Origin of the sequence: Pseudomonas sp. DCA-1 (assembly GCF_046523955.1) — a bacterium.
Taxonomy (GTDB): Bacteria; Pseudomonadota; Gammaproteobacteria; order Pseudomonadales; family Pseudomonadaceae; genus Aquipseudomonas; species Aquipseudomonas putida_Y.
In genome coordinates this window covers 444,499-556,494 of record NZ_CP169881.1, presented here as the reverse complement: position 1 = coordinate 556,494, position 111,996 = coordinate 444,499, and the positions used below count along the sequence as shown (strand labels likewise).

Sequence of the window (111,996 nt, the reverse complement as noted above, 5' to 3'; positions counted from 1 at the left end):
AGTCGATTGCCAAAGGCGGGGCGATTTCCAGCGTGGTGCCAATGGTCAGCCATGTCGACCATACCGAGCACGACGTGGATATCCTGGTCACCGAGCAGGGCCTGGCGGACCTGCGTGGCCTGGCGCCGCGCGAACGGGCGCGGGCGATCATCGACAACTGCGTGCATCCAGACTACCGCGCTGCGCTGAACGACTATTTCGACCGCGCCTGCCAGCGTGGCGGGCATACCCCGCACATCCTGCGTGAGGCCCTGAGCTGGCACGAAAACCTGGAAGAAACCGGGCGCATGCTGGCAAGCTGATCCAGATGTGGTACGGAACGGCGGCCCTGCCTCCGCTGTTCCGGCCTCTTCGCGGCTTGCCCGCTCCCACAGGTGATGTGCAACCCTCAAGGGCAGCACTTTCCCTGTGGGAGCGGGCAAGCTCTCGTATGGACCATAACAGTCAAACCCTTCTATCAATACACCTTTTCCGCTATCAACAACACAATCTGTACTACTGTACTGGTGTTTTCAGACCTTCTCGACTGACAAATCCCATTTCTCGAATAAGAATGCACCAAATAAGTGCGGACCAGTACAGTTACGCCTATTTCGAGTGCAACAGTAGGGTTACACAGTTAACTGAGCCATCGTCTTTCAACCGAACTGTATCTACTGTTATGGACGACAGAGGAGGATCATTGGCATCAGTTAAATCACTACCTAATCCCGCCATAAGCGGAAGGATGAAGCATCATGGAACGTACCCTCAGTTCCGGTCTGGTTTTTGAAAGCAACGCCCAACAATCCAACGCCTCGATGCCACTGCGTGCATTGTCGACCCTGCTGCTGTGGCAGCGTCGCATGACCAGCCGTCGTCAACTGGCTCGCCTGGACTCCCGCCTGCTTGCAGACGCCGGTATCAGCGAGTCGCAGCGTTACGAAGAGCTGAGCAAGCCTTTCTGGCGCTAAGCTCCCGGCTTGCCGGCTTTGGCCGGCACCGTGAATTCCTCAAACCCGTTGCAGGTGACTGCAGCGGGTTTTTTAATGCCCGAAAGACGCACCGTTGTAGAGTACTTATGATTCGACCAGTACAGTTTTACAAAACTTAATATTGGCCTTAACAGTTCTCCGGTTCATCATCCGTCATCATCTCCATGCAGCACCGCGTGGTACGCTTGGCCTAGCCGTCTGCTAGAACCAATTATTGAAAACGTAACGTAACGAGCCCTGCAAACGTCCGATACAGCAGAACCAACCTGACCTACCCAGGAGTCCACGACCATGTCCCGCAAACACTTGCTTGGCGCCGCGCTGTTGCTTGGCCTGGCCGGCACTGCCAACGCCACCAGCTTCGTTGTCACCACCGATACGGTAGTACGTGCCGTTGCCGCCTCCACCGACGCCACTTCCGACCTGAGCTCTTCGTTCCGCGACGACAAGATCGTCCAGGCCGCCCGCGATGACGCAGCCAGCTTCGTCGGCACTCAGGGCACTATCCGCGGCGCCCGACTTGAAAGCGCTTTTGTTCACATCCGCTCGAGCATGCCCGACCTGCAAGCTAGCGATACACAGTTGGCCCAGGCCATCCTGGCGCTCTGATACACGCCATGCAAAACAGGTGCGTTGGCTTCGGCCCTCGCACCTGAGGTAGGCTTCGCCGTTCATTTTTCCAGCCTTCAAGAAAGCTCATGCGTTATCTGTTGCCGTTGCTGTTCGCCGCCACAGGCATGGCCAGCGCCCATGCCATGGATACCACCACACAAAGCCTGGTCATCACCGGCTATGTCACCAGCCAGGTCACAACCGCACCGTTCGATCGCAAACTGGTCACACAGGCCCGCGACGATGCCGCCGCATTCGTTGCCAGCGACGGGCGTATCCGTGGGGCACGCCTGGAAGCCGCCTTGGAATCATTACGCCACAATTGCGCACGGCACGCCGTCGGCGATCTGGAACTGGCGCAGGCAATTCTCGTCCAATAACCACACCTGACTCCCTGTATTTTTCGGAGATGCTCCATGCGCAAACCGCTGATTGCCGCTTCCCTCGGCATGCTGCTGCTGGCCGACCTGGCCCAGGCACAGACCCTGGTGGCCACCAGCAACATCATCGTGCGTGCCTTTGGCCGTTCGATCGACTTCACCTCGGACACCACCACATCGATCCGCGACTCCAAAGTGGTGCGCGAAGCCCACGACGACGCTGCAAGCTTCGTCGCCAGTAATGGTGACATCCGCGGCGTCCAACTCGAGGCCGCCTTCAATACCCTGCGCGAGCGCGTACCGGAAGCGCGCAGCGCCAGCGACCAGGTACTGGCTGAAGCCATACTCGCCCTGTGAAGCGCGTGCGTGCCTGGCTGCTCGGCTGCGCCCTGACGCTGCTCGGCACGCCCGCCTTGGCCGACCTGCAGCTTGAGCTGCAGTCGTCCGGCCTCAACCCGCGACAAGCACAAGCCTCCCAAGCCCTGCTCGACGAGGCCATGGGCAAGCTGCCACCGCGCTTCAAGCAACAGCTGGACCGCCGCGTACGGGTCAGCTGGAGCGACAACATGTCTGCCGACACTTACGGGCAGGCATCACTGATATCCACCCTCGAGCTCAACCGCCGCTTGCTGCCCAGCCTAACCGATGGCAGCGCAGCCAACGAGCGCACCAGTCGCCCACATGGCACGGTGCGTGAAGAGCTGCTGGCCACCGTGCTACACGAGCTCACCCATCTCTACGACCGTGCCCGCCTGTGGCCCAGCGCCGAAAAAACACTGATTGCACGCTGCAAGCGCCAGCAAGGCACGCTGGGCAAGGTCGGCCTGCCGGAAGAATGCCGCGGCCAGGCCGAGCGCCGCTTCACCCTAAGCGACGACCCACGGCTGCTCGACCTGGCCGGATGGCAGCAGTATGTGGGCCGACGTGGCGAGCGCGAGCAGCACAATGGTCAATTCGTGCGCAGCCCCGACAGCTATGAGTTGAGCAGTCCCAAGGAATACATCGCGGTCAACATGGAGTATTTCCTCCTCGACCCGAGCTACAGCTGCCGTCGCCCGGCGCTGTACCAATACCTTCACGAACACTTCGGCTGGGCACCGCAACAGAGCACCTGTGCCAAAGGCTTACCATTCATCAATGCCGGCAGCGACTTCGCCCGCCAGCCACTAGGTGAAATCGACCCGGAGCGGGTCTACGAAGTGGACTACCTGCTGGCTGAAGCCAATCAGAACCTGGTCAGCCGCTGGGGGCACAGCATGCTGCGCCTGGTGATCTGCAAGCCAGGCCGCCCACGCGGACCAGATTGCCGCCTGGACCTCGATCAAAGCCTGGTGCTGTCGTACCGCGCCTTCGTCAACGACGTGCAACTGTCCAGCTGGGACGGCCTGGTCGGCAACTACCCGTCGCGGCTATTCGTGCTGCCGCTGGGCCAGGTGATCGACGAATACACCAAGACCGAGCTGCGCAGCCTGGCCTCGGTGCCCTTGAAACTCAACCGCGACGAAATCGAAAATCTGGTGCGCCAGGCCGCCGAAATGCACTGGAGCTACGACGGCAACTACTGGTTCCTGTCAAACAACTGTGCAGTAGAGTCGTTGAAGCTGCTGCGCAGCGGCACCGCCAATCCGCGCCTCAACGACCTGGACAGCATCATGCCCAACGGTTTGCTGGCCGTGCTCAAGGGCAGGGGGCTGGCAGACACCAGCGTGCTTGATAACCCGCGCGAAGCGTTACGCCTGGGCTACCGCTTCGATTCTTACCGCGACCGCTACCAGGCGATGTTCGAGGTGCTGAGAAAACAGCTGCCGATCAAGCAAGCTTTGGTTGAGGACTGGCTGGCCCTCGATGCGGAGCAGCGTCGCAGCTGGTTCGCCAAGGCCGACCTGCGCACCAGCGCGGCACTGCTTCTGCTTGAGCAAGCCAGCCTGCGCCGGCAGCTTCTGCTGGCCCAGGACGAGGTCAAGCAGCGCTACCTGAATGCCGCAGCATTGAAAGATGGCAGCATCAACAAAGCCGATGCCACGCTCAAGCAAATGCTTGCCAACAGCGGTTTTCTAAGCCGCCCGGCAGAGTTGCTCGACTCCAAAGGCTACGGGCTGCCGCAGCCGGAAGAGCGCAAGCACCTGGAGCAGGTGAGCAGCGAGCGGCAGGCACAGCTGTTGCGTTTGAGCACCAGCCTGGACAAAGAGGTGAGGGCGCTTCTGGAGCCGACGCGAGCCAGGGAAATTGCAGCGGTCGAGGCCAACGTGAAGCAGATCGGCGAGCACTTGCGGGCGTTGCACAAAGCTGCTGGTGGCCTGCAGCTGTGATGCATGCAGGGCTGCCCCTTTCGCGGGCAAGCCCGCGCCTACAGGCTCTCCTCATCTTCCGAGGGCAAATCCTCATCCAGATGCAACCAAGGCAACCGGCTGCCTACCCAGATATGTCGGTTGGCTCGTACCCGCTCAGGGTGATCCAGCGTCGCCACCGTCACATCGATCGTCTGCGGGCTATGCGTGGTCACCAGCGCCACATGCGCCCCACACTGCCCACAGAAGTAGCGGCTGCAACTGGCAGGCGCCACATAGCAGTTCGGCTCGCCCGTTAACCACTGGAACCCGGAACGGGGCAGGGTAAGCCAGGTGACCACCAGTCCACCGCTGACCCGCCTGCAGATCGAACAATGACAGTGGGCAATGTCCGTCAGGTTGCCCTCCAGTCGATAACGCAGGGCTCCACAATGGCAGCCACCTTCGGTTACATCCTGCATCACCTACCTCTCGTCACCTTTGCTTCAGCGAAAGCTGGCTGAAAGCTTGCCCTCTTAGGATAGCGCCCACTACCGGCACAAGACCGGTCAGCCAGGGCACCCGGTCAATACCGCGCCCGGCCCAATCAACAACAACAATGGTGATTCTGATGTATTCCTGCGCCCGCCTTTTCGTAGCCCCCCTCCGCATGCTCTCTGCACAGCGCCCTGCGCGCTGATACGCCCGAATCGACTGTCCTTTCGCCGCGCCACGCCTGGAGTATTGCCATGCTGACCTTCCTCGGCTTTGCCATGGTCATCACTTTCATGTACCTGATCATGAGCAAGCGCCTGTCGGCCTTGATCGCGCTGATTCTGGTACCGATCCTGTTCGCCCTGTTCGGCGGTTTTTCCGCCAAGATCGGCCCCATGATGCTAGAGGGCATCAGCAAGCTCGCACCTACCGGCGTGATGCTGATGTTCGCCATCCTCTATTTCGCCCTGATGATCGATTCCGGCCTGTTCGACCCGGCCGTGCGCAAGATCCTCAAGCTGGTCAAGGGCGATCCGCTGAAAGTCTCGGTGGGCACCGCTGTACTGGCCCTGGTGGTCTCGCTCGACGGTGACGGTGCTACCACCTACATGATCTGCTGCGCCGCCATGCTGCCGATGTACAGCCGCCTGGGCATGAGCCCGCGGATCATGGCCGGCCTGATCATCCTCGCCGGCGGCGTGATGAACATGACCCCCTGGGGTGGCCCGACCGCCCGTGCTGCCAGCGCCCTGCACGTAGACCCGTCAGACATCTTCGTGCCGATGATCCCGGCCATGCTGTTCGGTGTCCTGGCGATCCTGGCCATTGCCTACATGTATGGCAAACGTGAACGTGCCCGCCTGGGCGAACTGCATCTGCCTACCGACGACATCGACCACAGCGAAATCACCGTCTCGCAGTACCCGGACGCACGTCGGCCCAAACTGCTGTACTTCAACGGTGCCCTGACCGCCGCCCTGATGGCCGCACTGATCGCCGGTGTACTGCCGCTGCCAGTGCTGTTCATGATTGCCTTCAGTATCGCCATGATCGTCAACTACCCATGCCTGCAACAACAGAAGGACCGCATTGCTGCCCACGCCGGCAGCGTGCTGGCCGTAACCGGGCTGATCTTCGCCGCCGGCATCTTCACCGGCATCCTGTCCGGTACCGGCATGGTCGACGCCATGTCCAAGAGCCTGCTGTCGGTCATCCCTGAAGCGCTAGGCCCATACCTGGCTGTAATCACCGCGATCGTGAGCATGCCGTTCACCTTCTTCATGTCCAACGACGCGTTCTACTACGGCGTGCTGCCGGTGCTGGCCGAAGCCGCCAGCCACTACGGCATTACCCCGGTAGAAATGGCCCGTGCGTCGATCGTCGGGCAGCCGGTACACCTGCTCAGCCCGCTGGTACCCTCCACCTACCTGCTGGTGGCCCTGGCCGGTATCGAGTTCGGCGATCATCAGCGCTTCACGCTCAAGTGGGCAGTGCTGGTATGCCTGTGCATAATGCTCGGCGCACTGCTGATGGGGATTTTCCCGCTGTTCAGTAGTCTTTAATACATCTGTATCACATACGCGACGCGCCCTGACCGGGGCGCGTTGCCATTACCGCTCGAAGGAAAATACATGGAATGGCTGACCAGCCCGGAAATCTGGGTTGCCTTTTTCACCCTTACCGCGCTTGAGATCGTCCTCGGTATCGACAACATCATCATGATCTCGATTCTGGTCAGCCGCATGCCCAAGCACATGCAGCCACGCACCCGGATCTTCGGCCTGGCCCTGGCCATGGTCACCCGTATCATGCTGCTGCTGTCGATTACCTGGGTGATGCGCCTTACCGCCGACCTGTTCGTGGTCTTTGGCCAAGGCATCTCCGGGCGTGACCTGATCCTGTTCTTCGGTGGCCTGTTCCTGCTGTGGAAGAGCTCGCAAGAGATCTACCACGGCCTGGAAGGCGAGGACGAGAACGCAGAGGAGCCCAAAGGCGCAGGTGGCAAGTTCTTCTACACCATCATCCAGATCGCCATCATCGACATCGTGTTCTCGCTGGACTCGGTGATCACCGCTGTGGGCATGGTTTCCCACGTACCGGTGATGATCGCCGCCATCGTCGTGGCCGTGCTGGTGATGATGCTGTGCGCCGGCGCCATCAGCAATTTCATCGACAAGCACCCGTCGCTGAAGATGCTCGCGCTGTCGTTCCTGATCGTGGTCGGTACGGTGTTGATCGCTGAAGCGTTCGATGTGCATGTGCCGAAGGGCTATGTCTACTTCGCCATGGCCTTCTCGCTGGGGGTGGAAGCCATCAACATACGCATGCGCACCGCCATGGCCCGCAAGGAGGGCAAAGATCATGAACCGGTGAAACTGCGCAAGGACATTCCGGGTCAATAAGGCCAAGGAAGTGCAGCACAACAAGGGCCCTTCGCAGGGCCCTTTTTCATGCCCGTTTTTTTGTGTGGGGTCACAGTGGGGGCTTGCCCGCGAAGCTACCCGTACAAGCAATCATTCATTTCAGATCTGTTTCAAATAAATGACTGCCATGCGAAGCTGGCGACACCTGGGCAAAACAACTAAAGCTTTGAGTGAGCACTGAAAATTATTCAAACGCTCACGTTTCTTTTCTTGGCCCAATGGGCCTTTGCAACAGGGGGCCTTCGCCATGCTGACCCTGCTCAACCTGCTCTCGGCCGTGACGCTTCTGGTCTGGGGTACCCACATTGTGCGTACCGGCATCCTTCGGGTATTCGGCTCGAACTTGCGGCGCATCATCAGCCAGAACATGGACAAGCGCCCGCTGGCATTCATCGCCGGTATTCTGGTCACTGCCATGGTTCAAAGCAGTAACGCCACGGCCATGCTGGTCACCTCCTTCGTCGGCCAAGGCCTGATGGCCATGACCCCGGCCTTGGCGATCATGCTGGGTGCCGACGTGGGTACCGCGCTGATGGCCCGGGTGCTGACCTTCGACCTGTCCTGGCTGTCGCCGCTGCTGATCTTCCTTGGCGTGATTTTCTTCCTTTCGCGCAAGCAGACACGGGCCGGCCAACTGGGCCGGGTAGGCATCGGGCTTGGCCTGATCATCCTGGCACTTGAACTTATCGTGCAGGCAGCTGCACCGATCACCCATGCACAAGGCGTGAAAGTGCTGTTTGCCTCACTGACCGGCGACATCATGCTCGACGCTCTGGTCGGGGCAATGTTCGCCATGATTTCCTATTCCAGCCTGGCAGCCGTTCTGCTCACAGCAACACTGGCCGGCGCCGAACTGATCAGCTTGCCGGTAGCCATCGGGCTGGTGGTCGGCGCCAATATCGGCAGCGGGCTGCTGGCTTTCATCAGTACCAGCATGCAGAACGGCGCCGGGCGTCGGGTAGCCTTGGGCAGCCTGCTGTACAAGCTGATCGGCTTGGTGCTGATCATCCCTGTGCTGCACCCGCTGGTGGAATGGATGGACTCGTTGAGTTTCAGCCCTCAGGAGCTGGTCATCGGCTTTCACCTGCTCTACAACACGCTGCGCTGTCTGATCATGCTGCCGACGGTCAAACCGATGGGGCGAGTGTGCAACGTCCTCTTGCCGGAACGGGAAACCGGCAATGGCCAGATGCGTCCGCGCCACCTTGACGCCTCGGCCCTGGAAACGCCCAGCCTGGCCTTGGCCAACGCCGCGCGCGAGACTTTGCGCCTGGGGGACATCGTCGATAGCCTGCTCGAAGCCATGCTCGGAGCCCTGCGTGGCACCCAGGCCGCCTTGCCACAGCAAGTTCGCGCCTTGGGCGAGGACGCCGAAGCCCTGTACAGCGCAATCAAGCTGTACCTGGCGCAGATGTCACGGGAAGACCTCAGCGAACAGGACAACCGCCGCTGGGCCGAAATCATCGAACTGGCAATTAACCTCAAACTCGCCTGTGACCTGATCGAACGCATGTTGCGCAAGGTCCAGCAGCAAAAAACCAGCCAGCGCCGGGAATTCTCCCAGGTAGGCCTGGAAGAGCTGTCCGGCCTGCAGGAGCAATTGCTGGCCAACCTGCGCCTGGGCCTGTCGGTGTTCCTCAGTGCCGACCCGGAAAGCGCCCGCTTGCTGCTGCGGGAAAAACGTCGGTTCCGTGCCCAGGAACGGCGCCTCGCCCACGCCCATGTCAGCCGCCTGCAGCGCAAGATCGTGCAAAGTATCGAAACCAGTTCGCTACACTTGGAGCTGATCGCCGACATGAAGCGGTTGAACTCTTTGTTCTGTAGTAGTGCCTATGTGGTACTAGGCGGCTCGGACACCGGAGGGCTGATGCTCGACAGTGTGCCCGATGAAGCCCGCCAGCCCTGATTTCTCCTTGCTGAGGACCCTCGCTCGCCCATGCGTTGCCTGATGTTCGTTTGCCTGCTGATCTGCAGCCTGTCCTCGTTCGCCCTCGACCGCTCGCGGGTTGAAGGCTACCTGTTGCCTAATGGTCTGCAGGTCATCCTGAAAAACGGTTACGAACGTGACCATGTGGCGATTCGTCTGGTGGTCGGCGTGGGCCTGGATGATTTCGACTGCGAGCAGAAAGAGCTGCCACACCTGCTTGAGCACCTGTTGTTCAGTGGTATCGACGAAACAGGCGAAGGTGGGCTGGAAGAGCGCTTGCAAGCGCTTGGCGGCGAGTGGAACGCTTATACCAGCAGTGCCGACACCACCTTTGTCATCGAGGCCCCGGCGCGCAACCAGCGCAAGGTCCTGGACCTGCTGTTGGCAGTAATCCGCGATACCCGCATCGACGCCAAGGCCTTGGCCACCGCCAAGCGCATCATAGAGCGCGAGGATGGCGGCCACTATGGCCACCTGCAGCGCTGGCTCGACCGCCAGGACATCGGCCATCCCGCCAGCAGTCAACTGGCCACCGAGCTGGGTCTGAAATGCCCGGAGCGTTCCAACCTCGACGACATGACCTTGGCGCAAGTCCAGGCTTTGCGTGACCGCTGGTACGCGGCCAACAACATGACCCTGATCATGGTCGGCGGCCTCGACCGCCTGCTTCCGGCCTATCTGGAGCGGTCCTTTGGCGAGCTGCCCACTACTGAACCCGAAGAGCGCCGCAACCTAGAAAGCATCACCCGACAGGCCGAGCAGCGTCGCAACCTGACCCGCGGCTGGCTGGGCGATGGCGTCAAACTGCACTGGCTGTTCATCGAACCGGTGCTGGACAACGACCACCAAGCCACCCTCGACCTGCTGTCGCGCTACCTGGACTGGGCGCTGTACGACCAGCTGCGCCTGCGCAACGGGCTATCCTACGGCCCCTCCGTACAACGTGAGAGCTTTGGCGACACCGGCCTGCTCAGCCTCAATGCGGACCTTGAGCGCGATGACATCGACAAGGCAATCAAGGTGATGCAGGGCCTGTTCGACCACCTGCGCAAAGAAGGCCTGGACCCAGACACCTTCGCCCGCATCAAGGAAGCCAGCATCGGCAAGGAAAGCTGGAGCACCCAAGGCAACAGTGCCTTGGCCGACTACTACTGGGGGGCGCTGAACGACTACACCGACGGGCGCTTTGCCAACCCGGTGCGCAAGCTGCGCCAGGTCAGCCTGGAACAGGCCAACGAGGCGCTGAAGGATCTACTCAAGGAAGATGGCTATGTGCGCATCGAAAAGCCGTTGCTAGGCTATGACGAGCTTTACGGGCTGATGGCCTTGCTTGTAGGGCTGGTCCTGGCGGCGGGGCTGTTGCGCTGGCGGCGGCAAAGGCCTGAGCGGCCCAGTGGTGCTACACGGCAGCGGTGATTCGGCGGTATCCTTTTGCCAGTACCGGACCCTTCGCGGGCTTGCCCGCGAAGAGGCTGGCACAGCCACCTCACTTTTCTGTTGTAGCCCCCAATGCCCCAAATCCCCCAAATCGTTCAGCGCATCATCGAACTCCTCAAGCGCTACCCCGGCATCATCGCGCTCGGCGGTTTCCTCTCCGGCATCGGCAGTTTCATCCTGGTCGACCGCCAGGCTGGCCTGGCCAGCTGGGTCGCCGTGCTCATGCTGGTCAGCTGGGTCTGGCTGATGCTGGAGAACACCCTCACCGGGCTGTTCGCGCGCACGTTCAACCGCGAGATCCCTCAGCCGCTGTTGCGTTACGCAACGCAGATGATCCACCAGGAAACGCTGTTCTTCGTGCTGCCGTTCTTTTTCATCACCACCACCTGGAACAGCGGACAGCTTGTCTTCACAGGCCTGCTCGGCGCCGCCGGCCTGGTCTCGATCATCGACCCGCTGTACTACAAGTGGCTGGCACCGCGGCGCTGGCTGTTCCTGGCGCTGCATACCCTGACGTTGTTCGCCGCTCTGCTGACCGCTCTCCCGATCATCCTGCACCTGACCACCGCACAAAGCTTCAAGCTGGCCCTGATCGCGGCCATGGCCCTGTCTTTCCCCAGCCTGGCCAGCAGCTTCCCGGTCAACAATTGGCGCCGCGCGGTGGCACTGGTGCTGGTTACCCTGTCGGTCGGTGCCGGGGGCTGGCTGCTGCGCTCCTGGGTACCGCCGGCAACCCTGTGGATGACCGAGGTGGCAGTGAGTACTGAGGTACTGAACCGCCAACCGGGCGATTCGCTGGACGAAATTGCCGCCAGCCGCATCCGCAGCAGTGGCCTGTATGCCTACACCGCCATCAACGCTCCACGCGGCCTGAACGAGCGGATCTACCATGTGTGGCAGAAGGACGGCCAGGAGGTCGACCGCATTGCCCTGGACATCCACGGCGGACGTAAGGAAGGCTATCGGGCCTGGACCCACAAGCAGAACTTCCCGCCCAACCCGGTAGGCAAGTGGCAGGTGAGGGTGCTGACCGAGGATGGGCAAGTGATCGGCGTGCTGCGCTTCAAGGTGGTCAATGATGCACCAGCTGCTAGTTGACCCCTGCCTTGCGCAGCACAAGCAGGCCCAGGTCACTGTTGCCAAGCGTACATACAGCACATAATCACCAAACACCCCATGCCCCCTGCGCTATGATCAGGCCCTAAGCCTTAGCGCCGAGTCAATTGCATGGAGCCTATGACCACCCCCAGCGCCACCCTGGACACCCGCAGCCAACCGGCCTGCCTGCGGGTTACCGGCGACTGGACCCTGGCACACTACGCCAACCTCAAGCGCGAGAGCGAGCGCCTGCGCACGCAGTGCCCTGACGACACCATCGCCGACCTCAGCCAGCTGGGCCGCCTGGACACCGCCGGCGCTTCGCTGCTGGCCGAACTGCTAGGCTCCGAGCGCCTGTCGCGCTGCACCCTCGAGCTGCCTGAAGCCAGCCGGGCGCTGCTGAAGAATGTCTACTGCTCGGTCCAGGATTACTGCATCCCGGTCAAAGAGCCCGAGCGCAATGTACTGTTGCAGCTGCTGGAGCGTATCGGTTGCGCCGTCGGCACGCTCTGGCAGGACAGCATGCAATTGCTTGGTTTCGTCGGTGTGATTCTCGAAACCTTGCTGCGCCGCGCCTTCCAGCCACATCGCTGGCGCTTCACTCCTGTGGTGGCACACATTGAACAGACCGGGCTGGATGCCGCGCCCATCGTTGCGTTGCTGACATTCCTGGTGGGCGCCGTAGTCGCGTTCCTCGGTGCCACGGTGCTGGCCGACTTCGGCGCGACCATTTTCACCGTCGACCTGGTTGCGTTCTCGTTCCTGCGCGAGTTCGCCGTGCTGCTGACAGCCATTCTCATGGCCGGCCGCACTGCCAGCGCGTTCACCGCACAGATCGGCTCGATGAAGGCCAACGAAGAAATTGACGCCATCCGCACTCTGGGCCTCAACCCCATGGAGCTGCTGGTGGTGCCGCGGGTACTGGCCCTGTTGATTTCGCTGCCGTTACTCACCTTTGTCGCGATGATCTGCGGCATCGTTGGTGGTGCAGTAGTATGCGCCCTGACGCTGGACATTTCGCCGGCCATGTTCCTGTCACTGCTGCAAAGCGACATTGGCGTGCAGCACTTCCTGGTAGGCCTGGCCAAGGCACCGTTCTTCGCCTTCCTGATCGCTGCCATCGGCTGCCTGGAAGGCTTCAAGGTCAGCGGCAGCGCCGAGTCAGTGGGGGCACACACCACCTCGGCAGTGGTGCAGTCGATTTTTGTGGTCATCGTGCTGGATGCGGTGGCAGCGCTGTTCTTCATGGAGATGGGCTGGTGAGTGGCCAGGATTGCGTAATCGAAGCCCGCGGCATCTGCAACCGCTTCGGCCGCCAGGTGGTGCATGAAAACCTTGACCTTGACCTGTACCGCGGCGAAATCCTCGCCGTGGTAGGCGGCTCAGGCAGCGGCAAGTCGGTGCTTCTGCGCAGCATCATTGGCCTGCGCCGGCCCAATGAAGGGCAGATCAAGGTACTCGGCCAGGACCTGACCGGCCTGCGCGAAGAACAGCGTTCACTGGTCGAACGGCGCTTTGGCGTGTTGTTCCAGAAGGGCGCGCTGTTCTCTTCGCTGACGGTGACCGAAAACGTGGCTTTGCCGCTGATCGAGCACGCCGGGCTGTCGCGCAATGATGCCGAGCACCTGGCCGGGGTGAAACTGGCCCTTGCCGGGTTGCCGATCTCGGCTGCCGACAAGTACCCGGCCTCGTTGTCGGGGGGCATGATCAAGCGCGCAGCGCTGGCCCGCGCCTTGGCCCTGGACCCGGACATCCTTTTTCTCGACGAGCCCACGGCTGGCCTGGACCCGATCGGTGCTGCGGCATTTGACCAGTTGATCCTTACCCTGCGCGATGCTCTGGGCCTGTCGGTGTTCCTGATCACCCACGACCTCGACACCCTGTACACCATCACCGACCGCATCGCGGTGCTGTCGCAGAAGAAAGTCCTGGTGGCCGGCCCGCTGGCCGAGGTCGAGAAAACCAACGACACCTGGATCCAAGAATACTTTCACGGCCCACGCGGGCGTGCAGCCGAACAGGCTGCCACCCGTGCCGGGCAGGAGCGCTGAGCAATGGAAACCCGAGCCCATCACGTCCTCATCGGCCTGGTCACCGTTCTGGTGGTGGCCGGGGCCATGCTGTTCGGCCTGTGGCTGGCCAAGTCCAGTGTCGACGACGCCTTCAAGGATTACGAAGTAGTGTTCAACGAAGCCGTGTCTGGCCTTTCCCGTGGCAGCACGGTGCAGTACAACGGCATCAAGGTGGGCGACGTGTCCACCCTGCGCCTGGACCCGAAAGACCCGCGCCGGGTATTGGCACGGGTGCGTCTGAGCGCCGATACCCCGGTGAAGGAAGACACCCAGGCCAAACTGACCCTGGCCGGCGTCACCGGCAACTCGTTCATCCAGCTCAGCGGCGGCACCCCGCAAAGCCCCGAGCTTAAAGGCAAGGATGGCAAGCTGCCGGTGATCGTCGCTTCGCCATCGCCAATCTCGCGTCTGCTCAACGACAGCAGCGACCTGGTGACCAACATCAACATGCTGCTACACAACGCCAACCAGATGTTCTCCGAGGACAACATAGGCCACCTCAGCAACACGCTGGCCAACCTCGACAAGACCACCGGCGCCTTTGCCGGCCAGCACGGCAGCATCGCCGAGGCCATCGAGCAGCTGGTGCAGGTTGGCAAGCAGGCCAGTGCCACCCTGGCCGAAACCCAGGCGCTGATGCGAAATGCCAACGGCCTGCTGGGTAGCGAAGGCAAACAGGCGATCGGCAGCGCCGAACAGGCCATGCAGTCACTGGCCCAAAGCACGGCAACCATCAATAACCTGCTCAAGAACAACAGCGAGGCTATCGGTGACGGCGCCCAGAGCCTGAACCAACTCGCCCCAGCCATTCGCGAACTGCGCGAAACCCTTAACGCACTCAAAGGCATTTCCCGGCAACTGGAAGCCGATCCAAGCGGCTACCTGCTGGGCCGCGACAATAACAAGGAGTTCCAGCCATGAATCCGTTACGCCTGCTGACCCTTGTGGTTGCGCTGAGCCTGGCCAGCGCCTGCTCGATCCTGCCGAAAAGTGAACCTGTGGACCTTTATCGCCTGCCGGTGAATCAACCCAGCCGCACGGCACCGGCGCTGGACTGGTCATTGCGCCTGAACAAGCCGCTGGCCAGTGAAGTGTTGGCCGGGCCAAGGATTGCCGTGATTCCCCAAGGCAATGTGGTGAGCAGCTACAAGGGCGCGCGCTGGAGCGATGCGGCCCCGGTGCTGCTGCGCAACCGCTTGCTCGATGGGTTCCAGCGAGAGGGCCAGGTACAGCGCCTCAGCGCCGACGACAGCAACCTGCAGGCTGACTACGAGTTGGCCGGCGAGCTGCTGGCATTTCAGAGTGAATACCGCACAGATGGGGTTGTGGAGGTGGTGATCCGCTATGACGCTCGCTTGGTCCAGGGCCGCAACCAACGTATCCTGGCTAGCAAGCGCTTCGAAATCCGCCAACCGCTGAACGACAAACAGGTATCAGCAGTGGTCGCAGGCTTCGGCCAGGCCAGCGACCAGCTGGTGGGGCAAGTCGTAAACTGGACCATCACCCAGGCCAATCAGGCACAGCTGAAGGTTCAGGCAAAGAACCAATAGCAGACAAAGATCGCCGCGATCACGCCGGACAACTCAGCCAGCAGCGCGCATCCCACCGCATGGCGCACGCGCTGGATTCCCACGGCACCAAAGTACACCGCCAACACATAGAAGGTGGTTTCGGTACTGCCCTGGATAGTCGCCGCCAGCAGCGCCGGAAAACTGTCCACGCCGTGGGTCTGCATGGTCTCGATCAGCATCGCCCGTGCAGCGCTGCCAGAGAGCGGTTTGACCAGCGCCGTCGGCAAGCCTTCGACGAAGCGTGTATCCATGCCCATCCAGTTCACCGCATGGCGAATGCCTTCCAAGGCCAGCTCGAGGGCGCCTGACGCACGCAGTACACCCACCGCCACCAACATCGCCACCAGGTAAGGCAGCAGGTTCTTGGCCACATCAAAGCCTTCCTTGGCGCCTTCGACAAAGGCTTCATAGACCTGCACGCGTCTCAGGGCGCCGATCACCAGGAACAACGTGATCACGCCAAACAACGTGAGGTTGCCCAGGACTGACGACAGACTTGCCAGCGCAGCCGCCGACAACGAGCCAAGAAAAGCCATGAAACCACCCAGCAGCAAAGCGCCGGGAATAAAGTAGGCGAGCACGACCGGATCCCACAGGCGTAAGCGCTGCATCACCGCCACTGACAGCAGGCCAACCAAGGTCGAGACGCTGGTAGCCAGCAAGATTGGCAGGAACACCATGGCCGGGTCTGCCGCACCTTGCTGGGCCCGATACATGAAGATGGTCACCGGCAGCAGGGTCAGCGACGAGGCGTTGAGCACAAGGAACAGAATCTGCGCATTGCTTGCCGTAGTGCTGCTGGGGTTCAGCTCCTGCAGCGCCCGCATGGCCTTCAGGCCAATCGGCGTGGCGGCATTGTCCAGGCCCAGGCCGTTGGCGGCGAAGTTCATGGTGATCAGGCCCAGGGCCGGGTGGCCAGGCGGCACCTCCGGCATCAAACGAGCGAACAGCGGGCCCAAAACCTTGGCCAGCCATTCGACGATGCCGGCTTTTTCGGCGATTTTGAGAAAGCCCAGCCATAGGGTCAGCGTGCCGAACAGCAACACCATTACCTCGACCGACAGCTTGGCCATGGCGAAGATGCTTTCGACCATTGCCGCGAAGATGCCAGCGTTGCCACCTACCAGCCATTGGGCCAGGGCGGACACCGCCGCCACCAGGAAAAAGCCGAGCCAAAGGCCGTTGAGCATCCGTATGTTCCCCCTCAAAAGTGCCCGAATAATAGCGTATCGCAGCCTGTGACTGGCGATCGCGAGCCTTTGCAGGTGCGGCTCAAAATCTCGCAGATAACAAAAAGCCCCGACAGGTCGGGGCTCTTGGTCAAACAGCCATCAGGCTCAGCGCTTGGCGGTTTCGCCAACCACTACAGCTTCCCGCTTCTCGGCCATCAGCGAGGCATAGTACTTCTCGCCCTTGACCGCGTCGTACATGCCTTCCCAGCGAGCAATGACCAACGCAGCCAAGGCGTTGCCCACAACGTTCAGCGCAGTCCGGGCCATGTCCATGATGCGGTCCACACCGGCGATGAAGGCCAGGCCTTCCAGCGGGATGCCCACGCTGCCCAGGGTGGCCAGCAGTACCACGAACGATACGCCCGGCACACCAGCGATACCTTTGGAGGTGACCATCAGGGTCAGTACCAACAGGAGTTGCTGGCTCCACGACAGGTCGATACCGTACAGCTGAGCAATGAAGATCGCCGCGATGCTCTGGTACAGGGTCGAACCGTCGAGGTTGAACGAGTAGCCGGTCGGAACCACGAACGAGCAGATCGACTTTGGCGCACCGTACTTCTCCATCTTCTCGATCACCCGCGGCAGCACGGTTTCCGAACTGGAGGTGGAGTAGGCCAGGATCAGCTCATCTTTCATGATGCGCATGATCTTGATCACCGAGAAGCCGAACACGCGGGCCACCAGGCCCAGCACCATGAAGGCGAAGAAGGCGATCGCGAAGTACACCAGCAGCACCAGCTTGGCCAGCGGCAGCAGCGAGCTGAAACCGAAGTTGGCCACGGTCACGGCAATCAGGGCGAACACGCCGATCGGGGCGTAGTTCATGATCATGTGAGTGACCTTGAACATGGTTTCCGAGACGGCCTGGAAGGTACGAACCAGCGGGTCACGCAGCTCTGCCTGCAGGCTCGACAGGCCCAGACCGAACATCACCGAGAAGAAGATGATCGGCAGCATTTCGCCACGCATCAGCGCTGCGAAGATGTTCGACGGGATCAGGTTCAGCAGGGTTTCGATGAACGCGTGCTCATGCTGCACTTCGGCCGCTGTCGCCTGGTACTTGGAGATGTCCACAGTGCCCAGAGTGCTCATGTCGATGCCGGCGCCCGGATGGAACAGGTTGGCCAGCACCAGGCCTACGACGATGGCGATCGTGGTCACTACTTCGAAGTAGATGATGGTCTTCAGGCCGATGCTGCCCAGTTTCTTCGCGTCGCCAACACCGGCGATACCCACGATCAGCGACGAAATCACGATCGGGACAACGATCATCTTGATCAGGCGGATGAAGATGTCACCAGCGGGCTGAAGGACATTGCTGATCCACCATGCCTTTTCTGCACTGAAATGATTCAGTAGAGCGCCGATTGCAACACCCAGGACCAGACCGATGACGATCTGCCAGGCGAGGCTCAGTTTTGCCTTCTTCATGTCTTTACCCTTTGTTTTAGTGGTCATGGCACCTGGCGGAAACGCGCGTAACAGAGCCATAGGCAAGGTCACGGGCAGTAAGGGCTTCCGTAAGGCGACGTCATGTAAGGACACCGCAGGCGAGCGACAAGGCGCTCTGGCCAGCGAAAAAGGCGGCAACTATTGCGACGGCAAGGGGCGAAAGCTAATGCCGGAAACGCATAACCCATGCCGTTTATGCATACCATTTTCGACCTAGCCGGCAGCTTCGCAAGTGCTTGATTTATAACATTCGGAATCCCGAACAAGACCAAACCGCCATATTTCGGCAGATTTGGCAGTACAGATTAGGTATGAAAGATGGCCTGTTCGACAATCCGAATGGCGGAAATGCCACTTGTAGGCGCACCGAGATAGTCGAAAAAAATTTGATGTACGGTCGAGACAAAATGTGTCTCAAGGGAAAAAACGCGCAAGGGAAGCGACGTTTCGTACAGGCTCCTCGGAAGTCAGGTCTCGCAAGGTATCCCTGTGACACCGCCGACCTGAGACTTCCGATTTCGCCTTTCCTGACCCGGCCCATTACTGGAGGCACTCCCTGTACCCCTAGGCCACTCCGATCCTGTAACAACCAGAACAGCCCGGCCCCTTGGTCATGTGCTACCCCTCCTCGGGGCGGCGCATCATAGAAGGCTGAACTATAGAAAGCTTCAGCTTCTATTACGTGACAGTGAGTGACCTTTCATCCGTACCGGCAACAAATGCTCAGTACCAGTTCGGGTCACGCTTGAGCTGCTCCTGCAGCATTGCCTTCATGCCGTCGTCGGGTTCGCCCAGCCAGCGATACTGCGCGTGACGGGTGGGCGACTTGTCGCTCGGCAAACCTTCGGGTACCTCCACCAGCATCCCGTAGGCATCATCCTTGTCCCAACTGAACGCCACGATCAGCCGCTTGTAGGTGCAATTGTCCTGTTTTTCGCACAACGGGCCGACCAGGTACTTGTCGCCGTCTTCAGTAACGGCAGACATCTGCTGCTGGGCACTGCCGGTCAGGTTGACCACCCAATCGGGTAGGCGTTCCTCGCCTTCAATGGTGTCCTGCCAGGTTTCCCGGTACTCCGGGTCCGAGCCGAGTAGCTGGTCGACCCGAACCTGGCCGTCATTTGCCGCCATGGCTGCCGCGCTACCGCCCAGCAGCAGGGCGGCGACCACGGCTGAACGAAGCTTCCTGCCCATCTTCAACCTCGCCCGCGTCCAAAGAAGAAGGAGGCTACAAACAACACCAGGAAGACAATGAACAGGATCTTGGCGATACCTGTAGCAGCGCCCGCGATACCACCGAAGCCCAGTACGGCGGCGACAATGGCGATGATGAGGAAAGTGATAGCCCAACTCAGCATGGTAGTTCTCCTTTCTTTTTGCGGAATCGATCCGGCCGTCAGGTCAAAAAACCCAGCGTTCCTGAGGAACAACTTTTTCCACAGTGGCCGGTGAGGCAATGGCCTGGCCAGCTGGCTGCCAGTCAGCGGCCTTGACCAAGGTGTTGGCACGAGTTGCCTGAATCTGCGTCAACAGGGCAGTTTGAGCTGCCACCTGCTCAGCCAGACGCGCCGTCTGCAAGCTGTAATAGAAGAGGCCAGCGGCCAAGGTCAGCAGCATCGCCATGCCGAGGGTCAGCACCTGGCGCAAAGGCAGTGCGGCGCTCTGCGAGCGGGCGACGGGTTGGCGATTCATGCTGGCTCCTCCTGCTGTAATTTTTGTTCAAACCTGAACAGGTAATTGCAGCCTGCATGCCAGCCTTTTGATTTTGATAAAAACCTTATAAATCAACTAGTTATGCAATTAACAGTTACACCACGAGGACGTATCCTGCACGATGACGCCTGTGGGGTCGTGCGAATTGCACGATCAGCCTTCGACCTTGGTGGCCACCTTCAGCAGGTCAGCATCCACGCCACGTACGCCGATGATCTGCCGGGCGATCTCAACAGCGATGGTTTTCTGCTCCGCGCTAACCACCTCGCCCGAGAGCCGCACCATGCCTGCTTCGCTGACCACCCTCAGGTTCAGGCCATCAAGGTTGCGACTGAAGCGATAGCTGCTCTGGACCTTGTCGACGATCCAGCTGTCGCTTGGTTGCGGCCCGGTTGGCGCGCCCACTGGTGTTTCCCGCGCCTTGGCCATGGCGGCGGTATCGAGGCTGACCAGGTTGTTGACCAGATACACGCCGTCGGTGGTTCGCGCTATCACACCCGCCAGCTCCTTGGCTTCGGCACTGTCGACCTTGCCACGCAACGTCACCACACCCTCACTGCTTTGTACTTCTATTGGTGCCTTTTCGGTGGTACGGCTCCACAACAGCCGTGCACGCACCACAGCAGACAGGGTCACGTCTTCCAGGCGCTGAGCGTAGGCACGCAGCTCCAGCGGACGCTCCACCAGTTGGGTATTGAGCTGTAGCAGGTTCTCCACCTGTTCGATGCCCCGGGTAGCACGGGCCACATCCTCGGCCAACTGCCGCTCGACCTCGTTCTCCACCTCACCGGAAAGCCGCGCCTGCTTGCCGTTCACTTCAACCTTGATACGAAACGGGTCGAGCATCCGGTTCAGTGACAAAGCGGTCTGCAGGGCGCCTTCCAGGCGCGCGTCCTGCACAGGGTCGGCGAATGCTGGGGTAAATATTGGCAACAGGGTGACGGCCAAAACGGCTGTACGCAGGGAAAAGGGCATGACAGTGCCTCCTTCGTGGGCAAAATCTGAAAATCATCGCAACCAATGTGCCAGCGTGTGCCTCTAAGCAAATCATTGAAGAATCGCGGCTCGTGGGCATCGTTTGGCCATTGGCTAGCATGCAAAGGACAGAATCCTTCAGAATTGACCATGCAACTTGCCCGATTTTTCCCACACTAAATAAAGATCTATCCTAAGGAGCACAGGAAATGGAATCAGCCCAGGACAACCAAGGCCGCATTCTGCTGGTGGATGACGAGTCCGCAATCCTGCGCACCTTCCGCTACTGCCTGGAAGACGAGGGCTACAGCGTGGCCACGGCCAATAGTGCCGCCCAGGCAGAGAGCCTGCTGCAACGCCAGGTGTTCGACCTGTGCTTCCTCGATTTGCGCCTGGGTGAAGACAACGGCCTCGACGTGCTGGCGCAAATGCGTATCCAGGCCCCGTGGATGCGGGTGGTGATCGTCACTGCGCACTCGGCGATCGACACCGCAGTAGACGCCATCCAGGCCGGCGCTGCCGACTACCTTGTCAAACCGTGCAGCCCCGACCAGTTACGCCTGGCCACCGCCAAGCAACTGGAGGTGCGCCAGCTTTCTGCGCGCCTGGAAGCTCTGGAAGGTGAAGTACGCAAACCCAAGGACGGCCTCGATTCCCATAGCCCGGCCATGATGGCGGTGCTTGAAACTGCCCGCCAAGTCGCCATCACCGACGCCAACATCCTCATCCTTGGCGAATCGGGTACCGGCAAGGGCGAGCTGGCACGGGCCATCCATGGCTGGAGCAAACGTGCACGCAAAGCCTGTGTGACCATCAACTGCCCATCGCTTAACGCCGAGTTGATGGAAAGCGAGCTATTCGGCCATACCCGCGGCGCCTTCACCGGCGCCAGCGAAAGTACCCTGGGGCGGGTCAGCCAGGCTGACGGGGGCACGCTATTCCTCGACGAGATCGGCGATTTCCCGCTGACCTTGCAACCCAAACTGCTGCGTTTCATCCAGGACAAGGAATACGAACGCGTCGGTGACCCGGTTACCCGACGTGCCGATGTGCGTATCCTGGCTGCCACCAACCTCAACCTCGAAGAGATGGTGCGCGAAAGCCGCTTCCGCGAAGACCTGCTGTATCGCTTGAACGTGATTACCCTGCACCTGCCCCCCCTGCGCGAGCGCAGTGAAGACATCCTCATCCTGGCCGACCGCTTCCTCGCCCGTTTCGTCAAGGAATACTCCCGCCCCGCTCGTGGTTTCAGTGATGAGGCGCGCGCCGCCCTGCTCAATTACCGCTGGCCCGGCAACATTCGCGAACTGCGCAACGTAGTAGAACGGGCCAGCATCATCTGCCCGCAGGAGCGCGTGGAAATCAGCCACCTGGGCATGGGTGAACAACCCGCCAGCAATGCCCCACGCGTAGGTGCCGCGCTTAGCCTGGATGAGCTGGAACGTGCCCATATCGGTGCCGTACTGGCCGCCAGCGATACCCTCGATCAAGCCGCCAAGACCTTGGGCATCGATGCTTCTACCCTGTACCGCAAGCGCAAGCAGTACAACCTATGAAATGGCCGCCCATGAAGCTGCGCACGCGGCTTTTCCTTAGCATCTCGGCGCTCATCACTGTGGCGTTGCTAGGGCTGCTGCTGGGCCTGGTCAGCATGCTGCAGATGGCTACAGTGCAACAGCAGCTGGTGCGCGATACCACCCATGCCCTGGAAGTGGGGCTGAAGTTGCGCCAGAACCTGGGCGAACAGCTGATGCTCATTCTCGATGAGAACACCGCTCCGGAAAGCCTGCGGCTGCTGCAGGACAATTTCCAGGACCTGCTCAACCAAGGGCTGGAGCAAGGCGGTGAGCGCACCGGTTTCAGCAAAGCCAGCAGCAATTACCAGTCCTTCCTCCAGACCTATCGCGACAGCGCCACACCCGCTCGTAGCATGGGTGTCGATCAGCCGCTTGGAGCTGCGTTCAATCAGGTGCGCACCGACCTGATCGATTCCCATAAGCAAGCATTGGACCTGATTACCCGCAGCGAGGAACGCACCCGTGACCGCGCCTTGCTGGTCAGTGGTGTACTCGGCCTGATGGGGCTGGTGGTATTGGTACTGGGCTTTATCACCGCGCACAACATCGCCCGGCGTTTCGGCCAACCGATCGAAGCCTTGGCCAAGGCAGCCGACCAATTGGGCAAGGGCAATTTCGACGTTACCTTGCCGGTCACCCAGGCCGCCGAGCTTAACCAGCTGACCCGCCGTTTTGGTCTGATGGCCGATGCCTTGCGCAAGCACCAGGCCACCAACGTTGACGAACTGTTGGCCGGCCAGCAGCGTTTACAAGCCGTGCTCGACAGCATCGACGACGGCCTGCTGATCATCGACCGCCAGGGCCGCCTCGAGCACCTCAACCCGGTGGCACAGCGTCAGCTGGGCTGGAACGACAGCCGCGTGGGCAGCAGCCTGGTCGAAGCCTTGCAGCGACCCGAGCTTGAGCAACAACTGCGCCAGGTTCTGCGCGGGGGCAGCCTCGACCGCCCACCGGACGACCTGAACATGGAGGTCGATGAAGAATCACGCCTGCTCACCTACAGCCTGACCCCCGTCAGCCACCCGCAGGGGCCAATCCTCGGCGCGGTGATGGTACTGCACGATGTGACCGAGCAAAGGGCCTTCGAGCGGGTGCGCAGCGAATTCGTGCTGCGCGCCTCCCACGAACTGCGCACCCCGGTGACCGGCATGCACATGGCCTTCGGCCTGCTGCGCGAGCGGGTCAAGTTCCCGCCCGAGGCCCGCGAGTACGACCTGCTGGAAACCATCGGCGAAGAAATGCAGCGCCTGACCCAACTGATCAATGACCTGCTCAACTTCTCCCGTTATCAAAGCGGGTTGCAAAAGCTCGAGCTGGCCCCCTGTGCCATCGACGAACTGCTGGAGCAGGCGCAATTGCGCTTTGCCGAACAGGCTGCGAACAAGCAGATCGAACTGATCAAGGAACTGGACCCGCCGCTACCGCGTATCCAGGCCGACGTCGCCCAACTGGACCGCGTGCTGGACAACCTGCTGCACAACGCCATCCGCCACACTGCCAACGGCGGGCGCATACGCCTGCATGCCCGACGCCATGCGGAACGGGTGATCATCAGCGTCGAGGACAACGGCGAGGGCATTTCCTATGGGCAGCAAGGGCGCATCTTCGAGCCCTTCGTGCAGGTAGGTCGCAAGAAAGGCGGCGCTGGGCTGGGCCTGGCGCTGTGCAAGGAGATTGTGCAGTTGCACGGAGGGCGCATGGGCGTGTTTTCCCGGCCAGGGCAGGGGACCCAATTCTACATGGCGTTGCCGGTCTGACTGCTTTACCGCACCTACACCCGCCGCGGCAGGTGTCCGCGAGTCACCAACTCGGCAAACTGCCGGGCGTTCAGCGGCCGGGCAAACAGCCAGCCCTGGCCATAATTGACCCCCTCGCTGTTCAGCAGCACGGCCTGGTCCTCGAACTCGATACCTTCGGCAATTACCCGCAGGTGCAAGTCATGGGCCATGCGGATGATATGCGGGGCCACGCCACTACTGGCGGCATCGTGGCCCAGAGCGTCGATGAATGCCTTGTCGATCTTCAGGCAGTCCACTGGAAGGGTTTGCAGGTAGGCCAGGCTGCAATAACCGGTACCAAAATCGTCGATCAGCACCTGGTGCCCCACGGCGCGTAGCGCCTGCAGGTTGTCACGGGCGACCACCACGTCAATCAGGCCGCGCTCGGTCACCTCGAAGGCAATCTGGCTGGGCGCCACTCGATGCAAGGCCAACAAGCGCGCCGCCACCCGGCCAATACGGGGCACCATCACATCGCAGGCCGCCAGGTTTATCGAGATGTATAGCTTGGGGTGCGAACGCAGTAGCTGCCCTAGCTGTTCAAGCACACGCTGCAGGACAAAGTCGGTGATCTGGCGGATCTGCCCGGTATTTTCCGCCAGCGGGATGAACAGGTCCGGGCTGGTCAGGGTACCGTCCGGGCGGCGCCAGCGAACCAAGGCCTCGGCGCCCACACAGCGCCGGCTGTCGAGCTCGATGATTGGCTGGTAGAGCACCTGCAGCTCTCCACGACGCAAGGCATTCTGCAACTCTGAGCTCATCGACCGCCGTTGCAGAATCAACTGGAGTACCAACCAACCGATGCAGCAGGCCGCCAGCACGCTGCCGGGGAACAGCAACCAGAGCATGCCGTTCATCCTCAGCGGCAGACTGGCCCTCGGGGCAATCAGCACCAACTGGTAATCCGGCGACTTGGTCGGCATTCGGTAGATCAGCCGGTCACTGAGTTCCAGCAGCGACTTTTGGCTGGTCGACCAGGCCGAGGGCGGCGGCCATACCTGTGGCGGGCCGAGCACCGGAATGGCCCGGGCACCGTTGTCCAGCACCACGACCAGGCTGCCGCCCGGGGGCAGGTCCACCACATCGGTCAAATGCCCACGGGAGGTGGAAACCAGAAACTTGCCCCGACCCAGCATCAGTGCTGCCAGGTTCTCGTTCGGCTCGGTGGTGGTGTTAAGCCAGTAGCTGTAAGTCGGCCCCTGGATATCCGGCGCCCGCAAGGGAACGAACGCTCGCTCATCACCGCGGTTGGAGCAGGCAACATCACCATCCACATAAGCAGCTTCATAGATGAACCGCGAGTTCAGGCCAACCTGTTGCAAGGCTGCCAGCATTGCCGGGCTGCAGCCACGCAGGGGTTGGGCCTGCAGCAGATCGACCCCTTCGCGTAACTGGCCGAACACCTGTTCGAGCCGCTCCAGAAAACGCTCGCCCTGAGCATTCATTTGTTCGCTTTCGCTTTGTTTCATTTGTTGCAGGGCAATGCCGATGCTGGCAGAGAGCAACACCGCGGCGCTGGCCAGCGCTGCCAAAGTGGCCAGCATCCAGGGACGGTAAAAAATTTGGCGCAGCAAGGCGATGAAGGCTGACATCAATGGCATCCAGTTGATAACCAAGGTATAGCAACTGAATCAAGAATCACCTTCACCGTTTGGCGCTTCGCTGCAATCCTCCTACGCTCTTTTTAGAGGCAGCCTCGTGGCCGTGATGAGACCATTAACGTTGGTACGACTGCGTCGACCAAACCCGACTCTTCGCAGCGCAAGGCCGCTGCAACAAATACCCCGCCCGCCGTGTCTCAACGCATGCGGTTAAGTACCTGCAGCATCGCTGCTGTCTGCGCATCCGGCATGCCGTCGAAACGCTGCGGGCGGAAGCGCATCTGGAACGCGGCGATTACATGGCGTGTGGCTACATCCAGCACACCGGTCTGATCGATCTGATAGCCAAACCGTGCCAGCTCCTGCTGGTACCAGCCAACGCTTGGCGGGTTGACGCTGAAGTAGGCCTGCTGCCGTGCCACGGCGTTGGCATCCGGCCAGACACCCAGCCCGGCATCGGCCAAGCGCTTCCACGGAAACAAGGGTCCCGGGTCCAGCTTGCGCAACGGGGCGATGTCACTGTGGCCGATGATATGGCGTGGTTCGATGTTGTTGCGTTTGACAATGTCCTTGAGCAGCGCGATCAACGACTGGATCTGCGCCTCGCTGTAAGGGTGCCAGACCCGGCCGTTCGGGGTGTCGGTGAAGCCCGGATTGACGATCTCGATACCAATGGACGAGGAGTTCAGCCAGGTGCGCCCCTGCCACTGGCTATCACCGGCATGCCAGGCACGACGGTTTTCATCCACCAGTTGATACACCTTGGCCGGACCATCGCCGATCAGGTAATGGCTGCTGACCTCACCATGGGTAAGCAGCGCCAGGGAGCGCTCCAGCGAAGCATTGGTGTAATGCAGGACAATGAACTGGATGCGGTTGTCCTGATTGACCGAAGGGTGGCTGCGGTCGATGCGCAGGCCTGTCGAGCAACCGGCGACAGACAACAGCAAAAAGGAAATCAGGGTTTTCTTAAGCGTGGAAAGCACGTCAGTGGCCTCAGCGTACGAGTGCTACAGTATAACGTGCTCGCCTGCGCTGTGCCTGCCGAGGCGACGGCGGCTGGCTAGCCCTGCTCAACGCGATTTCGCCCCTGCTCCTTTGCCCGGTACAGCGCTGCATCGGCTCGTTTGAGCACCTGGTCGCTGCGCTCGCCAGAGTGGAATGCGCCCAAGCCGATGGAGGTGGTGATCACCACCCGCTCACCCTTGAAGTGGAATGGGCAGGCTTCGACTGTGGCGCGCAACACCTCGGCCATTTGCGCGGCGACTGCCGGCGTGGTCTGCGGCAGCAGCAAGACGAATTCCTCGCCGCCAAACCGGGCGATAAAATCACGGGCCCGAAGACGCTTGCGCAACTGGTCGGCAACGATCTTGAGGACCTTGTCCCCAGCCAGATGCCCATAGTTGTCGTTAATGCGCTTGAAATGGTCCAGGTCAAGAATCGCCATCGCCAGATGGCCACCGTTTTCCTTCCATTCGAGCATTTCGCGTTCGACTCGCTCGCTCCAGGCCGCACGGTTGGGCAGGCCGGTGAGCGGGTCCAGCAGAGCTTTCTGGCGCTGCTCCTCCAGGTGCTCGCGATAACCAAGTGCTTCATGCTCCATGCTCGCCACCCGCTCCGACAAGCCTTGCAGTCGATCGGCCAGTTCCTGCTCGCGGCGATCACGCTCGTGCTTGTGCTCGTCCATGGTCACCAGCAAGCCTTCCAGGCGGTTTTCCAGAATGTGCTTGAGGCTGTCTACATCGGCGGCACCTTGCACGCTGCTCTGCAGGCCGTCGACGTGTTCACGCAGTTGACTATCCAGTTCGCGGGCAGCGGTGCTGTTGTCAGCATGGCCGGCGCTGGCCTCGTGCAGATGACTCTGGAAACCTTCCAGGCGTTCATTGAGCTGCTGCAGGTAAGTTTCGAATTCGTGCTGGCCGCTGTCGGTGATCGCCAACATGAGTACTGCCAAGTCATCCAGCACCGGAATCAGCTCATACCAGTTCAATCCGCGGGCAACCCGCTCGCGCATTTCCAGCGCCTGAGCCTTGTGTCGCTCGGGCAGACTGAGGTCATCGAGCAGACCGATCAGGGTCTGCTCAATGTGCGCGGCAACCTGGCTGTAAGGCGGCTCCACTGCGTAGGGCAGTGCATAGGGACCGTCTTCACCAAGGATTTCTTCAAGGGCTTGTAATGGTTCTGCGTCAGCCAACGGCTCGCTGACGGCAACTGCAACCTCTGGCAGTGGCACTTTATGCTGTGGCAACGGGACTGGCGGCATTTCCGCCGTTTCGATCAGAGCCGGGCCAAGCGCCTCCAGCTCAAGCTCGGGCGCTTCGGCCACCTCGACAGTCGGAGCAGCAGGGGCCGCCAGCGGTTGTAGCGCATCGACGTCATCGGGCTGCGAGGGCTCGGTACTGCCGGCTGCCAAGGGCACAACCTCTTCAACTGGCAACGCCACCGGCGCAAGCTCTGGTCCTGCCTGTACATCTTCCTCGCGGCTTCCAAACAACCGCTGCAGAAAACCCGGTCGGGCTTCTTCACCCGTCTTGCCAAGGGCCGACAGCGCGCGCCCCTGCAGGCCACTCAACTCGCCCAACAGTGGCGGCAGCTCGCGTGACTGGGCAACCCCACCGTCGAGTTTCTTCGCCAGTTTTTTCAATGACCGCGAGATATCACTGGGTAGCGGGAGGCCTTGCAGTTGGCCAACCAGTGCGGTCAGCGCATCGCTGACCTGGTTCATGCGGGCTTCGCGACGCTGTTCGGAATCCAGTACCGCTTTCTCAAGGCGCGGAATCAAGCCGGCGAGGCCGGCGTCCATGTTGCTGCTGCGAATGACGTCGCGCATTTCCTTCATGCACTCGTCTACCACCTTGTCACTGCCTTCAGCAGCCAGGGTGCTGCGCACCAGACCTCGACGCAGCAGGTCAAGGCGGGCGTCCCAACGACGCTCGAGCTTTTCTTGCTGCTCGATGCTTTTAAGGTATTTTTCTTTCCAGCGCTCAGCGTCTTCAGTCATGCCCGGGTCCGCAAACGGTGATGGCAATTAGCTCAAAACCGGCAGCGTATCCACAGTCAATGCATCAGGCAATCGAATCTCGACTGCAACGGGAAGGTGGTCCGAAATTGGCTGCGCCAGCACCTCGACACGTTCCAGTGTGAGGCTTGAGCTGAGCAGAATATGATCAAGGCAACGCTGCGGTCGCCAGCTGGGGAAAGTGGCCTCGACTTGCGGGGCGACCAGGCCCAGGTCGCGCAGCGGCGAGTGCTCGAGCAGGTCAGTGGCGTGGGTGTTCATGTCGCCCATCAGCACCTGGTGACGGTAACCGCCAATCAGCTCGCGGATATACCCCAGCTGCAGGGCGCGGGTCTTGGCCCCCAATGCCAGGTGCATCATCACCACTATCAACGCATCGTCACCTTCGCCAAACCGGACCAGGATCGCACCACGCCCGGCCGGGCCAGGCAACGGATGGTCTTCGAGCAGTTGAGGCTTCAGGCGGCTGAGCACACCGTTGCTGTGCTGGGCAAAACGCCCAAGGTTGCGGTTGAGCTGCTGGTACCAATAGGGGAAGGCCCCCAAGTGGGCCAGGTGTTCGACCTGGTTGACGTAACCCGAGCGCAGGCTGCCACCATCGGCTTCCTGCAGGGCCACCAGGTCGAAGTCGCCCAGCAGCCTGCCGATTTTCTGCAGGTTGCCGGCACGCCCGTTATGCGGCAGCAGGTGCTGCCAGCTACGCGTCAGGTAATGGCGGTAGCGCTCGGTGCTTATGCCCACCTGGATGTTGAAACTGAGCAACCGCAGGCGGCCATCCTCGGGCAGGCCCGGGGCCTGCAGGTGATGCTCGTTGACCTGCGGCTCGTGCAGGCTAATGCCACGCGTAGCTCTGAAGCGGGGCATGGATGGCGCCGCCTACTTGGCGGCGCGCTCCTTGTCGATCAGCTGGTCGGCGACATTCAGCACGCCTTCCGGTCCGCCGGCAGTACCCAGGTCGAAGCGGTACTTGCCGTTGACGACCATACTCGGTACGCCGGTGATTTCATACTTCTTCGCCAGTTCCTTGGCCTGTTTGACCTGGCCTTTGATGGCGAACGAGTCGAAGGTAGCGAGGAACTTGTCCTTGTCAACGCCTTGAGTGGCGAGGAAGTCGGCCATGTCGTTCTTGTCGGTCAGGCGCTTGTGCTGGTTCTGAATGGCATCGAACACCGCCGCGTGCACCTTGTGCTCGACGCCCATGGCTTCGAGGGTCAGGAACATCTGGCCGTGCGCATCCCACGGGCCACCGAACATGGCAGGTACGCGCTTGAAGTTGACGTCCTTGGGCAGCTTTTCAGCCCAAGGGTTGATGGTCGGCTCGAAGTGGTAGCAGTGTGGGCAGCCGTACCAGAACAGCTCGACGACTTCGATCTTGCCAGGTACGGAAACCGGAACAGGGTTGCTCAGCTCGATGTATTCCTTGCCAGCAACAGGCTCGGCGGCCTGAACGGCAGTCATACCGAATACGCTGGCGGCGACCAGCGCAGCGCTGAGAATCAGTTTACGCATGCTTTACTCCTGAGCAGTCATGAGTCGCCACGACGCGACCTGCACTGAGACAGGCCGGGAAGGGCTCGAGTTCTGTAGTGTAACGGCTGCGGACGGAAAAAAGGGCAGCCCGGCCGCCCTTTCATCATTGGCCTACAACATTAACCGAAAGTTAATGCAGGCCCTGGATGTAGCTGGCCAACGCTTCGATATCATGGTTGCTCAGCTTGCCAGCGATAGTGCGCATGGTCATGGCATCGCCATCGTTGGTGCGGTTGCCTTCGCGGAAGTCAGTGAGCTGCTTGGCCACGTACTGCGAGTGCTGCCCGCCCAGGTGCGGGAAGCCAGCCAGGGCGATGCCCGCGCCGTTAGGCGAGTGGCAGCCAGTGCACGCTGGCATGCCCTTTTCCAGGTCGCCGCCGTTGAACAGCGCACGGCCGCGCTCGACCAGCTTGGGATCGGCGGCACCCACGCTGCCTTTCTGGCTGGAGAAGTAGGCAGCGATATCGGCCAGATCCTGGTCGCTGAATGCGGCCAGCATGCCGGTCATTTCCAGCACGGTACGCTTGCCCGATTTGATATCGTGCAGTTGTTTTTCGAGATAGCGCTGGCCTTGGCCGGCCAGTTTAGGGAAGTTCGGTGCCAGGCTGTTGCCGTCGGGATTGTGGCAGGCGCCACAGACGGCGGTCTTGGCCTGGCCAGCGGCGGCATCGCCTTTGATAGGTTGCGCAGCAGTGGCCGCACCAGCGACACCCAAGGTCAACAGCAGACTCACGACTAGTTTGTTCATCAGCTAATCCAACACGGCTAAGGGTGAAATGTTATGTATCGGGACTGCCGCTCATCCAAAGGATGACCAAACGGTAGTCCTCGGCACTGCAGTCCATGCACAATCCACGCGGCGGCATAGCCTTGAAACCCTGGGTCACGTGCTTCACCAGTACATCCATGCCTTGCGCCAGCCTTGGCTCCCATGCTGCCCGGTCACCCCGTCTGGGTGCCTGTGGCAACTGCCCGGTGTGACAGGCCGCACACGTGCGGTTGTACAACACCTCGGGATCCTGTGTAGCCTGTGCGCTGAAAAACGGCAGGAACATACCGACAGCAAGCAGCCATTTCGCCATGCGGAACGACCTTCAGGGTTGGGGGCCGCGCTGCGTTCTGTTGCGCGAGCTATTGTTCGACACCCCATGCCCGTTCTCCTTCGCTGGGAGAATGAGCACACAAAAACTGGGGCATTATATACTTCCGCCATCCAAACGGAAACGACACCGCTTGCCAGGCTTGGCTCTACAAAGTCAGGCAACACCCACATCGGATATCCCATGCAAGTCAAGAACCCCATCCTCGGCCTCTGCCAGAAAGCCAAATTCGCCCTCAGCGCAGCCAAGGTCGAACAATGCCCGGACGACCAGGGTTACGAGGTGGCTTTTGCCGGCCGTTCCAACGCCGGCAAATCCAGCGCCCTCAATACCCTGACTCATGCCAGCCTGGCGCGTACCTCGAAAACTCCCGGGCGCACCCAGCTGTTGAATTTCTTCAGTCTGGACGATGAACGGCGTTTGGTCGACCTGCCAGGCTATGGTTATGCAAAAGTTCCTATTCCGCTCAAGCAGCACTGGCAGAAACACTTGGAAGCCTACCTGGGCAGCCGTGAGTGCCTGCGTGGCGTGATCCTGATGATGGACGTGCGTCACCCGATGACCGACTTCGACAAAATGATGCTCGACTGGGCCAAGGCCAGCAGCATGCCGATGCACATCCTGCTGACCAAGGCCGACAAGCTGACCCACGGCGCGGGCAAGAACACACTGCTGAAAGTGCAGTCGGAAATCCGCAAGGGTTGGGGCGATGGCGTGACCATCCAGCTGTTCTCGGCACCCAAGCGTCTGGGTGTGGAGGATGCCTACCGGGTGCTGGCCGACTGGATGGAACTGGAAGACAAGCCGGTCGTTTAATGCTTTGCACTTGAACCGTAGGAGCGGGTTTACCCGCTCCTACGGGGCTCAGTACAAGCCAAACGGCAAATTCCGGGCAAAAAAAACCCCGGACTTCGTATGGGGAGGGGGAAGTTCGGGGTCCAAGTCCGGACCGCTAGGGCGGGGTCCAGATATCTGCCAACACTTAACACAACATAGGAGCATCGAAGGGCTTCACCAGCCATTCAGTTACTCTGAGTTCCGCTTCACCGGTTTAGTTCCGAAGCCCATAAAACTATTTGCGATAGTTTCATGAAACTTAAGCATCCACGGCACTGAGCGGTGCCTGGATCTGCGTCACTACGTCGCAGATCCTACACAGTTTTACCTGCTCAATCAGTGAGCTTCGTCCCAATTCGCACCAACTCCCGCCTCGACCAGCAGCGGCACATCCAGCTGCGCGGCCTGGCTCATGTGGTGGCGAATTTCATCTTTCACCTGCTGCACCAGGTCCTCGCGTACCTCGAGCACCAGTTCGTCGTGCACTTGCAGGATCACCCGGGCATCCAGCCCGCTCTCGCTCAACCAGTTGTCTACTTTGACCATTGCCCGTTTGATGATGTCGGCAGCAGTCCCCTGCATCGGCGCGTTGATCGCCGTGCGCTCGGCGCCCTTGCGCAGGGCAGGGTTCTTGGCATTGATGTCTGGCAGGTACAGCCGGCGGCCAAACAGGGTTTCGACAAAGCCTTGCTCGGCCGCCTGAGCGCGGGTGCGCTCCATATAGGCCAGCACGCCCGGGTAGCGGGTAAAATAGCGATCGATGTAGTCCTGTGACTGCTTGCGATCGACGCCGATTTGCTTGGCCAGGCCAAAGGCGCTCATGCCGTAGATCAGGCCGAAGTTGATGGCCTTGGCGCTGCGGCGCTGGTCGGTGGTGACATCTTCCAGGGCCACTCCGAACACTTCGGCTGCCGTAGCGCGGTGCACGTCCAGGTCGTTGCGGAAGGCATGCAGCAAGCCTTCGTCCTTGGCCAGGTGGGCCATGATGCGCAGCTCGATCTGTGAATAGTCCGCCGCCAGAAGCTTGTAACCCGGGCTGGCGACGAACGCCTGGCGGATACGCCGGCCTTCTGCGGTGCGGATCGGGATGTTCTGCAGGTTTGGGTCGCTCGACGACAACCGGCCGGTGGCCGCCACGGCCTGCTGGTAGGAGGTGTGGATACGCCCGGTGCGCGGGTTGATCTGCCCCGGTAACTTGTCGGTGTAGGTGCTCTTGAGCTTGCTCAGGCTGCGATACTGCATCAGCACCTCTGGCAGCGGGTAGCCTTGCTCGGCCAACTCGTCGAGTACTGCTTCGGCGGTAGATGGCTGGCCCTTGGCAGTCTTGCTCAGCACCGGCATGCCCAGCTTGTCGTAAAGGATCGCGCCCAGCTGCTTGGGCGAACCGAGGTTGAACGCCTCACCGGCGAGCTCGTAGGCACGCAGCTCAAGCTCAGCCATCTTCACGCCCAGCTCACCGCTCTGTACTTTCAACAGCTCGGCATCGACCAGAGCACCCTGGCGCTCGATCCTGGCCAGTACCGGCACCAGCGGCATCTCGATATCCATCAGCACTGGTTGCACGCTCGGCGTCTGTGCCAGGCGGGCCTGCAATACGTGGTGCAGGCGCAGGGTGATGTCGGCATCTTCGGCGGCGTAGGGGCCAGCTTTGTCCAGGTTGATCTGGTTGAAGGTGAGCTGTTTGGCACCCTTGCCGGCGATGTCCTCGAAGGCGATCGTGGTGTGGTCGAGGTACTTCTGCGCCAGGCTGTCCATGTCATGACGGGTGGCGGTGGAGTTCAGCACATACGACTCGAGCATGGTGTCGTAGGCCACGCCGCGCATCTCGATGGCGGGGGAGCCATTGGCGAGGATGTTGATGTCGTACTTGGCATTCTGCCCGACCTTGGCCTTGGCCGGGTCCTCCAGCAGTGGTTTCAGCGCCAGCAGCACGGCCTCGCGGTCCAGCTGAACCGGCGCGCCCTCGTAATCGTGGGCTAGCGGCACATAGGCCGCTTCATGCGGCTCGACAGCGAACGACAGGCCGACCAACTGCGCCTGCTGGGCGTCCAGGCCGGTGGTCTCGGTGTCGAAGGCGAACAGCGGTGCCTGGCGCAGCTTCTCCAGCCAGGCGTCGAAACGGGCCTGGTCGAGAATGGTTTCGTACCTAGGCTCGACCTTGGCCGCCGGCTCCGCAGCCGGGGCAACATCGTCACCGGCCTTGGCCGCATCACGCTGCACCTCGGCGACCCAGCTCTTGAACTCCATCTCGGTGTACAACGCCAACAGCGCCTCGCGGTCAGGTTCACCGCATACCAACGCCTCGACCTCGACGTCCAGCGGCACGTCAACCTTGATGGTGGCCAGCTCGTAGGACAGGAATGCCGCGTCGCGGTGCTCCTCCAGCTTGGCCGGCAAGGTCTTGGCGCCGCGAATGGCCAGCGCTGGCACCTTGTCCAGGTTGGCGTAAAGGTCGCTGAGACCACCGCCGATGCCGGTCAGCAGCCCCACCGCCGTTTTTTCACCCACGCCCGGCACGCCGGGGATGTTGTCGACCTTGTCACCCATCAGGGCCAGGAAGTCGATGATGTGTTCCGGGCCGACGCCGAATTTCTCGTGCACGCCAGCCACGTCCAGCACGCTTCCGGTCATGGTGTTGACCAAGGTAATGTGCCCATCCACCAGTTGCGCCATGTCCTTGTCACCGGTCGAGATGATCACCGGGCGACCCAGGGCGGCGCTGCTGCGCGCCAGGGTGCCGATCACGTCGTCAGCCTCGACACCCTCCACGCACAGCAGCGGGTAGCCCAGTGCCTTGACGCTGGCGTGCAGCGGCTCGATCTGTACCCGCAGGTCGTCCGGCATGCTGGGGCGGTTGGCCTTGTACTCGGCGAACATGGCATCGCGGAAGGTGCCGCCCTTGGCGTCGAACACCACGGCAAACAGGCTGTCGGGGTATTGCTTGCGCAAGCTCTTGAGCATGTTCAGCACACCCTTCACCGCACCGGTCGGCATGCCCTTGGACGTGGTCAGCGGCGGCAGCGCGTGGAAGGCGCGATAAAGGTAGGAGGAACCGTCCACCAGGACGAGGGGCGCTTGGCTCATGAGCAGAATCAACCTTTTCGACGGGTCCGGCGCTAGAATAGCCAGAATCATTGACGACAAAGGGACTAGGTTATCATGCGCACACTCAATCGCCTGTTACTGCTCGGCCTGTTGGCAACCACGCCTGTCGTCACCCTGGCGGCGGACGACGCCCCCTCGGCCGATCCCGAGGTGACCATTCGCACGGAAGGCGACAAAACCATCCAGGAATACCGGCAGAACGGCTTCCTGTATGCGATCAAGATCACGCCGAAAAACGGCAAGCCTTATTTTCTGGTGCGCGCCGATGGCACTGATGCCAATTTCATTCGATCCGACCAGCCGGACATGCTGATTCCGTCCTGGAAGATCTTCGAGTGGTAAGCTGACGCGCACCGTTCACATCAACCCGGCACTTCCCGGCGGAAGTGCCCGTATGGGCAATTTTTCATCATGTCAGTCTTCACCCCCGTGACCCGGCCTGAGCTGGAAACCTTTCTGGCGCCGTACGAGCTGGGCCGTCTGCTCGACTTCCAGGGCATTGCCGCCGGTACCGAGAACAGCAATTTCTTCGTCAGCCTCGAACAGGGGGAGTTCGTCCTGACGCTGATCGAGCGTGGGCCCAGCGAGGACATGCCGTTCTTCATCGAGCTGCTCGACACCCTGCACGCTGCCGACATGCCGGTGCCCTATGCCATTCGTGACCGCGACGGCAATGGCCTGCGCGAGCTGTGCGGCAAGCCGGCATTGTTGCAGCCCAGGCTGTCGGGCAAGCACATCAAGGCCCCCAACAACCAGCACTGCGCCCAGGTCGGGGAGTTGCTGGCACACATTCACCTGGCCACCCGCGAGCACATCATCGAACGCCGCACCGACCGCGGTCTGGACTGGATGCTGGCTTCGGGTGCCGAGCTCCTGCCACGCCTGACTGCAGAGCAAGCCGCATTACTGCAGCCGGCGCTGGACGAAATCAGCGCACACAAGGCGCAGATTCTGGCCTTGCCGCGGGCTAACCTGCATGCCGATCTGTTCCGCGACAACGTGATGTTCGAAGGCACCCACCTGACCGGTGTGATCGACTTCTACAATGCCTGCTCCGGGCCGATGCTGTATGACATCGCAATCACCGTGAACGACTGGTGCCTGGATGAGCAGGGCGCGGTAGATGTACCTCGCGCCCAGGCGCTGCTGGCAGCCTATGCGGCGCTACGGCCGTTCACTGCCGCCGAAGCCGAGCTGTGGCCGGAAATGTTGCGGGTAGGCTGCGTGCGTTTCTGGCTGTCGCGCCTGATTGCGGCCGAGTCGTTCGCCGGGATGGATGTGATGATCCACGACCCGGGCGAGTTCGAAGTGCGTCTGGCGCAGCGCCAGCAGGTGGCTTTGCACCTGCCGTTCGCCCTCTAGCCCTCTTCAGCTTCTTCGCGGGCACGCCCGCTCCCACAGGTACAACGATAAACTCAATGTTTGAGTTTATCCCTGTGGGAGCGGGCGTGCCCGCGAAGGGCCGGTATAGGCTTACAACTGCTCCAGGCAGCCTGCCAGGTCACCGCCCAGTTTCTCGAGCAAGCGCTCATACCCTTTGCCATCCACCGGATCGGTGCCGCCCAGGGCATCCAGCTCGGCCAGGCGCACCGGCAACCCGGCAGTCAGGGTCTCGGCCAATCGCGGCCGTATTGGCGGCTCGCTGAACACGCAGGTCTTCCCTACTTCCTGCAGGCGCTGGCGCATGGCCGCCACATGTTGCGCCCCAGGCTGCACCTCGGACGCTACGCTGAACACGCCCGCGTGCTTCAAGCCATATTCAGCCTCAAAATAATCGAAGGCTTCATGGAAGACGAAGTACGGCTTGCCGGCAATACCGGCCACGCGCGCCTTGATACGCCCGTCCAACGCATCCAGGCGTTCATCGAAGGCCTTCAGGTTGCTCTGATAGCGAGCCGCATTGGCCGGATCGACCTGGGCCAGATCAGCTGCCATTTTAGCTGCGATCACTCGCGCATTGACCGACGATAGCCACAAGTGTGCATCAAGACTGCCTGGGCGGTGGTCATGGTCGTGGTCGCTGTGGTCTTCTTCCTCATGGGAATGGCTGTCCTCGCCAAAGTGGCGCAACTTCATGCCAGGCAGCGCCTGCACAGCCACTGTGGCCTTGCTACGGCTTCCCAGCACACGCGGAAGGAAGTTCTCCATGTCCGGGCCGATCCAGTACAGCAGGTCGGCATCGCCTACCCGCCGCACGTCGGAGGGGCGCAGCGCATAGTGGTGGGGTGAAGCCCCGGGTGGCAGCAGCACTTCAGGGCTGCCAACACCATCCTGCACGGCAGCGGCAATCTGCTGCAGGGGCTTGATACTGGTGAGCACACGCACGTCGGCCTGCGCGGAAAATGCGATGAAAGCGACAAACAGAACCAGGAATCGGGACACGGTGAATACTCGAGTCGTCAGAAACAGGTAACATAATAACGTCTCTGTCCAGAACCGTCGCTGCCCATGTCCATCACACCGCTGGCCAACCGTCCTCACGACCACTCCCATTGCGTACACAGCGCACTGGCTGAAGCCGATGCCTTGTGCACCCGCCAGGGCCTGCGCCTGACCGCCCTGCGCCGCCGTGTGCTGGAGCTGGTGTGGCAGAGCCACAAGCCGCTGGGTGCCTACGACATCCTCGCGGTGCTCAGTGAGCAGGACGGCCGCCGCGCCGCGCCGCCCACGGTGTACCGCGCGCTGGACTTCCTGCTGGAAAACGGCCTGGTGCATCGCATCGCGTCGCTCAACGCCTTCATCGGCTGCAGCCACCCCGAGCACGTGCACCAAGGCCAGTTTCTGATCTGTCGGGCCTGCCATGTGGCCATCGAGCTTGAACAGAGCAGCATCAGCGAGGCCATCATCAACAGCGCCAAAGGCGTGGGTTTCACGGTCGAGACCCAGACCGTGGAAGTGGTCGGCCTGTGCGGTAGCTGCCGGAGCGCGGCATGAGCGAGGCCCTGATTCGCCTGGAGCAGGTCGGCGTCACCTTTGGCGGCGAGGCGGTGCTCGACAGCATCGACCTGTCGGTCGCCCCAGGCCAGATCGTCACCCTGATTGGCCCCAACGGGGCGGGCAAGACTACCTTGGTGCGCGCCGTACTTGGCCTGCTCAAGCCACATCGCGGCAAGGTATGGCGCAAGCCCAAGCTGCGCATTGGCTACATGCCCCAGAAGATTCAGGTTGATGCCACACTGCCGCTTTCGGTGCTGCGCTTCCTGCGCCTGGTGCCAGGTGTAGACCGCGCGGCAGCCTTGTCGGCGCTGCAGGAAGTGGGCGCCGAGCAAGTCATCGACAGCCCGATCCAGACTATTTCCGGCGGCGAAATGCAACGCGTGCTGCTGGCCCGCGCCTTGCTGCGCGAACCCCAGTTGCTGGTGCTCGACGAACCGGTACAAGGTGTAGACGTGGTCGGCCAGACCGAGCTTTACAACCTCATCACCCGCCTGCGCGACCGCCACGGCTGCGGCGTGCTGATGGTGTCCCACGACCTGCACCTGGTCATGAGCGCCACCGACCAGGTGGTGTGCCTGAACCGCCACGTATGCTGCTCGGGCCACCCCGAGCAAGTCAGCGGTGACCCAGCGTTCGTCGAACTGTTCGGCAAAACCGCACCGAGCCTGGCCATCTACCACCACCATCACGACCACAGCCACGACCTACATGGCTCGGTGGTCGCCCCTGGCACCCATGTTCACGGAGAGCACTGCAAGCATGGCTGACTTTCTTCTCTACGCCTTGCTTGCCGGCTTGTCCCTGGCACTGGTTGCAGGCCCACTGGGCTCTTTCGTGGTATGGCGGCGCATGGCCTACTTTGGCGACACCCTGTCTCACGCCGCCCTGCTCGGTGTGGCCCTGGGTTTCGCCCTGGATGTCAGCCCGGCACTGGCGGTAACCGTGGGCTGCCTGTTGCTGGCGATTCTGCTGGTGACATTGCAGCAACGCCAGCCGTTGGCCTCCGACACCCTCCTGGGCATCCTGGCCCCCAGCACCTTGTCGCTGGGCCTGGTGGTGCTGAGCTTCATGCACGATGTGCGCATCGACCTGATGGCTTACCTGTTCGGCGATCTGCTGGCCATCAGCCCAACCGACCTGGCCTGGATCCTCGGCGGCAGTGCACTGGTCCTGCTGCTGCTCGCTGTGCTGTGGCGGCCGCTACTGGCAGTTACCGTGCACGAAGAGCTGGCCATGGTCGAAGGCCTGCCCGTGGCCGGCCTGCGCATGGCGCTGATGCTGCTGATTGCAGTGGTGATTGCAGTTGCCATGAAAATCGTTGGCGTGCTGCTGATCACCTCGCTGCTGATCATCCCTGCGGCTGCGGCACAGCGGCACGCCCGCTCACCAGAGCAAATGGCCCTGGGGGCCAGCCTACTGGGCGTCACCGCGGTCTGCGGCGGCCTGGCCATGTCCTGGTTCAAGGACACCCCCGCCGGGCCGTCGATCGTGGTCTGCGCCGCGGTGCTATTCTTGCTGAGCCTGGCCCTGCCAAAACGCTGAGAGGCAGGGTGTGTGCAGGCACACCTTGCAACCTTTGGCCGGTAAAGGGTCTGTAAGGCCTATTTTCGAGCGTGCGCACCTGGGTGTAGACTTGCTCGCTTTTTGCGCAAATAGAGAGTCGCAGGAATGAAGCCGTTCGCCTCCCGTTATCTGCTTGTTGCCGCGTTTTCCCTGATCCTGGCTGCCTGTTCCAATGCGCCGGTCGACCAGGCCACCGCACCTGCCCAAGCAGATGCCTGGCAGCAGTTGCAACAGAACATCGCCAGCAATGAGCTGGCTACCGCCGAAGACCAGCTTGCAGCACTGCAGGCCCAGTCGCCGGATGATGCACGCCTGGAGCAATACCAGCGCCAACTGGCCGAAGCCTACTTGCAACGTAGCCAGATCGTCCTGCAAAAGGGCGATGTGAACGCGGCAGCTACCGCGCTGGCCCGCGCCCGTGCACTGATGCCGCAGGCGCCAGCGGTGACCGGCGGGGATGCTGTGACCCAGGCCCGCAAGGCCGAGCTGGAAAAGGCGGAAGCTGCGCTGAAAGCCGCCGAAGCCAAGCCCAAGGCACGCATCATCGACCCGACAGCGCCAAGTACCGTGGTGGCCTTGAAGACCACTGACAGCCGCGCGCTGCGCCGCCAACTGGACGACATTGCCGCCGATGTGGTGAGTTACCAGTGTGAAGTGGTATTTCAGGTACCGCGCACCGAGGATGCACCCTGGCTGAAGACCTTGCTGGAGAAGCGCGTGCGCAAGATTGACAGTGGGTTTGAGCTGAAGCAGAAGCATCAGATCCAGCGCTCGCTGCCGGCACAGGTGGTGCTGGTCCCACATCGGCAGTAAACGCTTCGCGGGTCAACCCGCTCCTATATCAGGAGGGGGTTGACCCGCGAAAAGGCCTTATCAGGCAGGAACCGCTTCAGCTGCCGCCTCCCGCTCCCACACCCGGTGGCCTTCAACCGCTTTGACAAAGGCATCCACTGCCTTCTGCTCATCCCCGAGCAGCAGCCCCTTATCCTCCTTGAGCCCCAATGCGTTCGCCAATTCCTTGGTCAGCACCAGCGCCTTCAGGTGCTTGTAGCCCTCCAGCAAGAAGTGCTTGGCCAATCCGCTAGCCGCCAGCGCATCCGTAGAGGCCTTGCCCGCAGGCACGACAATCCCATCGAACATGATCGAAGGCATCCCCTCCATCGACGCCGCTACCGGTAGTTGTTTGCCATCCGCCGCCTTCACCGGCGCCGAGGTCGGCCCCAGCAGCATCGGCCGGGCACTGTGCGCTTCCAGGGCCTTGACCAGTTTGTCCACGCTGGCAGCGTCCACGCCATCTGCCACCAGCACAGCAATCTTGCGCCCCTTGATACCCACCGAACCTGGGTGGTTCATCTGGCTCAACGCAGGCGATTGCGCAGGCTGGCTACCCTTTACCTGCACCGTACCCGCTTTCGGCGCGGGGAGGCCCAGGTTGGCCGCAACCGCCGCCGCCAGCTTCAAGTCGATATTGGCGAGAATGTCATTCACTTCCCGGGCGCGGATATGTTCACGCTCGACTTTGCCCAATTCGAAACTGTAAGCCTTGATGATGTGCTGTTGCTCAGTCGGGCTCATGCTCTGGAAGAACAGCCGAGCCTGCGAGAAGTGATCGCCGAACGACTCACTGCGCTGGCGAATCTTGTGCGCATCGATACGCTCCTGATAGCTCTCAAAGCCGCCGTCTTGCGCCGCAGGCGGGGTTTCCTTCGGCCAGCCGCCGTCAATCGAGTTGGGTTCGTAGGACGCCCGCCCCTTGTGCACAACGTGCTGGTGCAGCGCATCACGCTGGTTGTTGTGGTTCGGCGATACCGGCCGGTTGATCGGGATCTGGTGGAAGTTCGGCCCACCCAGGCGGCTGATCTGGGTATCGGTGTACGAGAACAGTCGGCCCTGCAGCAGCGGGTCGTTGGTAAAGTCGATACCCGGCACGATATGGCCCGGGCAGAACGCCACCTGTTCGACCTCGGCAAAGAAATTGTCCGGGTTGCGGTTGAGCACCATCTTGCCCAGCGGCGTGACGGGCACCAGTTCCTCCGGGATGATCTTGGTCGGGTCCAACAGGTCGAAATCGAATTTGTGTTCGTCGGCCTCAGGCACAATCTGCACGCCCAGTTCCCATTCCGGGTAGTCACCGGTTTCGATGGCTTCCCATAGGTCACGGCGCTGGAAGTCGGTGTCCTTGCCCGCCAGTTTCTGGGCTTCGTCCCACAGCAGGGAATGCACGCCCTGGCTTGGTTTCCAATGAAACTTGACGAAGCTGGCCACGCCCTTGGCATTGATCAGGCGGAAAGTATGCACGCCGAAGCCTTCCATCATTCGAAGGCTGCGCGGGATGGCGCGGTCAGACATGGCCCACATGACCATATGAGCCGACTCCGGCACCAGCGATACAAAATCCCAGAAGGTGTCATGAGCTGAACCGCCGGTAGGTATCTCGTTATGTGGCTCCGGCTTCACCGCGTGGACAAAATCGGGGAACTTGATGGCATCCTGGATGAAAAACACCGGCATGTTGTTGCCGACCAAGTCGAAATTGCCTTCATCTGTATAGAACTTGACGGCAAAGCCCCGCACATCTCGCACCGTGTCGCCAGAACCGCGTGGGCCCTGAACCGTCGAGAAGCGGACAAAAACCGGGGTGATCTTTTCCGGATCTTGCAGGAAGCCGGCCTTGGTCAGCTCGGCGTGGTTGCCATAGCTCTGGAAGAACCCGTGTGCCCCGGTACCGCGGGCGTGCACGATGCGCTCGGGGATACGCTCATGGTCGAAGTGGGTGATTTTCTCGCGCATGATGAAGTCTTCAAGCAGCGACGGCCCACGATCACCCGCCTTGAGGGAGTTCTGGTTGTCAGCAATGCGCACGCCTTGGTTGGTGCGCAGCGCATGCCCGGTCGCATCGCTGCGGTCGGCCTCCAGGCTCTGCAGCTTGGCATTGGTGTTGGCCCGGTCGGGGGTCTGGGTGCCGGCGGCCTCGCTGTGCTTGGGCGCATCCGTTTTCTTGCTGGGCATGATCGGCTCTCCTCATCAGTCTTAAGGCGTGCCCGTTCAGGGCTTGTGCAAGTAGTGACTGGAGGGCGTTGCCGAGCGTTCAATCAGGATTACCGGTTGTCGCGATATGCCCGATGGATTGGTGCATGACGAAATAAATGCTAAGAACAGCTATGGGAAAAGGCTAAAATGCGCGACCCCAGCTAACCGCTGACCCAAATTTCAATGCGCCCCACAAGGTTCGCTACGTGATCGAGTTCCAACAGGTACATAAAACCTACCGCGTTGCCGGTAGGGAAATCCCCGCACTGAATCCGACCAGCCTGACCATCGAAGATGGCCAAGTGTTCGGCCTGATCGGCCATTCCGGCGCCGGCAAAAGCACCATGCTGCGCCTGATCAACCGCCTGGAGGAACCCTCCGGCGGCAAGATCATCGTCGACGGCGAAGACGTCACCGCGTTCAACGCCAGCCAGTTACGCGGCTTCCGCCAGCAGGTCGGGATGATTTTCCAGCACTTCAACCTGCTGGCCTCCAAGACCGTCGCCGACAACGTCGCCCTGCCGCTGGCCCTGGCCGGCGAGCTGTCGCGCAGCGAAATCGACAAGCGCGTCACCGAGCTACTGGCTCGCGTTGGCCTGTCGGACCACGCCAAGAAGTACCCGGCACAGCTGTCCGGTGGCCAGAAGCAGCGCGTCGGTATCGCCCGCGCCCTGTCGACCAACCCGAAGATCCTGCTATGCGACGAGGCCACCAGTGCCCTCGACCCGCAAACCACGGCCTCCGTGCTGCAACTACTGGCCGAGATCAACCGTGAACTGAAGCTGACCATCGTGCTGATCACCCACGAGATGGACGTGATCCGCCGTGTCTGCGACTGCGTGGCAGTGATGGACGCCGGCAAGATCGTCGAGCAAGGCTCGGTGGCCGAGGTGTTCCTGCACCCGCAGCACCCCACCACCAAGCGCTTCGTCCAGGAAGACGAGCAGGTCGACGAAGGTGAGCAGCGCGACGACTTTGCCCACGTTCCAGGCCGCATCGTACGCCTGACCTTCCAGGGCGACGCTACCTACGCGCCGCTGCTGGGCACCGTGGCCCGCGAAACCGGTGTCGACTACAGCATCCTCGCCGGGCGTATCGACCGCATCAAGGATGTCCCCTATGGCCAGCTCACTCTCGCCCTGATCGGCGGAGACATGGAAGCGGCGTTCGCCCGCTTCAAGGCAGCTGACGTACATATGGAGGTAATGCGTTGATGGACGCTCTGAGTTTCTTCGCCAACGTCGACTGGGCCGAAATCTGGCTGGCCACCGTCGATACCATGATCATGCTGTTCGGCTCGCTGTTCTTCACCGTGCTGCTGGGCCTGCCACTGGGTGTGCTGCTGTTCCTCTGCGGGCCAAAGCAGATGTTCGAACAAAAAGGCGTCTATGCGCTGCTGTCGCTGGTGGTCAACATCCTGCGCTCGCTGCCATTCATCATCTTGCTGATCGTGATGATCCCGTTCACCGTGCTGATCACCGGTACCTCGCTGGGCGTTGCGGGTGCCATCCCGCCGCTGGTAGTGGGTGCCACGCCGTTCTTTGCGCGCCTGGTTGAAACCGCCCTGCGTGAAGTGGACCGCGGCATCATCGAGGCCACCCAGTCAATGGGTGCCACCACCCGCCAGATCATCACCAGTGCGCTGCTGCCGGAGGCCCGTCCGGGCATCTTCGCGGCCATTACCGTAACCGCCATTACCCTGGTTTCTTACACCGCCATGGCCGGTGTGGTGGGTGCCGGTGGCCTTGGCGACCTGGCTATCCGCTTCGGTTACCAGCGTTTCCAGACAGATGTGATGGTAGTGACCGTGGTACTGCTGCTGGTACTGGTTCAAGTACTGCAGAGCGTGGGCGACAAACTGGTCGTGCATTTTTCCCGTAAGTAACCCCAATGGGGTCGGCCTGGCCGACCCGTTCGGGGGCCGTCGCGGCCCTCACAAGGAGTGATCAATGAAGAAGCTGCTTGCTGTCGCTGCCGCTGTCGCGGCCTTCTCGGCCCAGGCCGATACCCTCACCGTCGCCGCCACCCCGGTGCCGCACGCCGAGATCCTCAACTTCGTCAAACCACAACTGGCGAAAGAAGGCGTAGAGCTGAAGGTCAAGGAATTCACCGACTACATCCAGCCGAACGTGCAGGTGGCCGAAAAGCGCCTGGACGCCAACTTCTTCCAGCACCAGCCTTACCTGGATGAGTTCAACAAGGCCAAGGGCACAAACCTGGTGAGCGTGACTGGCGTGCACATCGAGCCACTGGGCGTGTATTCGACCAAGATCAAGAAGCTCGACGAGCTGTCCTCCGGCGCCACCGTGGTCATCCCCAACGACGCCACCAACGGCGGCCGCGCCTTGCTGCTGCTGGACAAGGCTGGCGTGATCAAGCTCAAGGACAACAAGAACATCCTGTCGACCGTGAAGGATGTTGCCGAGAACCCGAGAAACGTGAAGTTCCGTGAGCTGGAAGCCGCCACCATCCCGCGCGTGCTGACCCAGGTAGATGCCGCCCTGATCAACACCAATTACGCGCTGGAAGCCAAGCTGAACCCGGAAAAAGACGCGCTGGCCATCGAGGGCAGCGACTCGCCTTACGTGAACATTCTGGTTGCCCGCCCGGACAACAAGGACTCGGACGACATGAAGAAACTGGCGGCTGCACTGCACTCGCCAGAGGTGAAGCAGTTCATCATCGAGAAGTACAAAGGCGCTGTGGTTCCGGCGTTCTGAGCCGAACTATCACGCTGGACTCTTCGCGGGTAAACCCGCTCCTACACACATCGTTGTAGGAGCGGGTTTACCCGCGAAGCTTTTGGGGCTGACTCAATCCCGCTTGACCAGCCCCGGCAGCTGCGCCCCCAGCTTCTGGTTGTTGAACGGCGCCCGAATGAACCCACGCTGTCGTCCATCCGGACCGACAATCGCCAGGTTACCGCTGTGATCCACGGTATACCCCGGCTTGCTGGTATCCGCAGGAATGAACGGAATGCTCAAGGCATTGGCCAGCTTCTGGGTATCCTCGATCGACCCCGCCACGCCGACAAAGTCCTTGTCGAAATAGCCCAGATACTGCTTCAGCTGGTTCGGCGTATCGCGGTTAGGGTCCACACTCACCAACACCACCTGCAGCCGGTCGACGGCATCCTTGGGCAGCTCGCTCTTCACCTGGCGCAGCTGGGCCAGAGTGGTCGGGCAGATATCCGGGCAGTAGGTGTAGCCAAAGAACAGCAGCGACCATTTGCCCTTGAGGGCATCCATCTGCACCGGCTGGCCGTCCTGGTTGGTCATGGTGACATCGGCCACGGCGCGGCTCTGCGGCAGCAGGATGATGCCCGCATCGATCAGCTCGGCAGGGTTGGGCTGGTCACGACCATTAAGCACCTTGTTGACGGTCAGGCCCATGATCAACGCGACCAGGGCAACGAGGATGAAGACGGTTTTCTGGGTTCGGGTCATAGGTTCAGCAACAGGTAGTGGTCAAGAAGCAACGCAATGAACAGCGCGAACAGGTAGCCGATAGAGTACTTGAAGGTGCCGATCGCTGCGTGCGGCCGGCTGCTACGGTACAACACCCAGGCCCAATGCAGGAAGCGCAGGCCCAAAGCCAGGGCACAGGCCAGGTACAGCGGGCCACTCATGTGGATGGCATACGGCAGCAGGCTCACTGCCAGCAAGACCAGGGTGTACAGCAGGATATGCAGCTTGGTGTAGTACTCGCCGTGGGTCACCGGCAACATCGGGATATCGGCCTTGGCGTATTCCTCCTTGCGGTGGATGGCCAGCGCCCAGAAATGCGGCGGGGTCCAGGCAAAAATGATCAGCACAAGCAGCAAGGGTTCGGCGCTGACATGGCCGCTTACCGCCACCCAGCCGAGCAACGGTGGAGCGGCGCCGGCCAGGCCACCGATGACGATGTTCTGGGGCGTGGCGCGCTTGAGAAAGCCAGTGTAGAGCACCGCATAACCGAGTAATGAGGCCAGGGTCAGCCAAGCGGTGAGGGCGTTGGTGAACACCAGCAGCAGGACCATGCCTAACAGGGCCAAGGCCAAAGCGAACAACAGCGCCGGCAGGGGCTCGACTCGGCCTTGGGCCAAAGGCCGTTTGTGGGTGCGCGCCATCAGCGCATCGATGCGCCGATCCACCACATGATTGACCACCGCCGCGCCACCCGCGCACAGGCCGATACCCAGGTTGCCAAACAACAGCACGCTCCAGCTGACGCCCGCCCGGGTGGCCAGGAACATGCCCGCCAGCGAGGTGATCAGCATCAGCACCACCACCTTGGGCTTGGTCAGCTCAAGGTAATCGCGCCAGCGAGCCCGTCGTACGCTTAGAAGCGTCGCCACGAGTCGTTCCTCATATGATGGGAAATGCCCACCCCGACCACGGGCCGCAGACGCCAGCCATGGCCGACGCCCACTCGAACCTTGTCGACCACTCGAATGCGGTAGTTCACCAGCACCATGCTCAGCAGCAGCATCGCCCCGCCGGCATTGTGCGCAACAGCCACCGCCAGCGGCAGGTGGAACACCACATTGCTGATGCCCAGGCCCACTTGCAGGGCCAGCGCCAGCAGCACCAGCCGTGCCAGGCCGGGGAGACCACAGCGGTGCAGCTTCCAGCTGAGCATCAGTAGCACGCAGGTCACCAGCAGCGCGCCCAGCCTGTGGCTGATGTGGATGGCCGTACGCGCATCACTGTCCAGCTGCCCGCCAAGGTAATTGGGCCCGACGTGTTGGGTCAGGTGGAAGCCGTTGCTGAAGTCCGCCGCTGGCCACCACTGGCCATGGCAAGTCGGCAGGTCGATGCAGGCCACGGCGGCGTAGTTGGCGCTGACCCAACCGCCCAAGGCGATCTGGCCGATTACCACCAGTAGCGCCAACGCCGCGATTCGGCGCAGGCTCAGCGGCAGTTTCGGCAAGGGCGCAAAGGCCCGGGACAGACGCAGAGACAACAGGAACAGCAAGCTCAACGTGGTAAAGCCACCCAGCAAGTGCGCCGTGACCACCTGCGGCCATAGCTTCAGGGTGACGGTCCACATACCGAAGGCTGCCTGGGCCAGCACCACACCCAGTAGCAGCATGGGCAGGCGATAAGGCTGCCCATCGCGGGCATGCCGGCGCACTGCCTGAAAGGCGAGCAGGGCGATCACCACGGCCAGGCTACCGGCGAAATAGCGGTGGACCATTTCGGCCCAGCCCTTGGCAGCCTCCACTGGGTGCTCAGGAAAGTGCAGCTCGGCATGGGCCAACTGCGCGTCGCTCTTGGGCACGCTGATAAAGCCATAGCACCCTGGCCAGTCGGGGCAACCGAGGCCGGCGTGGGTCAGGCGGGTATAGGCACCGAGCAGGACGACCAGCAGTGCCAGCAGGGTGGCGAACACAGCAAGGCGAAATCCAGGTCTGGCCATGGCAGGCTCCTAGCCGATATTGGACAGCTTGAGCAGGTGGCGCAGGTCATCCAGCACATGCTTGCCGTTGACCTTGCCGTCATAGCGCAGCACCAGGTTGCCGTGCGGGTCGACGATCCACAGCTGCGGGCCGGGCTCGACAACCTTCTGCTGGTAACGTTGCGCATCCAGCGGGTAGCGCTGCAACTGCGGGTACTCGCGGCCGAGCAGTGCCTGGTAGTCGGCACTCAGCGGCTGGGCGGCGGCCAGCGCGTGGCTGGCGCGGCTGGCATCACGCCCCAGCCCGACCTGAATCTGCCGAGCCAGGTACACCAGGCGCTGACAGTCTTCGGTGCAAGCCTGGGGTGCGCTGACCAGCAACTGCCAGCGATTGTCCTGCCCTGCCACGCCGAGATCGGCACGGCTTTCCCCATTGCCAATCATGGCACCATGGTAGCTGCGGCCTTCCGGCACCCAGAATTTGAGCTTGTACATGCTGGTGGCCAGAACCATCGGCCCAAGCACCACCAGCAGGATAAGCAACAGCTGCAAACGCCCACGGGCTCTGGGTTTGCTACGTTCATGCGCGTCCAGTGGAGTGGCGGTGGCCATGGCGTTTCTCCTTGTTTTGGTGCCAGCCGAAGAAGAGGTAGAGCAGAACCAGAGCGGTCGCCAGGGCAAACCACTGCACGGCGTAACCCACGTGTTTTTCGGGGCTCATGGCGACAACCGGCCAGTCCAGGCGATAGCTCGCCGGGCCCGGCTCCAGGCGCAATTCCTGGGCGAAGCCTTCGCGATCAAGCTGTTGCCATAGCAGCGCGGCATCGATAGCGGTCAACAGATGTGGCCATTGCCCGCCGATGGGGTCTGGGTGCAGCTGGAAGGTGCTGCCAGGCGCGACATACACAGAGGCATCCAGCGCCAAGGCCTGCGCAGGGGTTTCGAAGTGCACCGGCAGCCGGCGGTCCTGCCATGGCAGCCAGCCACGATTGATCAGCAACCACAGGCCGCTGGCTTGGTCGTGGAAGGGCTGCAGCAGCTCGACACCGGCTTTGCCGTCGCGCATGCGGTTGTCCAGCAGCACGCTGTGCTCGGCGTCGAAGCGGCCATACAAATGCACGCGGCGGAAGGCGTTGTCTTCTTTCGAGAGGAGCTGGGCGGTGGTGATCGGCGCTTCAATCCGCCGTTCTGCATAAGTGGCCAGCAGCACGCGCTTTTCCTCGGCACGGCCGAGTTGCCAGCAACCAAGCGCAATCAGCCCCGGCAGCAGCGCAAGCACTACCAGCGTCGGTACCCAGCCTGGGCGAAACGGCCTCACGGGCGCCTCGCTATACTTATCCACATCACCGCATCCCCCCGGAGTAACATCATGCTCAAGGCCGCGATTGTCCTGATGCTGTTGGCCACCATTGCCAGCCTGTTCAGTGGCCTGGTGTTTCTGGTCAAAGATGATGAAAACTCGACCCGTCTGCTCAAGGCCCTGACCGTACGGGTGACCCTGGCAGCCCTGACCATAGGCCTGGTCGCCTGGGGTTTGATCAGCGGTCAACTGGTCTCTCACGCCCCTTTCTGAAGTTCTCAACCGCCCCTACAGCGTTCTCGTGTTCACAACACATAGACAAAGATGAACAACCCCACCCACACCACATCGACGAAGTGCCAGTACCAACTGGCCGCCTCGAAGCCGAAGTGTTTTTCCGGGTTGAAATGCCCGCGCAGAATGCGCACGAACATCACAATCAGAATGATCGTGCCCAATGTCACGTGGGCACCGTGGAAGCCGGTAAGCATGAAAAACGTCGCACCGTAGATCCCTGAGCCCAGTGTCAGCCCCAGCTTGGTATAGGCCTCGTGGTACTCGAAGGCCTGCAGCGCGATAAAGCTGATGCCCAGGACAATGGTCAGCGCCATCCAGAATTTCAGCGGCCCGCGGTGGTCACGGCGCAAGGCGTGGTGGGCAATGGTGATTGTCACACTGGAACTGACCAGCAGGATGGTGTTGATCAGCGGCAAGTGCCACGGGTCGATCACTTCCTTGGGCGGCGGGAACAGCTTGGGGTCGGGGGTGTGCAGCAGCGGCCAGGTGAATTCGAAGGTTGGCCACAGCATGTGCGCAACACCTTTTGCCCCTTCGCCACCCAGCCACGGCCCCGCCAGTACGCGCACATAGAACAGCGCACCGAAGAAGGCCAGGAAGAACATCACTTCAGAGAAGATGAACCAGCTCATGCCCCAGCGGAACGAGCGATCCAGCTGCGGGCTGTACAACCCGGCGCGGCTCTCCTTGACCACTGCCCCAAACCAGCCGAACAGCATGTAGGCCAGAAACAACGCACCCACAAAGAAAATCAGCGGCCCGTGCGAATCCGGGTGGCCCGCCTTCATGTCGTTGAACCAGGTGCCCAGGCCAAACACCGTGATGAACATGCCGATGGTGGCGATGATCGGCCATTTGCTCTGCGCCGGAACGTAGTAGTGCTCATGACTTGCCATTGCTGTTCTCCTTCCCTTAACGGGCGCCCTGGACGTCCTGCGCCGCAACGTGCGCGACCGGCGGGTGGCGAGCGGTGATGTCGAACAAGGTGTAGGCCAGTGTCAGTTGCTTCACGCTGGCCGGCAGGTCGCGGTCGACGATGAAGCGCACCGGCATCTCGATGCGTTCGCCGGGCTGCAGCACCTGCTGGGTAAAGCAGAAGCACTCGGTCTTGTGGAAGTAGGCCGCGGCCTCGGCCGGGGTAATGCTGGGTATTGCCTGCGCACTCATCGGCCGGTCGGTCGGGTTGTGGGCAATGAAAATCATCTGGTTCACCGCCCCCGGGTTGACCTCCAGCTGGTCGGCAGTGGAGTAGAAGTCCCAGACCATGTCGCTGGCATTGGTCGACATGAACTGCACCCGCACCGCACGCGTCGGGTCGCTGACCTGGCTACCTTCGTACTGGCCGCCGGTCTTGCCGTTGATACCGAAGGCTTTGCACATCACGTCGTAGATCGGCACCAGCGCGAAGCCGAAGGCGAACATCACCACCGTCAGCATCAGCAGGCGCGTTACCAGGCGTTTCAGCGACAGGCCGTTCATGGCAGGTTCCTATTTCACTTCCGGGGGTGTCTGGAAGGTGTGGTAGGGCGCAGGTGAGGGTATCGACCACTCAAGGCCCTCGGCGCCATCCCAGGGTTTGGCCGGTGCCGGCGCGCCACCGCGAATGCACTTGATGACAATGAATAGGAAGAAGATCTGCGTGGCACCGAACATGAACGCGCCGATCGACGACACCATGTTGAAATCGGCGAACTGCAGGTTGTAGTCGGGAATGCGCCGTGGCATGCCGGCCAAACCTACGAAGTGCATGGGGAAGAAGGCCATGTTCATGCCGATGAACGACAGCCAGAAATGCAGTTTGCCGAGGGTTTCGTCGTACATGTGGCCGGTCCATTTCGGCAGCCAGTAGTAGGCCGAGGCGAAGATGCCGAAAATTGCACCAGGCACCAGTACGTAGTGGAAATGCGCCACCACGAAGTAAGTGTCGTGGTACTGGAAGTCCGCCGGGGCGATCGCCAGCATCAGCCCGGAGAAACCGCCGATGGTGAACAGGATGACAAAGGCGATGGCGAACAGCATCGGCGTTTCGAAGGTGAGCGAACCTTCCCACATGGTGCTGACCCAGTTGAATACCTTCACCCCGGTGGGCACGGCAATCAGCATGGTGGCGTACATGAAGAACAATTCGCCGACCACCGGGATGCCTACCACGAACATATGGTGGGCCCAGACGATGAATGACAGGAAGGCGATGGCGCCGGTGGCGTACACCATCGAGGTGTAACCGAACAGCGGCTTGCGCGAGAACGCCGGGATGATCGAGCTGACCGCACCGAAGGCGGGCAGGATCATGATGTAAACCTCAGGGTGACCGAAGAACCAGAACACATGCTGGAACAGCACCGGGTCACCGCCACCTGCGGCACTGAAAAAGCTGGTACCGAAGTGGATGTCCATCAGCATCATGGTTACCACGCCGGCCAGCACCGGCATCACCGCAATCAGCAGGAACGCGGTAATCAACCAGGTCCAGACGAACAGCGGCATTTTCATCAGGGTCATGCCGGGGGCACGCAGGTTGAGGATGGTGGCAATCACGTTGATCGCCCCCATGATCGAACTGATACCCATCAGGTGGATGGCGAAGATGAAGAAGGTGACGCTGGCTGGCGCATAGGTGGTGGAAAGCGGCGCGTAGAACGTCCAGCCAAAGTTCGGCCCTCCGCCCGGGCTGAACAAGGTTGATACCAGCAGCAGGAAGGCCGCCGGCAGCAGCCAGAAGCTGAAGTTGTTCATCCGTGGCAGTGCCATGTCAGGTGCGCCGATCATCAGCGGGATCATCCAGTTGGCCAGGCCGACGAAGGCTGGCATCACCGCGCCGAACACCATGATCAGGCCATGCATGGTGGTCATCTGGTTGAAGAACGCCGGCTCCACGATCTGCAATCCCGGCTGGAAAAGCTCGGCGCGGATCACCATGGCAAACGAGCCACCGAGCAGGAACATGATGAAACTGAACCACAGGTACATCGTGCCGATGTCTTTGTGGTTGGTGGTCAGTACCCAGCGCATCAGGCCCTTGGCCGGGCCGTGCGCATGGTCCTGGCCGTGGGCGTGGTCGTCGATCACTGCACTCATGTCCTGTCTCCTGCAATCCAATGATTGCCGCGAGTAACCCGGTTCACTTGGCTTCTGCCTGCTTCAGCGCCAGCACGTCCTTCGGCGTGACCATATCGCCTTTGTTGTTGCCCCAGGCGTTGCGCTCGTAGGTGACCACAGCGGCGATGTCGACTTCCGACAGCTGCTTGCCGAAAGCGGCCATGGCCGTGCCGGGCTTGCCATGGAAGACAATGCTCAAGTGGTCTTCCTTGGGCCCGGTGGCAATCTTCGAGCCTTTGAGCGCCGGGAACATTGGCGGCAGGCCCTGGCCTTCGGCCTGGTGACAGGCCACGCAGGTGGTGTGGTAGATCTTGTCGCCTCGCGCCACCAGCTCTTCCAGGGTCCATTCCTTGCTGGTCAGCTCCTTGAGCTTGGCGGCTTCAGCCTTGCGCTCGCCCAGCCAGGTCTCGTAATCGGCCTTGGACTTGACGTCGACCACCACCGGCATGAAGCCGTGGTCCTTGCCGCACAGCTCGGTGCACTGACCACGGTAGATGCCGGGCTTTTCGATACGGGTCCAGGCTTCGTTGACGAAGCCCGGGATGGCGTCGCGCTTGACCGCGAAGGCCGGCACCCACCAGGAGTGGATCACGTCGGCAGCGGTGACCAGAAAGCGCACTTTCGCGCCCACCGGCAGCACCAGCGGCTGGTCGACTTCCAGCAGGTAATGCTCATCCTTGGGCGCCTTGTTGTGGATCTGGTCGGCAGGGGTAGCCAGGTTGCTGAAGAACTCGACGTCCTGGCCCAGGTACTTGTAATGCCATTTCCACTGGTACCCAGTGACCTGGATGTCGATGTCCGAGTCACTGGCATCGTAGATGTCGATCAGCGTCTTGGTGGCCGGGATAGCCATGGCCACCAGAATCAGGAAGGGGACTACGGTCCAGAGGATTTCCACCCAGGTGTGCTCGTGGAAATGCGCAGCCTGCTGGCCAGTGGAGCGGCGGTGGATGACCATCGACCAGAACATCGCGCCAAACACCACGATGCCAATGATCACGCAGATCCAGAAGATGGTCATGTGCAGGTCGAAGACGGCGTTGGAAACTTCCGTCGCCCCTGGGTGCATGTTCACGGTCCAGGCGGCGTTCGCCTGACCAAAAACCGACCACAACAGGAGGCCCATCCAGACATGTGGATGTCGCATCATTGCGGGTTCCCCTTCTAATTCTTGTTGTCCCGGAGGCGTGGCCTGCGGCAAGAGGGAACGGCGGTCAAGACTGCCTGGCTTCGACGACCGAGCCCCTGCTAAAAGCAGTCGGGCCTCATCAACGAATCACGTTCAACGGGAGTATAGACAGCGACCAATGGCACGCAATGACGCCTGTGAAATGAACTTCACGAAATGGCCAGAACGCCTGAAAACCGCGCGCTTGAGAGTTCATGGCAAAATGGTGGCATTCGGTTATGCCAGAGATAGCACACGTTTGCGTGGTTTATAACAAATACGTCTTAGGTATTCTGTATACCGAGCTAATTTAGTGTCTTCCGTTTGAAACGTAATGTCCCTGGAGTTGTCATGAACATCGCTGCTGTACGCGAGCAGGTAAGCCAAGCCCATCAACATGAAGGCCAGACCGGCCAATTGAAACAGCGTCTCGAGTTGCAACTGCCCCACCTGCACCCCTCGATCCAACTGCCTGAGCAGGACGCCCAGGGTACTTTGGCGCGCTTCGTCAGCGCCTACATCGATCAGGTTCCGGAACTGTTGGAGGCCGCCCACGAGGTCGCTCGCGAAGCCGGCATCGAAGCCCAGATCAAACCGGTACTGAAAATTGCCGAGGCCTACTTCCTTCAGCCGCCCAGTGTGATGCAAGGGCATGTGGGCCTGGACTGCCTACTGGATGAGGCCTACCTGGCGCACCGCTTGGTGGAAGAGGTGAATGACTTGTACATCCGCCACTTCCAGCAGCCGTTGATCCCGGTCGACACCACGGTGGCCAACCTGATTGCCCACCAGTTGATTGGCGAAAGCTTTGCCAACCAGCTGGATGAAGTGGTGCACCACTCGGTTGACGAAATGCTCAATGACGAAAGCTTTGCGGTGGAATCGGTGGAGGCTTACCGCGAAAAGCTAAGCAGCCCGGAAACCGGCGCGGCGTGGAAGCGCTGGCCATGCCTGTCGCGCCAGCTGGGTGTGGAGCTGGGTCAGCCGGCCTGATTGTCCTGTCCCGGCCCATTCGCGGGTGAACCCGCTCCTACAACGGCCTGTGCCGAACCACCGAAGCGTGCCCGGTGTAGGAGCGGCCTTGCCCGCGAATGGGCCGGGCCTGCTAACCAATTTCCACCCGCCGTTCACCGCTGCCGCTGCCATCGTATTTGCGGGTGAACCCGCTCCTTACACTGGGGCTAGGCCCCAACCCCCGCCGTGGTCCGCAAGCGCCCCTCGATCCGCCGCTTCAGGCGCCGCTGCTCTATCCGCAACCGTGATCCATTGGCAGAATTGCTGCGGCTCCAGTCCTCCAGCAACTCAAGGCACGAGTGGTCGATATAACTCAGGTTACCCAGCGGGACGTGCAACGTGGTGCCCGCCGGAACGCTATCAAGCACCTGGGTCAACGCCGGCACCTTGAGGAACGTCGCCGCACCGCTGAGCCGCAGCTCCATATGTCCCGGCTTCTCCAGGCTGACCAGGTTGATCTTCAGCCGCGCAGCCTTGAACGCCAGTTTCAGCAAGGTCAGGGCAAAGCCAAGCAGTACCCCAGTCAACAGGTCGGTAAAGATGATCGCCAGCGCCGTCGCCGCATAGGTGAACATCGGCATGCGGCCATAACGGCCTAGCCCACGAAACGCTTTGAAGTCGACCAGCTTGATCCCGGTAAACACCAGCACACCCGCCAGGCTCGCTACCGGTATCTGTTGCAGCACGCTACTAAGCGCCACCACGAACGCCAACAGCCATAGGCCATGGAAAATCGCCGAGGCCCGGGTCTGCGCTCCGGCCTGGACATTGGCCGAACTGCGCACGATCACCCCGGTCATCGGCAAGGCGCCCAGCACCCCGCAAAGCATGTTGCCAATGCCTTGGGCTGAAAGCTCACGGTCAAAATCCGAGCGCTGACCACTGTGCATGCGATCGACCGCTGCAGCCGACAGCAGGGTTTCGGCGCTGGCGATGAAAGCCAGGGCAAAGGCGGCGACCAGCAGAGCAGGGTCAGCCAGTTGCATCAGGTCACCCGGGCGAATCCAGTCAATGGCCTCAGTCAGGTCTGCCGGCACTTGCACGCGGTTTACCGGCAGGACCAGCCACATGCTGATGGCGGTCATGCTTGCCACGCCGAGCAAGGCACCCGGGACAAAGCGCAGCCGCTGCGGCCGAAGGCGCTCCCAACCCCACATGATGGCGATGGTCCCCAGGCCAAGCGCACCGGCCATCCAACCTGAGCCAACACCCTCCTGTGACAGGGCTGCCGCCACGGTTGCCGGGAACTCCAGCAGGTTCTGCAGGCCTGACGGTTGCGGCGCCGTGTCGAACATCACATGCACCTGAGACAGCACGATCAACACGCCAATCCCCGCCAGCATGCCGTACACCACCGCCGGCGCAGTGACGCGGAACCAGCAGCCCAGGCGCAGGCGCCCGGCCAGTAACTGCAGCAAGCCGGCCAACAGCAGGATCGGCCCAAGCATGGCCATGCCGTGCTGGCGTACCAGCTCGAACACCAGTACCGCCAGACCGGCAGCGGGGCCGCTGACCTGTAGCGGCGATCCGGCAAGGAACCCGACGACAATGCCGCCGATAATCCCAGTAATCAGGCCTTTCGCCGGTGGCATGCCCGAGGCGATCGCAATGCCCATGCACAACGGCAGGGCCACCAGGAAGACCACCACCGATGCCAGCAACTCACGCGGCAGGGCCGCTTTCAACTGTGTAATGTTCACCGTGTTTCTCCTTTCTCTAGTCGCACGGCCATTCCCCTGGCCGTGGGCACGTTTGCCCCTGACAAGCGCGCAGGCGCGGGCCGCCAGCGAGCACGCCGGCAGGGCAGTCAGGGAATTCAAGGCAGCCGAAGGCCGCGCCACACCCCTGTAGGGTGCAGCCGGCTATCAAGGTTCTAGCGGCGGACGGGTCGCTTAGTAGCGGCCTCTCGGAGTGGCGCAGGGAACGGGTTCACCAGCGGCCAAGGGCAGGAAGCTGTCGCTGGCGGCGTCGTAGGCTTCGATCTTGCTGGTCTCGATGTCGTACACCCAACCATGAATGAACAGCTCACCGGCCGCCAGGCGCGAAGCCACCGAAGGATGGGTGCGCAAGTGATGCAACTGGGCGATGACGTTCTCTTTGGTCAGCACTTGCATCGTCTCGTGCTCGCTGCCGCAGGAGCAGTTGTTCTCGACCACGGTGCGGGCTACTTCAGCGTGGCGCAACCAGGCGCCAACAGTAGGCATCTTGGTCAGCGACTGCGGGTTGAGTACCGCACGCATGGCGCCGCAGTCGGAGTGGCCACAGATGATGATGTGGTGCACTTTAAGCGCCATTACGGCGTACTCGATGGCGCTGGAAACGCCCCCGTTCATCTGGCCATAAGGCGGTACCACGTTACCCACGTTACGGGTTACGAACAGGTCGCCTGGCGAGCTTTGGGTGATCAGCTCGGGAACGATGCGCGAATCGGCACAGGTGATGAACATGGCGCGTGGTGTTTGCGCGGTGGCGAGCTTCTTGAACAGCTCTTGCTGATCAGGGAAAACATCATGGTGAAAGCGCAGGAAGCCGTCGACGATGTGCTTAAGGGCAGCATCGGCGCTTTCCGCGGGGACCTGCGGTACGACCTTGGATGGGTCCTTGACGGGCATGATTCATCCTCTTGACGGTGTGTAGGTAAATCCATTTTACCGGTGAAAGATTCAGGCTATGCAGGGTTTTAGATGACACGCACGGGCCATAGATCACAGTCGGTGTGGACTTATTACCTACGCTAGCGGGGAAAACTTAACTGAAACTTAATTAGAAGGCTCTAGAACGGGCGTTCCAGAGAAAAAGGCGGGAGTTGGATAATAGCAAAAAAACATCAGTTGCCAATATGTATTAGCGCAATTATTGGTTGTTATTAGTAGCGTTGTGAGCAATGCGCAGCCCTTGTGTGAGCGGGATCAAGTCAGAACAGCGTCATCTGCCCACCCGGCGGGCAGAACGCCGAGCAATCCAGCGCCTGCGCCTCGCGCCCTTCGAAATCCAGCCGCTTCATTGCCTTGGCAAAGCGCTGCGCCAGCAACTCGGCAAACACCCCTTCACCACGCATGCGTACGCCGAACCGGCTGTCATACAGCGCGCCACTGCGGCTCTGGCGGATCAGGCTCAACACATGCGCCGCCCGCTGCGGGTAATGGTCCTGTAACCACTGCTCGAACAACGGCGCCACTTCCAGCGGCAGACGCAGCATCATGTAGGCCGCACTCTGTGCGCCAGCCTCCCTGGCCGCCTCCAGCAGGCGCTCCAGCTCACTGTCGTTGATCATTGGAATCATTGGCGAACACAAAACACCCACCGGTACGCCCGCTTCACGCAATACCCGAATGGCCCTCAACCTCGCACCGGGTGAGGCCGCTCGGGGTTCGAGCACGCGCTTGAGGCTGTCGTCCAGCGTGGTCAGGCTGATCATCACCCGTGCCAGGCGCTGGCGGGCCATCTCAGCCAGCAGGTCAAGGTCGCGCAGCACCAGTGAACCCTTGGTGACAATGGTCACTGGGTGACGAAAACGCAGTAACACTTCGAGCAAGCGCCGGGTCAGTAACTGTTCCCGCTCAATCGGCTGGTAGGGGTCGGTGTTGGAGCCCAGATTGATCGGCGCGCACACGTAGCCCGGTTTGCTCAATTGCTGTGCCAGCACCTCGGCTGCGTTGGTCTTGGCTATCAGTTTGGTCTCGAAATCCAGGCCGGGAGAAAGGTCCCAGTAGGCGTGCGAGGGGCGGGCATAGCAGTAGATGCAGCCATGCTCGCAGCCACGGTAAGGGTTGATGGAGCGATCGAAAGGGAGGTCGGGTGAAGTGTTGCGGCTGATCACCGACTTGGCTGTCTCAATCCGCACCTCGGTGCCCTGGGTTTGCGGCACTTCCTGGTACCAGCCATCATCTTCCGCCACCGAATGACCAGGGGCAAAGCGGTTGTGTGGGTTGTGCGCCGTGCCACGGCCCTTTTGCGGTGCTGGAGGAATCATGGCTCACCTGCATACTGTATTCATATACAGTATCGTGCATGCCGGGATCTTTCCAGCACCTCTGGTCTGACTACTTCAGGCCATGCCAGCTGAGATACGCTGCCTGGCTCGATGGCCGCCCAAGAAACGCCTCGATGCCTTCACGTAACGGGCGCGATGCCCCTGGAGCGAACAGTGCTTCCTGCAGTGCCCGACCCGTGGCTTCGTTCAACAGGCCCTCGGCTTCGAAGCGGGTGAACAAATCGAAGGCATGCACATCCGACCACAGGTAGGCGTAGTAACCAGCATCGTAGCCGTTCACAAGGTGGTCGAAGGCATGCGCCGGATGTTCGAAATCAGCCAGCGGCCAGTAACCACAACGTTCGCGGGCATCACCCAATCGCTGTTCCAAGGACCTGCCATCGTTTGGTGTGCCATGCAGGTCCATGTCGAACAACGCCAGGCACAGATCACTCGCGATCTCCTCCACGCCCTGCTGTCGTAACTGCTGCAGGCACTCATCGGCTTGCTTGCGGGATAGTTGACGGCCGTCCTGCGTGCGCGCCGAGATCGCCACCAGATAGTCCGCGTCCCAGACCCAACGCTCGAACAGCTTGCCGAACAACTCCACACCATCGGTGCCCAGCTCGGTCACGTTGGACATGACGTGGTTCGTCGTACGTACCAGCAGGTGGTGCAAGGCATGGCCGAATTCATGGAAAAGCTTGCGCAGTGACAAATGATCGAGCAACGGCTGTAAACCTGACAGCGCTTGCGGCACATCACTGAACACCACCACCGAGGCTGCCTGGTAGATACCCTCTGCATCGACCCGGCGATTCCTTACATAGGTGGTAAACACCGCGTCTGGCTGCTTGCCTGCGTGTTGCACGGCATCCAGATACAGAAAGCCAATGAAAGCGCTGTCCTGCCACACCTCGAACGGCTGCACGCTGTCATCCCAAGCAGGCAGCGCTTTGGGCTGCAGCACTACACCAAACAACTTCTGCGCCAATTGCTGCAACGCACTGACAACGGTATTCAGCGGGAAGTAATCGCGCAGCGCTTCGGCAGGAAACTCACTACGCGAAGCACGCCGCAGGTACTCGAAATCCCAGGGCAGGGGTTTGCCCAGGCACTGCTCGGCAGCCCCGCGCTCCACCTGCGAACGCCACCGCAACATGGCAGGTCGCACATGCTCGGCCAGATCGTGGAGAAAACCGCACACCTGGGCTACCGAACCCGCACTCTTCACCTGCAAGCTCTGCTCCAGATGGCCGGAGTAACCGAGCAGGAGGGCCTTCGCCTCAAGCAACTGCGCCAGTTGCTGCAGATACGTGCCGTTGTCCTGTTGCGGATCATGGCTGACGCCGCGGGCGTGGAAAGCCCGGTACACACGCTCACGGAGCTGGCGGTTGCCAGCATGTTTGAGCACCTCACGAGTAGTCACCGTGTCACACGCAATCAACCACCCCTGCTTACCTGCTTGTTGTGCTCCTGCAGCCAATTCGTCGCGTACCCGCTGTGGTATGCCGCTCAGCTCGGCTTCATCGGTGATATTCAACCCAGGCCGGTTGATGTTGCTGCGGAACGCCTCGCGTGCGGTGCCAATCTGCGCCTGAAGGTTTGCCAGACGCGCTTTGCCTGCGGAGTCGAGTAACGCGCCGCCAGCGGCGAACTTGTCCAGATGCCAACGCAAGGTGGCGCGCTTCCCGGCATCCAGTTGTTTGCCGATGTCACTGCAGGCCAAGCGTTCATACAACTCATGCAAGCCAGTGTTGGCGAACTTCTGTTCGAAGCATGCCGTCGCTCTGCCGTAGAAATCGATGATGGCGTTGGCCCAGGCCGTATCCCGGCCGACCAGTGGTGAAGCGGCATACAACACTGCCAGCAGCCGGCTATCCAGCCCATCCACCGCCAGCACCATGTCATCCCAGGTGGGCATGGTTCGTTGATCACGGATGATGCGTTCTACACCGTTCTCGTGTGCCAGCAGCACGTGAGCGAATGCCGCCTGCATGTTTTCGAGGGTGATGGAGGAGTAATCGACGGGGATATGGCTATTTTGCAGAAGAGGGTTGGCCATGACGCACACCTTGCTGGTAGAAATGAGCAAGAGAGCTTGCATGGCCAACGTGCGCCAGGTGGCCTGACTATCTAACACCTGTCCATGCCTGCCCGGGCATTGCACCCGGGCGGCATGACCGTATTACTCAGCCGGCTTTTTCAGCTTCGGATTAGGGAAGAACTGCACGGTCTGCACCTTGGCCGGCGCGGCTTTCGGCGCCAGGTGGTTGACCCGGGTGCCCAGTTCCTTCGGCACCGACAAGCCCTGCTCGTTGAGGGAGTCGGTAAAGCCGCAAGCCACACACTCGCGGTGCGGTACGCCGTCTTCGTTCCACATCATCAGCTTGTCGGGCTCGCTGCACGCCGGGCACACGGCACCGGCAATGAAGCGCTTCTTGGTCTTGTTCACAGCTACCTCACTCATGCTGCAGCGTCCTCGGTGAGACCACTGTGGCGCAGCAATGCATCGATGGAAGGCTCACGCCCACGGAAGTCGACGAACAGTTCCATCGGCTCGCGCGAACCCCCACGGGCCAGGATCGCCTCGCGGAAGGCGCGGCCGGTCTCGGCGTTCAGCACGCCTTCTTCCTCGAAGCGCGAGAAGGCGTCAGCCGACAGCACTTCGGCCCACTTGTAGCTGTAGTAGCCCGCCGCGTAACCGCCCGCGAAAATGTGCGCAAAGCTGTTGGGGAAGCGGTTGTAAGCCGGCGGGCGCATGACCGACACCTCGTCACGCACACCTTCGAGCACCTGCAATACGCTGCGGCCGTCGCCATGGCTGGCGTGCAGCTCGAAATCGAACAGCGAGAACTCCAGCTGGCGCACCATCATCATGCCCGACTGGAAGTTTTTCGCGGCCAGCATCTTGTCCAGCAGGTCCTGGGGCAGGGCGGCGCCGGTTTCGTAGTGACCCGAAATCAGTGCCAGGCCTTCCGGCTCCCAGCACCAGTTTTCCATGAACTGGCTTGGCAGCTCGACCGCATCCCAGGCCACGCCGTTGATGCCGGACACGCCGGCATGCTCGATGCGGGTCAGCATGTGGTGCAGGCCGTGACCGAACTCGTGGAACAGGGTGGTGACTTCATCGTGGGTCAGCAACGCGGGCTTGCCGGGCGCGGCCGGAGTGAAGTTGCACACCAGGTTGGCCACCGGGCTCTGCAGCTGGCCGCCGACAGTGCGGCGACGGTCACGGGCGCCGTCCATCCAGGCGCCGCCACGCTTGTTGGCGCGGGCGTACAGGTCGAAGAAGAAACGGCCAACGTGCTGACCATTTTCCTTGATCTCGAACAGGCGTACGTCCGGGTGCCAACTGTCGAAGCCTTCAAGCTCGGCGATTTCGATGCCGTACAGGCGCTGCACGATGCTGAACAGGCCGCCCAGCACCTTGTCGATCGGGAAATAGGCGCGCAGGGCTTCCTGCGACACGCTGTAGCGCTGCTCGCGCAGCTTCTCGCCAAAGTAGCCGGCATCCCAGCTGGCCAGCTCGGGGCAGCCTTGTTCGGCAGCGTAGGCCTTGAGCTGTTGCAGGTCCTGGGCGGCGAACGGCTTGGAGCGCTTGGCCAAGTCACGCAGGAAGCTCAGCACCTGGTCGCTGGACTCGGCCATCTTGGTGGCCAGGCTCAGCTCGGCGTAGTTCTTGTAGCCCAGCAGTTCGGCCAGCTCCTGGCGCAGGTCGAGGATTTCGCGCATCACCGGGCCATTGTCGAACTGGCCGGCATTCGGGCCCTGGTCGGAGGCGCGGGTGCAGTAGGCGGCGTATAGCTCTTCGCGCAGGGCGCGGTCACTGGCGTAGGTCATCACCGCGTAGTAGCTGGGGAACTCCAGGGTGATCAACCAGCCGTCCAAGCCCTTGGCCTGGGCTGCAGCGGCCATCTGCGCCTTGGCCGAATCGGTCAGGCCGGCCAGCGCAGCTTCGTCGGTAACATGTTTGGTCCATGCCTGGGTGGCGTCGAGCAGCTGATTGGAGAAACGGCTGCCCAGCTCGCTGAGCTTGCTCTGCACCTCGGCGTAACGCTGCTGCTTGTCCGCTGGCAGGTCGATACCCGACAGGCGGAAGTCACGCAGGGCGTGCTCGAGGATAGTCTTTTGCGCCACGTCGAAGCTGGCGGCCTCCGGGCTGTTGATCAGCGCCTGGTAGGCTTCGAACAGCGCGCGGTTCTGGCCCAGTTCGGTAGAGTAGGCACTCAGGGCTGGCAGGCAAGACTCGTAAGCCTCGCGCAGCTCGGCGCTGTTGCACACCGCATTGAGGTGGCTGACCGGGCTCCAGGCCGCGCCCAGGCGGTCGTTCAGTTCGTCCATGGCCAGCACCAGGCCGGCCCATGTAGGGTTCTTGCCCTGCTTTTCTAGGATCTCGGCAATGGCTTTACGGTTGTCGGCCAGGATCGCTTCGATCGCCGGCAACACGTGTTCGGCACGAATTTGCGAGAAGGGCGGCAGATCGTGGGATTGCAGAAGCGGGTTGTTCGCAGTCACGGTTTGGATACCTTGGCAGAAGAAACACTGCCCCATCTTAATTACAATCGACGCCGACCGCAGCAGGCAGCCTGCCTATCGGCACAGATGAGAGACGCTATCATGGCCATTCGCAGCTTCCAGCAACACACTCCGAAAGTTGGGCCCAGGGCCTTCGTCGACCGTTCGGCGGTGGTGCTGGGCGACGTGGAGATCGGTGAAGACAGTTCGGTCTGGCCGTTGACCGTGGTGCGCGCCGACATGCACCGCATCCGCATTGGCGCGCGCACCAGCGTGCAGGACGGCAGCGTGCTGCACATTACCCATGCCGGGCCTTTCAACCCGGACGGTTTCCCGCTGATCATCGGTGACGAAGTGACCATCGGGCACAAAGTGATGCTGCATGGCTGCACCTTGGGCAACCGCATCCTGGTGGGCATGGGCAGCACTATCATGGACGGTGCCATCGTCGAGGACGAAGTGATCATCGGCGCTGGCAGCCTGGTGCCGCCAGGCAAACGCCTGGTCAGTGGCTACCTGTACATGGGCAGCCCGGTGAAACAGGCCCGGCTGCTGAATGACAAGGAGCGCGCATTTTTCTCCTACAGCGCCGGCAACTACGTGAAGCTCAAGGACCAGCACCTGGCCGAAGGCTACGATCAACCTGAATGACCGCATTCGCGGGCGCGCCCGCTCCCACGGGTTCAGTGGAGCCATCAAGGCCTGCGCTGTACCTGTGGAAGCGGGCATGCCCGCGAAGAAGGCCACGCAGCACTCAAGTGGAACCCTGTACATGCACCAGCAAAACATCCTCTTCGACCTCGACGGCACCCTGACCGACCCACGCCTGGGCATCACTCGCTCGATCCAGTACGCCCTGGCCAAACTGGGCATCGATGAACCGGACCTGGCCCGCCTCGAGCATTTCATCGGCCCACCCCTGCTGCAGGCTTTCATGCAGTTCTACAACTTCGACGAAGCCAAGGCCTGGGATGCGGTGAACTTCTACCGGGAGCGCTTCCGCGTGACCGGGCTGTACGAAAACCTGGTGTTCGCTGGCGTCCCCGAATTGCTCGAAGCCCTGAACGGCCAGGGCCGCACGCTGTACATTGCCACGTCAAAACCGTGGGAGTTCGCCCGCGAAATCGCCCGGCACTTCGCCTTCGATCATCACTTCAAGGTGATCTACGGCAGTGAGCTGGACGGCACGCGCACCAACAAGGTCGAGCTGATTCGCCATTTGCTGGATGAAGAAGGGCTGGACCCTGCACAGACGCTGATGATCGGTGACCGCAAGCATGACCTGATCGGCGCGCGCAGCAACGGGCTGCAGGCAGTAGCGGTGGGGTACGGGTTTGGCAGCCGGGAAGAGTTGATGGCAGAGGAGCCTGCCTTCCACTTTGCCACCTTGGCCGAGATGCATCAGGCATTCCTCAAGGCGTGACGGCCCTGGGGGCTGCCTTGCGGCCCCCTGGATCTTACCGGCCAGCCATCAACCCCTGTAGCGCTGCCTTTCTCTCATCAATGGGCAAACGCCCCAATTGCTCGACTTGCTCATAAAACCGGGCCCAGTCACCATCAACCTCATGGAACAGCGCGGCAAACGCCGGCACCCACTGGTCATACAGCCCGAACGGCAACAACTTGGCATTATTCATCGGCCCATGCATCCAGGCGTCATAGCGTTTGTCCCCACCCCATTGGCCATCACGCAACTGCCGGTATTCCTGCCTTAACCGGTCGAACTCCGCCCGCTTGGCCAGCCGCTTGTGCGCATCATCCAAAGGCCCGTCATAAATGGCCTGCAATCGCTCACGACAGGCCAGCACCAGGCGGATGAACTGGTCACGCTGCTGCTGCCTCTGCCCTGCGCCAACCGCTGCCAGCCCGCGCGCCGCCCGCCATTGCCGCGTGCCCTCCTGCTCGACGAACGAGGCGAAGGATTCATTGAATTCGGTATCGTCCTGCACGTAGAAGCGCTGGTGGGCCAGTTCATGGAAGATCAACGTAGCCAGGCGCTCATCGCCCCAGCCCACCATCGACGACAGAATCGGGTCATCGAACCAACCCAGGGTCGAATAAGCTTCCACGCCGCCGACGTAAACATCCAGGCCATCCTGGCGCATCAACGCCGCCGCGCCCCGCGCCGCGCCTTGCTGGTAGTAGCCGCGGTACGCCACGCACCCTGCTATCGGAAAGCAGTGCGTTACCGGTTGCAACGACAACTCGGGCGTGGCGAACACATTCCACACCACGTAGGGGCGGCCAAGGTCGGCGTATACCCGGTAGCTGCGGTTGTCTGGCAGTTTCAATTGCTGGCTGGCAAACACCCGCGCCTGTTCGGCCTGTTGCAGGTGCGCGCGCAAAGGTGCAGGGGTAGCAGGGTCGGCCAATACCTGCTCTACAGGCTGCCGCGCCCGCAGCAATTGCCACTGTCCCTGGGCCAGCTGCCCATAGTAGGCGGCATTGCTGCAACCGTTCAGCAGGAGCGCCGCAAGCAGCGGAACCAAACGGGTGAAAATGCGGTCGAGTGCCCCAAGGCCTGAGCGCTGCATAAGAAAAAGTCGAAGCATCCGGTACTGTCTGACTCGCTCAAGACCATTTCGCTCCAAGACTATCTCGCCAAGGGGGAGTTTCGCCATGCGTGCATTGTTGGTCGCCGGCTCACTGTTGTTGATCTCTGCCTGTTCAACATTGCCAGACCCAGACCCGAATCAGGCGTGGGTCGACCTCACGCGCTACGGCAACACCTCGCTGTACGCCGTGCAGGTAGATGAGCGTGACTGGGCTGACAGCCGCTATTTCGAGGTTCAACCCGGCAGCCACGAACTGACCGTGCGCTATCAGTTTCCGGTTAATCCCAGCAATATCGGCCCCGTCAATGAGCCACTATGGCGCGATTGCCAGGTCAAGCTGACCTTCAAGGACTTCAGCGCCGGGCAGCGTTATCAACTGCAGGCTGGCAGCATTGGCTTCCGCCCTTGGATAAAACTCTACGACCACCAGCAAAAACTGCTGGGTCAAGGGCTGCCGGCGGGTTGTCAGCGCACCTGAACCGCACAAACGGCGCTATGCTTGTTACTTGTAAATCGCAAGTGGGAGTTTCGCCATGCGCCAGCCCATGATGCTGATCGCCCTCAGTACACTGGGGGCTTGCGCCAGCCCCTTGCCGCCAGTCGACCCGAAGCAGGCGTGGGTCGACCTGTACACCATGACTCCCGGCCGGGTGATCATGGCCGACCGCCTCGATGGCAAGCGCCTGGAGGATGGCCGTTACTTTCAGGTGACGCCGGGCAAGCACGAACTGGTGGTGCGCTTTGATTATGAAATCTACTCGGGCGGCATCATGTCAGAACCCAGGGACCGAACCTGTTACCTGACCGTACGCTTTGACAACTTCAAGGCCGGCGAGCGCTATCGCCTGGAGGCGCGAGCGCCAGTGATGGAGCCGCAGGTGCTGCTGTATGACGCCAACCGCAAGGTGGTGGTGAACGAGCCTAGCGAGGTGTTCTGCATACCGTGAATTCGGGGCTGCATTGCAGCCCCGAGCTCTGATGCTTATCGATCGTTCTTCTGGTAGATGATCTTCTTCGTCCCGCCATCGCAGGTCCCGACGACCATGTTCTGGTCCTCGACCTCGCTGTTGGGCACGATCTCCAGCGTGTAGGACGTAACCCCTTGGGCCTGGATCTTGGCCTCGATCTCGGCTTTCAGCTCCTCGCATGGCTTGACGGCCGCCAGCGCAGACGTGGCGACAAGGGTAGCCAACACAGCGATAGCTACGCGAATCATGGAACGGCTCCTGGAAAGGGCAGTGGCGCTGCCGACGTTCTTTAGACTACAGCAAACCACTACCGTTGCACCGCTTCACCCCACCAATGCGGCATCCAGGCTGATCTTCGCATTCAAAACCTTGGACACCGGGCAGCCTTCCTTCGCCTTGCTGGCAATCTCCAGGAATTGAGCCTCGCTGGCCCCGGGTACCTTGGCCCTGAGCACCAGGTGCACGGCAGTAATGGCAAAACCGTCCGCTTGCTTGTCGAGCGTCACCTCTGCAGCCGTGTCGATCCGCTCTGCGGTAAGCCCCGCCTCGCCGAGCATCATTGATAGCGCCATCGAGAAACAACCGGCATGCGCCGCGCCGATCAGCTCCTCCGGGTTGGTACCGGGTGTGCCCTCGAAACGTGTATTGAAGCCATAAGGGTTCTGCTTGAGTGCGCCGCTTTCGGTAGAAAGCAGACCTTTCCCATCCTTCAGGCCACCTTGCCAGATCGCCGATGCTGTCTTTTTCATGATGCCTCCTGATCACTGGGTTGCTTGCCTACGGTTCAGAGGCCCGCCGCCTGCCGCAAGTTCAGAGCAATATGCTTGCAGGCATTGAATCCAACGAATGCGCCCATACAGAATCAAAAAGGCCTCTGGCCAATCATTCTTGCGGAGGCTCCATGACGCAGCTGCGTGACCTGAAGATTTCTACCCTGGACCTGGTGCCCGTGCGCGCCGACGCCGGCCCCGCGCAATCGCTGCGCAACTCGCTGGACCTGGCGCAGCATGTCGAGCGCTTTGGCTATAACCGTTTTTGGGTGGCCGAGCACCACAACATGGACGGCATCGCCAGTTCGGCGACTTCGGTGCTGATCGGCTACCTGGCCGGTGGGACCTCACGTATTCGCGTGGGCTCTGGCGGGGTAATGCTGCCCAACCATGCGCCGCTGGTAATTGCCGAGCAGTTCGGCACCTTGGCCAGCCTGTATCCGGGGCGTATCGACCTTGGCCTGGGCCGTGCGCCGGGTTCGGACCAAATGACCGCCTATGCCCTGCGACGCGAGCGCGCTGGCAGCCCGGATGACTTCCCGGACGATGTCGAGGAGCTTTCGCGCTACCTCGGGCCACGCACCGATGATCAAAAAGTGATCGCCGTACCCGGGCACGACACCGACGTGCCAATGTGGTTGCTGGGATCCAGCCTGTTCAGCGCCCAGCTGGCCGGCATGCGCGGCATGCCCTACGCCTTCGCCTCGCATTTCGCACCACGCTACATGCACGAGGCGATTCGCGTATATCGCAACCATTTCAGGCCCTCGACCACGCTGGATAAGCCGTATGTGATGCTGGGCATACCCATGGTGGTGGCGCAGACCGACGAGAAGGCCGAATACCTGGCAACCTCGGTCTACCAACGCATCCTGGCGCTGATTCGCGGACAGAGCCTGATGCAGAAGCCACCCGTGGAGAGCATGGATGGGCTGTGGTTGCCCCATGAGCGAGAGACGGTGGGCAGCTTCCTGGGGTTGGCCATGATTGGCAGCCCGCAGAAGGTAAAGGCCAAGGTAGAAGTGCTGCTGGACCAGACGGGTGCGGATGAACTGATCTTTACCTGTGACTTGTATGAACATGCGGACCGCATTCGGTCATATGAGCTGATGGCGCAGGCCCTCAAGACCGAGTGACCCTCGTCGCGGGCTCGCCCGTTTCCACAGGTTGACTGAAGCCTTCAAGGCCTGCGCTGTACCTGTGGGAGCGGGCAAGCCCGCGAATGAGCGGGGCCATCAGCCGCGGCGGTACACAATCTCCTTGGTGCCGGCCTCGCAGCTACCAATGACCTTGCCCGCCGGCTCGCCTTTTTTGACGATCTCCAGCTTGTAGCCAGTGACGCCCTTGGCATCCAGCTTGGCCGCAATTTCCGCCTTCAACTCCTCGCACGGTTTGCCCGCTGCCAGCGCACCACCGGCCAGGGTCATCAGGCCCAGCGCCAGAATCAGTTTTTTCATCACTCGCTTTCCTTGTGCAGATGAAATCAGAAGGGGACCCCACCAAGGCGCCCCGTTCCTGAATACCTCATCACGCCGAGATCATGCAGCCCGACGCTATATCAGCTATTGGCGATACGGAAGCCGACCTTCAGCGTGACCTGGAAGTGCGCCGCCTTGTTGTCACGGATATGGCCACGGGTATCGACCACTTCGAACCATTCCAGGTGCTTGATGCTTTTGCCGGCTTCAGCCAGAGCATTGTTGATGGCGTCTTCGATACTGGTGGGCGAAGACCCTACCAGTTCGATTTTCTTGTAGGTGTGATGATCGGTCATGAGTGCTCTCCATGGGTGACAGTGAGTTTCAGCCTAGCAGCGCAGGCCTGGTTTACCTGCGAGCAGTCACTGTCAGCGAAAGTTCGATCGCACTTTCTCGCAGACCAAGGGTCGCAAACCTTAGAGCCCATACTGCAAAGGAGAGTCAACATGCACCGTAACTCGCTGCGTAAAACGTCCCTGGAAAGCATGGAAGCAGAGATCGAGAGCCTTCTGAAAAGCTTGGAAAACCTCAAGCATGATGCGTCGGAAGAGTCCCAGAAGTCGGTGAAGGCAATCCGCAGCAACGCTGAAAGCGCACTGCGTCATTCGCGCAGCCTACTGAGCGATGCGTACGAGGAAGTGAAGCAGCGCACCCGCCAGACCGGCATAGCCACCCGGGACTACGCCCAGGAACACCCCTACACAACCGCTGGTGTGGCCATTGGTGCGTTGGGCCTGCTGGCGGCCTACCTGATGTGCAAGCGAAACTAAGCGCCCTGCCGCGCAAGTTCCGCCCGTAACCACTGCGCCAACTGCTCGGCGCGCCCGTCTGCGGCGCGCCGTGGCACCCACAATGCCAGCGCCGCCTGGGTAGGTGAAAACCCCCACGGCGCACTCAAACGGCCCGCCCGCAGGTCATCGGCGACCAGTGGCTGCGGTGCAATCGCAACGCCCAATCCGGCCACGGCAGCTTCCAGCAGGTAATACAGGTGCTCGAAGGCCTGGCCATAGTGAATGGCCGCCGGGTCCAGGCCCTGTTGCACCGCCCAGGTCGGCCAGGCTTGCGGGCGTGAAGTGGTGTGCAGCAAGGCTTCGCCCAGCAGTGCCTGGGCGGGCGCCCCCCGCAAGCGCTGGAAGCCTGCGAAATGCGGGCTGAGCACCGGTCCGATACATTCCTCGGCCAGCACATGCACCTGCATATCCGCCGGCCACGGTGGCTCGGCATACACCAGCAACGCATCCAGCCCAGGCCGCCGCGGGTCAAGGTCGCCCTCACCCGCCGACAGATGCAAGCGCAGCTCAGGCAAATCCGCCTGCAACCGCCCCAGCCGCGGGATAAACCAGCGTGCCAGCAGGCTGCCCGAGCAGCCCAGCACGAACGGCGCCTCGCTCACATCACGGCTGAGTTCGGAACACACGCTGCGCAGCCGGTCGAAGGCCTCACCGCTGGCATCGCGCAGACGAACGCCTGCATCTGTGAGTTTGATGCCGCGCCCGTCCTTGACGAACAGGGCGACGCCCAGATGCTCCTCAAGCACCTTGATCTGCCGGCTGACGGCGCCGTGGGTGACGTGCAGCGCTTCAGCTGCCTGGCTGACACTGTTCAGCCTGGCTGTAGCCTCGAAGGCACGCAGGGCATTGAGGGGAGGGAGGTCGTGGGCCATTTTACCTGTGAGTTTTTCTGACAAGTTTGCGCAATCTTATCGGTTTTCAGCCGAGCTTGCCGTGGTTAGAGTAAAGCCCATCACTCATTCACTACGCCTTGGAGCGCCCCATGTCCCAGTCCCAATACCGCCCCGGCCCCGACGCCAATGGCCTGTTCGGCTCGTTTGGCGGCCGCTATGTGGCCGAAACCCTGATGCCACTGGTGCTGGACCTGGCCCGCGAATACGAAGCTGCCAAGGCAGACCCCAAGTTCCTTGAAGAGCTGGCGTACTTCCAGCGCGACTACATCGGCCGCCCTAACCCGCTGTACTTCGCCGAGCGCCTGACCGAGCATTGCGGCGGGGCGAAGATTTTCTTCAAGCGTGAAGAGCTCAACCATACCGGCGCGCACAAGGTGAACAACTGCATCGGCCAGGTGCTGCTGGCCAAGCGCATGGGCAAAAAGCGCCTGATCGCCGAAACCGGCGCCGGCATGCACGGTGTCGCCACCGCCACCGTCGCCGCGCGCTTCGGCCTGCCTTGCGTGATCTACATGGGCGCTACCGACATCGAGCGCCAGCAGGCGAACGTGTTCCGCATGAAACTGCTGGGCGCCGAGATCGTGCCGGTTACCGCCGGCACCGGCACCCTGAAAGACGCCATGAACGAAGCCCTGCGTGACTGGGTTACCAACGTCGAAGACACCTTCTACCTGATCGGCACTGTGGCTGGCCCACACCCGTACCCCGCCATGGTCCGCGATTTCCAGTCGATCATCGGCAAAGAGACCCGTGCCCAGTTGCAAGAGAAGGAAGGCCGCCTGCCTGATAGCCTGGTTGCCTGCGTCGGCGGTGGCTCCAATGCCATGGGCCTGTTCCATGAATTCCTCGAAGAGCCAAGCGTGCAGATCATCGGCGTTGAAGCCGGTGGCCATGGCGTACACACCGACAAGCACGCCGCCAGCCTGAACGGCGGCGTACCGGGCGTGTTGCACGGCAATCGCACCTACCTGTTGCAGGACCAAGACGGCCAGATCACCGATGCCCACTCTATTTCCGCAGGCCTGGACTACCCGGGCATCGGCCCGGAGCACGCCTATCTGCATGAGGTAAAGCGCGTCGAGTACGTCAGCATCACCGACGACGAAGCATTGGATGCGTTCCACGCAACCTGCCGTCTGGAAGGCATCATCCCAGCCCTGGAAAGCTCCCACGCCTTGGCCGAAGCGATCAAGCGCGCACCGAAGCTGCCCAAGGACCACCTGATGGTCGTGTGCCTGTCGGGCCGCGGCGACAAAGACATGCAAACCGTCATGAACCACATGGCCGCCCAGGAGAAACAGGCATGAGCCGTCTTGAACAACGCTTCGCCGAGCTGAAGGCCGAAGGCCGCTCGGCACTGGTCACCTTCGTCACAGCTGGCGACCCGGGCTACGACGCCTCGCTGCAGATCCTCAAGGGCCTGCCGGCTGCTGGCGCCGACGTGATCGAGCTGGGCATGCCGTTCACCGACCCGATGGCCGATGGCGTGGCCATCCAGCTGGCCACCCTGCGCGCCCTTGAAGCTGGCCAGACCTTGGCCAAGACCCTGCAGATGGTTCGCGAATTCCGTGTGGATAACCAGACCACGCCAATCGTGCTGATGGGCTACTACAACCCTATCCACCGCTTTGGTGTGGACACGTTCGTGACTGAAGCCAAGGCAGCGGGCGTCGATGGCCTGATCATCGTCGACCTTCCGCCAGAGCACGACGCCGAACTGGCTACCCCGGCCCAGGCCGCAGGCATCGACTTCATCCGCCTGACCACCCCGACCACCGACGACGCGCGCCTGCCGCGCGTGCTGGAGCGCAGCTCCGGGTTCGTCTACTACGTGTCGGTGGCCGGCGTGACCGGTGCCGGTTCGGCGACCACCGAGCATGTGACCGAAGCCATTGCCCGCCTGCGCCGGCATACCGATCTGCCGATCAGCGTTGGCTTCGGCATTCGCACGCCGGAACAGGCTGCGAACATTGCCCGCCTGGCGGATGGTGTGGTGGTGGGCTCGGCACTGGTCGACAAGATTGCCCAGGCCAAAAGCGCCGATCAGGCGGTGACCGATGTATTGAGCCTGTGCTCGGCATTGGCTGAAGGGGTGCGCGGCGCGCGCCGCTAAACCGCGTCGTCTGCTTCGCGGGTAAACCCGCTCCTACGGAACCAGCGCCACCCTCTGGCTCTGCGATAGCGTATAGGAGCGGGTTACCCACGAAGCGGCCAGCACAGGCTACTCCCGCCTAGCCCCCAAAAATCGACAGATTCAATGGCCGCACGGCCCCCATCCAGATCGCATGATCCCGGTGATCCGCCAGTTCATCCCCGGTTTCCGGATGCATGAATACCACCAGGCCCTTGCGGTACAGCGCCAACCAAGGCAAAACCACCCCCACCACTTCCGGCCCGAACGCCAGCTGGCAACTCCAGTCCGGATGCGGCCCAACCGGTTTCTGGTGCATGCGCCCCATGGTCACGGGAAACAGCCGAGCCGCCTCCTCGCACAGTTCCCGGGCCTGCTCCATGGTGGCTGCGTCGTAATAAACGTGGGCGTGGTAACCCTTGATCCTCTGCACGATAACTCCTGATTGCGGTCCAACCATCACCACCTGTACACGGAGTGATGCAGTGAAAAACGCCGAAACCCCAGTATTCAAACTGGTCCTGTTCGGGCCTGAAAGCAGCTTGGGCAATGCCCTGGTGGCCGAACTGCTATCGCGCCAACACGAAGTCACCGCCGTGGTGGATGACCTCAACCGCCACACCGCCCGCCCCGGCCTGCACTTCAAGATAGGCGGGCTGAACAGTGCCGACCAGGCGGAGCAGGGCGCGGCAGGCGGTTCAGCGGTAATCGCCCTTTTATCGACGCTGGCGTCAGGTGACCTGCCGGGGCAAGCACGCCTGAGCGAAGCGCTGGTGGCGGGGCTTGAGCGTACGACTATACGCCGGCTATTGCTGGTGGGCGATTTCGCTGTGCTGGACGAGCCGAACAAGTACAGCCCAGCAGAGCGGGAGAGCGTGGATCAGGTAGTTGATGGGTTGCAGCGCAGCGCGCTGCGCTGGACCTTGATCAATACCCCGCAGCCGCTGCCGGACGCGGCGTGGGCGCGTGTGGCGGCGGGGATCGTGGATATGCTGGAGCTGGACCTGCACCGGGGCGAGCATCTTAACTTCGTGGTCTAGATGACCGCGCAGCCTCGGGGCTCAGCGGTTGCGCTCCTGCTCCAACCAATCCACGAACCGCTCGATCAACGCTCCACGCCGCTTGCGCGGTGGCAACACCGCGTAATAGCCGCGTTGCGAACGCAAGCTCCCCTCCAGCGGCCGACACAGCAACCCTTGCTCCACCAACCCATCCACCAGGTGCCCCCAGCCAATCGCCACTCCTTGCCCGGCAATCGCTGCCTGAATCAGCAAGGTATAGTTATCAAACCGCAACTGCCCCGCCGGCGGTGGGCTGGTCACACCAAACCCGCGAAATACCCCCGCCCAGTCAAACCAGCGGCTGGCCTGCTCGCCCTTCAAATGCAGCAGCGGCAATCGTTGCAAGGCCACAGCTGACAAGGCTTTGCCATGAATCAGACGGGGGCTGCACACCGGGAACACTTCCTCATCGAATAGCCAACGGCTTTCTCCTTGGTGAAAGCGTCCATCGCCAAACAGCACCGCCACATCGATGTCCGGGCGCAACATGGCCTGGCTGCGCTCACCCGTCACCAGGCTCACATCCACCTGTGGATAAGCCTCATGAAAGCGTTGCAGCCTTGGCATCAACCAGAACGCCGCAAAGGCAAAGTCGGTGGCCACCTGCAGCACTTCATGCTGGCCACGCCCGCTGGCCTGGGCGATACCGTCATCCATGGCCTGCAGCCCCTGTTGCACCTGTTCGAACAGCACCTGGCCAGCCTCGGTCAGCTCGATGCCCCGGTAAATGCGGTCAAACAAGCGCGTGCCCAACTGTGCCTCCAGGCGTTTCACCTGCTGGCTCACTGCCGGCTGCGTGGTACCCAACTCCAGCGCCGCAGCGGTAAAGCCACGCAGGCGCGCAGCAGCCTCGAATACACGCAAGGTATCCAGCGACAACCCGGCAAGGTGGTCAAACATAAGCGTAGCTAATCCCAGTCATTGCCCGCCATGGGCTTTACCCATGTTATCCACAGTCGCATCTTGGTAGGCAAGCGGTTCGCATAACCCTCAACGATGGAAGCCCCCATGACGCGTCCGAATATCCTGTTCATCATGGCCGACCAGATGGCCGCGCCCTTGCTGCCGATCTACGGCCCTTCGCCCATCCAGATGCCGCACCTCGGCCGCCTGGCCGAGCAAGCCGTGGTGTTCGACTCGGCCTACTGCAACAGCCCGCTGTGCGCACCATCACGCTTCACCCTGGTCAGCGGTCAGTTGCCCAGCCGTATTGGCGCCTACGATAACGCGGCCGACTTCCCTGCCGATGTGCCAACCTACGCCCATTACCTGCGTCGCCTGGGCTACCGCACCGCGCTGTCAGGCAAGATGCACTTCTGCGGCCCCGACCAGTTGCACGGCTATGAAGAACGCCTGACCAGCGACATCTACCCGGCCGACTATGGTTGGGCGGTGAACTGGGACGAACCCGATGTGCGTCCAAGCTGGTACCACAACATGTCCTCGGTGCTGCAGGCCGGTCCGTGCGTGCGCACCAATCAGCTGGATTTCGACGAGGAGGTGGTGTTCAAGGCGCGTCAGTACCTGTACGACCATGTGCGCGAAAACGATGGCCGGCCATTTTGCCTGACCGTTTCGATGACTCACCCGCATGACCCCTACACCATTGCCAAACGCTACTGGGACCGCTACGAAGGTGTGGATATCCCCATGCCCCGTGCCGAGTTCGGCCAGGCAGAACTCGACCCGCATTCGCAGCGCCTGCTGAAGGTCTACGACCTGTGGAACAAGCCACTGCCTGTGGACAAGATCCGCGATGCCCGCCGTGCCTACTTCGGCGCGTGCAGCTATATCGATGACAACATTGGCCAGCTGCTGCAGACCCTGGAGGAATGCAACCTGGCCGATGACACACTGATCGTGTTTTCCGGCGACCACGGCGACATGCTTGGCGAGCGTGGCCTCTGGTACAAAATGCACTGGTTCGAAATGTCGGCGCGGGTACCGTTGCTGATCCATGCGCCGAAGCGCTTTGCAGCGGGCCGGGTAACTGCCTCGGTGTCGACCTGCGACCTGCTGCCAACCTTGGTCGAACTGGCTGGCGGCGCTGTGGATAAAGACCTGCATCTGGATGGCCGCTCACTGTTGGGCCACCTGCAAGGGCAGGGCGGTCACGACGAGGTGATCGGCGAGTACATGGCCGAAGGCACCGTCGGCCCGCTGATGATGATCCGCCGCGGGCACTACAAGTTCGTGTACAGCGAAGACGACCCGTGTCTACTCTATGACCTGAGCCGCGACCCGCACGAGCGGGAGAACCTCACTGGCAGCCCGGACCACCAGACGCTGCTACAGGCATTTGTCGATGAAGCGCAACAGCGCTGGGACATCCCCAACCTGCGCCAGCAGGTACTGGCCAGCCAGCGCCGCCGCCGGCTGGTGGCCGAAGCGCTGGCCATCGGCAAGCTGAAAAGCTGGGACCACCAACCATTGGTGGACGCCAGCCAACAGTACATGCGCAACCACATCGATCTCGATGACCTCGAACGCAAGGCACGTTATCCACAGCCCGCCCCCCTGGATTGAGAAGAGAGGCCGCCATGCACAAGTTCTCCGCCGCCGTGTTCGCCCTGGCCCTGAGCGCCACCACGGCCCACGCCGCAGACAGCGACGCGCAATGCAGTACCGTGAAAATGGCCGACCCCGGCTGGAGTGATATTGCCTCGACCAATGCCGTGGCACGCCTGTTACTGGAAAGCCTGGGTTACCAGGTGAAGATCGACAGCCTGGCCGTACCGATCATCTATGGCGGCCTCAAGGACGGCCAGGTCGACGCCTTCCTCGGCAACTGGATGCCCGCACATCAAGGTTTCCATGACAAGTTCATCGCCAACGGCGATGTGCAGCAGCTATCGCGCAACCTGGAGGGAACCGAGTTCACCCTCGCAGTGCCCGACTATGTATGGAATGCCGGGGTGAAGGACTTCGCTGACCTGCAAAAACACGCCGGGCAGTTCGACAAAAAGCTGTACGGAATCGGCTCCGGCGCCCCGGCCAACCTGTCGCTCAAGAAAATCATCGACAAGAATGAATTCAACCTCGGCCAGTGGAAGCTGGTGGAGTCCAGCGAGCAGGCGATGCTGGCTCAGGTCGACCGGGCGGTGAAGAAGCAGCAATTCATCACCTTTCTTGGCTGGACCCCGCACCCGATGAACGTGAAACTGAAAATGCATTACCTGACCGGTGGGGAAAAGTGGTTCGGCAGCAAGGGCGAGGTATACACGCTGACCCGCAAGGGTTATCCACAAGCCTGCCCCAATGCGGCGAAGCTGCTAGGTAACCTCAAGTTCACACTGGACATGGAAAACAGCATCATGGCAGAGGTTGTGGACAAGAAGATCAGCTTCGATGAAGCGGCCAAGGCCTGGGTGAAAGCGCATCCTGAACGGTTGGATGGGTGGTTGGCCGGGGTTACCACCAAGGCCGATGGGGATGCCCTGGAGGCCGTCAAAGCCAAACTGTAATCTCACAAAGACACACCAACCCTGTGGGAGCGGGCGCGCCCGCGAACACCGGCAAAGCCGGTGCCAAGCAACGCGTTGGCTTTTTCGCGGGCATGCCCGCTCCCACAGGGCTTGGCGACCCCTTAAGGATTGTGGATAACCCATGCATCGCCTCTCTTTACTGCTGCCCTTCCTCACCTGGCTTCCCCGCCAATCGGGCCGCAGCCTGCGCCAGGACCTGCTGGTAGGCCTGAGCGGCGCCATCCTCGCCCTGCCGCAATCCATCGCCTACGCCCTGATCGCCGGCCTGCCCGCCGAATATGGGCTTTACGCTGCCATCGTGCCGGTACTGATCGCCTGCCTGTGGGGCTCTTCCTGGTACCTGATCTGCGGCCCGACCGCCGCCATTTCCATCGTGCTCTACGCCAGCATCAGCCCGCTGGCCGTGGCCGGTAGCGCTGACTACATCACGCTGGTGTTGCTGCTGACCTTTCTTGGCGGCATTTTCCAGCTGCTGCTCGGGCTGTTGCGCTTCGGCGCGCTGGTCAATTTCGTCTCCCATTCCGTGGTGCTCGGTTTCACGCTGGGTGCCGCCATCGTCATTGCCTTGGGCCAACTGCCCAACCTGCTGGGCATGGCCCTGCCCAGCCAGTCCACCGCGCTGAAGACCGTGCAAGACCTGGCCAGCCACGCAGGCGAGGTCGACCTGCCTTCCTTGCTGCTGGGCCTGGCCACCATAGTGATCGGTGTGGCCTTCAAACTCTGGCGCCCACGCTGGCCGAGCTTGTTGATAAGCCTGATCCTGGTCAGCTTGCTGGCGTGGCTGATGCCGGGCTTCTTTGGCCATGTGCCGCGGGTGGCAGCGTTCACCGGGCAACTCCCGCCTTTCAGCCCGCTGCCTTTGCTGGACGTGGAGCTCATGTTGCGTCTGCTGCCCAGCGCCGTGGCGGTAGGCATGCTGGGGTTGGTCACCAGCCTGTCGATTGCCCGTTCGTTGTCGGCACGTTCAGAACAACTGATCGACCCGGACCAGGAAATACGCGCACAGGGCCTGTCGAACATTGCCGGTGCATTTTTCTCTGGTTACCTGTCTGCCGGCTCCTTCACCCGCTCGGGCCTGAGCTACGAGGCGGGCGCCCGCTCGCCCATGGCCGGGGTGTTTTCGGCGCTGTGGGTGGCATTATTCGCCGTGACCGGCGCCGGCCTGATCGCGCACCTGCCGATACCAGCCATGGCCGGCAGCATTTTGCTGATCTGCTGGGGGTTGGTGGACCACCGAGGGATCCGTGCATTGTTCCGGGTCAGCCGCTCGGAGTTTCTGGTGATGGCGCTGACAGCTGCAGCGACATTGCTGCTGGAGCTGCAGACAGCCATCTATGCCGGGGTGCTGGCTTCGCTGTTCTTCTATTTGAAGCGCACCTCACGACCACGGATCCAACAAAGCCGTGAAGGGGATGCGGATGTACTGCGGGTAGGTGGGTCGATTTTCTTTGGTGCGGCGCATTACCTGCAGGTGCGCTTGCAGCGCTGCCAAGGGCCGCATGTAGTGATCGATGCCCGGCAGGTGAATTTCATCGATTACTCGGGTGTGGACATGTTGCACCGCGAGGCGCGGCGGTTGCGGCGATTGGGGGGGAGTTTGACCTTGCACCGGGCCAGGCCGCAGGTGATCGAGGAATTGCAGAAGCTGGAAGGGGTGGAGTTGTGCCCGATCCGGTTTGAGGATTGATTGGGGCCGCAAAGCGGCCCTGCAATCTCAGCCCCTGGCAAGTTGCCGACGCAGTTCGGCCAATACCGGCGCCGTATCGGGCCTCACGCCACGCCAGATAAAGAAGGCTTCAGCCGCCTGTTCAGCCAGCATCCCCAACCCATCCAGTACCTTGGCAGCCCCCAGCTTGGTAGCCCACTGGCAAAACGGCGTTGGCTCCTTGCCATACATCATGTCGTAGCAAACCGTACGACCCGCCTCGACCAGGCTGTCGGCAATCGGTGGCATTTCCCCGGCCAAGCTCGCCGAGGTGGCGTTGATGATCACATCCACAGGTTCCTGCAACCAGGCAAACCCGCTGGCCACCACCGGCCCCAGTTCATCGAACTCACGCGCCAGCTGCTCGGCCTTTTCCACGGTACGGTTGGCAATCACCAGCGACTGCGGCTTGTGCGCCAGAATAGGCTCCAGCACGCCGCGCACGGCGCCACCGGCACCGAGGATGAGAATGCGCTTGCCCGCCAGCTCGACCCCGGCATTCACCGTCAGGTCGCGCACCAGGCCAGCGCCATCGGTGTTGTCGCCCTGCAGGGTGCCATCAGCCAGTTTGCTCAGCGTGTTCACTGCGCCAGCGCGCCGGGCACGCGGGGTCAGGCTGTCGCACAGGCGGTAAGCCTCTTCCTTGAACGGCACGGTGACGTTGCCGCCACTGCCTTGCTTGAAGAAGCCGCGCGCGCAGTCGCTGAACTCGTCCAGCGGCGCCAGCAGAGTGGCATATTCCAGGTCCTGACCGGTCTGCTCGGCGAACAGGCGGTGGATCAGCGGCGACTTGCTGTGGCCGATGGGGTTACCAAAAACGACGTACTGGTCCATGACGGCTCCTTGTTTATCCACAGGCTTACTGGCCGAGCCAGTCGCGGTCCTGCAGGAAGTACTCTGTCAGGCGTGCCTCTTCACTGCCGGGCGCGGCCTTCCAGTCATAGCCCCAACGCACCTGCGGTGGCAGCGACATGAGGATGGATTCGGTGCGGCCACCGGATTGCAGGCCGAACAGGGTGCCACGGTCGTAGACCAGATTGAACTCCACGTAGCGGCCGCGGCGGTATTCCTGGAACTCGCGCTGTTGCGGGGTGTAAGGCGTGTCTTTGCGGCGCTGGACGATCGGCAGGTAGGCGTTGATGTAGGCATCGCCAATGGCACGGATGAAGGCGAAGCAAGTGTCGAAGTCCCACTCGTTCAGGTCATCGAAGAACAAGCCGCCGATACCCCGTGGCTCGCCACGGTGCTTGAGGTGGAAGTAGCGATCGCACCAGGCCTTGTAGCGTGGGTACACGTCGGCGCCAAACGGCGCGCAGGCCTGCTCGGCCACTCGGTGCCAGTGAATGCAGTCTTCTTCGTTGCCATAGTATGGCGTCAGGTCAAAGCCGCCGCCGAACCACCATACGGCCTCTTCACCTTCCTTTTCGGCAATGAAGAAGCGAACGTTGGCGTGGGAAGTGGGCACATGCGGGTTGTGCGGGTGTATCACCAGCGACACGCCCAAGGCTTCGAAACCACGGCCTGCCAGTTCGGGGCGGTGGGCACTGGCCGACGGCGGCAGGCCGGCACCAAACACATGGGAGAAGTTGACCCCGCCTTTTTCGATCACTTTGCCATCACCGATAACCCGCGTGCGGCCCCCGCCACCGGCTTCGCGCACCCAGGCGTCCTCGACGAAGCGGGCACCGCCGTCTTCTGTTTCGAGGGCAGAGCAGATACGGTCTTGCAGGTCGAGCAGGTAGGCTTTCACGGCCTCGGTGCGGCTAGTCATCGGGTCACCAGGAACGGGCAGGGAAGAATTCGCCGCGTAGCATACCACCGCCAGCGCGCGCGCCGCAGTTGACGACGACCAAGCAAAGGCGTCCGATAGAAGGCCTTTCCCGATCCCGACTACAGGAGTGCGAGATGGCCAAGCGTATCCAGTTCAGCCAGCATGGTGGCCCGGAAGTGCTGCAGTTTGTGGAATTCGAACCCACCCCGCCCGGGCCACAGCAGGTGCGTGTGCGTAACCATGCGATCGGCCTGAACTTCATCGATACCTACTTCCGAAGCGGGCTGTATGCACCGCCGTCCCTGCCTTCTGGGCTGGGTACAGAAGCGGCAGGTGTGGTTGAGGCCGTGGGCCAAGGCGTGTCCCGGCTGAAGGTAGGAGACCGTGTGGCACATGCCGGCGGCCCGCTGGGCGCCTACAGCGAGGTGCATACGCTACCGGAAGCCAACCTGGTCAAGCTGCCGGACACCATCAGCTTCGAGCAGGCGGCAGCGGTGATGCTCAAGGGTTTGACCGTACAGTACCTGCTGAAGCAGACCTATGAGGTGAAGGCGGGTGATGTGATCCTGTTCCATGCCGCAGCCGGTGGTGTAGGGTCGCTGGCTTGCCAATGGGCCAAGGCCCTGGGCGCCAAGCTGATCGGCACCGTGAGCTCTGCCGAGAAGGCCGAGCGGGCCAAGGCGCTGGGGGCTTGGGCGACCATCGACTACAGCCGTGAAGATGTGGCCAAGCGCGTACTGGAGCTGACCGACGGCAAGAAATGTCCGGTGGTGTATGACGGCGTGGGTGCCGACACCTGGCTGACCTCGCTGGACTGCCTGCAGCCACGCGGGTTGATGGTGAGCTTTGGCAACGCTTCCGGTGCGGTGAGCGGGGTGAACCTGGGGATTCTGGCGCAGAAGGGCTCGCTGTATGTCACCCGGCCGACCTTGGCGAGCTATGCCAACAATGCCGAGAACACCCAGGCCATGGCCGATGACCTGTTTGCGATGATTGCGAGCGGGAAGCTGGTTGTGGATATCCAGCAGCGGTATCCACTGAGCGAGGCGGCCAAGGCGCAGGCAGAGCTGTCGGCGCGGCGGACTGTAGGATCGACTGTACTAATCCCCTGAGCCACGCACATTCCCTGTAGGAGCGGGTTTACCCGCGAAGAAGCCACCGCGATGGATGGCACCGGCTTTGCCGGTGTTCGCGGGCAAGCCCGCTCCCACAGGTACTGAGTCGGCCTCGATAGCAGCGCTATGCCTTGGAGGCTGGGCGTGACGGCAATGGAGTCGACTCGATGCCATCGAGTATCGCCTCGATCACACCCTCTGCCATTTCAATCGCATGCAGGTTCGACCAGAACATGCCACGGCCTTCTTCACGCATGTAGTCCAAAGCTTTGTAGCCGGTTTCGTAAGCGCTGCGCAGGTACAGGGCTACGTGGACCAGAGCGTCCTCGGCAGAAATGTTTGGGTTGACGGTGAAGAGTGGATCGTGGCCGGCATCGCAGCGGCCGAAGGGGCGGGTGGAGGTGCAGGGTAGGGGTGGATCGGGGACTATTTTCTTCATCATTGGAAAATGCTCCTCAAGGCCGCCAACCTTCACTACCACGTGAATGGGTGGCGACTGTACGCGAGGTGGTAGACCCGGGCATTTTCCAATCCAGGCAGGCTCGAAAGCCTCCCACGCACAGCCACCATAGACTGTCATGGAAAAAATGCATCCGGGCTACCACACCCGATCGCCAAGTTATTCGGCGACGGATAGAGCCTAGAGGCAGAGGTTCCCACTTAGAAGGTGATGGAAGGAGACGCGGTTCGTAGGATATTTCCGAAGTGCCCAGCTGGACAGCCATTTTGGCAAAAATCAGAAAACCCTGATCACGCAAATGGCAACAGGAGGCGCATGCACAGCACGCGATAGAAAGGGCACTGCCTTGACCATGCTGGTTTGGAAGCGAAGCGTTTCTGCTTCAGGTTGTACTGGTGCGTCGGCTGAACTCAAGTTATCCGGGTGAGTACATCCTTACCATTTGGGCCGCTTATGCGGCCTTTGTTTTTTCGGGCGATAGGGCCTAGGCCACCCCCTCAATCGATTTGGCGCACGCAGACCGCGTAACGGCAACCAGGCGCTCGCCTTGGTTTCTGTGGTGTCGCGCAGATCGAGCGCCGCCCGCGCGGCGCATCGCGAGCTGCGCTCGCTCCTACGTTTGTTTCGGGCCAATTATTTCTGTGCCATTTGCGCGCGAACGCTTTGGCGTATGGCTCAAGATCGCATCGTAAAAACAAGGCGGTCGCGCGCGCCTGTAACAGGCGTTCCTGGCCAAAAACAAACGTAGGAGCGAGCGCAGCTCGCGATGCGCCGCGCGGGCGGCGCTCGATCTCATAGGCGAAGAGAGCTTCAAGGCAGGCACCCGTCAGCCCTCACACAATCGCCCGCCAACCGAGACAAATCAGAAAAATCTGCAGAAGGCTTGTGGAAAGATGTCAGCCCGGCCGAACAACTTCGCCGGTTGCCAGGTTGCGAATCACACTCGGGTTCTTCCGCCCGCCCAGAGCGCCACCCAGCACCAGGTCCAACTGGCCATGGAAGTACTGCTCAACCCGCAACCGGGTCTTCGCCGCCGGGCGCCCGCCAGGGTTGCACGAGGTGGAAATCAACGGCCCCACCAGCGCGCACAGCTCACGCACCACCGGGTGATCACTGACCCGCAGCGCCACCGTGTCATGCTGCCCGGTCACCCATTCGGGCAACAGGTCCTGGTGCGGCACCAGCCAGGTGTTCGGCCCCGGCCAGGTGCTGCTCATGCGGTCGATCCAGTCTTCGGGGAAGTCCTCGAACAGGAAGTCGAACTGACGGATATTGTCAGCGATCAGAATCAGCCCTTTATCCACAGGACGCGACTTCAGCGCCAGCAGGCGATACACCGCATCCTCGTTCCATGGGTCGCAGCCCAGGCCCCAGACCGCTTCCGTCGGGTAGGCGATCACCGCGCCCGCCCGGATCTCACGTGCGGCTTGTTGCACACGAAAACTGCTCACCATTGCTGTTTCTCCGCCTATATACCTTGCATGTGAGCAGTGTACTTAGCCCGCGCGGGCAAACCAACGCCCGGCTTCATTGCTGACCCGGCCTTCCAGCTCCAGCTCGGTCAACTGCGCCAGCACGTCGGCCAATGGCAGCTCGCTACAGTGGGCCAGGCTTTCACTGGTCTGGGGTGCGGCATGCAGCAGGGCAAGCAGGGGATGGTCAAATCTGTCCACAACCGCAGGCGGCAGGTTCTGCCAACCCTGCAAGCTTTCCAGGATCTGCTCCACAGTTTCCACCAGCAGCGCCCCATCACGAATCAGCTGGTGACACCCCTTGGCCCCCGGGTGATGAATGGAGCCCGGAATGGCGTACACCTCGCGGCCTTGTTCCGCCGCCAGACGCGCCGTGATCAGCGAGCCGCTGGCGAGGCTCGCCTCGACCACCAGCACACCGAGCGACAGCCCACTGATGATGCGGTTGCGCCGTGGGAAGTTGCCGGGCAGCGGCCCGGCATCCAGGGGATACTCGGAAACCAGCGCACTGCCATTGTCGATCATCGCCTGCGCAAGGTCCCGATGCCGCTGTGGATAAAGTTTTTGCAACCCCGTACCGAGCACGGCAATCGTGCCGCCGCCAGCCTGCAACGCGGCCCGATGAGCGGCACCGTCGACACCTACCGCCAGCCCGCTGGTAATGGTGAAACCAGCCTGCGCGAGGTAGCGGGAAAATGCCCGGGCGGTGTCGAGCGCCGGGGGTGTGGCACGTCTGCTGCCCACGATCGCCAGCTGAGGACGATCGAGCAAGGCAGGTTCGCCAGCGACAAAAAGCAGCGGCGGGGCATCGTCGATTTCTGCCAGCAAGGCTGGGTAGTCTGGGCCGTCCCACATCAGCAAATGCTGGCCAGGGCGCTCCAGCCAAGCCATTGCGGCCAGTGCGCCATCGCGCACCTCGGCACTGCGCCGGGCATCGATGGTAGCTTGGGGGATGCCCAACGCTCGCCAGGCCGAAGCGGGAGCACTGAGCGCAGAGGAGGCACTGCCGAAGGCTTCGAGCAACGTTCGAAAGCGCCGCAATCCAGCCTCGGGGAGGCGATGCAGGCGTAAGCGTGCCTCCAGTTCGGCAGGCGGGCAGGGCGACGAATGGTGACTGGGCATTGAGATCATCCTTGATCGAAACAGGGCCATTTACGTGGTACAAGCTGTGGATAACTCTGTGAGTAACACTTTGAAAAGCTGTCCATTGACTGGGGGCTATCAAGCCCATAGTCACCCTAGACGAGCTTGCCAGGTGCCGAAATCCCCGTTTCCCTTTATTATGTGTGCTCAGTTTTCAACCGAACGCACAGTGACTGCCTGACCTTATGGCCATCTTGAACATTCTCGAATTCCCGGACCCGCGCCTGCGCACCCTCGCCAAACCGGTGACGGAGTTCGACGACGCCCTGCGTCAGCTGATCGACGACATGTTTGAAACCATGTACGAAGCCCCTGGCATCGGCCTGGCCGCTACCCAGGTGAACGTGCACAAGCAGGTTGTGGTCATGGACCTCAGCGAAGACCGCAGCGAACCGCGCGTCTTCATCAACCCGTCGGTCGAAGAGCTGACCCATGACATGGGCCAGTACCAGGAGGGCTGCCTGTCGGTACCGGGCTTCTACGAAAACGTCGACCGCCCGCTGCGTGTCCGGGTCAAGGCCCAGGACCGCGACGGCAAGCCGTTCGAACTGGAATGCGAAGGCCTGCTGGCGGTGTGCGTACAGCACGAATTCGACCACCTCAACGGCAAGCTGTTCGTCGACTACCTGTCGCAGCTCAAGCGCGACCGGATCAAGAAGAAGCTGGAAAAGCAGCACCGCCAGCAAGCCTGATCCCTACCTTCCTGAAGGCTTGCTCCGGCAAGCCTTTTTCTTTTTTGAAGCGAGAACTCCATGCGCATCGTCTTTGCAGGCACTCCAGAGTTTGCCGCCGAACACCTCAAGGCCCTGCTCGACAGCCCCTACGAGATCGTGGCCGTCTACACCCAGCCCGACCGCCCCGCCGGTCGTGGACAGAAGCTGATGCCAAGTGCGGTCAAGGCACTGGCAGTGGCCCATGACATCCCGGTGTTCCAGCCGCAGACCCTGCGCGACGCCGATGCGCAGGCCGAACTGGCCGCACTGAAACCCGACCTGATGGTAGTGGTCGCCTACGGCCTGATCCTGCCACAGGTGGTGCTGGATATCCCGCGCCTGGGCTGCATCAACAGCCACGCCTCCCTGCTGCCACGCTGGCGCGGTGCGGCGCCGATCCAGCGTGCCGTGGAAGCCGGCGACGCCGAAAGCGGCGTGACCGTAATGCGCATGGAAGCTGGCCTGGACACCGGCCCGATGCTGCTCAAGGTAGTCACCCCGATCAGCGCCGAGGACACCGGCGGCACCTTGCACGATCGTCTGGCCGAAATGGGCCCGCCCGCAGTCGTTCAGGCCATCGCCGGCCTGGCAGACGGTTCGCTGCAAGGTGAAGTACAGGATGATGCCCTGGCCACCTACGCGCACAAACTGAACAAGGACGAAGCGCGTATCGACTGGACCCGCCCGGCGATCGAACTGGAACGCCTGATCCGCGCCTTCAACCCATGGCCGGTGTGCCACAGCACCCTGGATGGTGAAAGCGTCAAGGTGCTGGCCGCCAACCTGTCCACAGGCCAAGGCGCCCCGGGCGAGATACTTTCCGCCAGCAAGGACGGCCTCGTAGTTGCGTGCGGTGACCAAGCCCTGAGCCTGACCCGCCTGCAACTGCCTGGTGGCAAGGCATTGAGCTTCAGTGACCTGTTCAACAGCCGCCGCGAGAAGTTCGCCGCCGGCAAGGTGCTGGGCCAATGAACCCACGCCTCGCCGCCGCCCGTGCGCTTGCTGCTGTGCTCAGCGGCAAGGCTTCGCTGAACAGCTCGCTGCCCGCGCAACTGGACAAGGTAGATGAACGCGACCGCGGCCTGACCCAGGACCTGGCGTTCGGCACCGCACGCTGGCAGCCACGCCTCGACCTGCTGGCCGCACAGCTGCTGCAAAAACCGTTCAAAGCAGCCGATGCCGATGTTCAGGCACTGCTGCTGGTCGGCCTGTACCAGCTGTTCTACACACGCATTCCGGCCCATGCCGCCATCGGCGAGACCGTGGGCTGTGCCGACAAACTGAAGAAGCCGTGGGCCAAGGGCTTGCTCAATGCCGTGCTGCGCCGAGCACAGCGCGAAGGCGAGGAACTGCTCGCCGGCATGGAGCGCGACCCGGTGGTGCGTACCGCCCACCCGCGCTGGTTGCAGAAGGCGCTGAAAGCCTTCTGGCCAGAGCAGTGGGAAGCCATCTGCGCCGCCAACAATGCCCACCCGCCGATGATTCTGCGGGTCAATCGCCGTCACCATAGCCGCGATGCCTACTTGGCACTGCTGGCCGAAGCCGGCATTGGCGCCAGCGCATGCCAGTACAGCCGGGATGGCATCGTACTGGCCGAAGCCTGTGACGTGCGCGGCCTGCCAGGCTTCGCCGAAGGCTGGGTGAGCGTGCAGGACGAAGCTGCGCAGCTATCTGCCGACCTGCTGGAACTGGCCCCAGGCCAACGCGTGCTCGATGCTTGCTGCGCACCGGGCGGCAAAACCTGCCACCTGCTGGAGGCCGAGGCTGGCCTGGCGCACATGGTGGCCATCGATCTCGAAGCCAAGCGGCTGACCCGCGTGCGAGAAAACCTCGACCGCCTGCAGCTGGACGCCGAGCTGATCGCCTGCGATGCACGCGACACTGCCAGCTGGTGGGACGGCAAGCCATTCCAGCGCATTCTGCTCGACGCGCCGTGCTCGGCCACCGGCGTAATTCGCCGCCACCCGGACATCAAGCTGGCCCGCCAAGCCGACGACATCCCGGCTTTGGCCACGCTGCAAGGCGAGCTGCTCGATGCCCTGTGGCCGACCTTGGAAGTGGGCGGCATGCTGCTATACGCCACCTGCTCCACCTTGCCGACCGAGAACACTGAAGTGATCAAAGCCTTCCTCGCGCGCACCCCGGGCGCCCGTGAGCTGGACCTGGCGACCGAAGCCGGCCTGCGCCAGCCCCACGGCCGTCAGTTGCTGGCCCAGGAAGGCGGCCACGACGGTTTCTACTATGCCAAGCTGATCAAGATCGCCGCCTCGCGCGGATAAGAACAAAGGATAGGGAGTAGCGCATGAAGATCATCATCCTCGGCGCAGGGCAGGTAGGCGGTACGCTGGCTGAACACCTGGCCAGCGAAGCCAACGACATTACCGTGGTCGACACCGACGGCGACCGCCTGCGCGACCTCGGCGACCGCCTGGACATCCGCACTGTCCAGGGCCGCGGCTCACTGCCGACGGTGCTGCGCCAGGCCGGTGCCGACGACGCCGACATGCTGGTGGCGGTAACCAACAGTGACGAGACCAACATGGTTGCCTGCCAGGTGGCCTATTCGCTGTTCCATACCCCGACCAAGATTGCACGGGTGCGCGAATCGTCCTACCTGACCCGCGAAGAGCTGTTCGACAACGACCATATCCCGGTCGACGTTCTGATCAGCCCCGAGCAGGTGGTGACCAATTACATCAAGCGCCTGATCGAACACCCAGGCTCGCTGCAAGTGATCGACTTCGCCGAAGGCAAGGCCCAGCTCGTGGCAGTGAAGGCCTACTATGGCGGCCCGCTGGTCGGCCAGCAATTGCGCCAGATCCGTGCGCACATGCCCAACGTCGACACCCGCGTGGCAGCCATCTTCCGCCGCGACCGGCCGATCACCCCGCGTGGCGACACGGTGATCGAAGCCGACGACGAGGTGTTCTTCATTGCCGCAAAGAAAGATATCCGCGCGGTGATGGGCGAACTGCGCCGCATCGACGAGACCAATAAACGCATTGTCATCGCCGGCGGCGGGCAGATTGGCGAGCGCCTGGCGGAAGCCATCGAAAGCCGATATCAGGTGAAGATCATCGAGATGAGCCCGGCGCGTTGTCGCCACCTCTCCGATACCCTCGAAAGCACTGTAGTCCTGCAAGGCAGCGCCTCGGACAAAGACCTGATGCTCGAAGAGAACATCGCCGACGCCGATATTTTCCTGGCCCTGACCAACGATGACGAAGCCAACATCATGTCGTCGCTGCTGGCCAAGCGCCTGGGCGCAGGCAAGGTGATGACCATCATCAACAACCCGGCTTATGTCGACCTGGTGCAGGGCGGCGAAATCGACATTGCTATCAGCCCGCAGCTCGCCACCATCGGCACCCTGCTGGCGCACGTCCGTCGCGGCGACATCGTCAGTGTGCACTCGCTGCGCCGTGGTGCAGCCGAGGCTATCGAGGCAGTGGCACACGGGGACTCGAAGTCGAGCAAGGTGGTCGGCAAGGCAATCGAGGACATTACGCTGCCACCGGGCACCACGATTGGTGCGATCATCCGTGATGAAGAGGTGATGATTGCCCATGACGACACCATGATCGAATCAGGGGACCATGTGATCCTCTTCGTTGTGGATAAAAAGCATATTCGCGATGTGGAGAAGCTGTTCCACGTCGGCTTGAGTTTCTTCTAGGAGAAGAGGGCATGCGCGAGTCGCTGGAGAAGATGCTGGCCAAAGGTGTGGATAACCCGCTGCTGAGGTTTGGCCTGGGCAAGGCCTGGCTGGATGAAGGCAACGGCGCTGAAGCAGCGGTGCACCTGGCGCGCTGTGTAGAGCAGGATCCGAAATACTCGGCAGCATGGAAGCTGCTGGGCAAGGCCTATCAGTTGCAGGGCGACCTGGCGGCGGCGCGCAAGGCGTGGGAAGACGGGATCGTGGCGGCGCAGGCCCATGGTGACAAGCAGGCCGAAAAAGAGATGACCGTATTCCTGAAGAAGCTCAACAAAGCAGCGGGTTGACGCGGCCCCTGTAGGAGCGGGTTTACCCGCGAATGCGTCGGTGAATCAAACATCGCATTCGCGGGTAAACCCGCTCCTACAGAGGGCGGTGAATGGCTTAATACCAGCGCGGCTCGCCAGCCGGGCGCTTCTTGAAGCGCTTCATGCTCCACATGTACTGGCTCGGGTACTCACGCACATAGCGCTCGACCACCTTGCTCATCGCCGCAGCCGACACGTTCACATCGGTGCTGTACATCTCTTCCGGAGCAGCTTCGAGGAACACCTTGAAGCCCGAGCCATCAGGCAACCGCAGCGCATGCAGGAACACGCCTACCGCCTTGCCACCGGCCAGCATGTTCGGCACGAACTTGCTGGTCAGCGCCTGGGTGCCGAGGAACGGCACGAACACGCCCGCCGATTCCGCCGGCTCCGGGTCGGCAGGAATACCCACCTGGCCACCACGGCGCACTTCCTTGATCACGCTGAGGATGCCTTCCTTGGTCGACGGTGCCACGCGATTACCCATCTGCACGCGCTGCTCGCGCAGCAGGTCATCCACCGCCTTCAGCTTCGGCGGGCGGTAGAAGATGATCGGTTTGCACTGGTTACAGTAGAAGTGGTTCAACACTTCCCAGTTGCCCAGGTGGCTGGTGATGCCGACCACGCCTTTACCCGAGGCCAGGGCCTGCTCCAGCACTTCCAGGCCATGCACTTCCTTGACCAGCTCCAGCGAGCGCTGTGGCGGCCATATCCAGGCACAGGCACTTTCGACAAAGGATTTACCGATATCCCGCAGCGCCTGGCCCACCAGTTGCTCACGGGCAACCGGGTCCATCTCCGGGAAACATTTGGCCAGGTTGATCCGTACCACGTTGCGCGAACTGTTGGGGATTTTCCACATCAGCCAGCCAATACCGGCGCCGACACGCTGCACAGCGCCCCAGGGCAGCTTGGCAAACAGGCGCAGCACCCCGACCATCAGGGCGCCCTTGAACTTTTCCACAGGCGAATTCCTTATTTCAGCAAGGCGCGCATTGTAACCCTCAGCGCGACAAGGCGGCGTAGCGATCGCAGTCGGTGGTGTGGTCCATGACCATGCCGGTGGCCTGCATGAAGGCGTAGCAAATAGTCGGACCGACGAACGTGAAGCCAGCTTTCTGCAGGGCCTTGCTCATTGCCTTGGCTTCATCGGTAACCGCCGGCACGTCGCCGCGAGCCTTGAAGTGGTTGATCTTCGGCGAGCCGCCGACGAACGACCACAGCCATTCGGCAGGGTTATCCACAGCCAGCCAGGCCTGGGCGTTGCGCCGCGCAGCCTTGAGCTTGAGGCGATTGCGGATGATGCCTGCATCCTGCATCAATTCTTCGATACGTTCGTCGCTCATGGCCGCCAGCTTTAAGGGGTCGAAGCCGTACATCACCTGGCGATAACGCTCGCGTTTGCGCAAAACGGTAATCCACGAAAGCCCCGCCTGGAACCCTTCGAGCAAAAGCATCTCGAAGAGCAACGCCGGGTCGCGCTGTGGCATTCCCCATTCCTGGTCGTGGTAGGCCTGGTACAACGGATCGTCGGTACACCAAAAGCAGCGTGGCATAAGGCTCCAATGAGTAGAGGGCGAGGCGAATCAGGTTATACTCCCGCTCTTTACATCCGCATCCCCAGATACAGGTGAATTTCGTGAGCCAGCCTACGCCAGCCGTGCGTACCTTCCAAGACCTGATCCTCGCCCTGCAGAACTACTGGGCAGCTCAAGGTTGTGTGGTACTTCAGCCCTACGATATGGAAGTAGGCGCCGGCACTTTCCACACCGCTACATTCCTGCGCGCCGTGGGTCCAGAAACCTGGAACGCCGCCTATGTGCAGCCTAGCCGTCGTCCTGCCGACGGGCGGTATGGCGAAAACCCCAACCGCCTGCAGCACTACTACCAGTTCCAGGTGGTGCTCAAACCGAACCCGGCCAACTTCCAGGAGCTGTACCTCGGCTCGCTGAAAGCCATCGGCCTGGATCCGCTGGTGCACGACATTCGTTTCGTCGAAGACAACTGGGAATCGCCGACCCTCGGCGCCTGGGGTCTGGGCTGGGAAATCTGGCTCAACGGCATGGAAGTCACCCAGTTCACCTACTTCCAGCAGGTAGGCGGCATCGAGTGCTACCCGGTCACCGGTGAAATCACCTACGGCCTGGAGCGCCTGGCCATGTACATCCAGGGCGTCGACTCGGTTTACGACCTGGTGTGGGCCGACGGCCCGTTCGGCAAGGTCACCTACGGTGACGTGTTCCACCAGAACGAGGTGGAGCAGTCGACCTACAACTTTGAACATGCCAACGTCGACAAGCTGTTCGAACTGTTCGACTTCTACGAAAGCGAAGCCAACCGCCTGATCAAGCTGGAGCTGCCGCTGCCGACCTATGAAATGGTCCTGAAGGCCTCGCACACCTTCAACCTGCTGGACGCCCGCCGCGCCATCTCGGTAACCGAGCGCCAGCGTTACATCCTGCGTGTACGTACCCTGGCCCGGGACGTGGCGCAAAGCTATCTGCAAGCCCGCGCACGCCTGGGCTTCCCGATGGCCACCCCTGAACTGCGTGACGAAGTGTTGGCTAAGCTGGAGGCTGCACAATGAGTGCTCAAGATTTTCTGGTAGAACTGGGCACCGAAGAGCTGCCACCCAAGGCCCTCGCCAACCTCGGCGACGCTTTCCTGGCCGGTATCGAAAAAGGCCTGCAGGCGGCTGGCCTGAACTACACCGCCAAGCAGGTGTACGCCGCGCCGCGTCGTCTGGCCGTACTGATTCGCCAGCTAGACGTGCAGCAGCCTGACCGCAGCATCAACATCGACGGCCCGCCCCTGCAGGCAGCCTTCAACGCCGAAGGCCAGCCGACCCAGGCTGCGCTGGGCTTTGCCAAGAAGTGCGGTGTTGAACTGGCCGAAATCGACCAGAGCGGCCCCAAGCTGCGCTTCTCCCAGCACATCCCGGGCAAGGCCACCACTGACCTGCTGCCGACCATCGTCGAAGATTCGCTGAACGACCTGCCGATCCCCAAGCGCATGCGTTGGGCGACCAGCCGTGAAGAGTTCGTACGCCCGACCCAATGGCTGGTAATGCTGCTGGGCGACCAAGTGGTCGACTGCACCATTCTGTCGCAGAAGGCCGGCCGTGAATCCCGTGGCCACCGCTTCCACCATCCGGAAGCCGTGGTCATCACCACACCGGCAAACTATGTCGAAGACCTGCGTAAAGCGTACGTGCTGGCCGACTTCGCCGAGCGCCGCGAGCTGATCAGCAAGCGCACCGCCGAGCTTGCCATGCAGCAGGAAGGCACTGCCATCGTGCCACCGGCGCTGCTGGACGAAGTGACTGCTCTGGTCGAATGGCCAGTGCCGCTGGTGTGCTCGTTCGAAGAGCGTTTCCTTGAAGTGCCGCAGGAAGCCCTGATTACCACCATGCAGGACAACCAGAAGTACTTCTGCCTGCTGGACAGCGAAGGCAAGCTGCTGCCGCGCTTCATTACCGTGGCCAACATCGAAAGCCGCGACCCGAAGCAGATCGTGCAAGGCAACGAAAAGGTCGTGCGCCCGCGCCTGACCGACGCCGAGTTCTTCTTCAAGCAGGACAAGAAGCAGCCACTGGAAACCTTCAACGAGCGCCTCAAGAATGTGGTGTTCCAGGCTCAGCTCGGCACCGTGTACGACAAGGCCGAACGTGTTTCCAGGCTGGCCGCCTTCGTTGCCCCGCTGATCGGCGGCGATGCCCAGCGCGCTGGCCGTGCCGGCCTGCTGTCGAAGTGCGACCTGGCCACCGAGATGGTCGGCGAATTCCCTGAAATGCAGGGTGTTGCCGGTTACTACTACGCGCTCAACGACGGTGAGCCGGAAGACGTGGCCCTGGCCCTGAACGAGCAGTACATGCCGCGCGGTGCTGGTGCAGAGCTGCCGCAGACCCTGACCGGTGCTGCCGTGGCCATCGCCGACAAGCTCGACACCCTGGTGGGCATCTTCGGCATCGGCATGCTGCCTACCGGCAGCAAGGACCCGTACGCCTTGCGCCGTGCTGCTCTGGGCGTGCTGCGGATCCTGATCGAGAAGCAACTGGACCTGGACCTGACCGGTGCGGTCGAGTTCGCGGTCAAGCAGTTCGGCCCCAAGGTCAAGGCCGCCGGCCTGGCCGAGCAAGTACTGGAGTTCATTTTCGACCGCCTGCGCGCGCGTTACGAAGACGAAGGCATCGACGTGGCTACGTACCTGTCGGTACGCGCACTGCAGCCAGGCTCCGCGCTGGACTTCGACCAGCGCGTGCAAGCCGTACAGGCGTTCCGCAAACTGCCGGAAGCCGAGGCCTTGGCCGCGGTGAACAAGCGCGTGTCGAACCTGCTGAGCAAGGCCGAGGGTGCCATCGCCGAGCAGGTCGAACCGAAGTACTTCGACAATGCCAACGAGTTCTCCCTGTACTCGGCCATCCAGCAGGCCGACCAGGCCGTGCAACCGATGGCTGCAGCACGTCAGTACAGCGAATCGCTGGCCCGCCTGGCGGCCCTGCGTGACCCGGTCGATGCCTTCTTCGAGGCTGTCATGGTCAACGCCGAAGACGCCAAGGTACGTGCCAACCGTTATGCCCTGCTCAGCCGCCTGCGCGGCCTGTTCCTGGGCGTGGCTGACATTTCGCTGCTGGGGTAAGCCTTGAAACTGCTGATTCTCGACCGTGACGGGGTGATCAACTACGACTCCGATGCGTACATCAAGACGCTGGAAGAATGGGTGCCGATCCCCGGTTCGGTCGATGCGATCGCGCAGTTGAGCAAGGCGGGCTGGACGGTGGCCGTGGCCACCAACCAGTCCGGCATTGCCCGTGGCTACTACCCGCTGGCAACCCTTGAGGCCATGCATGCGCGCCTGCGCGCGCTAGTGGCCGAGCAGGGCGGCGAAGTGGGCCACATCGTGTATTGCCCGCATGGGCCGGACGAAGGGTGCGATTGCCGCAAGCCCAAGCCCGGCATGCTGCGGGCGATCGCCGAGCATTACCAGATTGGCCTTGAAGGCGTCTGGTTCGTCGGCGACAGCAAAGGTGACCTGGAGGCCGCCCTGGCCGTCGGTGCACAACCCGTGCTGGTGAAGACCGGCAAAGGTGAGCGGACCCTGGAAAAAGGCGTCCCGGAAACTACACTGATTTTCGACGATCTGGCAGCTATCGCCAGAGAACTAATTTAAACAGTGCGCCTTCGGGCGCATTTTTCTCAGGCGGGCATGCCCGCAATGGTACAAGCCACTATGTCGATCCTGCAGGCGATCAGAATCTTTCTTTTTTACCTGCTGCTGGGCACCAGTTCGCTGCTGTGGTGCTCGCTGAGCTTCTTCGTCGCGCCGTTCCTGTCGTTCCCCAAGCGCTACAGGTTCATCAACGTGTACTGGTGCCGCTGCGCGCTGTTTCTGGTGCGCACCATCCTGGGCATCGACTACAAGATCACTGGCGCCGAGAACGTGCCAGCTGAGCCTTGCGTGATTCTGTCCAATCACCAGAGCACCTGGGAAACCTTCTTCCTGTCGCAGTACTTCTCGCCGCTTAGCCAAGTGCTCAAGCGCGAACTGCTGTATGTACCGTTCTTCGGTTGGGCCATGGCCATGCTGCGGCCCATCGCGATCAACCGCGACAACCCCAAGGAAGCGCTGCGCCAGGTGGCGAGCAAGGGTGACGAACTGCTCAAGCAGAAGACGTGGGTGCTGATTTTTCCAGAAGGCACCCGTGTGCCGTTCGGCACCATCGGCAAGTTCTCCCGCGGCGGTACCGCACTGGCCGTGAATGCCGGGCTGCCGGTGCTGCCGATTGCCCACAACGCCGGCAAGTTCTGGCCCAAGACCGGTTGGGGCAAGCGTGCCGGTACAATCGAAGTGATAATTGGCGAACCGATGTACGCCAACGGCACTGGGCCACGGGCCATCGCCGAACTCAACGACCGCGCTGCAGCCTGGAACGAAGCGACCCAGCGGGCCATGGGATCGCTGCCGCCAGCAGAGGAAAAACCTCAGGAGCAGATGGCATGACCTTCTGTGGATAACTTGTGTGCAGTTTTTGGATTAAATGCTTGAATTGATAGCTAAGTATTTGAATTTGCTATTTATTTTTCTGTATGAATTTTTTCTGAAAATCGTGCATAAGTTTTTTTGAGGCATAAAAAAACCGGCTTTTACAGCCGGTTTTTTTATGGCATGTGGACAGCATCAGACTTTGTCGATATCTACATCCTTGGTTTCCTTCAGACAGAAGATCCCTACCACCAGGCTGATCCCGGTCACCAGCACCGGGTACCACAGCCCGTAGAAGATATCCCCGGTATAGACCACCAGCGCGAACGATACGGTAGGCAGGAAACCACCGAACCAGCCATTACCAATGTGGTAGGGCAGTGACATCGAGGTGTAGCGGATGCGGGTCGGGAAGAGCTCGACCATCACCGCCGCCAACGGGCCATAGGTCATGGTCGCGATCAGGATCATCGCCACGATCAGTACCACCACCATTACCTGATTGACCTGCGCAGGGTCGGCTTTGGCCGGGTAACCAGCCTGCTCGATTGCAGCACGCATGGCAGTTTCGTCAAATCCGTTGATGGTCTTGTCACCGATGTTCACCACCACTTCACTGCCGGCCACGCTTACCGAGCTGTACGGCAGGCCCTGCTTGACCAGGAAGGTCTTGACCTTGTCGCACGGGCTGTCAAAACGAGCCTTGCCCACTGGGTCGAACTGGAATGTGCAGCCTTGCGGGTCGGCGGTGACCACGATCGGCGCCTGACGGCTGGCGGCGTCGATCTGTGGGTTGGCGTAGTGGCTCAGCGCCTTGAACAGCGGGAAGTACAGTACCGTAGCCAGCAACAGGCCGAGCATCAGGATCGGCTTGCGGCCGATACGGTCGGACAACCAGCCGAAGAACACGAAGAACGGCGCGCCAATCACAACGCTGATGATGAGCAGGGTATTGGCCTGAGCCGAGTCCATTTTCAGCATCTGGGTCATGAAGAACAGAACGTAGAACTGCGCCGTGTAAAAGGTCACCGCCTGCCCCGCGTTGATACTGAACAGGGCGGTAAGCACCACTTTCAGGTTTGGCCAGGAGGTGAAGGACTCGCGGATGGGCGACTTGCTGACCTTGCCCTGAGCCTTCATTTTCACAAAGGCCGGCGACTCGTGCATGCTCATGCGAATCCAGGTCGAGATCGCCAGCAGCACGATCGACAGCAGGAACGGCAAGCGCCAGCCCCAGGTTTCGAACTGGTCGCCACTGACGTAGCGACTACCCAGCACCACCAAGAGCGACAACAACAGGCCCAGCGTTGCGGTGGACTGGATGAAACCGGTGTGCAAGCCACGCTTGCCGGGGGGCGCATGCTCGGCCACGTAAGTGGCGGCACCGCCATACTCACCGCCCAGCGCCAGCCCCTGAAGCATGCGCAGGACCACCAGGATGATCGGTGCGGCGATGCCGATGCTGGCGTAGGTGGGCAACAACCCAACAGCGAAAGTGGACAGGCCCATCAGCACGATGGTGACCAGAAAGGTGTACTTGCGCCCGATCATGTCACCCAGGCGGCCGAACACCAGCGCGCCAAACGGCCGCACCAGAAAGCCTGCAGCAAAGGCCATAAGGGCGAAGATGAAAGCGGTGGTATCGTTTACGCCAGCGAAGAACTGCTTGCTGATGACCGCTGCCAACGCACCATAGAGAAAAAAGTCATACCACTCGAAAACCGTCCCGAGGGATGACGCGAAAATGATCTTGCGTTCTTCACGGCGGCTGGGGCTGCTGGCCACCGCATCCTGCTCTTGGATGTAATCCGACATCGTTGCTGTCCTCGGCCCGTAGGCCACAGTGATTATTCTTGTTGTTCCACTGTCGGCGACTTCTGACCGCAAGCCGCCGGTACTGCACGCACCCGGGTCAGGGCGTCGGTAACGCGTCTTCGTTCAGGTTGGTCTGGGTAGCAGCTCCTTTGAGGATCAGTTGCGCCGCCTTTTCAGCGATCATCAGGGTGGGGGAACATGTATTGCCGGAAGTAATCTGCGGCATGATCGAAGCATCTGCCACGCGAAGACCGGGGATGCCATGTACACGCAGTTGGTTATCCACAACGTCCATGGCACCGTTGCCCATGCGACAGGTACCGACCGGGTGGAAGATGGTGGTGCCGATCTTGCCAGCGGCCTCGAACAGTTCTTGCTCGCTTTGCAGCGCTGGGCCCGGCAAATATTCCTTGGGCTCGAAAGCGGCGAGGGCAGGGGCCTGGACGATGCGCCGGGTAAGGCGAATGGCTTCTGCGGCAACGCGCAAGTCCTGGGGAGCACTGAGGTAATTGGGGTCGATCAGCGGTGTGCTGTTCATGTCGGTGCTGCAGATATCGATACGCCCGCGGCTGGCTGGGCGCAGGTTGCACACCGAGGCAGTAAAGGCCGGGAACTGATGCAACGGCTCACCGAAGCGTTCCAGTGACAGCGGCTGCACGTGATACTGAAGGTTGGCGGTGGCCTGTTCGGGGCTTGAACGCACGAACGCGCCTAACTGGCTCGGCGCCATGGCCAGCGGCCCGCTGCGGTCGTAGAGGTAACGCAGGCCCATGCCCATCTTGCCCCACAGGCTGTTGGCCATCTGGTTCAAGGTGCGGGTGTTGCGGATCTGGTAGATCAGGCGAAGTTGCAGGTGGTCCTGCAAGTTGCCACCAACGCCGGGCATATCGTGGCGAACGCCAATGCCCAAGCTTTCCAGCAACTGACGCGGACCGATGCCGGAGCGCTGGAGGATGCCCGGTGAACCAACCGCCCCAGCACAGAGGATGATCTCGCGACGCGCCGCAAACTCATACCAGGCCCCTTGCCAGAGCGCCTTCACCGCCCTTGCGCGGGTGTTGTCGAGCAGTACCTGGTCAACCTGCACGCCAGTCAGCACAGTGAGGTTGGCGCGATCCTTGATCGGCCGCAGGAAGGCTTTGGAAGCGTTCCAACGCACACCACTGCGCTGGTTGACCTGAAAATATCCACAACCTTGGTTGTCGCCGGTGTTGAAATCTTCGACCTTGCCAATTCCGCTCTGCTCGGCGGCATCACGGAAAGCATCAAGAATCGGCCAGCTGTAGCGCTGGCGCTCGACCCGCCATTCGCCCTCCGCGCCATGGTGCTCACTGGCGCCGGCAAAGTGGTTTTCACTGGCCTTGAACAGCGGCAACACATCTTTCCACGCCCAGCCGTCGTTGCCTTGCGCGGCCCAATGGTCATAGTCGGCGGCTTGGCCCCGCATGTAAATCATGCCGTTGATTGAAGAACAGCCACCTAGCACCTTGCCCCTTGGATAACCCAAAGCGCGACCGCCGAGGCCAGGCTGTGCCTCGGTCTTGAAGCACCAGTCGGTGCGTGGGTTGCCGATGCAGTAGAGGTAACCGACGGGGATGTGGATCCAGGGATAATTGTCACGACCACCCGCCTCCAGCAGCAGCACGCGGCAGGAAGGGTCGGCGGACAAACGATTGGCCAGCAGGCATCCGGCGGGACCGGCCCCCACCACCACGTAGTCGAAGACAGAATCGGCTGATGGCATGTGCAACCTCGCGCCTGTTTTTTATTCTTGTCCCGGTCCATCTTAGTGAGTAATTTCGTGGTGGAAACACGAGATTTCGCGCAGCCGCTGTGCGTTTTAGCACAGTGGCAAGCCTGTACCGACCTCTTCGCGGGCTCGCCCGCTCCCACCGGGGCCACGTTGCCTGCAGGATGTTCAGCGCACCTGGACTGCCCGCGGAGAGGCCGGAACGAACTGCCAAAAAGGACAAGCATGTTCGACTGGAACGATCTGCGGTTTTTCCTCGAGTTGCAGCGCAGCGGCCGCCTGCTGACCGCCGCCAAGCGCCTCAACACTACCCACAGCACCGTGGCCCGGCACATCGAGAGCATCGAGCAGAGCCTGGGGACCGCGCTGTTCGTGCAGCATGCCCAGGGGTACGAGCTGACCCCATCGGGCCAAGCCCTGCTCAAGCATGCCGAAGCCATGGAAAATGTCGCCCTGCTGGCGCAGGAAGAAATCACCCAGGCCATCACCCCGCTGGGCAAGATTCGCCTGGGGGTAACCGAAGGCATCGGCATCATGTTCTTCACCCCGCGCATGAACGCGTTGTTCGAGCGCTACCCCGGCCTGGAAGTGGAGCTGGTAGCGGTGCCGCGTTTCGTCAGCATCCTCAACCGCGAGGCGGAAATCAGTATCCATCTGGAGCGACCCAACGCCGACCTGCTGATCACCCGCAAACTCACCGACTACCGCTTGGCGCTATACGCCAGCCAGGACTACCTGGACCGCGCGCCGCCACTGCGCCACCGCGAAGACCTGGCTCGGCACAGCTGGATCGGCTACGTCGACGATTTGCTGTTCAGCCAGGAACTGCTGTTTCTCAACAGTTTCTGCCGAGCACCCAACGTGGTGTTTCGCAGCACCAGCGTGATCGCCCAACAAGCCGCCGCCCGCGCGGGGCTGGGCATCGCCGTGCTGCCCAATTACATGGCCCGCCACGACCCGACACTGGTGCGCGTGCTGCCGGGTGAGACCATCCAGCGCAGCTACTGGATCTGCACCCGCCGCGAGCTGCACAAGTCTGTGCGCCTGCGGGTGGTGTGGGACTACCTGCTGGCGTTGTGCGCGGCCGAACAGAGCGAGTTGCTAGCCCAGTAACGCCTTGCCGGCCAACAACAAGGCAGCGGCCCAACCTGCCAAGGCAAACATCTGCTGCAGGCGCGGCCCGGCCAACCTGGCTGCCAATGGTCGCGACAGCAACAGGCCGAGCACCGCGCCGACGGCAAACGGGGCGCCAACCTGCCAGTGCATGACGCCCGCAAGGCTGGCGCTGACCACACTGCCGGTAGAGACCAGGGCAATCACCGCCAGCGAGGTGGAGACGATGCTGGCCATGCGCAGATTGGTGTAGCGGTTCAGGGCCGGGATGATGACGAACCCCCCACCCACGCCGAGCAGGCCGGACAACAAGCCGGACAAGGCCCCCGTGAATGCCAATGCGCGCGCGCAGGGCAGGGTCCAGCGCAAACGACCCTGCAGCGGGTTCAGCACACACGGCTCGATAAAGCGATGAGCTTCATTGGCTTCGCCACGCAGTTCTTTGGCCGCCTTGCGCCAGATACGCAGGCAGGCATAAACCAGCACCCCGGCGAATACCAGCTGCAACGGTGTATTTGGCAGGCGGTGCGCCAGCATCAGCCCGAACGGCGCTGCTGCCACACCAACCGACGCAATGAACAGCGCAGCCCGATAACGCACCAGCCCTTGGCGCAAGCCCAGCACTGCGCCAACCCCCGCAGCCAAACCAACAGCCAGCAGGCCGACCGGGGCCGCCTCGACTATCGATAACCCCAGGCCGAACACCAGCAAGGGTACAGCGAGAATGCCACCGCCTGCGCCGGTCAGTGCCAGCACCGCGCCGATGATTGCGCCCAGGCCCGCCCCTAACAGTTGATGCTCGATCACTGCCCACCCTCGGCTACCAGTTGCGGACGTGCCAACCACTCGCGCCCCTTGAGCATGCCTTGCCAGTACAACGGTGGCAGCGCCTGTGCCTTGAGCAGCCAGGCCAAGCGTGTTGGCTTGCGGCCATCCAGCAACCAATTGGGGAAGCTCGGTGCCAGCTTGCCGCCATAGGTGAACTCGGCCAGGACGATCTTGCCGCGCTCGACGGTAAGCGGGCACGAGCCATAGCCGTCGTAATGGGCCAGGGTTCCCAGCCTGCCCAATGCCACCAGCACATTGTTGGCGACCACCGGTGCCTGCTTGCGGGCCGCCGCGGCGGTCTTGGCATTGCTGGTGTTAGCCACGTCACCCAGGGCATGAACGTTGGTGTATTTGCGATGGCGCAGGGTATGCGGATCGACGTCGACCCAGCCGGAGCTATCGGCCAAGGGGCTTTCGCGAATGAAGTCTGGCGCCACCTGTGGTGGCACCACGTGCAGCATGTCGAAGGCCTCGATGCGCGTTTCGCTGCTGCCATCGGGCAAGGTACGCAAGAATGTAGCGCGCTTGCCCGGGCCATCTACGGCAAGCAGCCTGTGGGAGAAGTTGAGATCGACGGCGTATTTCTCGATGTATTTCATCAGCGCGGGCACGTAGTCGGCGACACCGAACAACACGGCACCCGCATTGTAGAAGCTGGCTTTCACCGCGCCCAAATGGCCATGGCGTAGCCAGTGGTCGCAAGACAGATACAGCGCCTTCTGGGGTGCACCGGCGCACTTGATCGGCATGGGCGGCTGGCAGAACACCGCGCGTCCTTGCTTGAGCTTTTGCACCAGTTCCCAGGTATAGGGCGCCAGGTCGTAGCGATAGTTGGAGGTGACACCGTTGCGGCCCAGGGTCTCGCTGAGCCCATCGATGGCCACCCAGTCCAGCTTGAGGCCGGGGCAGACGATCAGCTGTTCATAGCTGATGGTGCGACCATCATCGAGGATGACCAGCTGGCCCAACGGGTCGAATCCCTTTACCCGAGCCTTGACCCAGCGCACACCACGAGGAATGGTCGACGCCATGGTGCGGGCCGTGCTTGGTGCCTTGAACACACCTGCACCGACCATGGTCCAGCCGGGTTGGTAATAGTGCACTTCGGCAGGGTCGATCAAGGCGACGTCCAACGACGGGTCGCGGCTGATCAGGCTGGAAGCAGTGGCGATACCGGCGGCACCGGCACCGACGATGACCACTTTGTGGTGGTCGGTATTGGCAGGGGACAACGAGGCAGGCATGGCGGTAAATCCTGGAAATCTGATTATGGAGGGCAGGGCGGTTACAGCTTGTTCAGCGGGATTTTCAGATAGCTCACACCGTTCGCCTCCGGTGGGGGCAGTTGGCCGCTGCGCATGTTCACCTGCACTGAAGGCAATATCAGCACCGGCATTTCGAGCGTCTTGTCGCGGGCTTCGCGCATGGCCACGAAGCTGTCCTCGTCGATACCCTGGTGGATGTGAATGTTGTGGGCGCGCTGCTCGGCGACAGTAGTGACGTACTGCATGTCGCGGCCACCTGGCAGGTAGTCGTGGCACATGAACAACCGAGTCTGATCGGGGAAAGCCAGCAGGCGACGGATTGAGCGGTACAAGGTGCGGGCATCGGCCCCGGGGAAGTCGCAGCGGGCGGTGCCGTAGTCAGGCATGAACAAGGTGTCTCCAACAAATACCGCAATCTCGCCGGCATCCTCGATCATGAAACTCATGCACGCGGGCGTGTGCCCAGGTGTGTGCAGCGCCCGGGCCTGCAGGTTGCCAATCCGGAAACCTTCCTCGTCTTCGAGCAGCACATCGAACTGGCTGCCATCACGGGCGAATCCGGGCTCTGCATTGAACAAGGCGCCAAACACTTTCTGCACCTGGGTGATATGCGCGCCGATAGCGGTATGACCGCCCAGCTTTTCCTTCAGGTAGGCAGCGGCTGAAAGGTGGTCGGCGTGTACATGGGTTTCCAGCACCCACCGCACACTGGCATTCAGCTCGTTCACACGCTCGATCAGGCGATCAGCCGAAGCGCTGCAGGTGCGCCCGGACTTGGGGTCGTAATCCAGCACGCTGTCGATCAATGCGCATTGTCGGGTTTCACGGTCCATGACCAGGTAGCTGATGGTCGAGGTCGCCTCGTCGTAGAAGGCGTCCACGTGAAGGTTGTTGCCGATGATCATCACGTTCTCCAATTTATCCGCCCCGCCTTGTACAGGCGTAGGCAGTGACAGGAGCTTTATCAAGATGCATGCCAGGCTTTTTGCCACTCACTGGCCAATAAAACCGGCCAGTTGCAGACTGCTGCCGGCAAAACTGGCAGCCCAGGTGGCAGTCGACTGACAGCCAATGGCAGTGTTTGGCAGTCCTTGTTACCCTGCGTCGGTCATCCATACGGTGCCGTCATGCCTGAAGCCCATCCCCTCATCCTAGCTCTGGTTTCCTACCTCGAGCACGATGCCCTCCCGACCATCGTGTTGGACACCGACTACAACATCCTCGCGGCCAATGCGGCCTATCGCCGTCAGTTTGGGCGGCATGATCAGGCCCCACTGGGCGAGAAGTGCCACAGGGTTTCGCATCACTACGCTGTGCCGTGCGACCAGGCTGGCGAACATTGCCCGATGCGCAAGGCGTGGGACAGCAAGGTACCGGAGCGGGTATTGCACATTCATCACACACCACGCGGCCCGGAGCATGTGGATGTCGAGTTGCGGCCGATCCTGGATGAACAGGGCAAGGTAGTGGCCTTTGTCGAACGCCTCACCACCATCACCCTCGCCTCGGCGCAGCCACAGGAGCAAGGGTTGGTCGGCCGCGCGCCAACCTTCAAGGCCGCGCTGGCCAGCCTGCAGCGTGCGGCACCGGCGCAGATCCCGGTGTTGTTGCAGGGGGAGTCGGGGACCGGCAAAGAGCTGTTCGCCCGCGCAGTGCATATGGGCAGCCCCAGGGCCAACGGCCCGCTGGTGGTGGTCGACTGCACCGGCCTGACCGAGTCGTTGTTCGAGAGTGAATTGTTCGGCTATGAGAAGGGCGCGTTCACCGGGGCGAATCAGCGCAAGATAGGCTTGGCCGAGGCGGCCCATGGCGGCACTCTGTTCCTCGACGAAATCGGTGAAGTACCACTGGCGATGCAGGTGAAGCTGCTGCGCCTGATCGAGTCTGGCAGTTTCCGTCCCGTGGGCAGCCTGCGCACTGTGCATTCGGATTTCCGCCTGATATCGGCCACCCACAAACCGCTCAAGAAAATGGTCGCGGATGGTTCCTTCCGTGAAGACCTGTACTACCGCATCAGCGGCTTTCCAATTCGTCTGCCTGCATTGCGCGAACGGGTGGAAGATCTTCCGCTACTCGCCCAGAGCCTGCTGCAACGCATGGCCGGCCAACCAACGCCCAGGCTGAGTGATGCTGCCTTGCAGCAACTTGCGTTGCATCCGTTTCCGGGCAATATCCGCGAGCTGCGCAACATTCTGGAACGCGCGCGTTTGTTTGCCGATGACGGTGTGATCAGACCGGAGCATTTGCCGGAAGACACCGGACTGGCTGGCGCAGCTAAAGGAAGCGGCCGTCACAATGACCTGGGTGAATTGGCGCAGGCGCTGGAGCAGTTCAAGGGGTCGCGTAGCGAACTGGCCAGTCACCTTGGCATGAGTGAACGCACGCTTTATCGCCGCCTGAAAGCGCTCGGGCTGCACTGAAAGAACGGCAGACTTTACCGGACCTTTACCTGCGCCCTGACATTACAAGGGAAAAATCGTGGTCTGATCAGTTAACCGAACCTGGCAATCAATACGTGCCAGGCGATAACAGGCAGAGGACCACATCAAATGAAGAAACCCCTAACCGTGATCTGCGCCGCGCTCATACTCAGCGTACCGCTGGTCGGCTTGGCGCAGCCTGGTCCACCTGATCGATATGATGGCAGCCGATCGCACCAAGGCAACCCGCCACATGCCCAGTCACACCAACAGGGCCGCCATGACAACGGCCACGGTCCTGCTTACCGAGATCCCAACTTCCGCCCACAACACGGCATGCCGATACCTCATAAGCAGTGGCACCGTGGTCATGCCGTTGATCCACATTACCGTGGTGACCGTTACTGGGTAACCGACTGGAAAGCGCGCCACCTGTATGCGCCACCTCGTGATCATCGCTGGCTGTATGTGAATGGCGACTATGTGCTGGTGGCTATTGCCAGCGGTGTGATCGTGAACATTCTCACCGGCTACTGATTCTTTGCAGGCACTAAAAAGCCCGCATCAGCGGGCTTCTTAGTGTCTGGCGAATTACACCGGTGTAGGTTCACAAAATAGGTGATAGGCCAGACCCCGTGAAATTGGAATCTTCGCCATTTTTTTTGTGAAATGAAGGGGTGCTTTTCACAGAAAAGCCGAGAAATCCCTACTCACCAATCACAAAAGTTGATTGGCCTGGAAAGGGCCGTTTACGACCGACGCGTGACTTTTCGGTAAGGGATGAGGAGTAGTCGCAGCGATCCTTTAGCTCCTAGTCTGGCGACCTTGGGTTCAGAATCCGACTGGCAATGCCCGCCGTCACTACTTCAGAGGAACCAGCTTCCTCTGCTGCCAAAATTGCGGGGGGCTCATGCTGGTACCCAGGCCCGACAAATGCGCAGTTGCAGCCCTCAATTGCAAGGCTATCCAAAGCGGCACGCGTGTCAATCAAGATCTGATGCATGACGATGGCCGGCCTCACGGAGGTGAAACCGGAGATTCAGATTGACTAAACCGACCCCGTAGACACCAACCTCCACGAAGGCCGCTATCGACCCAAAGCTGTCCTTCAAGAAAGGCAGCTAACGGCGAGAAGCGGTCATTTTGTATCTACAGGTTTCGGGGCGATTCACTCGTCTGATGCTCAGGAGCACCAGGATGGGCGTCAAGGAGGTGGTCATCTTGAGGTGGACTATGCTGACCAGTTGCTCTCAAATCTAATCGTGAGGTCCTCCATGGCAAACCCCAATCTGCTGGCTCTATTCAGAGATGAAGTCCTTCTGACCGGGCCTGAAAGCTCCCTTCCAAGCAACCTATCTCAGTTCTGGCTTGAGGAGCTCCAGAGTCATCTGGAGAGGTATTTCGACGGTTTGAACTCGGATTCAGATGCAGAAGAGAAGGATCTCGACATCTCTCTCCCACTCGCAGCGATCATCCACATCTTGTTCGCGAAGAATGGTGGGGAGGAGATATCCGAGAGCTCTGAAAAGCTGTACGAGTATTTCCAAGACTACCGGCTCGAACTGGCCCTTGAAGAGATCACGCGAAAGACTCATGTGGCTGCCGAGGCTGCAACCATTGAGACCATCTTCACCAACCGAGATGTCCTGGTGGAACAAGGCCCCCTTCTTCAATAGGTACCTCCACCGATGCCATCGCCGGCGGGCACGCTCCGAGGCATTGATGGAATGCATTTTGACGGCTGCCGAGATCAGCGAATGAAAGAAATTGCTGCGCCGATGTTCGATCTAATCGCTTTGTCGCTTCCACGAGGGTTGGGGTTTGGGGACAGCCCGCCAGTAGGGGCATGGCTTAGTGAGGACGGAATTTCTTGTGCCGCTCTAACCCGAAATATCAATTCCGGCAGCTTCGGAATTGTCACCTTGCGGCGTCGTGTCGATAGCGTGTGGGTGCTCCTCAGCCATGGTGAGTGCACCACTGGCGAGTCCGAAGCCCGCGCCTCAATCAGCCATTTTCTCTATACCCAAGCCCATCCGCTTCCACTCCCTTCAGGTGAACGACGACGTGCTCCTCTAAGCAGAATGGGTAAGCGCACACCAAGCGTGGTGTTCAAATCACTATTTGATCCAAGCCGCCGTATTGGGGCGTGGGCGCTGAATCAACTGTATCTCGCACTGCCATCCCCAGACAGAAATTGGGTTCCCGATTGCCAGACTGAGAATTTTCACACCCGCCTCTGGGAAGCCCACCTATTAGCGATTTTTCGTGAACAGGGACTCTTGGTCACCCAGCCTAAAGAATCACCCGATTTTCACATCGAGAATAGGCTGGGAGATGAGGCCTGGGTTGAAGCAGTGACAGCCAACCCGGAAGAGCGGTATGAGCATTTTGGCGCCTCGCCGGTCCCCCCACCCGCTGACCGACATGAGCGTTTCTTAGGAGCGGCTGCAGAAAGGTTTGCGAGGACCATCCAAAACAAATTGGACAAGCGTTACGAATCCCTACCGCACGTGGAGGGTAAGCCGCTCATTCTGGCCTTAGCCGATTTCCATGCGCCCAGTTCAATGCTGTGGAGCAGGGAGTCGCTCATCAGCTATCTCTATGGCTTTGCAGTTCACTCATCTGCGCATCGTGGTACGCACCTGATAACTGTGGAGGAAGAGACATCTCTGCTATCAGGGCGCCCCAACGGCCTATTTACGCTAATGGAAAATGCCCATCTTTCAGCGGTCATTTTCACCAATGCCTGCACAGTGCCAAAGCTCAGCCGAGTGCCGATCTCAGGTGGAGCTCATCTAGACGGGTACCGATACTTGCGGTTTGGTGAGTTTTTCGACCGTTCTCCGGGAGCATCACGAGGTATCCCATTTCTGTTGGATGTAGCGTCCAGCGACTACGGTCAGCTCTGGCCGCAATATGGCTACGAGCCGTGGTCTGCTGAAGTGGAGGTATTCCATAACCCTATGGCACTATACCCGGTGCCTAATGAGTTGATACCAGAAGTCACCCACTGGAGAGAAGTAAACGGAAGAGTCGAGTGCGAATCTTTCTTTGATGTATCCATACTCCGATCCAGAACACTCGTCCTCAGTGCAAACGCTAAGGTTCCGTCACTCGATGAGTTGCTGACAGCAGCCAGTCCTCCAGAGCTCTGACGGCGGCGGGGTGGCCGCATCGTTGCCACGCAGGTAGATGAGAATTTCTCAGCAAGCTACCCAGCCAGGGGAAGGACATGAGATCCCCTGCGCAATTCAGGACCGTTGAAGCGTCACCTCTCTTCGGGTAAAAGCATGACCGTCATACAACGCTACAACAGCGTCATACCCGAGAGCATAGGAAGAAAAATGTCGATCCAAGGACTAAAACGATACTTTGGAAACAAGATTCACGCAGTGATAATGATGGCCCCGCTTAAGCGGGAAATGATACGCCTCGGCATATGCACCCTTATGGCGATTATTCTGAATATCATCTTGTATACCGGCGTTGAAGTAGACGGCACCATCAAGCCGTGGGCAGAAACCCCGATAAAACTGTTTGCATCGTCGATGTTATTCGCCTTCATGATCAAGGCTTTTCTGCCAGTTCTCGGCTGGACGATACTGAAAGCAATGCTGTTGAGTGCGAACAATGCCTTCAGCGGCATACTGAGTTTTTTGGGCAATCAGTTCACAGGCGTCATGTACTGTACCGGAATTATTATGGGTTCTATCACGATTAAATTGTATATGGTTTCCGGGGTTTTAGACTCTGAGTTTGCTTATCTGTCCGCAATCGTATTTGCTTCCGGGGTTTTATATTTCTATGTGCTGCAATGCGCCATTCAAAAAACAATGAGTCCGGCCCTGCGTACACCAGCAGTACCGCGTTAAACCACTAGGCTGTGACTATTCATCTCTGGTGCTCAGTAGGCGCTCGCTCTGCTGAACCCTCACCCATACACAACCATTAATGGACTGGCCCGCCTTCGACTTTATGAAGAAGGCGAGCGAGCACGTGACTGATTGCGCATGTATTCCGAGATGAGACTTTCGAAATTGATGTCCGCCTCCTCAACGAGAATATTGACGTGACAGTACAGCTCTTCAGGACCTCTGAGATAATTGAAAATCCTTGATCTGACGATGCCACAAACCCCTTCTTTGACCGCCGTAGAGGGAAGGTTGATAACATCGCCGACGCACGGAATAAGTGCTAAGCCATGGTCGCTGTTGAAGATAATGTCAGCTGGACAGGCATCAATCCTGGCATGCGATTGACCTTGCGAAACCTGCTGATAATCAATGCTATACCTCATGTACAGCCTACCTCATTTGTTGGGTGAGGAATCAGCGCCGCGGATCGTAAACAGAAACCTCAAGCTCGCAAGCGACGGGAGTGTACAGCCAATTTTCGGTACCTAGAGAGCTTGGCAATTATCGCTTTTCAAGCACATACCCTACGCCCCGAAGCGTATGTATCAGCTTGGTCTCGAATGGGTCATCTATCTTGGCTCTGAGTCTTCGAATCGACACTTCTACAACGTTCGTGTCGCAGTCAAAATTCATATCCCAAACCTGAGAAATAATCTGCGTACGGCTCAGTACCACCCCGGTGTTACGCATCAAGTAGTGCAATAACGCGAATTCTTTTGTGGTCAAATCAATTCGCTGACCGTCCCTGAACGCCCTGTGCCGGCTCTGATCAAGCTCCAGGTCAGCGACGCGAATGACCTCTACGGATGCGGGGTGATCCGACCTGCGCATCAAGGCGCGAACCCGGGCCAACAGCTCAGGGAACTCAAATGGCTTGATCAGGTAGTCATCTGCGCCGTTCTCTAGCCCCCGGACCTTATCCGCCAGCCGGCTTCTCGCCGTCAGCATCATGATGCGGGAAGGGCAATTTTTACGGCGCAACAACTCAAGAACCTGCCAACCATCCATCTCTGGGAGGTTTATATCGAGAATAATCAGCTCGTATTCGTGCTGCTTGGCCAAGAATAATCCATCTGATCCGGTGTGGACGCAATCTACGACATAGCCACACTCCGTCAGACCTTGACGCACATACTCCGCAGTTTTTACTTCATCCTCAATTACCAGAATTCGCATGGGATTTTGTCTCGATATCACTGAGCAATTAACCGCGCACGCGCGCCGGCATTATTGAAAGGGATGGTAAATCAAAATGAGCGTGCCGGGGCTCAAATGACGGATTTGTAATTTCTAGGTAATACAGTTGATAGTCTGGCGGTATATCTTGTCGCGGTTTGGGTTTGACAGTTGCGGACCCTCTCTCCAGCAGGTGACTTGACCTTATGAAGTATTGGGTTATTTTCTTCTTTGTACTGGCTTCGTTCCGCTCAGATGACGGCGAGGTTGCTCACATCGAGGAGACTGGTCATTGGTGTAGCCATGAACTTCACCGGCATGCGATGCGTACAATCGAACGCTTACTTGAATTTTAGGCAAAAAAAAGGCGCCCAAAGGGCGCCAAATATCCACCTTTTACCAAAGGAGCACTTAAGCCACTCAAGGTGAATTCGTAATGCTCGTTTTACTAACAGGATCAGCTAATGAATAACTGGTCCGTTAGCGAATTAAAGAATCGAAAGCGGGTACTCGATGATTACACGAGTTTCATCCAAATCCGATTCGAAAGCAGTGGCACGCGTGGTTGCCTGGCGCAACCGGAAGGACAGATCTTTTGCCGGGCCGGTTTGGACAACGTATTTGACTTCGACGTCACGCTCCCAGCGCTTCTGATTGTCGAGCGGGTTGCCGTTGTCGTCAGTGCGCATGTAGAACTGGTTAGCGTTCGAGTAATCCGCGCCCGAGCCTCTGGCGTAGCGGGTCATGAACGTCAGGCCTGGAATGCCGTAGCTGGTGAAGTTCAGGTCGTAGCGCAGCATCCATGAACGCTCTTTCGGCGAGTTGAAGTCGCTGTATTGGATGGAGTTGTCGACGAAGATCGAGTCCGACTGACGCAGGTAGTCGAAGTCGTCGTCGCCGTTGTTGCGCTGATGCGAGAGGGCCAGGGTGTGAGCACCGTAACGTACGCCGACCTTGGCACTCCAGATGTTGTTGTCAAATTCGCCCAGGCGTCGCTTACCTTCATCCACGGCTTTGTAGTAATTGAAGCCGCCGATCAGCGCCAGATCGTCGTTCAAGGGGTAGGCGAAGCTGGTACCGGCGTAGTACTGGTTCCAGACGTCTTTCAACTGGCTTGCATAGGCACTCACGGTCCAGTTGTCGTTGATCGAGTAATCACCGCCACCGTAGCCGATCCATGGCGAGTTGACTGGGCCGCCGTAGAAGGTCACGAAGTTGTCGTTAAGGTTGCTAGAGACCGGTTGGCTCATCGCATGCAGACGACCACCCTGCAGGGTGAGGCCTTGGATGCTGGTGTTCTCAACGGTCACGCCGCGAAAGCTTTCCGGCAACAGTCGCGAGTCACCCGATGCAACGACCGGGGTCGATGGGAAGACATCACCCACTTTCACGATGGTATCGAACAAGCGAACTTTGGCTGCGCCGCCGACCTTGGTGTATTCGTCGCGAGCTTCGCCCTTGTTATCAACAGGCAGCACGTCGAAGGAGCTACGGCCGCCGTTGCGCCCATCACCGGTGTCGAGCTTAAGGCCGATCATGGCGAAGGCATCAACGCCAAAGCCCACTGTACCCTGGGTAAACCCAGAGTTGAATTTGCTGATGATTGCGTGCGCCCAGGCTTCGGAGTAGCCATTGGTATTGCCTTTGCCACTGTTGTAAGTAGGGGCAGTGCTGTCGCGGTTATCACGATTGAAATAGAAGTTACGGTTCAGCACTGTAAGGCTGCTGCCTTCAATGAAGCCC

The 111,996-nt window shown here is 61.1% G+C and carries 112 protein-coding genes (2 of these 112 cut by a window edge); 57 read left to right on the top strand and 55 right to left on the bottom strand.

Annotated elements, in window-relative coordinates:
* The 6 genes from ACE4QZ_RS02860 to ACE4QZ_RS02835 all read left to right on the top strand — a co-directional run.
* Window positions 1-302 carry the end of an acetyl-CoA hydrolase/transferase family protein gene (locus tag ACE4QZ_RS02860; RefSeq protein ID WP_021784626.1) on the top strand. 1,192 nt of this gene lie to the left of the window's left edge, so 302 of the gene's 1,494 nt are visible here — the last part of the coding sequence; its start codon lies off the left edge, out of view; its stop codon occupies window positions 300-302.
* Between the two features lie 435 nt (window positions 303-737).
* Window positions 738-953, top strand: coding sequence for a DUF1127 domain-containing protein (locus tag ACE4QZ_RS02855; RefSeq protein WP_021784625.1), 216 nt, complete (start codon window positions 738-740; stop codon window positions 951-953).
* 312 nt (window positions 954-1,265) lie between these two features.
* Window positions 1,266-1,583, top strand: coding sequence for a DUF2388 domain-containing protein (locus tag ACE4QZ_RS02850; protein ID WP_021784624.1), 318 nt, complete (start codon window positions 1,266-1,268; stop codon window positions 1,581-1,583).
* A gap of 89 nt (window positions 1,584-1,672) precedes the next feature.
* Complete coding sequence (locus tag ACE4QZ_RS02845; protein WP_021784623.1) at window positions 1,673-1,966, top strand: DUF2388 domain-containing protein; 294 nt, start codon at window positions 1,673-1,675, stop codon at window positions 1,964-1,966.
* 36 nt (window positions 1,967-2,002) lie between these two features.
* Window positions 2,003-2,323, top strand: coding sequence for a DUF2388 domain-containing protein (locus ACE4QZ_RS02840; protein WP_021784622.1), 321 nt, complete (start codon window positions 2,003-2,005; stop codon window positions 2,321-2,323).
* Window positions 2,320-4,275, top strand: a complete 1,956-nt coding sequence (locus tag ACE4QZ_RS02835) for a DUF4105 domain-containing protein (protein WP_021784621.1) — start codon at window positions 2,320-2,322, stop codon at window positions 4,273-4,275. Before ACE4QZ_RS02840 ends, ACE4QZ_RS02835 begins: the two co-directional genes overlap by 4 nt.
* A gap of 38 nt (window positions 4,276-4,313) precedes the next feature.
* Here ACE4QZ_RS02835 and ACE4QZ_RS02830 read toward each other — a convergent pair whose 3' ends face one another.
* Window positions 4,314-4,715, bottom strand: a complete 402-nt coding sequence (locus tag ACE4QZ_RS02830) for a GFA family protein (RefSeq protein WP_021784620.1) — start codon at window positions 4,713-4,715, stop codon at window positions 4,314-4,316.
* 267 nt (window positions 4,716-4,982) lie between these two features.
* Here ACE4QZ_RS02830 and ACE4QZ_RS02825 point away from each other — a divergent pair, with 267 nt between their 5' ends.
* The 9 genes from ACE4QZ_RS02825 (at window position 4,983) to ACE4QZ_RS02785 (ending at window position 15,235) form a co-directional block, all read left to right on the top strand.
* Window positions 4,983-6,290: a CitMHS family transporter gene (locus ACE4QZ_RS02825; RefSeq protein ID WP_021784619.1), complete on the top strand. Its 1,308-nt coding sequence runs from the start codon at window positions 4,983-4,985 to the stop codon at window positions 6,288-6,290.
* A gap of 69 nt (window positions 6,291-6,359) precedes the next feature.
* Window positions 6,360-7,130 carry a TerC family protein gene (locus ACE4QZ_RS02820; RefSeq protein WP_003252940.1) on the top strand — a complete coding sequence of 257 codons (771 nt, stop codon included), beginning with the start codon at window positions 6,360-6,362 and terminating at the stop codon, window positions 7,128-7,130.
* Window positions 7,131-7,398: 268 nt separating this feature from the next.
* Window positions 7,399-9,057 carry a Na/Pi cotransporter family protein gene (locus ACE4QZ_RS02815; protein WP_021784618.1) on the top strand — a complete coding sequence of 553 codons (1,659 nt, stop codon included), beginning with the start codon at window positions 7,399-7,401 and terminating at the stop codon, window positions 9,055-9,057.
* A 30-nt stretch (window positions 9,058-9,087) separates the two neighbouring features.
* Window positions 9,088-10,494, top strand: a complete 1,407-nt coding sequence (locus ACE4QZ_RS02810) for a M16 family metallopeptidase (RefSeq protein WP_028697684.1) — start codon at window positions 9,088-9,090, stop codon at window positions 10,492-10,494.
* A gap of 93 nt (window positions 10,495-10,587) precedes the next feature.
* On the top strand, window positions 10,588-11,613 hold the full coding sequence (locus ACE4QZ_RS02805) for a DUF5924 family protein (RefSeq protein ID WP_021784616.1): 1,026 nt from the start codon (window positions 10,588-10,590) through the stop codon (window positions 11,611-11,613).
* 129 nt (window positions 11,614-11,742) lie between these two features.
* Window positions 11,743-12,876, top strand: coding sequence for an ABC transporter permease (locus ACE4QZ_RS02800; protein WP_021784615.1), 1,134 nt, complete (start codon window positions 11,743-11,745; stop codon window positions 12,874-12,876).
* Window positions 12,873-13,664, top strand: a complete 792-nt coding sequence (locus tag ACE4QZ_RS02795; protein ID WP_014754977.1) for an ABC transporter ATP-binding protein — start codon at window positions 12,873-12,875, stop codon at window positions 13,662-13,664. The genes ACE4QZ_RS02800 and ACE4QZ_RS02795 overlap by 4 nt, the downstream gene beginning before the upstream one ends.
* 3 nt (window positions 13,665-13,667) lie before the next feature.
* Entirely contained in the window at window positions 13,668-14,606 is a 939-nt protein-coding gene (locus ACE4QZ_RS02790; protein WP_021784614.1) for an MlaD family protein, read from the top strand.
* Entirely contained in the window at window positions 14,603-15,235 is a 633-nt protein-coding gene (locus ACE4QZ_RS02785) for an ABC-type transport auxiliary lipoprotein family protein (protein ID WP_021784613.1), read from the top strand. Before ACE4QZ_RS02790 ends, ACE4QZ_RS02785 begins: the two co-directional genes overlap by 4 nt.
* Here the strand turns inward: ACE4QZ_RS02785 and ACE4QZ_RS02780 are convergent.
* From ACE4QZ_RS02780 to ACE4QZ_RS02755, 6 genes are all read right to left on the bottom strand, one after another.
* Entirely contained in the window at window positions 15,217-16,446 is a 1,230-nt protein-coding gene (locus ACE4QZ_RS02780; RefSeq protein WP_021784612.1) for a nucleoside recognition domain-containing protein, read from the bottom strand. The genes ACE4QZ_RS02785 and ACE4QZ_RS02780 overlap by 19 nt on opposite strands.
* Before the next feature lie 147 nt (window positions 16,447-16,593).
* Entirely contained in the window at window positions 16,594-17,922 is a 1,329-nt protein-coding gene (gene gltP, locus ACE4QZ_RS02775; RefSeq protein WP_021784611.1) for a glutamate/aspartate:proton symporter GltP, read from the bottom strand.
* Window positions 17,923-18,666: 744 nt separating this feature from the next.
* Entirely contained in the window at window positions 18,667-19,137 is a 471-nt protein-coding gene (locus tag ACE4QZ_RS02770) for an inhibitor of vertebrate lysozyme family protein (RefSeq protein WP_021784610.1), read from the bottom strand.
* Between the two features lie 2 nt (window positions 19,138-19,139).
* Window positions 19,140-19,301: a DUF1328 domain-containing protein gene (locus ACE4QZ_RS02765; protein ID WP_003252966.1), complete on the bottom strand. Its 162-nt coding sequence runs from the start codon at window positions 19,299-19,301 to the stop codon at window positions 19,140-19,142.
* 43 nt (window positions 19,302-19,344) lie between these two features.
* Entirely contained in the window at window positions 19,345-19,635 is a 291-nt protein-coding gene (locus ACE4QZ_RS02760; RefSeq protein WP_021784609.1) for a hypothetical protein, read from the bottom strand.
* A gap of 174 nt (window positions 19,636-19,809) precedes the next feature.
* Window positions 19,810-20,631, bottom strand: a complete 822-nt coding sequence (locus ACE4QZ_RS02755; protein WP_021784608.1) for a BON domain-containing protein — start codon at window positions 20,629-20,631, stop codon at window positions 19,810-19,812.
* 209 nt (window positions 20,632-20,840) lie between these two features.
* On the opposite strand from ACE4QZ_RS02755, the gene algB reads away from it, so the two are divergent.
* Entirely contained in the window at window positions 20,841-22,187 is a 1,347-nt protein-coding gene (algB, locus tag ACE4QZ_RS02750) for a sigma-54-dependent response regulator transcription factor AlgB (RefSeq protein ID WP_021784607.1), read from the top strand.
* A complete protein-coding gene (locus tag ACE4QZ_RS02745) occupies window positions 22,184-23,965 on the top strand; it encodes a KinB sensor domain-containing domain (protein WP_021784606.1) in 1,782 nt (593 codons plus the stop codon). Before algB ends, ACE4QZ_RS02745 begins: the two co-directional genes overlap by 4 nt.
* 14 nt (window positions 23,966-23,979) lie before the next feature.
* On the opposite strand, the gene ACE4QZ_RS02740 is transcribed toward ACE4QZ_RS02745, so the two are convergent.
* From ACE4QZ_RS02740 to ACE4QZ_RS02710, 7 genes are all read right to left on the bottom strand, one after another.
* Entirely contained in the window at window positions 23,980-25,578 is a 1,599-nt protein-coding gene (locus ACE4QZ_RS02740) for an EAL domain-containing protein (protein WP_021784605.1), read from the bottom strand.
* A gap of 206 nt (window positions 25,579-25,784) precedes the next feature.
* On the bottom strand, window positions 25,785-26,573 hold the full coding sequence (locus ACE4QZ_RS02735) for an N-acetylmuramoyl-L-alanine amidase (protein WP_021784604.1): 789 nt from the start codon (window positions 26,571-26,573) through the stop codon (window positions 25,785-25,787).
* 77 nt (window positions 26,574-26,650) lie between these two features.
* Window positions 26,651-28,588: a GGDEF domain-containing protein gene (locus tag ACE4QZ_RS02730; protein WP_021784603.1), complete on the bottom strand. Its 1,938-nt coding sequence runs from the start codon at window positions 28,586-28,588 to the stop codon at window positions 26,651-26,653.
* A gap of 27 nt (window positions 28,589-28,615) precedes the next feature.
* Window positions 28,616-29,470 (bottom strand): endonuclease/exonuclease/phosphatase family protein, encoded by an 855-nt coding sequence (locus ACE4QZ_RS02725; RefSeq protein ID WP_021784602.1) that lies wholly within the window; start codon window positions 29,468-29,470, stop codon window positions 28,616-28,618.
* Between the two features lie 12 nt (window positions 29,471-29,482).
* Window positions 29,483-30,115 carry a thiol:disulfide interchange protein DsbA gene (dsbA, locus tag ACE4QZ_RS02720; RefSeq protein ID WP_003252987.1) on the bottom strand — a complete coding sequence of 211 codons (633 nt, stop codon included), beginning with the start codon at window positions 30,113-30,115 and terminating at the stop codon, window positions 29,483-29,485.
* Between the two features lie 151 nt (window positions 30,116-30,266).
* Window positions 30,267-30,884: a c-type cytochrome gene (locus tag ACE4QZ_RS02715; protein ID WP_003252989.1), complete on the bottom strand. Its 618-nt coding sequence runs from the start codon at window positions 30,882-30,884 to the stop codon at window positions 30,267-30,269.
* Window positions 30,885-30,915: 31 nt separating this feature from the next.
* Window positions 30,916-31,218, bottom strand: coding sequence for a c-type cytochrome (locus tag ACE4QZ_RS02710; RefSeq protein ID WP_003252992.1), 303 nt, complete (start codon window positions 31,216-31,218; stop codon window positions 30,916-30,918).
* A gap of 201 nt (window positions 31,219-31,419) precedes the next feature.
* Here ACE4QZ_RS02710 and yihA point away from each other — a divergent pair, with 201 nt between their 5' ends.
* A complete protein-coding gene (gene yihA / locus ACE4QZ_RS02705) occupies window positions 31,420-32,052 on the top strand; it encodes a ribosome biogenesis GTP-binding protein YihA/YsxC (protein ID WP_010951522.1) in 633 nt (210 codons plus the stop codon).
* 357 nt (window positions 32,053-32,409) lie between these two features.
* Here the strand turns inward: yihA and polA are convergent, their stop codons facing one another.
* Window positions 32,410-35,157, bottom strand: coding sequence for a DNA polymerase I (polA, locus tag ACE4QZ_RS02700; protein ID WP_021784601.1), 2,748 nt, complete (start codon window positions 35,155-35,157; stop codon window positions 32,410-32,412).
* 75 nt (window positions 35,158-35,232) lie between these two features.
* Here polA and ACE4QZ_RS02695 point away from each other — a divergent pair, with 75 nt between their 5' ends.
* Window positions 35,233-35,520: a DUF2782 domain-containing protein gene (locus ACE4QZ_RS02695; RefSeq protein ID WP_003252997.1), complete on the top strand. Its 288-nt coding sequence runs from the start codon at window positions 35,233-35,235 to the stop codon at window positions 35,518-35,520.
* A gap of 69 nt (window positions 35,521-35,589) precedes the next feature.
* Window positions 35,590-36,540, top strand: coding sequence for a homoserine kinase (locus ACE4QZ_RS02690; RefSeq protein WP_021784600.1), 951 nt, complete (start codon window positions 35,590-35,592; stop codon window positions 36,538-36,540).
* Window positions 36,541-36,651: 111 nt separating this feature from the next.
* On the opposite strand, the gene ACE4QZ_RS02685 is transcribed toward ACE4QZ_RS02690, so the two are convergent.
* Complete coding sequence (locus ACE4QZ_RS02685) at window positions 36,652-37,560, bottom strand: zinc ABC transporter substrate-binding protein (RefSeq protein ID WP_031322607.1); 909 nt, start codon at window positions 37,558-37,560, stop codon at window positions 36,652-36,654.
* A gap of 66 nt (window positions 37,561-37,626) precedes the next feature.
* Here ACE4QZ_RS02685 and zur point away from each other — a divergent pair, with 66 nt between their 5' ends.
* The 4 genes from zur (at window position 37,627) to ACE4QZ_RS02665 (ending at window position 40,491) form a co-directional block, all read left to right on the top strand.
* Complete coding sequence (gene zur, locus ACE4QZ_RS02680; protein ID WP_021784598.1) at window positions 37,627-38,112, top strand: zinc uptake transcriptional repressor Zur; 486 nt, start codon at window positions 37,627-37,629, stop codon at window positions 38,110-38,112.
* Window positions 38,109-38,882 carry a zinc ABC transporter ATP-binding protein ZnuC gene (gene znuC, locus ACE4QZ_RS02675; RefSeq protein ID WP_021784597.1) on the top strand — a complete coding sequence of 258 codons (774 nt, stop codon included), beginning with the start codon at window positions 38,109-38,111 and terminating at the stop codon, window positions 38,880-38,882. Before zur ends, znuC begins: the two co-directional genes overlap by 4 nt.
* Window positions 38,875-39,657 (top strand): zinc ABC transporter permease subunit ZnuB, encoded by a 783-nt coding sequence (gene znuB, locus ACE4QZ_RS02670; protein ID WP_021784596.1) that lies wholly within the window; start codon window positions 38,875-38,877, stop codon window positions 39,655-39,657. Before znuC ends, znuB begins: the two co-directional genes overlap by 8 nt.
* 126 nt (window positions 39,658-39,783) lie before the next feature.
* A complete protein-coding gene (locus ACE4QZ_RS02665; RefSeq protein ID WP_021784595.1) occupies window positions 39,784-40,491 on the top strand; it encodes a PA5502 family lipoprotein in 708 nt (235 codons plus the stop codon).
* A gap of 60 nt (window positions 40,492-40,551) precedes the next feature.
* Here ACE4QZ_RS02665 and katE read toward each other — a convergent pair whose 3' ends face one another.
* A complete protein-coding gene (gene katE, locus ACE4QZ_RS02660) occupies window positions 40,552-42,687 on the bottom strand; it encodes a catalase HPII (protein WP_021784594.1) in 2,136 nt (711 codons plus the stop codon).
* 227 nt (window positions 42,688-42,914) lie between these two features.
* On the opposite strand from katE, the gene ACE4QZ_RS02655 reads away from it, so the two are divergent.
* From ACE4QZ_RS02655 to ACE4QZ_RS02645, 3 genes are all read left to right on the top strand, one after another.
* Complete coding sequence (locus ACE4QZ_RS02655) at window positions 42,915-43,922, top strand: methionine ABC transporter ATP-binding protein (protein ID WP_021784593.1); 1,008 nt, start codon at window positions 42,915-42,917, stop codon at window positions 43,920-43,922.
* Window positions 43,922-44,593: a methionine ABC transporter permease gene (locus tag ACE4QZ_RS02650; protein WP_021784592.1), complete on the top strand. Its 672-nt coding sequence runs from the start codon at window positions 43,922-43,924 to the stop codon at window positions 44,591-44,593. The genes ACE4QZ_RS02655 and ACE4QZ_RS02650 overlap by 1 nt, the downstream gene beginning before the upstream one ends.
* Window positions 44,594-44,657: 64 nt before the next feature.
* Window positions 44,658-45,428: a MetQ/NlpA family ABC transporter substrate-binding protein gene (locus ACE4QZ_RS02645; RefSeq protein ID WP_021784591.1), complete on the top strand. Its 771-nt coding sequence runs from the start codon at window positions 44,658-44,660 to the stop codon at window positions 45,426-45,428.
* A gap of 93 nt (window positions 45,429-45,521) precedes the next feature.
* On the opposite strand, the gene ACE4QZ_RS02640 is transcribed toward ACE4QZ_RS02645, so the two are convergent.
* From ACE4QZ_RS02640 to ACE4QZ_RS02620, 5 genes are read right to left on the bottom strand one after another with little or no spacing between them, the layout of a single operon-like run.
* Window positions 45,522-46,154, bottom strand: a complete 633-nt coding sequence (locus ACE4QZ_RS02640; RefSeq protein ID WP_021784590.1) for an SCO family protein — start codon at window positions 46,152-46,154, stop codon at window positions 45,522-45,524.
* Window positions 46,151-47,044: a heme o synthase gene (gene cyoE, locus ACE4QZ_RS02635; RefSeq protein ID WP_021784589.1), complete on the bottom strand. Its 894-nt coding sequence runs from the start codon at window positions 47,042-47,044 to the stop codon at window positions 46,151-46,153. The genes ACE4QZ_RS02640 and cyoE overlap by 4 nt, the downstream gene beginning before the upstream one ends.
* Window positions 47,029-48,108, bottom strand: a complete 1,080-nt coding sequence (locus tag ACE4QZ_RS02630) for a COX15/CtaA family protein (protein ID WP_021784588.1) — start codon at window positions 48,106-48,108, stop codon at window positions 47,029-47,031. The genes cyoE and ACE4QZ_RS02630 overlap by 16 nt, the downstream gene beginning before the upstream one ends.
* A 9-nt stretch (window positions 48,109-48,117) precedes the next feature.
* Window positions 48,118-48,699 carry a hypothetical protein gene (locus ACE4QZ_RS02625; protein WP_021784587.1) on the bottom strand — a complete coding sequence of 194 codons (582 nt, stop codon included), beginning with the start codon at window positions 48,697-48,699 and terminating at the stop codon, window positions 48,118-48,120.
* Window positions 48,668-49,405, bottom strand: a complete 738-nt coding sequence (locus ACE4QZ_RS02620; protein ID WP_028697690.1) for an SURF1 family protein — start codon at window positions 49,403-49,405, stop codon at window positions 48,668-48,670. The genes ACE4QZ_RS02625 and ACE4QZ_RS02620 overlap by 32 nt, the downstream gene beginning before the upstream one ends.
* Before the next feature lie 51 nt (window positions 49,406-49,456).
* On the opposite strand from ACE4QZ_RS02620, the gene ACE4QZ_RS02615 reads away from it, so the two are divergent.
* Window positions 49,457-49,660, top strand: a complete 204-nt coding sequence (locus ACE4QZ_RS02615; RefSeq protein WP_003253030.1) for a twin transmembrane helix small protein — start codon at window positions 49,457-49,459, stop codon at window positions 49,658-49,660.
* 32 nt (window positions 49,661-49,692) lie between these two features.
* Here the strand turns inward: ACE4QZ_RS02615 and ACE4QZ_RS02610 are convergent, their stop codons facing one another.
* From ACE4QZ_RS02610 to coxB, 4 genes are read right to left on the bottom strand one after another with little or no spacing between them, the layout of a single operon-like run.
* Entirely contained in the window at window positions 49,693-50,580 is an 888-nt protein-coding gene (locus tag ACE4QZ_RS02610; protein WP_020191170.1) for a cytochrome c oxidase subunit 3, read from the bottom strand.
* Window positions 50,581-50,596: 16 nt separating this feature from the next.
* Window positions 50,597-51,163, bottom strand: coding sequence for a cytochrome c oxidase assembly protein (locus ACE4QZ_RS02605; RefSeq protein WP_021784585.1), 567 nt, complete (start codon window positions 51,161-51,163; stop codon window positions 50,597-50,599).
* 9 nt (window positions 51,164-51,172) lie between these two features.
* Window positions 51,173-52,762, bottom strand: coding sequence for a cytochrome c oxidase subunit I (gene ctaD / locus ACE4QZ_RS02600; protein ID WP_021784584.1), 1,590 nt, complete (start codon window positions 52,760-52,762; stop codon window positions 51,173-51,175).
* 43 nt (window positions 52,763-52,805) lie between these two features.
* Window positions 52,806-53,933: a cytochrome c oxidase subunit II gene (coxB, locus tag ACE4QZ_RS02595; protein ID WP_021784583.1), complete on the bottom strand. Its 1,128-nt coding sequence runs from the start codon at window positions 53,931-53,933 to the stop codon at window positions 52,806-52,808.
* A gap of 369 nt (window positions 53,934-54,302) precedes the next feature.
* Here coxB and ACE4QZ_RS02590 point away from each other — a divergent pair, with 369 nt between their 5' ends.
* The gene (locus ACE4QZ_RS02590) at window positions 54,303-54,944 is read left to right on the top strand and encodes a hypothetical protein (protein WP_028697691.1); all 642 of its coding nucleotides are present in this window, start codon (window positions 54,303-54,305) and stop codon (window positions 54,942-54,944) included.
* Window positions 54,945-55,132: 188 nt separating this feature from the next.
* Here the strand turns inward: ACE4QZ_RS02590 and ACE4QZ_RS02585 are convergent, their stop codons facing one another.
* The 6 genes from ACE4QZ_RS02585 to prlC form a co-directional block, all read right to left on the bottom strand.
* Complete coding sequence (locus ACE4QZ_RS02585) at window positions 55,133-56,665, bottom strand: SulP family inorganic anion transporter (protein ID WP_021784581.1); 1,533 nt, start codon at window positions 56,663-56,665, stop codon at window positions 55,133-55,135.
* Between the two features lie 192 nt (window positions 56,666-56,857).
* Complete coding sequence (locus ACE4QZ_RS02580; RefSeq protein ID WP_003253046.1) at window positions 56,858-57,577, bottom strand: carbonic anhydrase; 720 nt, start codon at window positions 57,575-57,577, stop codon at window positions 56,858-56,860.
* 302 nt (window positions 57,578-57,879) lie between these two features.
* Window positions 57,880-58,938 (bottom strand): PA0069 family radical SAM protein, encoded by a 1,059-nt coding sequence (locus ACE4QZ_RS02575; protein WP_021784580.1) that lies wholly within the window; start codon window positions 58,936-58,938, stop codon window positions 57,880-57,882.
* A 70-nt stretch (window positions 58,939-59,008) separates the two neighbouring features.
* Window positions 59,009-61,003, bottom strand: coding sequence for a M3 family metallopeptidase (locus ACE4QZ_RS02570; RefSeq protein WP_021784579.1), 1,995 nt, complete (start codon window positions 61,001-61,003; stop codon window positions 59,009-59,011).
* A gap of 123 nt (window positions 61,004-61,126) precedes the next feature.
* Window positions 61,127-61,408, bottom strand: a complete 282-nt coding sequence (locus ACE4QZ_RS02565) for a YheV family putative zinc ribbon protein (protein WP_410480394.1) — start codon at window positions 61,406-61,408, stop codon at window positions 61,127-61,129.
* On the bottom strand, window positions 61,405-63,492 hold the full coding sequence (prlC, locus tag ACE4QZ_RS02560) for an oligopeptidase A (protein WP_021784578.1): 2,088 nt from the start codon (window positions 63,490-63,492) through the stop codon (window positions 61,405-61,407). Before prlC ends, ACE4QZ_RS02565 begins: the two co-directional genes overlap by 4 nt.
* A gap of 66 nt (window positions 63,493-63,558) precedes the next feature.
* Here prlC and ACE4QZ_RS02555 point away from each other — a divergent pair, with 66 nt between their 5' ends.
* Window positions 63,559-64,107: a gamma carbonic anhydrase family protein gene (locus ACE4QZ_RS02555; protein WP_021784577.1), complete on the top strand. Its 549-nt coding sequence runs from the start codon at window positions 63,559-63,561 to the stop codon at window positions 64,105-64,107.
* A gap of 121 nt (window positions 64,108-64,228) precedes the next feature.
* On the top strand, window positions 64,229-64,879 hold the full coding sequence (locus tag ACE4QZ_RS02550; protein WP_021784576.1) for an HAD family hydrolase: 651 nt from the start codon (window positions 64,229-64,231) through the stop codon (window positions 64,877-64,879).
* A 34-nt stretch (window positions 64,880-64,913) separates the two neighbouring features.
* Here ACE4QZ_RS02550 and ACE4QZ_RS02545 read toward each other — a convergent pair whose 3' ends face one another.
* A complete protein-coding gene (locus tag ACE4QZ_RS02545) occupies window positions 64,914-65,990 on the bottom strand; it encodes an aminopeptidase (protein ID WP_021784575.1) in 1,077 nt (358 codons plus the stop codon).
* 85 nt (window positions 65,991-66,075) lie between these two features.
* Here ACE4QZ_RS02545 and ACE4QZ_RS02540 point away from each other — a divergent pair, with 85 nt between their 5' ends.
* Complete coding sequence (locus ACE4QZ_RS02540) at window positions 66,076-66,489, top strand: hypothetical protein (protein WP_021784574.1); 414 nt, start codon at window positions 66,076-66,078, stop codon at window positions 66,487-66,489.
* A 55-nt stretch (window positions 66,490-66,544) separates the two neighbouring features.
* Window positions 66,545-66,958, top strand: a complete 414-nt coding sequence (locus tag ACE4QZ_RS02535; protein WP_021784573.1) for a hypothetical protein — start codon at window positions 66,545-66,547, stop codon at window positions 66,956-66,958.
* Between the two features lie 35 nt (window positions 66,959-66,993).
* Here ACE4QZ_RS02535 and ACE4QZ_RS02530 read toward each other — a convergent pair whose 3' ends face one another.
* Window positions 66,994-67,227 carry a DUF1161 domain-containing protein gene (locus ACE4QZ_RS02530; protein WP_021784572.1) on the bottom strand — a complete coding sequence of 78 codons (234 nt, stop codon included), beginning with the start codon at window positions 67,225-67,227 and terminating at the stop codon, window positions 66,994-66,996.
* A 75-nt stretch (window positions 67,228-67,302) separates the two neighbouring features.
* Window positions 67,303-67,728 (bottom strand): OsmC family protein, encoded by a 426-nt coding sequence (locus ACE4QZ_RS02525; protein ID WP_021784571.1) that lies wholly within the window; start codon window positions 67,726-67,728, stop codon window positions 67,303-67,305.
* A gap of 152 nt (window positions 67,729-67,880) precedes the next feature.
* Here ACE4QZ_RS02525 and ACE4QZ_RS02520 point away from each other — a divergent pair, with 152 nt between their 5' ends.
* Window positions 67,881-68,885 carry an LLM class flavin-dependent oxidoreductase gene (locus ACE4QZ_RS02520; RefSeq protein ID WP_021784570.1) on the top strand — a complete coding sequence of 335 codons (1,005 nt, stop codon included), beginning with the start codon at window positions 67,881-67,883 and terminating at the stop codon, window positions 68,883-68,885.
* A gap of 99 nt (window positions 68,886-68,984) precedes the next feature.
* On the opposite strand, the gene ACE4QZ_RS02515 is transcribed toward ACE4QZ_RS02520, so the two are convergent.
* Complete coding sequence (locus ACE4QZ_RS02515) at window positions 68,985-69,206, bottom strand: DUF1161 domain-containing protein (RefSeq protein ID WP_021784569.1); 222 nt, start codon at window positions 69,204-69,206, stop codon at window positions 68,985-68,987.
* Window positions 69,207-69,307: 101 nt separating this feature from the next.
* Complete coding sequence (locus tag ACE4QZ_RS02510) at window positions 69,308-69,523, bottom strand: dodecin (protein WP_012269893.1); 216 nt, start codon at window positions 69,521-69,523, stop codon at window positions 69,308-69,310.
* 150 nt (window positions 69,524-69,673) lie between these two features.
* Here ACE4QZ_RS02510 and ACE4QZ_RS02505 point away from each other — a divergent pair, with 150 nt between their 5' ends.
* Complete coding sequence (locus ACE4QZ_RS02505) at window positions 69,674-69,997, top strand: YqjD family protein (protein WP_016712811.1); 324 nt, start codon at window positions 69,674-69,676, stop codon at window positions 69,995-69,997.
* On the opposite strand, the gene ACE4QZ_RS02500 is transcribed toward ACE4QZ_RS02505, so the two are convergent.
* Window positions 69,994-70,890, bottom strand: coding sequence for a LysR family transcriptional regulator (locus ACE4QZ_RS02500; RefSeq protein WP_021784568.1), 897 nt, complete (start codon window positions 70,888-70,890; stop codon window positions 69,994-69,996). The two genes, ACE4QZ_RS02505 and ACE4QZ_RS02500, sit on opposite strands and share 4 nt — an antisense overlap.
* A gap of 110 nt (window positions 70,891-71,000) precedes the next feature.
* On the opposite strand from ACE4QZ_RS02500, the gene trpB reads away from it, so the two are divergent.
* Window positions 71,001-72,218 (top strand): tryptophan synthase subunit beta, encoded by a 1,218-nt coding sequence (gene trpB / locus ACE4QZ_RS02495; protein WP_021784567.1) that lies wholly within the window; start codon window positions 71,001-71,003, stop codon window positions 72,216-72,218.
* Window positions 72,215-73,024: a tryptophan synthase subunit alpha gene (gene trpA, locus ACE4QZ_RS02490; RefSeq protein WP_021784566.1), complete on the top strand. Its 810-nt coding sequence runs from the start codon at window positions 72,215-72,217 to the stop codon at window positions 73,022-73,024. The genes trpB and trpA overlap by 4 nt, the downstream gene beginning before the upstream one ends.
* A gap of 118 nt (window positions 73,025-73,142) precedes the next feature.
* Here trpA and ACE4QZ_RS02485 read toward each other — a convergent pair whose 3' ends face one another.
* Complete coding sequence (locus tag ACE4QZ_RS02485; RefSeq protein WP_003253084.1) at window positions 73,143-73,475, bottom strand: DOPA 4,5-dioxygenase family protein; 333 nt, start codon at window positions 73,473-73,475, stop codon at window positions 73,143-73,145.
* A 52-nt stretch (window positions 73,476-73,527) separates the two neighbouring features.
* Here ACE4QZ_RS02485 and ACE4QZ_RS02480 point away from each other — a divergent pair, with 52 nt between their 5' ends.
* A complete protein-coding gene (locus ACE4QZ_RS02480; RefSeq protein WP_021784565.1) occupies window positions 73,528-74,082 on the top strand; it encodes an NAD(P)-dependent oxidoreductase in 555 nt (184 codons plus the stop codon).
* 21 nt (window positions 74,083-74,103) lie between these two features.
* Here ACE4QZ_RS02480 and ACE4QZ_RS02475 read toward each other — a convergent pair whose 3' ends face one another.
* A complete protein-coding gene (locus tag ACE4QZ_RS02475; RefSeq protein WP_021784564.1) occupies window positions 74,104-75,003 on the bottom strand; it encodes a choline sulfate utilization transcriptional regulator in 900 nt (299 codons plus the stop codon).
* A 108-nt stretch (window positions 75,004-75,111) separates the two neighbouring features.
* Here ACE4QZ_RS02475 and betC point away from each other — a divergent pair, with 108 nt between their 5' ends.
* The 3 genes from betC to ACE4QZ_RS02460 all read left to right on the top strand — a co-directional run bounded on the left by betC (window position 75,112) and on the right by ACE4QZ_RS02460 (window position 79,275).
* Complete coding sequence (gene betC, locus ACE4QZ_RS02470) at window positions 75,112-76,629, top strand: choline-sulfatase (RefSeq protein ID WP_021784563.1); 1,518 nt, start codon at window positions 75,112-75,114, stop codon at window positions 76,627-76,629.
* 14 nt (window positions 76,630-76,643) lie between these two features.
* Window positions 76,644-77,567, top strand: a complete 924-nt coding sequence (gene choX, locus ACE4QZ_RS02465; protein ID WP_021784562.1) for a choline ABC transporter substrate-binding protein — start codon at window positions 76,644-76,646, stop codon at window positions 77,565-77,567.
* 142 nt (window positions 77,568-77,709) lie between these two features.
* On the top strand, window positions 77,710-79,275 hold the full coding sequence (locus ACE4QZ_RS02460; protein WP_021784561.1) for a SulP family inorganic anion transporter: 1,566 nt from the start codon (window positions 77,710-77,712) through the stop codon (window positions 79,273-79,275).
* 27 nt (window positions 79,276-79,302) lie between these two features.
* On the opposite strand, the gene aroE is transcribed toward ACE4QZ_RS02460, so the two are convergent.
* Both aroE and hemF read right to left on the bottom strand, forming a co-directional pair.
* On the bottom strand, window positions 79,303-80,127 hold the full coding sequence (aroE, locus tag ACE4QZ_RS02455) for a shikimate dehydrogenase (protein WP_021784560.1): 825 nt from the start codon (window positions 80,125-80,127) through the stop codon (window positions 79,303-79,305).
* Window positions 80,128-80,152: 25 nt separating this feature from the next.
* Entirely contained in the window at window positions 80,153-81,064 is a 912-nt protein-coding gene (gene hemF, locus ACE4QZ_RS02450; RefSeq protein WP_014754944.1) for an oxygen-dependent coproporphyrinogen oxidase, read from the bottom strand.
* A gap of 134 nt (window positions 81,065-81,198) precedes the next feature.
* On the opposite strand from hemF, the gene ACE4QZ_RS02445 reads away from it, so the two are divergent.
* Window positions 81,199-82,176, top strand: coding sequence for an NADPH:quinone reductase (locus ACE4QZ_RS02445; RefSeq protein ID WP_021784559.1), 978 nt, complete (start codon window positions 81,199-81,201; stop codon window positions 82,174-82,176).
* 127 nt (window positions 82,177-82,303) lie between these two features.
* On the opposite strand, the gene ACE4QZ_RS02440 is transcribed toward ACE4QZ_RS02445, so the two are convergent.
* The 3 genes from ACE4QZ_RS02440 to dprA form a co-directional block, all read right to left on the bottom strand.
* Window positions 82,304-82,621: a hypothetical protein gene (locus ACE4QZ_RS02440; protein WP_021784558.1), complete on the bottom strand. Its 318-nt coding sequence runs from the start codon at window positions 82,619-82,621 to the stop codon at window positions 82,304-82,306.
* Between the two features lie 914 nt (window positions 82,622-83,535).
* Window positions 83,536-84,093, bottom strand: a complete 558-nt coding sequence (locus ACE4QZ_RS02435) for an L-threonylcarbamoyladenylate synthase (RefSeq protein WP_014859478.1) — start codon at window positions 84,091-84,093, stop codon at window positions 83,536-83,538.
* Window positions 84,094-84,135: 42 nt separating this feature from the next.
* On the bottom strand, window positions 84,136-85,233 hold the full coding sequence (gene dprA, locus ACE4QZ_RS02430; RefSeq protein WP_084850788.1) for a DNA-processing protein DprA: 1,098 nt from the start codon (window positions 85,231-85,233) through the stop codon (window positions 84,136-84,138).
* A gap of 206 nt (window positions 85,234-85,439) precedes the next feature.
* Between dprA and def the strand changes: the two genes are divergently transcribed.
* The 5 genes from def to ACE4QZ_RS02405 are packed head-to-tail and all read left to right on the top strand — an operon-like array spanning window position 85,440 to window position 89,969.
* Window positions 85,440-85,946 (top strand): peptide deformylase, encoded by a 507-nt coding sequence (def, locus tag ACE4QZ_RS02425; protein ID WP_003253111.1) that lies wholly within the window; start codon window positions 85,440-85,442, stop codon window positions 85,944-85,946.
* Between the two features lie 60 nt (window positions 85,947-86,006).
* Entirely contained in the window at window positions 86,007-86,939 is a 933-nt protein-coding gene (gene fmt / locus ACE4QZ_RS02420) for a methionyl-tRNA formyltransferase (RefSeq protein WP_021784556.1), read from the top strand.
* On the top strand, window positions 86,936-88,246 hold the full coding sequence (gene rsmB, locus ACE4QZ_RS02415) for a 16S rRNA (cytosine(967)-C(5))-methyltransferase RsmB (protein WP_021784555.1): 1,311 nt from the start codon (window positions 86,936-86,938) through the stop codon (window positions 88,244-88,246). Before fmt ends, rsmB begins: the two co-directional genes overlap by 4 nt.
* Before the next feature lie 23 nt (window positions 88,247-88,269).
* On the top strand, window positions 88,270-89,643 hold the full coding sequence (gene trkA, locus ACE4QZ_RS02410) for a Trk system potassium transporter TrkA (protein WP_021784554.1): 1,374 nt from the start codon (window positions 88,270-88,272) through the stop codon (window positions 89,641-89,643).
* An 11-nt stretch (window positions 89,644-89,654) separates the two neighbouring features.
* Window positions 89,655-89,969, top strand: coding sequence for a tetratricopeptide repeat protein (locus ACE4QZ_RS02405; RefSeq protein WP_014589214.1), 315 nt, complete (start codon window positions 89,655-89,657; stop codon window positions 89,967-89,969).
* A 97-nt stretch (window positions 89,970-90,066) separates the two neighbouring features.
* On the opposite strand, the gene ACE4QZ_RS02400 is transcribed toward ACE4QZ_RS02405, so the two are convergent.
* Together ACE4QZ_RS02400 and ACE4QZ_RS02395 are read right to left on the bottom strand one after the other, a co-directional pair.
* On the bottom strand, window positions 90,067-90,954 hold the full coding sequence (locus ACE4QZ_RS02400) for a lysophospholipid acyltransferase (protein ID WP_003253121.1): 888 nt from the start codon (window positions 90,952-90,954) through the stop codon (window positions 90,067-90,069).
* 40 nt (window positions 90,955-90,994) lie between these two features.
* Window positions 90,995-91,546 (bottom strand): DNA-3-methyladenine glycosylase I, encoded by a 552-nt coding sequence (locus ACE4QZ_RS02395; RefSeq protein ID WP_021784553.1) that lies wholly within the window; start codon window positions 91,544-91,546, stop codon window positions 90,995-90,997.
* 83 nt (window positions 91,547-91,629) lie between these two features.
* On the opposite strand from ACE4QZ_RS02395, the gene glyQ reads away from it, so the two are divergent.
* The 4 genes from glyQ to ACE4QZ_RS02375 are packed head-to-tail and all read left to right on the top strand — an operon-like array spanning window position 91,630 to window position 95,990.
* Window positions 91,630-92,577, top strand: a complete 948-nt coding sequence (glyQ, locus tag ACE4QZ_RS02390) for a glycine--tRNA ligase subunit alpha (RefSeq protein WP_003253126.1) — start codon at window positions 91,630-91,632, stop codon at window positions 92,575-92,577.
* Window positions 92,574-94,628: a glycine--tRNA ligase subunit beta gene (glyS, locus tag ACE4QZ_RS02385; protein WP_021784552.1), complete on the top strand. Its 2,055-nt coding sequence runs from the start codon at window positions 92,574-92,576 to the stop codon at window positions 94,626-94,628. Before glyQ ends, glyS begins: the two co-directional genes overlap by 4 nt.
* Before the next feature lie 3 nt (window positions 94,629-94,631).
* Window positions 94,632-95,159: a D-glycero-beta-D-manno-heptose 1,7-bisphosphate 7-phosphatase gene (gene gmhB / locus ACE4QZ_RS02380; RefSeq protein WP_003253129.1), complete on the top strand. Its 528-nt coding sequence runs from the start codon at window positions 94,632-94,634 to the stop codon at window positions 95,157-95,159.
* Between the two features lie 45 nt (window positions 95,160-95,204).
* Entirely contained in the window at window positions 95,205-95,990 is a 786-nt protein-coding gene (locus ACE4QZ_RS02375; protein ID WP_021784551.1) for a lysophospholipid acyltransferase family protein, read from the top strand.
* A gap of 177 nt (window positions 95,991-96,167) precedes the next feature.
* Here ACE4QZ_RS02375 and ACE4QZ_RS02370 read toward each other — a convergent pair whose 3' ends face one another.
* Window positions 96,168-97,787 carry an MFS transporter gene (locus ACE4QZ_RS02370; protein WP_021784550.1) on the bottom strand — a complete coding sequence of 540 codons (1,620 nt, stop codon included), beginning with the start codon at window positions 97,785-97,787 and terminating at the stop codon, window positions 96,168-96,170.
* Window positions 97,788-97,884: 97 nt separating this feature from the next.
* Window positions 97,885-99,531: a GMC family oxidoreductase gene (locus ACE4QZ_RS02365; RefSeq protein ID WP_021784549.1), complete on the bottom strand. Its 1,647-nt coding sequence runs from the start codon at window positions 99,529-99,531 to the stop codon at window positions 97,885-97,887.
* A gap of 231 nt (window positions 99,532-99,762) precedes the next feature.
* Here ACE4QZ_RS02365 and ACE4QZ_RS02360 point away from each other — a divergent pair, with 231 nt between their 5' ends.
* Window positions 99,763-100,650 carry a LysR family transcriptional regulator gene (locus ACE4QZ_RS02360; RefSeq protein ID WP_021784548.1) on the top strand — a complete coding sequence of 296 codons (888 nt, stop codon included), beginning with the start codon at window positions 99,763-99,765 and terminating at the stop codon, window positions 100,648-100,650.
* On the opposite strand, the gene ACE4QZ_RS02355 is transcribed toward ACE4QZ_RS02360, so the two are convergent.
* Genes ACE4QZ_RS02355 through ACE4QZ_RS02345 form a run of 3 tightly spaced genes read right to left on the bottom strand, consistent with a single transcriptional unit; the run spans window position 100,639 to window position 103,648 of the window.
* Complete coding sequence (locus ACE4QZ_RS02355) at window positions 100,639-101,457, bottom strand: sulfite exporter TauE/SafE family protein (protein ID WP_021784547.1); 819 nt, start codon at window positions 101,455-101,457, stop codon at window positions 100,639-100,641. The two genes, ACE4QZ_RS02360 and ACE4QZ_RS02355, sit on opposite strands and share 12 nt — an antisense overlap.
* Window positions 101,454-102,722 carry an FAD/NAD(P)-binding oxidoreductase gene (locus ACE4QZ_RS02350; RefSeq protein WP_021784546.1) on the bottom strand — a complete coding sequence of 423 codons (1,269 nt, stop codon included), beginning with the start codon at window positions 102,720-102,722 and terminating at the stop codon, window positions 101,454-101,456. Before ACE4QZ_RS02350 ends, ACE4QZ_RS02355 begins: the two co-directional genes overlap by 4 nt.
* 41 nt (window positions 102,723-102,763) lie before the next feature.
* Window positions 102,764-103,648: an MBL fold metallo-hydrolase gene (locus tag ACE4QZ_RS02345; protein WP_010951461.1), complete on the bottom strand. Its 885-nt coding sequence runs from the start codon at window positions 103,646-103,648 to the stop codon at window positions 102,764-102,766.
* A 222-nt stretch (window positions 103,649-103,870) separates the two neighbouring features.
* Here ACE4QZ_RS02345 and ACE4QZ_RS02340 point away from each other — a divergent pair, with 222 nt between their 5' ends.
* The 5 genes from ACE4QZ_RS02340 (at window position 103,871) to ACE4QZ_RS02320 (ending at window position 109,035) form a co-directional block, all read left to right on the top strand.
* Window positions 103,871-105,163: a sigma-54 interaction domain-containing protein gene (locus ACE4QZ_RS02340; protein ID WP_021784545.1), complete on the top strand. Its 1,293-nt coding sequence runs from the start codon at window positions 103,871-103,873 to the stop codon at window positions 105,161-105,163.
* Window positions 105,164-105,292: 129 nt separating this feature from the next.
* Window positions 105,293-105,700, top strand: coding sequence for an RcnB family protein (locus tag ACE4QZ_RS02335; protein ID WP_021784544.1), 408 nt, complete (start codon window positions 105,293-105,295; stop codon window positions 105,698-105,700).
* A gap of 737 nt (window positions 105,701-106,437) precedes the next feature.
* Window positions 106,438-106,839: a hypothetical protein gene (locus tag ACE4QZ_RS02330; RefSeq protein ID WP_012269857.1), complete on the top strand. Its 402-nt coding sequence runs from the start codon at window positions 106,438-106,440 to the stop codon at window positions 106,837-106,839.
* Window positions 106,840-106,920: 81 nt separating this feature from the next.
* Entirely contained in the window at window positions 106,921-108,318 is a 1,398-nt protein-coding gene (locus ACE4QZ_RS02325) for a hypothetical protein (RefSeq protein WP_223296393.1), read from the top strand.
* A 189-nt stretch (window positions 108,319-108,507) separates the two neighbouring features.
* Window positions 108,508-109,035, top strand: coding sequence for a hypothetical protein (locus ACE4QZ_RS02320; protein WP_012269855.1), 528 nt, complete (start codon window positions 108,508-108,510; stop codon window positions 109,033-109,035).
* Between the two features lie 101 nt (window positions 109,036-109,136).
* Here ACE4QZ_RS02320 and ACE4QZ_RS02315 read toward each other — a convergent pair whose 3' ends face one another.
* From ACE4QZ_RS02315 to ACE4QZ_RS02305, 3 genes are all read right to left on the bottom strand, one after another.
* A complete protein-coding gene (locus ACE4QZ_RS02315; protein ID WP_197860623.1) occupies window positions 109,137-109,460 on the bottom strand; it encodes a hypothetical protein in 324 nt (107 codons plus the stop codon).
* A 118-nt stretch (window positions 109,461-109,578) separates the two neighbouring features.
* The gene (locus tag ACE4QZ_RS02310; protein ID WP_003253420.1) at window positions 109,579-110,253 is read right to left on the bottom strand and encodes a heavy metal response regulator transcription factor; all 675 of its coding nucleotides are present in this window, start codon (window positions 110,251-110,253) and stop codon (window positions 109,579-109,581) included.
* Window positions 110,254-110,741: 488 nt separating this feature from the next.
* Window positions 110,742-111,996 carry the 3' portion of an OprD family porin gene (locus ACE4QZ_RS02305; protein ID WP_047279633.1) on the bottom strand. 89 nt of this gene lie beyond the right edge of the window, so 1,255 of the gene's 1,344 nt are visible here — the last part of the coding sequence; the start codon falls outside the window, past its right edge — the gene reads right to left on this strand; it ends in the stop codon at window positions 110,742-110,744.

Bases quoted from the DNA above. Each gene is read 5' to 3' on its own strand.
- ACE4QZ_RS02605 (WP_021784585.1), bottom strand. From the start codon at position 51,163: ATGAACGGCCTGTCGCTGAAACGCCTGGTAACGCGCCTGCTGATGCTG.
- polA (WP_021784601.1), bottom strand. From the start codon at position 35,157: ATGAGCCAAGCGCCCCTCGTCCTGGTGGACGGTTCCTCCTACCTTTAT.
- ACE4QZ_RS02830 (WP_021784620.1), bottom strand. From the start codon at position 4,715: ATGCAGGATGTAACCGAAGGTGGCTGCCATTGTGGAGCCCTGCGTTAT.
- ACE4QZ_RS02340 (WP_021784545.1), top strand. From the start codon at position 103,871: ATGCCTGAAGCCCATCCCCTCATCCTAGCTCTGGTTTCCTACCTCGAG.
- ACE4QZ_RS02710 (WP_003252992.1), bottom strand. From the start codon at position 31,218: ATGGCGAAATGGCTGCTTGCTGTCGGTATGTTCCTGCCGTTTTTCAGC.
- hemF (WP_014754944.1), bottom strand. From the start codon at position 81,064: ATGACTAGCCGCACCGAGGCCGTGAAAGCCTACCTGCTCGACCTGCAA.
- ACE4QZ_RS02445 (WP_021784559.1), top strand. From the start codon at position 81,199: ATGGCCAAGCGTATCCAGTTCAGCCAGCATGGTGGCCCGGAAGTGCTG.
- ACE4QZ_RS02570 (WP_021784579.1), bottom strand. From the start codon at position 61,003: ATGGCCAACCCTCTTCTGCAAAATAGCCATATCCCCGTCGATTACTCC.
- ACE4QZ_RS02650 (WP_021784592.1), top strand. From the start codon at position 43,922: ATGGACGCTCTGAGTTTCTTCGCCAACGTCGACTGGGCCGAAATCTGG.
- ACE4QZ_RS02330 (WP_012269857.1), top strand. From the start codon at position 106,438: ATGGCAAACCCCAATCTGCTGGCTCTATTCAGAGATGAAGTCCTTCTG.
- ACE4QZ_RS02395 (WP_021784553.1), bottom strand. From the start codon at position 91,546: ATGCCACGCTGCTTTTGGTGTACCGACGATCCGTTGTACCAGGCCTAC.
- ACE4QZ_RS02785 (WP_021784613.1), top strand. From the start codon at position 14,603: ATGAATCCGTTACGCCTGCTGACCCTTGTGGTTGCGCTGAGCCTGGCC.
- ACE4QZ_RS02640 (WP_021784590.1), bottom strand. From the start codon at position 46,154: ATGACCCGAACCCAGAAAACCGTCTTCATCCTCGTTGCCCTGGTCGCG.
- ACE4QZ_RS02575 (WP_021784580.1), bottom strand. From the start codon at position 58,938: ATGATTCCTCCAGCACCGCAAAAGGGCCGTGGCACGGCGCACAACCCA.
- ACE4QZ_RS02565 (WP_410480394.1), bottom strand. From the start codon at position 61,408: ATGAGTGAGGTAGCTGTGAACAAGACCAAGAAGCGCTTCATTGCCGGT.
- ACE4QZ_RS02530 (WP_021784572.1), bottom strand. From the start codon at position 67,227: ATGATTCGCGTAGCTATCGCTGTGTTGGCTACCCTTGTCGCCACGTCT.
- choX (WP_021784562.1), top strand. From the start codon at position 76,644: ATGCACAAGTTCTCCGCCGCCGTGTTCGCCCTGGCCCTGAGCGCCACC.
- ACE4QZ_RS02310 (WP_003253420.1), bottom strand. From the start codon at position 110,253: ATGCGAATTCTGGTAATTGAGGATGAAGTAAAAACTGCGGAGTATGTG.
- ACE4QZ_RS02755 (WP_021784608.1), bottom strand. From the start codon at position 20,631: ATGCCCTTTTCCCTGCGTACAGCCGTTTTGGCCGTCACCCTGTTGCCA.
- trpB (WP_021784567.1), top strand. From the start codon at position 71,001: ATGTCCCAGTCCCAATACCGCCCCGGCCCCGACGCCAATGGCCTGTTC.
- ACE4QZ_RS02630 (WP_021784588.1), bottom strand. From the start codon at position 48,108: ATGGCCAGACCTGGATTTCGCCTTGCTGTGTTCGCCACCCTGCTGGCA.
- ACE4QZ_RS02810 (WP_028697684.1), top strand. From the start codon at position 9,088: ATGCGTTGCCTGATGTTCGTTTGCCTGCTGATCTGCAGCCTGTCCTCG.
- coxB (WP_021784583.1), bottom strand. From the start codon at position 53,933: ATGATGCGACATCCACATGTCTGGATGGGCCTCCTGTTGTGGTCGGTT.
- ACE4QZ_RS02840 (WP_021784622.1), top strand. From the start codon at position 2,003: ATGCGCAAACCGCTGATTGCCGCTTCCCTCGGCATGCTGCTGCTGGCC.
- ACE4QZ_RS02370 (WP_021784550.1), bottom strand. From the start codon at position 97,787: ATGTCGGATTACATCCAAGAGCAGGATGCGGTGGCCAGCAGCCCCAGC.
- fmt (WP_021784556.1), top strand. From the start codon at position 86,007: ATGCGCATCGTCTTTGCAGGCACTCCAGAGTTTGCCGCCGAACACCTC.
- ACE4QZ_RS02540 (WP_021784574.1), top strand. From the start codon at position 66,076: ATGCGTGCATTGTTGGTCGCCGGCTCACTGTTGTTGATCTCTGCCTGT.
- ACE4QZ_RS02435 (WP_014859478.1), bottom strand. From the start codon at position 84,093: ATGGTGAGCAGTTTTCGTGTGCAACAAGCCGCACGTGAGATCCGGGCG.
- ACE4QZ_RS02855 (WP_021784625.1), top strand. From the start codon at position 738: ATGGAACGTACCCTCAGTTCCGGTCTGGTTTTTGAAAGCAACGCCCAA.
- ACE4QZ_RS02850 (WP_021784624.1), top strand. From the start codon at position 1,266: ATGTCCCGCAAACACTTGCTTGGCGCCGCGCTGTTGCTTGGCCTGGCC.
- ACE4QZ_RS02740 (WP_021784605.1), bottom strand. From the start codon at position 25,578: ATGTCAGCCTTCATCGCCTTGCTGCGCCAAATTTTTTACCGTCCCTGG.
- ACE4QZ_RS02405 (WP_014589214.1), top strand. From the start codon at position 89,655: ATGCGCGAGTCGCTGGAGAAGATGCTGGCCAAAGGTGTGGATAACCCG.
- yihA (WP_010951522.1), top strand. From the start codon at position 31,420: ATGCAAGTCAAGAACCCCATCCTCGGCCTCTGCCAGAAAGCCAAATTC.
- prlC (WP_021784578.1), bottom strand. From the start codon at position 63,492: ATGGGGCAGTGTTTCTTCTGCCAAGGTATCCAAACCGTGACTGCGAAC.
- ACE4QZ_RS02545 (WP_021784575.1), bottom strand. From the start codon at position 65,990: ATGCAGCGCTCAGGCCTTGGGGCACTCGACCGCATTTTCACCCGTTTG.
- znuC (WP_021784597.1), top strand. From the start codon at position 38,109: ATGAGCGAGGCCCTGATTCGCCTGGAGCAGGTCGGCGTCACCTTTGGC.
- ACE4QZ_RS02345 (WP_010951461.1), bottom strand. From the start codon at position 103,648: ATGATCATCGGCAACAACCTTCACGTGGACGCCTTCTACGACGAGGCG.
- ACE4QZ_RS02535 (WP_021784573.1), top strand. From the start codon at position 66,545: ATGCGCCAGCCCATGATGCTGATCGCCCTCAGTACACTGGGGGCTTGC.
- ACE4QZ_RS02845 (WP_021784623.1), top strand. From the start codon at position 1,673: ATGCGTTATCTGTTGCCGTTGCTGTTCGCCGCCACAGGCATGGCCAGC.
- ACE4QZ_RS02555 (WP_021784577.1), top strand. From the start codon at position 63,559: ATGGCCATTCGCAGCTTCCAGCAACACACTCCGAAAGTTGGGCCCAGG.
- ACE4QZ_RS02820 (WP_003252940.1), top strand. From the start codon at position 6,360: ATGGAATGGCTGACCAGCCCGGAAATCTGGGTTGCCTTTTTCACCCTT.
- rsmB (WP_021784555.1), top strand. From the start codon at position 86,936: ATGAACCCACGCCTCGCCGCCGCCCGTGCGCTTGCTGCTGTGCTCAGC.
- znuB (WP_021784596.1), top strand. From the start codon at position 38,875: ATGGCTGACTTTCTTCTCTACGCCTTGCTTGCCGGCTTGTCCCTGGCA.
- gltP (WP_021784611.1), bottom strand. From the start codon at position 17,922: ATGAAGAAGGCAAAACTGAGCCTCGCCTGGCAGATCGTCATCGGTCTG.
- dsbA (WP_003252987.1), bottom strand. From the start codon at position 30,115: ATGCGTAAACTGATTCTCAGCGCTGCGCTGGTCGCCGCCAGCGTATTC.
- ACE4QZ_RS02665 (WP_021784595.1), top strand. From the start codon at position 39,784: ATGAAGCCGTTCGCCTCCCGTTATCTGCTTGTTGCCGCGTTTTCCCTG.
- glyS (WP_021784552.1), top strand. From the start codon at position 92,574: ATGAGTGCTCAAGATTTTCTGGTAGAACTGGGCACCGAAGAGCTGCCA.
- betC (WP_021784563.1), top strand. From the start codon at position 75,112: ATGACGCGTCCGAATATCCTGTTCATCATGGCCGACCAGATGGCCGCG.
- trkA (WP_021784554.1), top strand. From the start codon at position 88,270: ATGAAGATCATCATCCTCGGCGCAGGGCAGGTAGGCGGTACGCTGGCT.
- ACE4QZ_RS02315 (WP_197860623.1), bottom strand. From the start codon at position 109,460: ATGAGGTATAGCATTGATTATCAGCAGGTTTCGCAAGGTCAATCGCAT.
- ACE4QZ_RS02475 (WP_021784564.1), bottom strand. From the start codon at position 75,003: ATGTTTGACCACCTTGCCGGGTTGTCGCTGGATACCTTGCGTGTATTC.
- zur (WP_021784598.1), top strand. From the start codon at position 37,627: ATGTCCATCACACCGCTGGCCAACCGTCCTCACGACCACTCCCATTGC.
- ACE4QZ_RS02365 (WP_021784549.1), bottom strand. From the start codon at position 99,531: ATGCCATCAGCCGATTCTGTCTTCGACTACGTGGTGGTGGGGGCCGGT.
- katE (WP_021784594.1), bottom strand. From the start codon at position 42,687: ATGCCCAGCAAGAAAACGGATGCGCCCAAGCACAGCGAGGCCGCCGGC.
- ACE4QZ_RS02645 (WP_021784591.1), top strand. From the start codon at position 44,658: ATGAAGAAGCTGCTTGCTGTCGCTGCCGCTGTCGCGGCCTTCTCGGCC.
- ACE4QZ_RS02715 (WP_003252989.1), bottom strand. From the start codon at position 30,884: ATGAACAAACTAGTCGTGAGTCTGCTGTTGACCTTGGGTGTCGCTGGT.
- ACE4QZ_RS02765 (WP_003252966.1), bottom strand. From the start codon at position 19,301: ATGCTGAGTTGGGCTATCACTTTCCTCATCATCGCCATTGTCGCCGCC.
- ACE4QZ_RS02375 (WP_021784551.1), top strand. From the start codon at position 95,205: ATGGTACAAGCCACTATGTCGATCCTGCAGGCGATCAGAATCTTTCTT.
- ACE4QZ_RS02335 (WP_021784544.1), top strand. From the start codon at position 105,293: ATGAAGAAACCCCTAACCGTGATCTGCGCCGCGCTCATACTCAGCGTA.
- ACE4QZ_RS02520 (WP_021784570.1), top strand. From the start codon at position 67,881: ATGACGCAGCTGCGTGACCTGAAGATTTCTACCCTGGACCTGGTGCCC.
- ctaD (WP_021784584.1), bottom strand. From the start codon at position 52,762: ATGAGTGCAGTGATCGACGACCACGCCCACGGCCAGGACCATGCGCAC.
- ACE4QZ_RS02760 (WP_021784609.1), bottom strand. From the start codon at position 19,635: ATGAATCGCCAACCCGTCGCCCGCTCGCAGAGCGCCGCACTGCCTTTG.
- ACE4QZ_RS02515 (WP_021784569.1), bottom strand. From the start codon at position 69,206: ATGAAAAAACTGATTCTGGCGCTGGGCCTGATGACCCTGGCCGGTGGT.
- ACE4QZ_RS02790 (WP_021784614.1), top strand. From the start codon at position 13,668: ATGGAAACCCGAGCCCATCACGTCCTCATCGGCCTGGTCACCGTTCTG.
- ACE4QZ_RS02590 (WP_028697691.1), top strand. From the start codon at position 54,303: ATGAACATCGCTGCTGTACGCGAGCAGGTAAGCCAAGCCCATCAACAT.
- ACE4QZ_RS02580 (WP_003253046.1), bottom strand. From the start codon at position 57,577: ATGCCCGTCAAGGACCCATCCAAGGTCGTACCGCAGGTCCCCGCGGAA.
- ACE4QZ_RS02500 (WP_021784568.1), bottom strand. From the start codon at position 70,890: ATGGCCCACGACCTCCCTCCCCTCAATGCCCTGCGTGCCTTCGAGGCT.
- ACE4QZ_RS02625 (WP_021784587.1), bottom strand. From the start codon at position 48,699: ATGGCCACCGCCACTCCACTGGACGCGCATGAACGTAGCAAACCCAGA.
- ACE4QZ_RS02525 (WP_021784571.1), bottom strand. From the start codon at position 67,728: ATGAAAAAGACAGCATCGGCGATCTGGCAAGGTGGCCTGAAGGATGGG.
- ACE4QZ_RS02360 (WP_021784548.1), top strand. From the start codon at position 99,763: ATGTTCGACTGGAACGATCTGCGGTTTTTCCTCGAGTTGCAGCGCAGC.
- trpA (WP_021784566.1), top strand. From the start codon at position 72,215: ATGAGCCGTCTTGAACAACGCTTCGCCGAGCTGAAGGCCGAAGGCCGC.
- ACE4QZ_RS02440 (WP_021784558.1), bottom strand. From the start codon at position 82,621: ATGATGAAGAAAATAGTCCCCGATCCACCCCTACCCTGCACCTCCACC.
- ACE4QZ_RS02690 (WP_021784600.1), top strand. From the start codon at position 35,590: ATGTCAGTCTTCACCCCCGTGACCCGGCCTGAGCTGGAAACCTTTCTG.
- aroE (WP_021784560.1), bottom strand. From the start codon at position 80,127: ATGGACCAGTACGTCGTTTTTGGTAACCCCATCGGCCACAGCAAGTCG.
- ACE4QZ_RS02725 (WP_021784602.1), bottom strand. From the start codon at position 29,470: ATGCCCCGCTTCAGAGCTACGCGTGGCATTAGCCTGCACGAGCCGCAG.
- ACE4QZ_RS02805 (WP_021784616.1), top strand. From the start codon at position 10,588: ATGCCCCAAATCCCCCAAATCGTTCAGCGCATCATCGAACTCCTCAAG.
- ACE4QZ_RS02695 (WP_003252997.1), top strand. From the start codon at position 35,233: ATGCGCACACTCAATCGCCTGTTACTGCTCGGCCTGTTGGCAACCACG.
- ACE4QZ_RS02815 (WP_021784618.1), top strand. From the start codon at position 7,399: ATGCTGACCCTGCTCAACCTGCTCTCGGCCGTGACGCTTCTGGTCTGG.
- ACE4QZ_RS02730 (WP_021784603.1), bottom strand. From the start codon at position 28,588: ATGACTGAAGACGCTGAGCGCTGGAAAGAAAAATACCTTAAAAGCATC.
- ACE4QZ_RS02505 (WP_016712811.1), top strand. From the start codon at position 69,674: ATGCACCGTAACTCGCTGCGTAAAACGTCCCTGGAAAGCATGGAAGCA.
- ACE4QZ_RS02615 (WP_003253030.1), top strand. From the start codon at position 49,457: ATGCTCAAGGCCGCGATTGTCCTGATGCTGTTGGCCACCATTGCCAGC.
- ACE4QZ_RS02770 (WP_021784610.1), bottom strand. From the start codon at position 19,137: ATGGGCAGGAAGCTTCGTTCAGCCGTGGTCGCCGCCCTGCTGCTGGGC.
- ACE4QZ_RS02350 (WP_021784546.1), bottom strand. From the start codon at position 102,722: ATGCCTGCCTCGTTGTCCCCTGCCAATACCGACCACCACAAAGTGGTC.
- ACE4QZ_RS02460 (WP_021784561.1), top strand. From the start codon at position 77,710: ATGCATCGCCTCTCTTTACTGCTGCCCTTCCTCACCTGGCTTCCCCGC.
- ACE4QZ_RS02320 (WP_012269855.1), top strand. From the start codon at position 108,508: ATGTCGATCCAAGGACTAAAACGATACTTTGGAAACAAGATTCACGCA.
- ACE4QZ_RS02510 (WP_012269893.1), bottom strand. From the start codon at position 69,523: ATGACCGATCATCACACCTACAAGAAAATCGAACTGGTAGGGTCTTCG.
- ACE4QZ_RS02325 (WP_223296393.1), top strand. From the start codon at position 106,921: ATGAAAGAAATTGCTGCGCCGATGTTCGATCTAATCGCTTTGTCGCTT.
- ACE4QZ_RS02745 (WP_021784606.1), top strand. From the start codon at position 22,184: ATGAAATGGCCGCCCATGAAGCTGCGCACGCGGCTTTTCCTTAGCATC.
- ACE4QZ_RS02780 (WP_021784612.1), bottom strand. From the start codon at position 16,446: ATGCTCAACGGCCTTTGGCTCGGCTTTTTCCTGGTGGCGGCGGTGTCC.
- ACE4QZ_RS02800 (WP_021784615.1), top strand. From the start codon at position 11,743: ATGGAGCCTATGACCACCCCCAGCGCCACCCTGGACACCCGCAGCCAA.
- algB (WP_021784607.1), top strand. From the start codon at position 20,841: ATGGAATCAGCCCAGGACAACCAAGGCCGCATTCTGCTGGTGGATGAC.
- ACE4QZ_RS02610 (WP_020191170.1), bottom strand. From the start codon at position 50,580: ATGGCAAGTCATGAGCACTACTACGTTCCGGCGCAGAGCAAATGGCCG.
- ACE4QZ_RS02825 (WP_021784619.1), top strand. From the start codon at position 4,983: ATGCTGACCTTCCTCGGCTTTGCCATGGTCATCACTTTCATGTACCTG.
- ACE4QZ_RS02550 (WP_021784576.1), top strand. From the start codon at position 64,229: ATGCACCAGCAAAACATCCTCTTCGACCTCGACGGCACCCTGACCGAC.
- dprA (WP_084850788.1), bottom strand. From the start codon at position 85,233: ATGCCCAGTCACCATTCGTCGCCCTGCCCGCCTGCCGAACTGGAGGCA.
- def (WP_003253111.1), top strand. From the start codon at position 85,440: ATGGCCATCTTGAACATTCTCGAATTCCCGGACCCGCGCCTGCGCACC.